We start from the raw sequence: 115,343 nt of genomic DNA on the forward strand, positions 1-115,343 counted from the left end.
GTTACTTCGTTCAATAAATCTTTGGCTTTTTTATCCTGAGCCTGAATAGAAGTGAAGCTCAAAAGCAATAAAACTGCCATTTGAAAACACTTTTTAGTCATGTTAGTGATAGAATTGTTTTTGATTTCCTGAATTTTTGTTCTCATGATTGGATTAATTTTGTTCATTATTAAAAAATTGATCAAGAGCACTTAAATCTGAAATATTTACGCTTCTTGCCTTACTGCCTTCAAATGGTCCAACAATTCCTGCTGCTTCCAGCTGATCGATTAAACGACCGGCTCTGTTGTAACCCAGTTTTAATTTTCTTTGCAGTAATGAAGCAGAACCTTGCTGTGCATTGACAATAATTTCTGCAGCTTCTCTAAATAAGGCATCTCTTTCAGAAATATCCATATCAAGATTAATGCCACTTTCTTCTCCAACAAACTCCGGAAGCAAATAAGCTGTGGCATATGCCTTTTGTGAACCAATAAAATCTGTAATTTTTTCGACCTCCGGCGTATCAATAAAAGCACACTGAACACGGATTACGTCATTACCATTTGTATACAATAAATCTCCTCGTCCAATTAACTGATCTGCTCCCTGAGTATCTAAAATTGTTCTTGAGTCAATTTTTGAAGTTACTCTAAAGGCAATTCTCGCCGGGAAATTGGCTTTAATTAAACCTGTAATTACGTTAACAGAAGGTCTTTGTGTAGCGATAATTAAGTGAATACCAATAGCACGAGCCAGCTGAGCCAGACGGGCAATAGGAACTTCAACTTCTTTTCCTGCGGTCATAATTAAATCGGCAAACTCATCGACAACCAAAACGATATAAGGTAAAAATCGGTGTCCGGCTTCCGGATTTAATTTTCTCGATTTGAATTTTTCGTTGTACTCTTTAATATTACGAACCATTGCATCTTTTAGTAAAGAATAACGGTTGTCCATTTCGGTACAAAGTGAATTCAAAGTATTTACAACTTTGGCATTATCAGTAATAATAGCATCTTCCGTATCCGGAAGCTTAGCTAAATAATGTCTTTCTATTTTATTGAAAAGCGTAAGTTCGACTTTTTTCGGATCGACCAAAACAAATTTTACTTCTGCAGGATGCTTTTTATATAACAGAGAAGTTAAAACTGCATTTAAACCAACAGATTTTCCTTGTCCCGTTGCACCGGCCATCAACAAGTGAGGCATTTTGGCAAGATCGACAACAAAAGTTTCGTTTGAAATGGTTTTTCCTAAAGCGATTGGCAGTTCCATTTCAGCTTCCTGAAATTTAGCCGCACCAATAACGCTCTTCATAGAAACCATAGTTGGAGTCTTATTTGGAACTTCAATACCAATTGTTCCTTTTCCTGGAATTGGGGCAATAATACGAATTCCCAAAGCTGATAATGACAAAGCAATATCATCTTCTAAACTTTTGATTTTTGAAATTCTGATTCCGGCTTCGGGTACAATTTCATATAAAGTTACAGAAGGACCAACGGTTGCTTTAATCTGTGCAATTTCGATTTTGTAGTTACGAAGTGTATCTACAATTTTATTTTTGTTTTCTTCTAATTCTTCCTGATTAATAGTGATTCCGCCAGTCGAATATTCTTTTAATAAATCGATAGTTGGAAATTTATAATTGGATAAATCCAAAGTTGGATCAAATAAACCAAAATCTGCAACAAGGCGGGAAGCAAGGTTTTCTTCGATTATATCTTCTTCTTCGGCTTTTTCAATAACAAAAGCTTCGTCAGGAGTTGCCGTAATTTGAGTAACGGGCGGTGTAATTGGCTTTAAAATCGGATTAAGTTCAATTTCTGATGAATGGTTTATTGTCGGTTTTAAAGCTTCTTTATTAATTTCAAATTGAGAATCTTCTGTTTTTAAATGAATATTATCTAATTCAGGATCTTCTTCAATTGCAAATTCTTCCAGATTATAAGCACTTTCCGGCTCTTGATCCGGCTGAGGTTTTTTAATGGAATTTAATTCAGATTTGAATTCGTTTTTAGTGGAATCAAAATAAGACTGAATTTTTTCCGGAGATACTTTTATTTTGAAAATCAGATAAACAATTAATCCAAAAAGCAGGGTTAATAAAGTTCCGGTTTTTCCGATGTAATCCTGAAGGAAAAGATTTAGTTCGTAACCAATTGTTCCGCCTAGTTCCGGTGCCGAAGTGGCAAAAAATCCAAATAAAATGGATACGATAATAATAGCAAACAAATCCCAGAACCACGTGTTTTTTAATTTTTTGGTCGAAAGTTCCAATGCCAGAAATAATCCGGTTAAGAAAAATAAACGAACAATAATAAAAGAGGCGATTCCGAAACCTCTGTAAACAATCAAATCGGCAAGATAAGCTCCGAATTTTCCGAGCCAGTTTTGTACAACTTCGTCACGATCTCCCAGCTGACTTACCGCACTTTGGTCTGCCTGCCATTGTCCATTGACATAAAAAGAAATAAATGCAACTAATAATGCAATAGAAAAGAGTATCAAAAGGCATCCCAAAACAAACTTTTGCTGTTTGGTTAAATGCCAGGATTTAATTCCGGAGACTTTTGATTCGGTTTTTTTGTCTACTGTTTCTTTTTTTGTTTTTGCCATTCTTGCGTTCCGCCTATATAAATTTTGGAATATAAATTATCAAACCAATTGCTATTGCTGTCATGGCGGCAAAAAATACCGCTCCCGCAGCAATATCTTTAATAAATCCGATTCGTTTACTGTAATCGGGGTGGATAAAATCGGCAATTTTTTCAACTGCCGTATTTAATCCTTCAATACTCATTACTAAACCAATGGCTAAGGTTTGACAAAGCCATTCTGTTTGAGAAATATGAAAATAGAACCCTGCAATAGTCATGACAATTCCCAGTGAGAATTGTACCATAATGCTGTGTTCTGTTTTTATCAGTTTTACAGCTCCTTTAAAAGCATACGTAATGCTTTTTAAACGACCTGTAACAAAAGTATTATCTTTTTGAAACTCCATTTAGTGGATAATATTATAGTGCTGCTAAAGCTGCTTCGTAATTTGGTTCGTTTGCAATTTCGGCAACTTGTTCTGTATGAGTAATTGTTCCGTCAGCATCGACAACAATTATAGCTCTGGAGTGTAAACCAGCTAAAGGCCCGTCAACGATTTCTAATCCGTTTGCTTTACCAAAACTTCCTGTTTGAAAATCAGATAAGTTTACAACATTTTCTAAACCTTCAGCACCACAAAAGCGTTTTTGAGCAAATGGTAAATCTCTCGAAATACATAAAACGGTAGTATTTTCTAATCCGCTTGCACTTTCGTTAAATTTTCTAACAGATGCAGCACAAGTTCCGGTGTCAACACTCGGGAAAATATTTAAAACTAATTTTTTGCCAGCGAAATTACTTAATGAAGCCACTGATAAATCGTTTTGTACTAATTTGAAGTCAGCTAATTTTGAACCAACTGCTGGTAATTCGCCTGATGTATGAACCGGATTTCCTCCTAATGTGATTGAAGCCATGATTTTTGTTTAATTTAATGAGGCTCAAAAGTAAGGATTAATATTTGAATCTAAAAGTATTTGTTGTGGGTTTAAGGAGAGATTTAGAATGGTTTTTGGAGAGCTGCAGATTGATAAATTAGATGTTGAAATTTAAGATTTTAGCATGTAGATTTATTAGTTTGTCAGGCTAAGCAAGTCAAAACCCCGCAAAGCAGCTCTGTAATATAAATGAATAAATCTATATCGATTTTCTTTGTGTGGGCTTCGACTTCGCTCAGCCTGACAATTTTAACCTAATAGACATTGCACAAAAACTGAAAACCGCGGTGAAAACTGAATCCTAAAAAAAAGCGTCTCTAAAAAATAGAAACGCTTTCTCAGTCATGTTTTTTTGTTTTTGTTTTTCTCTGAAAAAGAGGCCGATTTATTTATCGATAGAACCTAAAACACGTTTCATGAACGTATTTAAAGCTTCTTTTTTGTCGGTTCCCTGAGCTACAAGTTTTTGTACTTCAAGAGCGCCGTACATATTTGAAATCAATTCGCCAATTACGTCTAATTCTTCATCTTTAAGAGAAGGAATTTCGGTCATTGCTTCAAGAACTTCAATAGTTTCTATAATATAATCCTGATCGTTTTCTTCAATAAACTGCGTCAAATGCTTTATTACTGGTAACTTCATAATTTAGACTTTCTTAGATTTTTAGACATTCTTAGACATATTAGACTTTTTTAGATTTTAGAACATCTAAGAAGTCTAAAATCTAAATTAGTCTAACGATCTAAATTTAAGCAATTGCATTAACAAGATCGATTAAAACTTCTTGTTTGTTGGTTTGTGTTTCGCCAACTAATTGTCCGTTCACAAAAGTAGCGAATGTTGGCAGGTTACTTACATTAGCTAATTTTCTTGATTCAGGAGAATTTTCTGCATCAACCAGAACAAAAGTCAAAGCTTCATTTTCAGCAGCTAATTTTTTGAATTTTGGTTTCATAATACGGCAGTTTCCACACCATGAAGCAGAATATTGTACTACTACTTTTTCGTTTTTAGCAACTAAATCTGCTAACGTATCTTCGTTTAAGTCGATTAACATAGTTTTTATTTTTAAAACACTAAGTTGCTAAGGTTCTAAGATGCTAAGTTTTGCTCTCGAACCGAATAACTTTATGTGGATTTATTTGATAGATTTTTAAGTCGTTGAGATTCTAAGATCTAAGTTAATCTTAGAATCTCGTGACTTTATTGTAGAATTGTTTCTAAGATTCAAAAGTTAAGTTTTAAAAAAAAACTTAGCAACTCAGAACCTTAGTATCTTAGAACCTTAATTAGCGCTTAAGTATTCAGCAGTACTAACTCTGTCAGCAGACATCGCTTCTTTACCAGCTTCCCAGTTTGCAGGACAAACTTCACCTTTAGTCTGGATGTGCGTGTAAGCGTCAACCATTCTTAAGTATTCGTTTACGTTACGGCCTAATGGCATGTCGTTAACACTTTCGTGGAAGATTTTTCCAGTTTCGTCAATAAGGTAAGTAGCTCTGTAAGTTACGTTTGAACCTTCGATGATTACTGAATCAGTATCTTCGCTGTAGCTTGTAGATTCGATATCAAGGATACCTAAAATGTTAGCTAAGTTACGGTTTGTATCAGCTAAGATTGGGTAAGTTACACCTTCAATTCCACCATTATTTTTTGGAGTGTTTAACCACGCAAAGTGTACTTCGTTTGTGTCGCAAGAAGCTCCGATTACGATAGTATTTCTTTTCTCGAATTCTGGTAATGCAGCTTGAAAGGCGTGTAATTCAGTTGGACATACAAAAGTAAAATCTTTTGGATACCAGAACAATAGTACTTTTTTGTTGTTGTTTACAGCTTCTTCAAAAATGTTGATTTTTAAATTATCACCCATTTCTGAGATAGCATCTACTGCAATACTTGGGAATTTTTTTCCTACTAAAGACATATTTTTCGTTTTACGTTAAAAATTTATTTCTGGTGCAAAAGTAGGGCAGAAGTATATATTCTTACAATAAGATGTGATTATAAAAATTTATAAGTTAATAAATTTTGACTATTTAGCTTGTTAACTTATTGAATTTCAATATTTACCGGTAAAGTTCCGTTGAAACTATTTTTTTCGAAAAATTGAATTCCCGCTGTTTTTTGAAATTCGTCAAAATCCTGATACGCCTGAACCAGTCCAAAGGCCTTTTTAAGATTCGGAATTATAGGTAAAACATACGGATTTCCAAATATATAAATAATGCATTGTTTGGTTTGAAGTAATTTAGAAAGCAAATTCAAAACTTCATCATTTATTTCAAAATGATTGGCTGGTTTTGCCTTTGGAACAAACAATGAAATTATAATAGTTTCGAAATTTTCCAGTTCTTTTTGAATTTCCGGAATATTAGAATTTTCTAAATTTTCAAAAGCAAATTCCGGCGAAGGTAATTTTGAATTTAAAGTTTTAAAAAATGTATTTCCAGTATTTTTGTATAAACTCAGCTTGGCTAGTTTGTTGTTTTTCTGCGCTTCAAATGCTGATTCTGAATTTGAATTATCAACAATTGTTGTAATCGCATTTTGAGCAATCTGCAGATTTAGTGCTGATGTTTTTTCGAAATTTAATTTGCCCGAAGCAGCAGTATTTCCAGAAAGAATTCCCGCTTTTTCTTTTGCTTTCATGATTCGGCTGTAACTTTCGAAGATGCGGTCCGGAGCAGCATTTTTAAAGATAGCTTCAATTCCTTCAGGAACATTTTCGGCGAAACATAAAATGTCGTTTCCGGCATTAAAAGCTTCCCATTCCAGTTGACCTTTGGTTTCATACAATTTAGAAACACTGTGCATGTTTAAAGCATCAGAAATTACTAAACCGTCATAACCCAATTTATCACGTAAAAGATCCTGAATAACCGCTTTTGATAAAGTTGCCGAAGTATCTTTTCCGCCATTTAAACTTGGAACGGCCAGATGCCCAATCATAATCGAATCGACATTATTTTCAATTCCTTTAATGAATGGATATAATTCGTTTTCTAATAATTCTTCTAAAGTTTCCTTTAAAACCGGTAATCCTAAATGCGAATCGACATTGGTATTTCCGTGTCCTGGAAAGTGTTTCAGGCAGCCTAAAACTCCCACTTCCGACATTCCGTTTAAATATTCAACCGCAAAACTGGCAACTTTTTCTTTGTTTTCACCAAAAGAACGATAGCCAATAACCGGATTATCCGGATTGTTATTAATATCTGCCAAAGGCGATAAATTATACTGAATTCCGGCGGCTTTTAAATCCAGTCCAATTTGTTTTCCAACTTCAAAAACCAAATCTGCTTTATTTTCGGGCAATGCCCCAAGTGTAATTGAGTACGGATACTGCGGTGTTTTTTCGATGCGCATTGCCAAACCCCATTCGGCATCAATACTAATTAAAAGCGGCGTTGAAGCTGCTTTTTGATAACGAATAATTAAGGCTTTGATTTTTTCATAGCTGTCGTCATTAAAAACAACTTTTTTCTTGCTTTCATAATTGGTTGCAGCACTCGCACGACTATGAAAAAAGGTCAGTCCGCCAATATTATGATCTCTAATAAGGCGTTCTGTTTCCTGGATGTTTTCTTCGGTATCGTTGATAAAAACGGCTGGAAAGAAAAATTGTCCTATTCTTTGTCTTAGTGCTTCGGCTGTTATTTTCATTATTATAAAGTCTTTTTCATGCAGACACTATTATCCATCTTTTCATAAGGCGGATAATTGGGTATTATGGTATAGTTTAATTTTTGATATAAGCTGATGGCTTCGGGCTGGTTTTTTCCGGTTTCGAGAATCGTATAAGTAAAACCAGCTTCTTTGGCCCAAATTTCAAGTTCTTTTAAAACGGCAGAAGCAATTCCTTTTTTTCTGTGATCAGGATGCACATACATGCGTTTGATTTCTGTTTTTCCAGGTTCTTTTTCGCGAAAAGCGCCACATCCTACCGGAATATTATCTTCATAATAAACAATAGCATGTTTTATTTTATCAGTTTTATTAAACTGATTGTAAAACGCGTGATCTTTACCATCTCTAATTGCCAAATCCTGATCTAATAAAGCAACCAGATTTATAAAATCAATATCGTCTGAATTGGTTCGTTTTATGTTAATCATGATTACTTTTGAGTTAATTTTTCTACCATAGATGTATAGTTTTTGGAGCGCTTAAATGTTTTTTACTTCATTAAACAATCATAGCTATGTGTAGAGAAACTCGTTTCTATTTATATCTACTCTTTTTACACAAAATAAAGTCTATGTATCTATGTGTTTAAAAAGAATATTTTATTTCAGTTTTGCTTTCTTTTGTTTCGCCAATTGCTTCTTAGTTTCAATAGCTTTTTCTAATCTGTTTTTAAAACGGAAAAGTTTTGGCAACCCTTCTAAACGGTCTTCAATTGTAATTTCTTCGTAGACAACAATTGCTTTCTCCAAAACTCTGATCTCATTGTCGAGATCGTTTTGGTTTTTGTAAATTGTTGCTAATCTATCGTAAGGATGATTCCCTTTAAAGCTTTCTGCGACATTTTCCTCATAAAGTTCAATTGCTTTTTCAAGATTTCCTGTTTTCTCGAACTCAGCTCCTTTTAAGTTGCGTTCGGCCTGCAAATTTTCATTGATTTCCATAAAGTAAGAGTTTGATTTGGGGTTAAACTTCTTCAGATTTTTTCCCAAAATCTTTCGGGAAAATTAAAAAACGTGATAAAATAAGACCTGGAATTGTCGCTATAAAAACCCATACAAAAAAGTTTTGATAGCCTAAAAATTGTTGTATAAACCCGCTCAACATTCCCGGAAGCATCATTCCTAATGCCATAAAACCGGTTGCAAGTGCATAATGCGCTGTTTTTGATTCTCCTTCGGCAACATGAATTAAATACATCATAAAGCCGGTAAAACCAAAACCATAGCCAAATTGTTCTAAAATAACGGTTATGCAGGTATAAAGATTTAGTGGAGAATTTATTTCGAAAAAATATAAATTTATATGAAGATGGAAAAGCTCTTGCGGCTGAAAATGTGCTAATCCGATAAAACCAAGAATTGGCAGATGCATGGCCAAAAACATTGGAAGCATCCATTTGGTAAGACCATGTCTTGAAATCGCCATACCACCTAAAATCCCACCAATTGTTAACGCAAAAATACCCAGCGTTCCATAAATTATTCCAACAGATTCAGTATCTAAGGCCATTCCGCCTAATTCTCTTTTGTCTAATAAAAACGGACTCAGCATTTTTAACAGCTGTGATTCTCCCAGTCTGAAAACCAAAATAAAAGCCAGAATTAAGCCAATTTGTTTTTTCTTAAAAAAGCTTACAAATATAGCAGCAAAGCTCTGATGATGATGGGCGTTATTTTCTGCTAAATTAATTTCGGTTTTTGGTGTAAAAATGAAATTATAAATCGTAATAAAAGTCATTAATAAACCAACAATAATCATAGTATACGACCAGGCTTTGGTATTATCGCCATATTTATGTTCCAGATATCCTGCAAAAAGTACAATTAACCCGTTTCCGGCAAGCATTGAGAGTCTGTAAAAAGTACTTCTTATTCCTAGGAAAAAAGACTGCTGTTCTTTTGGCAAAACCAATAAATAAAAACCATCACTAGCAATATCATTAGAAGCCGAAGCAAAAGCGGCAACCCAGAAAATTGCTAAAGTCATCATGAAAAATCCGTTGGCAGGGATTGTAAGCCCAACAAGTAAAAATGCTATCGAAATTAATAACTGCATCGATAAAAACCATTTTCTTTTGGTTCCTTTTAATTCAATAAACGGACTCCAAAGCGGTTTTATAACCCAAGGTAAGTATAATAAGCTGGTGTAAACGCCAATATCTTCATTTGAAATACCTAAATTTTTGTACATAATTACCGAAACCGAAATGATTACGGCGTACGGTAATCCAGATGCAAAATTAAGAAGCGGAATCCAGAACCAGGGTTTATTATCTGTTTTCATTAGGCTGAGCAGGTGAATAGATTTTAAAATTCTTTTTTAAGTCGGCAGCAGTTGGGGTGCTTTCGTTCGCAAAATAATCAATAAATGTCACAGCACAAGCTTTATACATATTGATTTTTTCTGCGGGAACAGAAAATGTTATTATGCCGTCTTTTTCAACAGCTCTTACTTTGTCAATTATTTTTTCGGCATCGTTTGTATCTACTTTAGAAATGTGCTCTCCACCATAAATAACAATATAGCGCACTTTTGTATTTAGTGGATTTTTAATACTGAAAGTATATTTTAAAGTGTCTTTTGTAAAATCTGTAATAACCGGTGTATCAATAATAATGCGTTTTAAATTTGGCACCGCCGCCGGAAGAGCCGGATATTTATACTGGTTTTCCTGTAAAATTCGGGTAATGTCAAAATTTTTGTCCATGAACCATTTTGCACTGAAATAAGCACTTCCTGATACATTTTTGAAACTTCTTGCAAAATCGATCTGGTTTGGAATTTCATAAACGAAATTCCAGCTTTTATCACTGTCGCCTCTGATTTTATAAGAAGCGTGTCCAATATAAACAGCCGTATTATTAGAGTTTTCTGACCACCATTTTACTAATTTAGAATAAGATGCTCTCGTATTATTCATACTCCAATATAATTGCGGCAGTATATAATCGATCCATTTTTGATCCATCCATAAAACAGGATCTGCATATAAATCGTCATAATTGGCAGTCGATTGTGTTTCTGAACCCCGTGGATCAACAGATTTATTTCTCCACACCCCAAACGGACTAATTCCGAATTGAACCCAAGGTTTGCTGGTTTTTATAGTTGTAGAAATCGTGCGTACAAAGTTGCTTACATTCGCACGGCGCCAGTCGGCAAGGCTTAAACCTGAACCGTATTTTTTGTAAGAAGCCGTGTCGTTAAAGACTTTTCCGGGAACAGCGTAAGGATAAAAATAATCATCAAAATGAATCGCATCGATATCGTATTTATCAACAACTTCTTTTACGACTTTTGTTAAATGTGTCTGAACTTCCGGCAGGGCAGGATCGTAATAATATCTGCCGCCGTATTCGATCATCCATTCCGGATGTTTAAAAATATCGTGATTGGGACTTAATTGCTGTTTGTTTAAGTCGAAAGTCGCACGGTACGGATTGAGCCAGGCATGAAATTCAAAACCTCTGTTATGTGCTTCTTCAATCATCCAGGCCAGTGCATCATAATACGGACTCGGAGGCGTGCCCTCTCTGCCGGTTAAAAATCTTGACCATGGAGCTAATTCTGAAGGGTAAAATGCATCACCAACGCTTCTAATCTGAACGATAACAGCGTTGTAGTTTAGTTTTTTATAAGTATTTAAAATCTCTAAATAATCAGCTTTTTCTTTTTCAACAATATCTGCGGCCGTTTTTGGCCAGTCAATATTTACCACAGTTGCAATCCAGACACCTCTAAATTCATTTTTAGGATGCATTATTTTTTCTTGTGAAGTTGATTTTAATCCAAAGAAAAATAAAAGTATGATAGTATATAGTAAGTGCTGATTTTTATGCATTTTAATCTTTAATTTTAACAAGAACCAAAAATAGTTTGTTTTTGCCACGAATTCCACGAATTTTCACAATAATTTTTTAAAAGAATAATTTAAGAAAAAAATTAGTGCAATTAGTGTAATTTGTGGCTAAATTTTATGTTTAATCCGGAAAAGAAATTTTTCCCATTGTTACTGATGGAATTCCTTTTTGTGAACCAAAATTATAATTTCCTCCCGCAACAGTTTCATTGGCCAAAACAGCAAATAAAACCGCTTCTTTTGCATCGCCCGAAATTCCGAGAACATCACTGGTTTCAAATTTACAAGACAATAATTCCTTTAACCAGCTCACCAATAACGGATTTCGCGCGCCTCCGCCAGACATATAAACTGTAAACTCTCCAATTGGTGTTTTTGTATTTTGTATTACAAACAAAACAGCTTCTGCTATTGTCTCAGCGCTGAGGCGTGTTAAAGTCGCAAGCAAATCTGGTGCCGAAATGTTTTCTAAACCTAATTTTACCAAAGCGGAATTTACAAATTCATGATTAAATAATTCCTGACCAATGGTTTTTGGAAAACTTTTGTGGAAGAAAGAATTACTTTTTAATTCGCTTAAAAGTTCCTGATTTACAGTTCCGCTTTTGGCAATTTCGGCATCTTTATCGTAACTTTTTTCAGGAAAAAATTGTTTCGTAAAAATATCAATCAGAGTATTTGCGGTTCCGGTATCGGTTACAAAAACGTCGCTGGCGTTTTGAGATGCGGGTAAATACGTAAAATTTGCAATGCCGCCCATATTGAGCATAATTCGGTTTTCGCCTTTTTTACTGAATAACAAATAATCGCCATAAACGGCCAAAGGTGCGCCTTCACCGCCGGCAGCAACATGTTTTTGTCTGAAATCAGATAAAGTGATAATTCCGGTTTTTACCGCAATATGATCGCCGTCGCCAATTTGTAAAGTTGCATTGGGGAACTTTTCCTGCTGATGCAAAAACTTTGGCGCATGCAGAACCGTTTGCCCGTGCGAAGCTATTAAATCAACTTCGTCTGCGGGAATATTCCATTTTGAAAGACAATCGTTTATCATTCCGGCATGCAAATTGGCAATCCATTCATTTAATAAAACCAAATGCTGAAAATCGATTGTTTTTTTAGCAAAGACTTTTCTGATTTCCAGTTTAATGTCTTCATTGTAATCAATAGTTTCAAAATGCTGGATTTTTACAACCGTGTTTTCGCCAGAACCCGAAACTTCGCAAAGTGCAAGATCGAGTCCATCGAGCGAAGTTCCGGACATTAAGCCTACTATTTTTCGGGTCTCTTTTTGAGCTATATTGTAAAGTGCGGTTATATTTTTATTCATTTTGTTTGAATATTTTTTTTGATAATGCTAAAATCGGAATGTTTTGGAGATAAATTTAAAGAAAGGTAAGGTTTTTTGTTTTTTTGTTTGGAATTTAGAATTTATATTGCTTTTCCGTTGTCATACAATTACTTTGAAACAACTATTCATTCCTCGAATTTAGATCCCGATTTACTTACCGGGGATCTTTCGATTGTGAAATTCATGCATGATATTGTTCATGAAATGGATTTAAATACTAGGATTTGGGGGAAGGGGTAAGAGTTTACTTTTTCATAAAATATTTTTAAAACGTTTAATAGATTTTGATTTATTAAACGTTTTTTTTTGAATTTAAAAACAGGTATATGTACTTAGTAGTTTAGAATTGTTAATTTATATTTTTGGTTAATTACAATTCAAATTTTTCTAATAAGGTTTTCCGTAAAATTGCAGATAATCAAACTGTTAAATTTGGTTTTAAGTTATGATAAGAATTGCTTTTAAGAAAATTAAATAAATTATGGAAAAACTAATACAAGAAATAGTTGAAATTATTAAAGATTATAGAAAGGAAGATTTAGGAATATTTTATCAAACAGAAGTTAACGAGAAACATGTAAAGACCTGGGTGGAACAATTTAAGGAAGAGGACAGAGAATTTCTTCTTGAGGAATTATTACATTTGTTACCTAATAGTTATTTAACGAAAGAGAATACTCTTGAAATTTTAGGGAAGGAATTTGAAACCTTGAGGAAAGATTTTGGGTATGATAGTGTTCAAGCGTTTTTGGATGAAACTAGATTTCTAGATTGTCAAGAAATCGAAAAAAGTCAAAAAGTTTTTTTAAGTTTTATAGATGAAATTTTACAAGAGAAATATGACTATTCAATTAATGAGTGTGGAAATAAAGAAATAAAAAACTGGCTTTATTTAGATGATATTTTAGCATCAGGAGGAACTTTTAGAGAAGATATTTTAGAAGAAATTAAAAATTATGGTAACGAAAAATTTCTTGCATCTGGAATTAGAATAATTGCATCATTTGTAATTCTTCATTCTTGGGCTTCAAATAATGTAAGATATGCAATTGATACTAAATTAAATAATAGATTAAATAATAGATTGAAATTTTATAGAGTAGTTGAGATTGAAAATAATCCTAAAATTAGTTTTTATAATTATAATCCAGATTATAATCATATTTATCCAATAAAATCTGTGTTAGGAGAAGAAATCTTAGAATTCATCGAATCTGCATTTGAAAGGAATTATGGAATGGGTAATGAACAATATGCTTTTAGAGATTCAGCCTATCCAAAAGCTGAGAATTTTTTCTCAAGTGCCGAACGTAGAATTAGATATGAAAATATTTTGTTAGAAAAGGGATTTGAAATAATTAAATCAATTGATCACTTGACAGCACCGAGTTTACGTCCACTAGGTATGACTCCCCCTTCATATAAAACATTAGGAACTGGAAGTCATTTTTTTACATGGAGAAATATTTCGAATACATGTCCGATAGTATTTTGGTGGGGAGCTAATGATTGGTATCCACTATTTCCAGTTAAGAATAGAGGTAATCATTAATTTATGGCATTAAGTGTAAGGAGATATAAAAAAACTGAATGTATTACTTTTAAAAGTACTAAAGGTAAATATGGAGGATTATCAAATATGGCTCCAAATTTCCATATATATTTAGACGGATGTTTAATAAAAACAACAGAAGCGTTGTATCAGGCATTAAGGTTTCCTAAAAATCCGGAAATCCAGAAAGAAATTATAAATTTCCCAAGTCCAATAGCTGCGAAAAGATTTGGAAGGACTAAATTAGATAAATCAAGAAAAGATTGGAATAAACATAGGTTTAAAATAATGAAATTTTGTATTGAATTAAAATTATTGCAAAATAAAGATTCATTTTCAGAAGTATTATTAGCTACTAATAATTTACCTATTGTTGAATATACTGAAAAAGATAAAGTTTGGGGAGCAATTGATGAGGGTGATTTTTATGTAGGAACTAATGCTCTTGGTCGGTTACTAATGGAATTGAGAGAAAGTTTAAATAATAATAGTTTTGAGTTAACTATTCCCGATGTTAAAGATTTTACTTTTTTAGGAAAAGCAATAACTTTTGAACTGATTAGAAGGAAGCCAGAAGAGGAACCGGGAAAACTAAATTTGTAAAGTTTTAACTATATCAATAGTAGATGTTTCAGTTCATTGGTGAAAGTAAATTGAATTTTATCAAATATTAAAATTATAAGAATGAAAATTGAGTCAAATAATGAAGAAGAGTATATAAAAAATTTTTATAAAAGGACTTGGGATGATCATCGGGCTACCATTCAAAGATTTGATTATTTATTGGTAACTGTTGATGGTGCTGGAATTTATTTAGTACTAGAATTAATGAAATTTTTATTTGAGCAAAAAATACCTATCACTTCGTCTTTGAAAATTTGTGGAATCAGTTTTGCTCTTTCAATAATATTAAATCTACTTTCTCAATTTTATAGCTTCAACGTTTGTGATAATGTTCTCAAAATTGAAAAAAACATCATTTTTTTAGAAGAAAGTTTAGAAAAGTATAATAAAAAAATTAAAATCTATACACTTCTAGCATCTTCGAGTATGTGGATTAGCCTTATTTTGATGATTTTAGGTGTTGTTGGTTTGATTGTTTTTTTATATAATAATTTTTAAGTTTTTTTTAATTGTATAAACATATTTTTAAAAATTATTATGCAAAACTAACCTGTCGATTATAAATTGACGGGTTAGTTTTTAATAATTATTCCAAATCCAAATAAGGATTTAAAGTTTCACTAATTCATTGAGCCAGTAAAAGCTGTTTTTTAATTTGGGAATCTCATTTTGAAGTGTTTCGTTTTCCCTAATAATGCCTAATGCAAATGTAAAATTAATCTGCCTTGGTGTTTTAGTCATTTCTTCAGGTTCGATTCTGTTGTTGAAAAAATCCCAAAGTCTGTTTTCTGTTTCTTTTGAAAACAAGTGTCCTAGCCCAGATAGGAGCGGCATCCTTTTGCCCCGGGGTTCGGGGCAAAAGATATAGCGGATAGCTGGAATTGCTCCTAAAAACAAATAAATTCTAATATTTTAAATTACAAATTCCAAACGAGAAAATTTAGTTTTTCAAAAGCCTTCGACTTCACTCAGGATGACAATCATTTAGAAAACTTCAGAACCTTAGCATCTCAGAAACTTAGAACCTTATTTCAACACAAACTCATTTTCCTTCAATTTTTTCAAAACAGCAGCAATAATTTTAGAACGGCATTCTGAATTTTCAGTCGTGGATGCTGTTTTTACCCAATAGCGAATGTTAAGCTGAATAATACCACCAGCAATAACATCTGTAATTACAGCAGCATTTTCATGATCTTTTTCGGTTACATCTTCGCTGTTTCCAAGAACTTCTTTTACGAGTTCGATGGCACGCGTATAATCAGAACCAAATTCAAGTCCGACAGTAAAAGTCTGCAGAAGGAAACCTTCGCTGTTGTAGTTGATAAGCGTATTTTTAATTAAAAGCGCGTTTGGAATATAAATGATTTTCGAATCGCTTTTTACTTCGGTATCGCGAAGGTTGAGGTTGATGACTTCGCCTTTTACGCCGTTGCTTTCGATAATATCGCCAATGCTAAAAGGACGTTTGAAAGCCAGCAGAATTCCGGCAAGGAAATTTTCTCCAATATCTTTCAGCGCAAAACCAATTACAAAAGCAGAGATTCCCGCACCGGCCAGCATACTTTGCGCCACACCGTCGAGACCAATGATTTTGAACATGAACAAAATTCCAATAATAATCAGAACCGATTTAATTAAACGGGCAATAAAAACGGCCAGAAGGCGGTCATGCATTTTTGCTTTGAGTCGGTTTCCGGCAAATATGCCAATGCGGGCCGCTATAAACCACGAAACGAGAATGACAACAATGGCCAGGATAAATTTTGGCGTAAGATCGACAATACTGTAGTAATAGTTTTCTAAATGTTTAAAAACGTCCTGAACGAAATCTTCCATAATAATAAGGCGTAAAAGTAAAATCTTAAAATTACTTATTTCGGAATTTGGAGTCTTTACAGAATTTGGATTAAATTTTATAAAATGTTGACGGGCTGTTAAGATAAATAGGCATTTTATACATTTTGAGCGCCTATATTTTTATATTTGTTGTCTCAGTTTTGAGGAATTATTTTTTAAGAAAAGCACCATTTACATGTTGACCCAATCTCATTTAGAGCAATTAGCCGGCGAACTCGAAGGCACACTTTTATACGATGATCTTCATAAAACACTTTATTCGACAGATGCATCAGTGTATCGGATTCGGCCAAATGCGGTGGCTTTACCTAAATCTACAGCAGATATCAGTAAGTTAATTCGCTTTGCGGCACAGCATAATATTTCTGTCACGCCCAGAACAGCCGGAACTTCACTTGCCGGGCAAGCAGTAGGAGACGGACTTGTAATTGATGTTTCGAAACATTTTACCAAAATACTGGGTTACAATGCTGAGAAGAAAACTGTAACTGTTCAGCCCGGCGTAATTCGCGATGAACTAAATTTATTTTTAAAACCACACGGGGTGTTTTTTGCTCCCATTACTTCGACTTCAAATCGCGCAATGATTGGCGGAATGGTTGGAAATAATTCATCAGGAACGACTTCGATTCGTTATGGTGTTACGCGTGATAAAATTGTTGAGGTTAAAGCGATTTTGAGTGACGGAACAGAAGCTGCTTTTCGCGAACTGACTTCAGAAGAATTTATTGAAAAAACAAAAGGTGATTCTTTAGAAAATAAAATTTACAAAAGCGTTTACGAAGAACTTTCGGTAAAGGCAAATCAGGAAGAAATTATAAAAGAGTTTCCTAAACCGGAAATTCACAGGCGAAATACAGGTTATGCAGTTGATATTCTGCTAAAATCAGAATTATTTGGCGGAACAGAACCAACAATCAATCTTGGAAAACTGCTTTGCGGAAGTGAAGGAACTTTAGCCTTTACAACCGAAGTTACGCTTAAAGCAGATGATTTACCGCCTGTTCATAATATTATGGTTGTGGCGCATTATCACACGATTCAGGAATCTTTAGAATCTGTTGTGGTGGCGATGAAGCATCATTTGTACACCTGCGAAATGATAGACGACACGATTTTGGATTGTACCAAAACAAATCGGGAACACATTAAAAACCGTTTCTTTTTAGTTGGAGAACCCAAAGCAATTATGATGTTTGAAGTGGCTTCACATTCTCTTGAAGATGCTGAAAAACAAGCCGATGCCCTGATTGCTGATTTAGAGAAAAATAATTTTGGGTACGCTCGTGTAAAGATTTATGGTGCCGATATTGATAAAGCCAACGAGCTAAGAAAAGCGGGTCTTGGACTTTTGGGAAGTATTGTTGGCGATGATAAAGCTGCTGATTCTATTGAAGATACGGCGGTAGAATTGAGCGATTTACCGAATTACATTGCCGAATTTTCGGCGATGATGTTAAGTCACGGACAAGAAGCGATTTATTATGCACATGCCGGGGCGGGAGAGCTGCATCTTCGTCCGGTTTTGAACCTGAAGAAAACATCTGATTTAAAATTATTCAGGACCATTGCGACAGAAGTAGCGCACTTGGTGAAAAAATATCGAGGTTCGTTAAGCGGAGAACACGGCGACGGAATTGTACGTGGCGAGTTTATTCCGTTTATGATTGGTGACAAAAATTATGAATTGCTGAAAAGAATCAAATTAGCATTCGATCCAAATTCAGTTTTGAATATCGGAAAAATTGTAAATGCCCTGAAAATGGATGAAAACCATCGTGTAATTTCAGGCAGAGTTGAACCGGATATTAAAACGTTTCAGGATTTCTCAGATAGTTTAGGGATTCTGCGTGCAGCCGAAAAATGCAACGGTTCCGGTGATTGCCGAAAACTGCCATCAGGAGGCGGAGCGATGTGTCCGAGTTATCGTGCAACCCGAAATGAAAAGGAAACAACACGCGCAAGAGCCAATGCTTTACGCGAATATTTGACCTATTCTGAAAAAGAAAACAAATTTGACCAAAAGGAATTATATGAAGTTTTTGAGTTATGTGTAAGCTGTAAAGCTTGCGCCAGCGAATGTCCGAGTAATGTTGACGTTGCAACTCTTAAAGCCGAATTTTTATACCAATACCAAAAAGCAAACGGATTCTCAACCCGAAGCAAGATTTTTGCCAACAACGCCAAACTGAATAAAATGGGAAGTAAATTCCCTTCGATTACGAATTTTATTTCAAATCAGTCTTTGGTAAAAAAATCAATGGGAATTGCGCCGGAAAGACAAGTTCCGCTTTTGGCGAAAAAGACTTTTAGAAAATGGCATCAGAATCATAAACCTGCATTTACAGATTTTCCAAATGGAAAATTGTATTTGTTTGTAGATGAATTTACCAATTATTATGATGTAAATATTGGTATTGATGCTTTTGAATTGTTGACAAAACTGGGTTATCAGGTTTTGGTTATCGATCATGAAGAAAGCGGAAGAACCTATCTTTCAAAAGGATTTTTAGAAGAAGCGAAGCAAATTGCGAATCATAATGTAAATGTTTTTAAAGATTTGGTTTTGTCCAACGCACCTTTGGTTGGGATTGAACCTTCGGCAATTTTGACTTTTAGAGATGAATATCTGCGTTTAGCCGACGATAAAGAAGCAGCAGAAAATCTATCCCGAAATGCTTTTACAATTGAAGAATTCTTCAAAAAAGAAATTATAGACGGTAAAATTACAGCCGATTCTTTTTCAGAAGAAACCAAAGAAATTAAAATTCACGGACACTGCCATCAGAAATCATTAAGTTCTGTTGAAGCGACTTTTGCCATGCTGAACCTTCCGAAAAATAATACAGTGACAATTTACAATTCGGGCTGCTGCGGAATGGCGGGTTCTTTTGGTTATGAAAAAGAACACTACAAAGTGAGTATGCAGATGGGCGAGGACACGCTTTTCCCAAAAGTACGTAACACTGCCGAAAACGTAAAAATCGCCGCTGCAGGAACTTCATGCCGTCATCAGATTTATGACGGAACGAAAAGAGAAGCACAGCATCCGGTTAGTATTTTGAGAAGCTGTCTTAAATAATTTTAGATTTTAGAATGTAGATTTTAGATTTTTTTCTCTCGCAGATTTTTTAATTATTAAATCTGCGTAAATCTATAATCAGTTAGCAAAATCCGCTATATCTGCTAAATCTGCGAGAGAAAAAATATTACCACAGATTTAAAAAAGATTAAAAAAAATCTGTGATAATCTGTGAAATCTGTGGCATAAAAATAATTCGGGAAATTGGTGTAATTCGTGGCAAAAAATAATTTGTGGCAAAAAAAAACTTATTTCAAGCTTACTTTTTTGCCCGTTTCAGCAGCTTTGTAAATAGCATTGATGATTTTTACATCTTTGATACCTTCTTCGCCAGTAATATGATTAGGAAGTTTTTTGTCTGCTAAAATAACTTTACAAATCTCATCCATTTGCGTTTGCTGCTGATTTATTACCGGAAAATTAAATGCTTTTCCATCAGATCTTTTACCTACAAAAGGACCGTAGCTTACCGCAGGACTCATCTCAAAAAAACCTTCATCCGCAGCAGCGAAAAAACGGTCGATACCAAAACCATAAGAACTGCTGCAATTAGACACAGCACCACTCGGAAATTCCATTTGCCAGGTAATGTTTTCTTCAACCTCTTTAAATCTGTTTTTGTTATTTATTGTTCCGAATTGTGCCGTAACCGCAATTGGTTCTTCTCCTGAAACATAACGCGAAACCTGAATACAATAAACGCCCAAATTGATTAACGCACCGCCTCCGGCTAGTTTTTTAGTCATTCTCCATTCGTTGCGGGCAGTTAAATCGACCGGTTTATTAACATCATGAATATCATATGTGTTATAACCAAGACCAGCTTCGATGTAGCGAACCTGTCCCAAAACTTTTTCCTGTCCCAGTCGTTTTACTTCTAAATGATTAGGCTCATAATGAAGACGATAACCCATTGCCAACTGTACATTATTATCACTGCAGGCTTTTATCATTTCTTCGCAGTCCTCAACAGTAATTGCCATTGGTTTTTCGACAATAACGTGTTTTCCTGCCTTTGCAGCGCGTACAGTAAATTCTTTGTGCAGTGCGTTTGGAGTTACAACATACACTAAATCAATATCTTTGTTTTTTGCGATAGCATCAAAATTTTCGTAATTGTAAATGTTCTTTTCAGGAATATTATATTTCTTTTTCCATTTTTCTGCTTTGGATGGAGTTCCGGTAACGATTCCGGCAAGCTGGCAGTATTCAGAAACCTGAAGACCATCTGCTAGTATTGAAGCATAATTCCCTAAACCACATAAAGCGATATTTAATTTTTTTCCGGTATAAGGCTCCCGAATCTTTTCTGTTTCCGTTAAAAAAGAAGGAAGCGTAGTCATTACAGCCGTAGCGCCAACACCAAGTCCAATTTTATTTACAAAAGAACGTCTTGTGATTTTTTCCATAAAATGATTCTTTAAAAATTAAATACTTTTTAATTAGTAAGCTCATTTTGATAAATGTTACATTTGATATATAAATAGATTTAAGCTTAGGGGCAAAAAAAAAATTTGTTTCTCTCGAAGATTTAGGAGATCAAGCAGATTTATTTTTTTAGAAAAATCTGCAAAAATCTTTTCATAGCAATAAAAATCCGCATTATCTGCTCAATCTGCGAGAGAAAAATAGCCAAGATTACTAATAAAAAGAATTCGAGAAATTAGCGCAATTCGCGGCAAAAAAAACTTAGTGACTTAGAGCCTTCACGGCAAGAAAAAAAAATCAGAAAAACAAAATCGTTTTATATATTTGAAATAAGGATAATTTTTGCATTATTTGCAAAATAAAACAAAATCGACTGAATTAAATTAATTTATAACAGTAAACCATATATGGCATTATCAAGTTTATTCCGAAAGAAAACAGTACAGGATATTTTGAAGCAAGTTGCTCAGAATGAATCAGATGGTCATAATGCACTGGGAAAACATTTGACTACCAAAGATTTAACTGCTTTTGGAATAGCCGCTATTGTTGGAGCAGGAATTTTTAGCACAATCGGGAAAGCGAGCGCAGATGGTGGTCCGGCCGTTATTTTCTTATTTTTATTTACCGCTTTGGCATGTAGTTTTGCTGCTTTTGCCTATGCCGAATTTGCTTCGATGGTTCCCGTTTCAGGAAGTGCTTATACGTATTCATATGTTGCTTTTGGAGAAATTATTGCCTGGATTATTGGCTGGGCCTTAATTATGGAATATGCTGTTGGAAATATAACTGTTGCCATATCGTGGAGTGATTATTTTACAGGACTCCTCCAGAGTGGCGGAATTCACTTGCCGCAATGGATTCAGATGGATTATTTAACGGCTTCAAACGGATTTAAAGATGCCGAAGCTTTAATGCGCGGAGGAAAATCATTTGAGAATTTAAGTGTTGCTTTGCAGCAAGCCCATACAGCTTGGAGAACAGCTCCAACAATAGGATCATTTCATTTCGTAACTGATTTGCCTGCTTTGTTTATCATTATTTTAATTACGGCTTTGGTTTACAGAGGAATGAAAGAATCTCGTAACGCCAGTAATTTAATGGTTGTTGTAAAACTTTGTGTGGTTCTTTTGGTAATTGCCGTTGGTGTTTTTTATGTAGATACAGCAAACTGGGACCCGTTTGCTCCAAATGGAGTTGGAGGGGTTTTAAAAGGAGTTTCAGCTGTTTTCTTTGCTTATATTGGTTTCGATGCGATTTCAACAACTGCAGAAGAATGTAAAAATCCGCAGCGCGATTTACCACGCGGAATGATGTGGGCAATTATTATTTGTACAATCTTATATATTGCTATTGCCTTGGTTTTAACCGGAATGGTAAAATATCACGAATTAAATGTTGGAGATCCTCTTGCATTTGTTTTTGACAAATTAGATTTAAAATGGATGTCCGGAATTATTGCAGTAAGTGCTGTAGTTGCAATGGCGAGTGTTTTATTAGTTTTCCAGATGGGACAGCCGCGTATCTGGATGAGTATGAGCCGTGACGGTTTACTCCCAAAGAAATTTTCTACTGTTCATCCAAAATTCAAAACGCCGTCTTTTGCTACAATCGTAACCGGTTTTGTAGTAGCGATTCCGGCTTTATTTTTAAACCTGACAATGGTAACGGATTTATGCAGTATCGGCACTTTATTTGCCTTTGTACTGGTTTGTGCAGGAGTTTTGGTTTTACAGAATAAACCTGAAATTCCAAGAGGAAAATTCAAAACACCGTATGTCAATTCAAAATTTATTCTTCCGGTTCTAATGATCGCCGGATTATATTACGCCTTTGCATTCAACAATAAAGCAACGATGGCATTTATAAATAATGAGCCGCAGATTTACGATGCAACTTCAATCGTGACTTCTTTGGATAAATCAGAATCTGAAAAAGTTTTTAAATATTTAGAAAGTATCGAAGTAAATAATAAAACTGCTGAAACTTCAGATTTAGAACATTTATTAGGACAATATCAGGATGATGAAGCAAAATATGCTGAGGTTGTAAAAGGCCTTCCAATTGCTGATTCAGCAAAATACGAATCAGGATTTAGTTTATTTAAACATAAAATTCCCATGTGGATATTTTTATTCGTTTTAGTTGGATTGGCTGTTTGGGCATTCAGAAAAAACCTGTCTTTAATTCCGCTTTTAGGATTAATCTGCTGTTTGTATATGATGGCCGAATTAAGCGTTTGGAATTGGATTTACTTTACTGTCTGGTTGATAATCGGATTACTGATTTACTTTGGCTACAGCCGAAAAAACAGTAAGCTTAATGGTCAAGTTATAAGTTAAGAGTTATTTGTAAAAAGTAAAAAGTTATATGAGAAAAGCCGTTTTGAGAATATTTTCAAAAACGGCTTTTTTCGTATTTTATGTCATTTCGACGAAGGAGAAATCTCCGCAAGTAGCTCCACAAAGTTTTTCCAATCTTTGTAGAATATTGTCGCGGAGATTTCTCCTTCGTCGAAATGACAAACTGTATGGCGAACTCTATGAAATTATCTCCTTAAATCAGCAAAATCTGAGAGAGAAAAACTTAGCATCTTAGTGACTTAGAACCTTAGCACCTTTTAAAACCCCAAGTTCCACCATGCAAGCTCTCATCATTTGGTAAGTACGCTGAATATCATTATCTAAACCTATAGAAAAACGGATTAAACCATCTGTTAATCCCATTTCATGTTGTTCTTCCAGCGGAATTTCACTTGAAGTTGAGGTTCCCGGTGCGCTGAATAATGTTTTGTAAAACCCTAAACTTACTGCAAGATACCCTAAATTTCGTTCCTGCATTAATTCCATCAATTCATTGGCTTTTTCCAAAGTTCCAACATCAATTGTCATCATACCGCCAAAACCATATTCAGGATTAATCATTTTTTTGTATAATTCATGACTCGGATGACTTTTTAGTCCCGGATAAACTGTTTTTAAACCGTCTTTTTCAAACTGATCAGCCAGAAAATGGGCATTATGACTGTGCTGTTTTATTCGTATATGAAGTGTACGAAGATTTTTCATTACAGAAGCCGAACGTAAACTGTCCATTGTTGGTCCCAAAAGCATACTTGCACCAGAATTTACGTTTTTAAGCGAATTGATAAACTCTTTCGACGCACAAGTTACACCTCCAACTGTATCACTGCTTCCATTAATGTATTTTGTCAAACTGTGAATTACAATATCGGCGCCTAATTTTGCAGGAGAAACAGATAATGGCGAAAAAGTATTATCGACAACCAGTTTAAGATGGTGTTTTTTAGCAATTTTAGCCAAACCGGCAATATCAGCCACTTCTAATAATGGATTACTAACGGTTTCACAATACAATATTTTTGTATTAGGAGTAATCGCAGCTTCTACAACATCAAGTTTTGTAATGTCAACAAAGCTCGTTTCGATTCCGAATCTTGGTGTGAAGTTTTTGAGGAAAGCGTAAGTTCCGCCATAAATAGTCCGGCTTGAAACAATATGATCGCCCGCACCGCATAATTGCAAGATCGTAGGGGTAATCGCTCCCATTCCCGAAGCCGAAACATTTGCAGTTTCTGTTCCTTCCATAGCCGCCAAAGCCTGGTCTAAATATAAATTACTTGGCGAAGAATGACGCGAATACAAATAACAGCCTTCCATATTTCCTTCAAAAGTATCGAACATAGTTTTGGCTGAAAGAAAGGTATAAGTCGAAGAATCAGAAATCGACGGGTTTACACCGCCAAATTCGCCAAAGTATTGCAAATCCTGAATTTTATCTGCTGGGTTAAAGTTTTTCATTTTTTTTTGTTATTGCGAGGAACAAAGCAATCTCATCCTCTATTAGTTTTTGTTATTGAAATTGATATTAGAACTCTTGTTCAAAAAAGAAATTCCATTCAAAGTAAAATGTAATTAGAAAAAATGTCAATTACTTTTACTTTTTATAGATTTTAAAACTACATATTTTTATTTGTGTGGATTTTTAATCTAAATTTGATCAGCAAAAATTAATTCAATAGATTTTCTTTCATATCAACAATAAACCAAAATATTAATCAGAGGATGAGATTGCATCGTTCCTCGCAATGACACAACCATGACTTTAGACGAAATTGATAAAAAACTCCTCGTTTTACTCCAAACTGATAGTAAAAAGACAAATAAGGAATTATCGCTAAAACTTAATCTTTCTGTTACAGCGGTTTACGAAAGAATCAAAAAGTTGGAAAGGGCGGGGATAATTAAAAACTACGCAGCTTTAGTCGATAAATCCAAAATTGAAAAAGGATTTGTGGTTTTTTGTCACTTAAAACTCATTCAGCATACTAAAGAGTTCTTAACCAAATTTGAAAGTGAAGTCATTAAGCTCAATGAAGTTTTAGAATGTCATCACGTAAGCGGCGATTATGATTATATTTTAAAAGTTTTGGTAAAAGATATGGAAGCTTACAGGGAATTTTTAGTAACGAAACTAACTTCTCTACAGCACATTGGAAGCACGCAGAGTATGTTTATGATTAGTGAAGTGAAGAATTCTACGGTGATTGCTTTTTGAAAGGTTCAAAAGCTTTTCATTTGCTTCTTTTGTGAGCAAAATTTATGTTCTTAACACAATTCAATTATTTAAAATCTTAAATTTGAATTAAAATGCAATCAAAATGGAAGTAAAAGAATTAAGACGCAAGCTGATAAGTGATTTTGGAAAATTCATTGACGACGATTCTAAATTGGAAATTTTAGAAAGTGTTTTTGACGCCATAAAACATGACGAAAAAGAGTCGGTAATTCCTAATACACATTATGATTTAGTTGCAGAAGAAAGAGAAAAATATTTATCAGGAAATATTGAGGCTGATTCTTGGGAAGAAACAGAAAAACGTTTAAATGCCAAATATGGCTTTTAAAATTAAAGTTTTACCATTAGCAGAAAAAGAAATTGACGAATCTGTCGAATTTTACGAAAGTAGAAATAAAGGCTTAGGAAAACAATTTCTAATTTACATAAAATCCTATCTCAAGGTTTTAAAAACAAATCCAGAACTATTCGAAATCAAAAGAGAGCCAGGTTATCGCGAAATGACGTTGGTAAAATTTCCTTTTGTAATTATTTATGAAATTATGGAAAGTGAAATAGTTATTTATTCTGTATTTCATACTTCAAAAAATCCTGAAAAGAAACCTTAACTTAAAACTTGAATAAAAAAGTAGTGCAAGAATGGACGCCAATATCTTTACAAGAGCTTAATAGTGAAATTGTAAGTACAGAAAAAGACTTTACTGATGAATTGAAAAATTTCTGGGATCTAATAAAAATTAATCCAATAAAATGGGAAGAAAAAAGATATGGAGAAATGGGAGGTGGTTTTTGGGTTGTAGCTATTTTTGGATCTCAAATAATTTGGTATAATGATATTGAAGAGGGGTTTAATGTTTCAAATTATAGTAAAAATGGAGAAATCGAAGAATATTATTGTAATCAAGACGAACTTATTGGGGTAATTACCAGATTATTTAACTTTATAAAATCTGGACAAGATACTTTTGGAAAAAGAGTAGTCCGCAAAGTATAATATCAGATTAATAAAAAAATCAACCTTCTCGATCAAAAAGAGGCATTATCAAGAAAACAAAAACTTTGCGAACCTTGTAACTCTTAACGCTCTTTGCAGTAAAAACTCATACCCCAAATTTCACGCAAAAAACATTGAGATTTAAACTTTAAACAAAACTTTATTGCTTAATTTTGTAACCGCTAAATTAAAATTAACAAACTATGAGTTCATTTGACGTAGTCATTATAGGTTCAGGTCCTGGCGGATATGTATCAGCAATTCGTTGCGCACAATTAGGTTTCAAAACGGCAATTGTAGAAAAATATAATTCATTAGGCGGAACTTGCCTTAACGTTGGTTGTATTCCTTCAAAAGCATTATTATCTTCTTCTCATCATTATGCTGAAATAGCTCATTATGCAGATCACGGAATCGAGGTTTCCGGAGATGTAAAAATCAATTTAGAGAAAATGATTGCGCGCAAACAAGCCGTTGTAGATCAAACCGTAGGTGGAATTAACTACTTAATGGAAAAAAATAAAATTACCGTTTTTAATGGTTTAGGTTCATTTGTAGATGCAACACATATCGCTGTTGCAAAAGCTGACGGAACATCTGAAACTATTGAAGCAAAATATACTGTAATTGCTACAGGATCAAAACCATCTTCTTTACCATTCATCAAAATTGATAAAGAAAGAATTATCACTTCTACAGAAGCACTGGCTTTAAAAGAAGTTCCAAAACACTTGGTAATTATTGGTGGAGGAGTTATCGGAATCGAACTTGGACAAGTTTACTTACGTCTTGGTGCTCAGGTTTCTGTTGTTGAATTCATGGACAGAATTATTCCAGGAATGGACGGATCTCTTTCTAAAGAATTAACGAAAGTGTTGAAAAAACAAGGAATGAAATTCTACGTTTCTCACAAAGTAAAATCAGTTGAAAGAAACGGCGATGCTGTTGTAGTTCAGGCTGAAAATGCAAAAGGAGAAACAATCACTCTTGAAGGAGATTACTCATTAGTTTCTGTTGGACGTCGTCCATATACAGAAGGATTAAATGCTGATAAAGCCGGAGTTAAAATTTCAGACAGAGGACAAGTAGAAGTAAACGATCATTTGCAAACAAATGTTCCGAATATTTATGCAATTGGAGATGTTGTCCGCGGCGCAATGCTAGCGCACAAAGCAGAGGAAGAAGGAACAATGGTCGCTGAAATTTTAGCAGGTCAAAAACCACACATCGATTATAACTTAATTCCTGGTGTAGTTTATACGTGGCCGGAAGTTGCTGCTGTTGGACAAACAGAAGAGCAATTAAAAGCGGCAGGAGTTGCTTACAAATCTGGAAGTTTCCCATTTAAAGCTTTAGGACGTGCGAGAGCAAGTGCAGACTTGGATGGATTTGTAAAAATCCTTGCTGATGAAAAAACAGACGAAGTTTTAGGAGTTCACATGATTGGTGCGCGTACAGCAGATTTAATTGCTGAAGCAGTAACTGCAATGGAATTTAAAGCTTCTGCAGAAGATATTTCAAGAATGAGCCATGCGCATCCAACTTTCGCGGAAGCGGTAAAAGAAGCAGCATTGGCAGCAACTGAAAACAGAGCCTTGCACGTATAATTTTGCGTAAAATCATAATTTATAACCCGTCAGCTTATATGCTGGCGGGTTTTTTATTTGCACAAAATTTAATACCTGAAAAAATATAAACTTCCGGAAAAATTTTGTAAATTAGATGTGGAATTCTGATGTTATCTTTATGATAATAAAAAGATTACATCATGAAAAATAAATATATTGCTCCAGTCTTGTTAGGAGCAGGAATTGCATTCTTACTTTATTCTTGCGGTTCGACGATTCCTAAAAAAGCAGCTGCAATTACCAATTTTGATAAAGCAAAGTATTTAGGAAAATGGTATGAAATCGCCAGATTAGATTATAAATGGGAAAAAGGTTTAGATAATGTTTCTGCCGAATATTCTCTTAATGAAGACGGAACTATAAAAGTTGATAATAAGGGCTATAATGTCAAAAAAGACAAATGGGAAGAAAGCATCGGGAAAGCCAGGCTTGTCAAAAAGGACAACGTTGGTATGCTTAAGGTCTCATTTTTTGGTCCTTTTTATTCAGGATATAACATTATTGCAGTAGACAGCGATTATAAATACGCACTTGTGGCGGGCGAAAGCCTTAAATACATGTGGATACTTTCCAGAGAAACTACAATGCCGGAAAGTGTCAAAGCAGATTTCCTTATCAAAGCCCAGGAAATTGGGTACAACATATCAGATTTGATTTGGGTAAAACACGATAAATCAAATTAAATAAAAAACCCGGCATTAATAAATGTCGGGTTTATTGTTTTTATATGCTAGATAATCAAGGTGTAAAAACTGTTTTGTAATTATCCCAATATCTATATATCAAAAATAAATTGGCAAGGAAAAGTAATGCCGCAATAGGCAGACCTTCGGGAGCCAGAAAGTAATTGATAAATAAGATGTTAATCGTAATTGGTAAAATCAGAATATTTGCCAGGGTCACAAAACGACCTGTTACAAATGAAATTCCACAAAGCAGCTCAACTGTTTTTGCAAGGGGCAGTAAATAAGTTGAAGCAACTAAACCCATATTGAATGCCTTAAAATTACCTGTTGTTTCTGGTTCCGGCGCAAGTTTAAAAAAGAACGAAATAGAGGCAAACAATAATAAAAGGCCGATCAAAACGCGGACAATAATAGTAGCAATTTTCATAATACTTAGAATTTTAATAGGTTAAAATGATATAATTAGTGTGCTGAAAATGCAAATCAATATTCTCTAAATAAAATGGTGAAGCTAATTTTAATGTCATTTTATTGAGAATTTAATAATCAATAATATTCTATTTTGGGATTAGTTTAATGCTATATCAAATATAATGAATTTTTTCTTATCAAATTGTTATTTTGTTAACACTTTGATTATTTCTTAATATATCTTTTGTAAAGAAACCAGCCTCCAAATGCTAATAAAATAAATGGCCATATATTAACAATAAAAACTAAGATTGCCTGCAGAATGTACCAGCCGCTTTTTAAGGCATCGATAATTTGAATTCCTAAATTGGGCTGATAGGATGCACTGTCTTTTTCGCTTTCTGTTATCTCCTGTTTGGTTGTTTCGTTTTGATAAAGCTGTAATGTAATTGTGCTAAAGTTGATTTGATCCTCCAGCGATAGATTTTCAACAGCTTTGTTATCGTTTTCTTCTTTTTGGTTTGCCAGGGTATTTTCGGCATCAATGACATCGTTAATTTTTTTGCCTTTAGAATCAATTGCCTGTTCTACTCTTTTTTGATTTACAGCCCCTCTTTTTTGTGAAAGCTGATTGGAAAGCATCTTTAGAGAAACATCATCAGCCTTTATAACTCTGGAGTCTAAAAAGTCAATTTGTTTGGCAATGGTTTTAATTACAGTATCAAGCTGTGTGTTGGGAACACGGATTACAATATTGTTTTCTACAGAATATTTGGTGGTTTCTAATGTGCTGTCCAGACTAATTTTAGTTTTAATCTGCTCGTGTATATTGCTTTGTAAATTGGTATAAGTAACAAAACCGCCAAATCTCTGCACGGTATTTTCAATTGCATAAGTAGATTTGACGACGTTTTTTACCTTAAATTTAATTTCAGCAGTTCGAATAAATTTATGTTTACTTCCTTTTGGTTCTACTGCAGCAGAGGACGAAATTGCACTGCTGTCTGCTGTTCTTTCATCGCCTGTAGTTTCACTCGAGGCATAATCTGCTTTTTTGCAGGAAAATAATAAGGTAATCACAATTAGGGCAGTCAAACTTAATTTGGCAATTGTTTTCATAAAGGTTTGAATATTAATTAATAAATTGATTTTTTTACTTTGGATAAAAAGGTTGTATTGTTAAAATTTAAGTGAATCATTACAGATTCGATATACTAAAAAGTGTGCCAATAATTTTGGGGTATTCATTTAAGGAAGGATTTTTTTGTTGTAATTTTGAAATTTAAAAAACCATTCATTTTTGAGAGTTTCCATTACCAAACATATTTCTAATCCGGAGCAGTTTAAACAACAGCTTTTAAACTGGGCACAGCAATTTCGGGAAGTTGTTTTTTTAGATAGTAATTCTTATCCTCAAGAATATTCAACCTTAGATTGTTTATTAGCCGTCGATGCTTTTACTTCTTTAAAAACCGATTTTCATAATGCTTTTGAAGACCTGAAACAATATCAGCAGACTACGAGAGACTGGCTTTTTGGTTATCTTTCTTATGATTTGAAAAATAATACAGAAGATTTAAAATCCAGCAATTTTGACGGATTGGAATTTCCGGATTTATTTTTCTTTCAGCCCAAAAAAATATTTTTATTAAAGGGAAATCAGCTTGAAATTCAGTATTTACTGCTTTGCGATGATGAGGTTGAAGATGATTTCACCGCGATAGTTGAAAATCAAGGGTCAGAAGTCGAAAATGTCGCATCTTTAAAGATCGAACAGCGTATTTCAAAAGAATTATATATTGAAAAAATTAATAAAATGCTGGGGCATATCCATAAAGGTGATATGTATGAAGCAAATTTCTGTATGGAATTTTTTGCCGAAAATGCGGATATTAATCCATTAGAAAAATTTCAGAAACTCAATGAAATTTCACAGGCGCCATTTTCAGTATTTTTTAAAAATCATAAACAATTTTTGCTTTCTGCCTCACCGGAACGTTATTTAAAAAAAGTGGGAGAGAAGATTATTTCACAGCCTATAAAAGGAACTTCCAAACGTTTTTTAGATCCTGTTGAAGATCAGAAATCAAAAGAATATTTAGAATCTGATGCAAAAGAACGTGCAGAAAATATCATGATTACAGATTTGGTTCGAAACGATTTATCGCACACGGCGCAGAAAGGTTCGGTTGAAGTGGTGGAGCTTTGTAAGATTTATTCTTTTCTGCAGGTTCATCAAATGATTTCGACAATCATCTCGAAATTAGATGCTCAGTATTCTCCGGTTGATGTTTTAAAAACAACTTTTCCAATGGGAAGTATGACCGGCGCGCCAAAAATTTCAGTGATGAAAATCATAGAACATCTGGAAGAAACCAAACGCGGACTTTACAGCGGTGCTATCGGATATTTTACTCCCAGCGGCGATTTTGATTTTAATGTTGTAATCAGAAGTATTTTATACAATCAGGAAAAAAAATATGTTTCATTTTCAGTAGGAAGTGCCATAACATCGTTATCAATTCCGGAAAAAGAATACGAAGAATGTCTGCTGAAAGCTAAGGCTATGCACGAAGTTTTACAGTAAAATTTTTGCCGCGAATTACACGAATTGCACTAATTTTTCTATCCTATTTTTTTGCCACAGATTAAAAAGATTTACACAGATTTTTTAATCATTTTAATCCTGTAATCTGTGGCGAAAAATTAGTGCAATTCGTGTAATTCGCGACTAAAAAATGTTCGCCGCGAATCGCACGAATTTTCCAGTATTAAGCATAAAAAATTAGTGCAATTCGTGTAATTCGCGGCAAAAAATGTTCAAAGCAAAAAAACAGCACGCTTAACATTTCATTTGAAAATAGATAAAATTTAATTCTTTACATTTATAAAATGCTTTTAAATTTTAAAAATCACATTTCGTCCAGATTTTCTTTTTTAGAAAATAAAAAATTATTTCTTGCCGTGAGCGGAGGTTTAGACAGTATGGTTTTACTCCATTTGTTAAATCAATTGCCGTATGAAATTGCTGTTTTACACTGTAATTTTCAGCTCCGCGGACTAGAAAGTTTTGACGATCAGCAATTTATTCAGGACTACTGTGATCAAAATAATATTCCGGTTTTTATAACCCAGTTTGATACCGAGGCTTTTGCCAAAGATTATAAACTTTCTACACAGGTTGCTGCAAGAGAGCTTCGTTATAGTTGGTTTTATGAACTTTTAGAAGAAAAAAACTTCGATTATATTCTAACGGCACATCATGCTGATGATAATCTGGAGACTTTTATCATAAATCTGACCCGTGGAACAGGATTGGAAGGTTTAACCGGAATTCCGGAACAAAACGATAAAATCATCCGCCCGCTTTTACCTTTTTCAAGAGAAGAAATTTTAAAATATGCTCAGGAAAATAATATCGAATGGCGGGAAGACAGCAGCAATGCATCAAATAAATATCTTCGAAATAAGATTCGCCATGATTTAGTTCCAATTTTAAAAGAAATCAATCCGAATTTTTTAAACGCTTTTCAGAAAACACAATCTTATCTGCAGGAATCTAAGGAAATGGTTGAAGATGCTTCGATTATGATTTATCAGCAGGTGGCAAAAGAAGCGGGTGAAGATATTCATTTCGATTTAAATCAATTAAAAAAACTTCCTAATTACAAATCGTATTTGTATCAATGGCTAAATGAATTTGGCTTTTCTGCATGGAATGATATTTACGATTTAGTAGAAGGTCAATCCGGAAAACAAGTACTGGCGGAAGAATTCAGATTGTTGAAGAACAGAGAAACACTGATTTTAACCCCAGTTCCGGAAATGTCAGAAAATGAAGAATTTCAAATTAATGAAAATGATACAGAAGTTAATTTTCCCTTAAATTTGAAGCTTTGTCAAGTAGCTGACATTACAATAGATTCAAATAAAGCTATCTTTGTTGACGCCAAAAAAATCCATTTTCCTCTGATTTTGCGTAAATGGAATGAGGGAGATGTTTTTCAGCCTTTTGGAATGAATGGAAAATCTAAAAAAGTAAGCAAACTTTTTAAAGATGAAAAACTATCCTTAATAGAAAAGGAAAAAACATGGATTTTAACTTCTGATAATCAAATAGTCTGGGTTGTCGGAATCAGGCAGGATGAACGTTTTAAAATAGAAAATACCACAAATAAAATACTTAAAATAGAATTACAATAATGAACTTTAATCAAAACCATCAAGCGATACTTTCAAAAAATATCTGGAATAAAATCACCGTTTTTTTGCTGTTTTTCTTTTTTGCTTTAGCAAATACAAACGCGCAAATTTTAGAGCCTGTAAAATGGTCTTCAAAAATAGAAAAGAAAGGAAACAATGCTCTTTTAATTTTTGACGGAACGATTGAAAAAGACTGGCATATGTATTCGCAGTTCACACCAGACGGCGGGCCGCTTGCGCTCGAAATTTCATTTAAAAATCAAAAAGGAAACTACGAATTAGTCGGAAAAGCAAAGGAAGGCAAAACCAGAACTGCTTTTAATGATGTATTTGGCGTTAATGAAACTTTTTTTGAAGGAAAAGCACACATCGAACAGGAAATAAAAATCATCAATCCTAATTTAAAAACAGTTGATGTAGAATTTGATTTTCAGGTTTGTAAAGAAGTTTGCATCAACTCAAATAAGAAATTTTCTATTGCTGTTCCTTCTACTTTTAAAATGGAAGATGTTCCGGTTATCTCAGAAGCAAAAGTTGATGAAACGAAACGAGTTGGCTTAGCGGTTGATACTGTTAAAAAAGAAGGAGAAACGGCTGTAGATAAAACTTCAAAAGTAGAAAACGCAGCAGCAGCGAAAGAAGAAATTCCGGCTCCGGCACCAACCAGAAGTTTATGGTCAATATTTTTTATTGCATTTTTATCAGGATTTGCGGCTTTATTAACGCCGTGTGTTTTTCCAATGATTCCAATGACGGTAAGTTTCTTTACAAAACAAAGTAAAAGCAGGGCAAAAGGAATTAGAAATGCAATTATTTACGGACTTTCTATTATTGCAATTTATGTAATTTTAGGCCTTATCGTAACTAAAATATTTGGTGCAGATGCCTTAAATGCATTGTCTACGGATGTATGGTTTAATCTGATTTTCTTTGTAATCTTAATCATTTTTGCAACATCATTTTTGGGTGCTTTTGAAATTATGCTTCCAAATTCATGGGCAAATAAAGCAGACCAGCAGGCAGATAAAGGCGGAATAATCGGAATTTTGTTTATGGCTTTGGCGCTGGCAATTGTGTCATTTTCGTGTACGGGACCAATTGTAGGAACGCTTTTAGTTGAAGCAGCTTCAAACGGTGGAATTGCTCCGGTTGTTGGAATGCTTGGATTTTCATCTGCATTAGCTTTACCATTTATGTTGTTTGCGATGTTTCCGGGCTGGTTAAATTCACTGCCAAAATCTGGTGGATGGTTAAATACAGTCAAAGTTGTTTTGGGATTTTTAGAATTGGCACTAGCATTTAAATTTTTATCCAATGCCGATCTTGTTTTGCAATTACATTTCTTGGAAAGAGAAGTTTTCATCGCGATTTGGATTGCTATTTTTGGAGCTTTGACATTATATTTATTCGGCAAAATTACACTGCCTCACGATAGTCCGTTAGATCGTATTTCTGTTGGAAGGTTGTATTTAGGACTTTTAACGCTTGTATTTACGATGTATTTAATTCCCGGACTTTGGGGAGCACCTTTAAAATTAATCAGTGCATTCCCTCCGCCTCCGCAATATAGCGAAAGTCCGTTTGGAGTAGGAGGTTCTGAGAATTCAGGTTTAAGTTCAGATATAAAAGGACTTCCGGAAGGAGCAGAATTAGGTCCGCACGGCATTATGGTTTTCCATGATTATGAAGATGGATTAGCTTATGCAAAATCAATTAACAAACCAATTATGCTTGATTTTACGGGGTATGCATGCGTAAACTGTAGAAAAATGGAAAACAATGTCTGGTCTGAACCAACAATTTTACCAATCCTGAAAAACGATGTTGTCCTTATTTCTCTTTATGTTGATGATAAACGCGAATTGCCAAAAGAAGAACAATTTGTAACAACTTCAGGAGATAAAATAATTACAGCGGGCGATAAATGGACAGATTTTATGATTTCAAAATATAAAACTAATACACAGCCTTTATATGTAATTACAGATTTGCAAGGAAATAATTTAAATGCCTCTAAACCAACCATTAGCTACGTAAGTGCTGAAGAATATTTAAAATGGCTGAAAGAAGGTATTTCTAATTTTAAATAAGTTTTTTTAATTTTAAATTATAAGTTTGAGTTATGAATTAACTAAACTTATTTCCCCACAACTCACATAGATTCATACAGATTTAAAGTTGAGGAAAAAAAATAAATCTTCTCAATCGGCCAAATCTGCGAGAGGAAAAATCTAAATTCTAAATCAACAATCTAAAATAAAAAAGCACTCTAAATAAACTTAGAGTGCTTTTTTTATCAGCAACGAGTAATATTAATTTCTTATAAGAATTCTCCGTGTTGAGAGATATCTAAACCTAATTCTTCTTTTTCTTCAGTAACTCTTAGAGGAGTAATTTTATTTACAATAAAGAATAAAATATAAGAGCCAACAAAAGCGAAGATTGATACAACAACCAAAGCAGTCAATTGGTTAATAAATAATGTTGGAGTTCCAAAAATTAAACCTTGGTTATCACCAACAGCAGGGTTGATCGCTTTTGAAGCAAAAACTCCAGTTAAAAGCATACCTACCATACCACCAACACCGTGACACGCAAATACGTCAAGAGCATCGTCAATTTTTCCTTTAGGGAATTTGCTCACTACAAGGTTACTTACAATTGCAGCAAACAGACCAATGAAAATTGCATGAGAAATACTTACGAAACCAGCTGCAGGAGTAATAGCAACAAGACCTACAACAGCTCCGATACAAGCACCAAGTGCAGATAATTTATGACCTAAAATTTTATCAAGGAAAACCCATGCCATAGCAGCAGCGGCAGCAGCAACAGTAGTAGTTCCTAAAGCCTGTACAGCTAAACCGTTAGATCCTAATGCAGAACCTGCGTTAAAACCAAACCATCCAAACCATAATAAACCTGTTCCTAATAATACATAAGTAATTCTGGCAGGATTAACTTTTTGAACTTTTCTTTTTCCTAAGAAGATTGCTCCGGCCAATGCAGCCCATCCGGCGCTCATGTGAACTACAGTTCCACCAGCGAAGTCAAGAACTCCCATTTTAAAGAAAACTCCATCAGGATGCCACGTCATGTGAGCCAAAGGACAATATATAACAATGATAAATAAAACCATGAATAACAAATAAGCCCAGAAACGTACGCGTTCTGCAAAAGCACCTGTAATTAATGCAGGCGTTATGATGGCGAATTTTGCCTGAAATAATGCGAATAACATAAATGGAATCGTAGGGGCTAAGCTCCACGCTGTGCTTGTTCCAACACCTTCAAAGAATAAATTAGTTGACGGATTTCCGATGATTCCTCCAATAGTAGGACCAAAAGCTAATCCGAAAGCAACAACAACCCATAAAATTGTAACAATTACCATTGCCATAAAACTTTGAAGCATAGTACTGATAACGTTTTTCTTACCTACCATTCCTCCGTAGAAAAATCCTAATCCTGGTGTCATTAACAATACAAAAGCAGTTGCAACGATCATCCACGCTGTATCTCCTGTATCAAACTTTACAGCTTCTGCCGGAATTGGGTTATCGGCGATGATGAAATTCGATATAAAGGTTAGTACCAAAATAGTGATAAGAATCACACTTAAAATAATTTTTCGCATAGTTATTTAGTTTTAAAATTTTTGATAAAAGTATAAAATGATTTAATACCCCATAAAAAAATAGGGTTCAATGTTTAATTTTTGTTAAATTTAAAATTTAACCCCTATCATTTTGAATGAATTTCTTAAAACAAACTTAAAATTTACAATTTGACAACATTTTTTTTGCTGTTACAATAAGTTTTGATAATTTTTGGGGTAATTGGTTGCTGTTTTTTGTAAGATATTAGATATTTGTTGTTTAAAAACGTCGAATATTTTTCAATGAGATTATATTTTTAATCTTTTTAACAATTTTGATGATTATAATATAAGCGATGAAAAATAAAAGAATTAAATGGGGAATTGTTGGCCTCGGAAATATTGCCGCACAATTTGCTGCAGACTTATTATTGGTAGAGAATGCCAAATTATCTGCGGTTGCTTCCAGAGATATTTCTAAAGGAAAAGAATTTGCAGCAAAGTTCAATGCATTGAAAACATACGATTCGTATGATTTACTTTTTGAAGATCCCGAAGTTGAAATTGTTTACATCGCAACACCTCACAATTCGCATGCAGAATTATCTATAAAAGCACTTGAACTAGGTAAACATGTGCTGTGCGAAAAACCAATGTCTTTATCTTATAAAGATGCTGAACGCATGATTGCAGCTTCTAAAAAACACAATAAGTTTTTTATGGAGGCATTCTGGACAAGATTTATTCCATCGGTTCAGGATGTTTTGCAGCAAATAAATAAAGGAGCAATTGGAAATGTTAACTATATAAAAGCTGATTTTGCCTTTCACGGAAGTGAAATTGAAAATAAAAGGCTTTTTGATCCGGAACTCGGAGGCGGAGCTTTATTTGATATTGGCGTTTATCCATTATTTCTCTCTTATATAATATTAGGAAAACCAAAAGACATAATTGCAAAAGCAGTTTATCATAAAAACGGGATTGATCTGCAGACTTCCATGATTTTGCATTATGAAAAAGCACAAGCCGTTTTGCATTCTTCTATAGTATCAGAATCTGATATGAAAGCAGTTATTGCCGGAAATGAAGGACGAATAGAATTAAATGCGCCGTGGTTTGTTGCCGGTGGCTATTCTTTATTTAAGAATGAAGAAAAAGAAGCTGTTTTTACTTTGCCGCCTTTAGGAAAAGGATATTCCCATGAAATTATCGAGTGCCAAAATTGTATTCAAAATAATGAAATTGAAAGCAGTTTTTGGTCGCACCAAAATAGTCTGGATTTGAGTAAGATAGTGGAGGAGATCAAAACGCAAATCGGTCTTCCGTTTTAAGATTCTTTATTTGTAATAAAAAACTTATAATTTGATATTTTTTCATTAGTTTTAAAACCAATTAATGAAAGGAATATTATGTTATTAAAAGTTTACGGAAGTGCTGTTTTTGGAGTTGAAGCCACGACGATTACGATCGAAGTGCATATGGATAAAGGAATTGGTTATCATTTAGTTGGACTTCCGGATAATGCAATAAAAGAAAGCAGTTACAGAATAGCCGCTGCCTTAAAAAATAACGGATTAAGTTTACCGGGAAAAAAAATCACTATAAATATGGCGCCCGCTGATCTTCGAAAAGAAGGTTCTGCATATGATTTACCTCTTGCAATGGGAATTTTAGTGGGTTCAGACCAAATAAAAGCACCGGAAATTGAGCAGTATATTATTATGGGAGAACTATCGCTCGATGGAAGTTTACAGCCAATCCGCGGGGCTCTTCCCATTGCTATAAAAGCAAAAGAAGAAGGTTATAAAGGTTTTTTTCTTCCAATTCAAAACGTTAAAGAAGCCGCAATTGTAGCTGGTTTAAATGTTTACGGCGTTTCTAATCTACAGGAAATAATTGATTTTTTTGCCGGGAAAGACACGCTTCAACCAACCGTAATTGATACACGTGCAGAATTTTATAAAACATTAGATTTCCCTGAATTTGATTTCTCTGATGTTCGCGGGCAGGAAAGTATAAAACGTTGTATGGAAATTGCCGCAGCCGGAGGTCACAACATCATTTTAATTGGTCCGCCCGGAGCAGGAAAAACTATGCTGGCCAAACGTGTTCCGAGTATCTTGCCGCCAATGACTTTGCGTGAAGCGCTGGAAACAACAAAAATTCATAGTGTTGCCGGAAAATTAAAAGAAGTCGGATTAATGAATCAGCGTCCGTTTCGAAGTCCGCATCATACGATTTCTAATGTTGCATTGGTTGGAGGCGGAAGTTATCCGCAGCCGGGAGAAATTTCTATGGCGCATAACGGAGTTTTGTTTTTAGATGAATTACCGGAATTTAAACGAGATGTTTTAGAAGTAATGCGTCAGCCGCTTGAGGATCGTGAAGTTACGATTTCCAGAGCAAAATTTACCGTGACTTATCCGTCGTCTTTTATGCTGGTGGCCAGTATGAATCCGAGTCCAAGTGGATTTTTTAATGATCCAAGTATGCCGAATACTTCGTCACCGCACGAAATGCAGCGTTATATGAGTAAAATTTCAGGTCCGCTTTTAGACCGGATTGATATTCATATTGAAGTTACGCCGGTTCCTTTTGATAAATTGTCCGATGACCGTAAAGCAGAAAGCAGTGTTGAAATTAGAAAACGGGTTACAGCCGCTCGTGAAATTCAAACCAAACGTTTCGCTGATATAGAAAACATTCATTATAATGCACAAATGAGCAGTAAATTAATTCGCGAGTTTTGCGGACTCGATGAAAAATCAAAAGAATTATTAAAAAATGCAATGGAGCGTTTGAATCTTTCTGCAAGAGCTTACGACAGAATTTTGAAAGTAGCCCGGACTATAGCTGATTTAGATGATGCGCCCAATATAATTTCGCAGCATATTGCAGAAGCGATTCAATACAGAAGTCTGGACAGGGAAGGATGGCTGGGGTAATTTTAGATTTATGAATTTAGATTTTAGATTGTGATTATACACAAAGTATTGTCATTCCGACGTAAGGAGGAATCGCACTAGAAATTCCACAAAATGGCGTGATATATGCGTGCGATTCCTCCTTACGTCGGAATGACAAATTTAATTCAATTCAATAAAATCTTCAATATGAATTTCCTTTAAAAAAACATCATCGTGCGAAACCACAATTAAAGTTCCTTTGTATTCATTAATGGCCGCGGTCAGGATTTCAATATTCTGAATGTCAAGATTATTGGTTGGTTCATCGAGAATGATAATATCCGGAGCGTGATTGTTAATGGTTAAACAGCAAAGCATTAAACGCATTTTTTCGCCTCCGCTTAAAGCAAAACAAGGTTTATCCCAGTCATTTTGTGTAAACAGAAATTTATTCAATTTCATTTTTATATCATGTTCCTGCAAACCGGAAACATTGAATTTCTGCGCTTGTTCGTAAACCGAAATTTGATTGTCAATAAGAGAATAATCCTGATCGATATAAATAATTTCAGATTCCGCTTTGTAAATACTTCCTTTTTTTGGTTCTAAACTCCCCATGATTATTTTAATCAAAGTTGTTTTTCCGGAACCGTTTAAGCCTTTTAAACCGATACGCTGTCCGCTTAAAATTTGAAAGCTAAGCGGGTTTTGCCATAACAATTGATCTTCGTAGGCATGGTTCATTTCATCTGCCGTAAAAAGTATTTTGCCCTTATGAAGATTAGTTTTGTCAAAACCGAATTTCATTTGATCAATATTGGATAAAGAAGATCGTAATTCTTGTAATTCTTTCGAAATTCCGCCAATTTTTTCAGCATGAACACCTTTAGTTTTTGCCGTGCTGTTTTCGGCATTATTTCGTAATGTGTTCATCATGATTCGGGAAACTCCGGCTTTCTTTTGCTTTTTTTCTCCGCGCGAATCCAGTTTATTCTGGCGTTCCAGAGTTTCACGTTCTTTTTCTTTTGCTTTACGCAAAGCCTTTTCTTTACTTTGAATGTCCTGATTTAGAGCATTATTTGCGATTTCTTTTTGTTCGGCATAAAAATCATAATTACCTCCGTATGCTGTGATTCCATGTTTGGACAATTCGTAAACAGGATTTAATAAATGCAGCAATTTCCTGTCATGACTTACGATAATCAAAGTCGCAGCAGTGTTTTGAATAAAGTGATATAATAAATCTCTCCCTGCGCTGTCCAAATGATTACTTGGCTCGTCAAGTAAAATGAGCTGAGGCTCATTAATAGAAATTCCGGCCAGGAAAACTTTCGTCTTTTGTCCGCCGCTCAGTGTTTCCAGTTTCTGGTTCCAGTCTAAATCCTGAAGCTGCCAATATTGGAGTGCTTCTTTGCAGCGATCTTCAATTGTCCAGTCATCGTTTAAGGTGTTGAGGTTTTCTTCAGAAACATTTCCGTTAAGAATTTCCTGAAATGCTCGTAATTTGTCAGCAGCCTGAAGCGCCTCTGCAACAGTAAGATGATTAAACTGTCCGAAAATCTGCGGCAGATAATAAGGTTTTGAACCTGTTTTTAATATACCTTCAGCAGGAGAAGCTTCTCCTGCAATAATTTTTAATAATGTTGATTTTCCAACACCGTTATTACCAATTAAAGCAATTTTTTCGTGTTGATTAACTGTAAAAGTGGTTTTATCAAACAGTAAATCTTTGTTGGAATGTAGATATGAGATATTCTGTAAAATAACCATAATTTCTTTCTTTAAGGAATAAACAAATGAGTAAACCGTTTTGCGGCTTACCTTAAAATTGTCCGAAAGAAATTTTTATTCACATAGAGATTGGATAGTTTATTTTACTGCTGCAAAGATATAAAAAATATTTTTTACTATTAAAATGCCGGATTATTCAAATTTTAAATGGGCATTTTTAGACATTAAATAGGAAGTAAGCTTTTTTATTTTTCCATTTTCCATTTCAAAAACATCACAAAAAACAGCATCAAGTTTATGGCCATTTTTCATATTTCCCTGAACGGCGCCTTCAGCAATAACAATATTATTTTCTTCAATTAATTTAATAATCTGTATCGTCGGGCTGCCGGTAAAATTGTCATTTTCAATTTCCTTATCAAATGCTTCCTTGCCTTTATGCTGGTAAATACCGGGCATTTCCCAAACGATATCATCAGTAAGACAATCTAGGATTCTTTTATGATCGCTTACCATAAAAGCGGCCATATACTCATTTACAGTTTTTTTATTTGTTGTCATAGTCACAAAAAATAAGGTTATGTTATTTATCGCTCTATCATTTTAGCCTGAAGAATTTCTTCAAGATCTTTAGCACTTTTTCTGCTTTCGGTTTTAAAACCAATCATAACCATTGCAATTCCACCAAGAAGCATCATGAAGGGAATAAGCATAAAAAAGTCAGTTTTAGGATTAAATTCATTACTAAACAGTAATTGATTTGCAGTTCCTAAACAAACTATGAAAACAATGCCAAGCCAAATAATCATAAAAACTTTTACATATTCAGTTAAACCCATTTTTACAATTACACGCGAACCGCTTAAGTCATCCTTAATTTCACCTTTTATAACAGGTAAAAATAAATTTCGATAGTTTATTTTCCTTTTTATTTCGAAGTGATTGTTGTAAATCCTGCCGGTGTACCTTAGATGATTGAATTTATAAGAATCAAAACTCGAAGGTTTTTTAGCATCAATTTCTTTTTGAAGATGAGCTAAAAGTTCTTCTTTATTTAGTTTTGAGTGGTAAAATAATTCTTCAAATGGCAATAAATTGTTCATCGTGTCAAGCTGCTACTTTAAATCAAAAGTACGAATTATCTTCTAAATAAGATAAAAATCGAGATTGAATTGCCTGTTTATTTTTCTCATTCATTTTATTCTTTGCTTTGAGGATAAAAGAATTTAAAAGAATTCGCGACTGCAGGATGTAAAATTGTGCCGTGATTTTCAGCAGGAAAATAATCGAAATAAACTTTAATGTTTTTGCTTTTTGATGCTTTTACTTTTTCTGCGAGCAAATTAGCATCAACTTCCATAACTCTCGGAATTTCAGTAGGAGTTAATCCTTCTTTGCCCACCGCAATGTAAATTTCTGTATGCTGGCTGAATTTTTCCAGAAAAATTTCTGAATCCTGATTTAAAAGAGAGCCGTTATCCCACCATAAACTCGGACTTACAATTACATATTTATTAAATAAGAAGGGCTTTTTAAATAAGATTTCTGTTTGTAATAAACCGCCAAGTGATTGACCAATAATAGTTTTAGAAGAAGTTGTTTTATATTTTTTATCGATAAAAGGCTGTAATTCTTTTTCGATAAAAGCAATAAATTTATCTGAATGTCCGGTTGTCGGAAATCTTTTTTTGTCCTTTTCGAGAGTAGTTGGAAAAGTAAAATCCCTTCTTCTGTCGACAGTTGCAATGCCAACGACAATAGATTTTGGAACCTGATTGATCCATTCAAAACTGTTAAATTGTACTAAACCTGAAATATGAATAAAATCTTCATTTGCAGAACCATCTAACAGATAAATTACAGGATATTTTTCTGCATCTTTAGGATTATAACCTTCAGGAAGATAAATGTTCAGAATTCTGTTTTCGCCTAATTCCTTAGATTGAATTTCATCTATAACTCCCAGAACAAAAGGTTTGACGGTTTCTGTAGTTTTAGATTTGTTGTTTTGGCCGAAAATAAATGTTGAAGAAAGAAATAAAAATGAGAGGATAAAAAACTTATTCATTAGTAAAGTAAAATGATTTGTAAAAAGACGAAAGTTACAATTTTTTATTTTTGCAGCTTTCGTCTTAAATCATTTAAAAGGATTATTTTGCTTTTCCGGCAAAAATCTTATCCAGACCTTCCATCGCAATTGTAAAGCCTTCTTTAAAACCCATTTCGATAATTTTTTCCAAATCTGATAAATTATCGTGTTTAATAACAATATCGACAATGGTTGAATTTCCTTGTTCAGAGAAATTTACATCCCAGTCTGATCTTGGAAAATCCGTATTTAAGTTTCCTTCGCTGTCGCTAAAAGCATCCAGATATTTAAAATTAGTTTTCGGATTAACAGATTTAAAATCGGCAATTGCCCAATGTTCTTCGCCCTGCGGACCAATCATAGCGTACAGTCTGCGGCCGCCTGCTGAAAAATCCATGCTTTTTGTTTTGGATTTCCAAGGTGCCGGCGCCCACCATTGGTCTAAAATTTCTGGCTCTGTCCATGCAGACCAAACATTTGATAATGAGGCATCAAATTCGCGTTTTACATTTACAGTGCTATTTTCTTTATCAACTGTAAAATTCATTAAAAGATTTGATTTCATATTTCCTGGATTTTAAATTGAAACTATTTTTGTTTTTCTTCTTCAAAGATTTTATCAAGAGTCTGCATTGTAGCAGTAATGCCTTCTTTGAATCCCATTGCCACTATTTGTTCTAATTCTTCGAAGCTGTCACGTTTAATAGCAATATCAACAACTGTCAAATCACCTTGTTCAGAAAACGTTAAATCCCAATAGGAACTTCCAAAAGCTGAATTTGGATTTCCTTCCGCATCACAAAATGTTGAAGAATGTTTAAAGTTCTTCTTTGGAGAGATCGACGTATAATCAAAACAACTCCAGCGCTCTTCGCCATCAGTACCTACCATGGCATACAATCTGCGTCCGCCTTCTGTAAATTCCATACTTTTGGTTTTAGATGTAAACGGAGCAGGCGCCCACCACTGATCTAAAATTTCAGCTTCTGTCCATGCAGACCATACGTTTGCTAACGGTGCGTCAAATTCACGTTTAATATATACTGTACTATTTTCTTTGTCTACGGTAAAATTCATTAATAAATTAGATTTCATTTTCTTTAGATTTTAAATTAATTAATACTTGATCCAGCTGACTAAAACGACTTTCCCAGATCTTTTTAAATTGTTCGAGCCATTGGTCAACTTCTTTCATTTTTTCTATTTTAAGCTGATAGTAAATTTCTCTGCCTACTTTTTTTTCATCTAATAGTTCGCATTCGTTTAGAACTTTAATATGTTTGGAAACGGCTTGTCTGGTTGTATTAAATTGTTCTGCAATGGCATTTGGCGTTAATGCATTGGCAGAAACCAAAACTAAAATAGCCCTTCTCGTCGGATCGGCAATTGCCTGAAATACATCTCTCTTCATTTGAATAATAAATTAAGCAACTAATCAGTTGCAAATATAAGCAACTTTTTGGTTGCGCAATTATTTTTTTACTTTTTTTTTAAAAAATTTATTTTTGTGGAAAAGAAAAAGGCGCATAGTATGCGCCTTTAATAATCTTAATTTATCCTCTGAATTTATTCCGAACAATAATATCTTTAAGTCTGGCTTTAAGGTCTTCGCCTGTATCATACACCATTTGTTCATTATTTGGAAAAGGAACCGCACGTTTATTGAAATAGGAAATATAGCTGTCATCGCAGGCATTTCTGTCGCCTTTGTAAGTCGAGTAAATATTTTCAAAAACAAACTCACTGCTCACGGGAAACGTCTGGATTAACTGATTGGTTTTTAAGTCGACATAATCAATTTTTGCTGTTACCTGACAGGATTTAAATTGCCTGAATTCGTAAATATTAGCGCGGAGAATTCTATAATTGTCCACTTTGATTTCTTTTCCTAAGCTGTCTTTTACAGGTCTTCCGCGGCCGTCAAGAAGTGTTTTTACCCCATCTTTTACCTGTCTTTCCTTAATAAATTCTTTCTCTTTAATTTGTTCCGGCGAAATTACGATTTGTCTGAAATTGATAACCAGACTATAATCGTAATTGATGTTTTTTTGTCTGGCGTTATGGTAAACCGTCCATTTATCATTTAAACCATATGTTTTAAAATCCAATAGATCGTCCTGAAGCAGTTTTGGAATCACCATATCGGTTTCATTTCGGGCATAAACATCCACAAAATCAGTTCCTTTAAACTGTGCATCGTCCATTAATTTTTTGGTGTTTTTATAATTTGGATTTATACTTTCCAGATAATAAAAATCATCATACGCTTTTCTGAAATCAAGTTTATTATTCGATTTTAAAAGTGCCGAAGCATTATCATATAAATATTTCGAAAGCACATTTCTGCTGTTCACAATCTGATCGGAGTAATTATCAAACGGAAAATCAGCATTTCTGCCTTGTTTTAATAAACGCAGCGGCAATAATGGCCTGATTTTTTCCTGACGGTTATTGAGCTGTAAATATGTGTTATAAATACGCTCCGCATTTGCCGGATTTGATTCTTTTGACATCATATCCAAATTTCGCAAATCACGATCTTTTGCTTTTGCAAACGCATCTTCAAGCAAATACACATAATCTTGTTTTCCCTTAGAATCTTTGTTGGTTCTCAAAGCTTCAACAGCACGATCAATCGCACCGTCATAATTTCCATCGCTTATTAAGGACTGAGTGGTTTTAACGCCGCAGGAAGAAAGAACCAAAAAAAATATAGAAAATAGTAAAGTAGTTTTTTGCATAGTTTCTCTTTTGAAGGTGTAAATATATCTTTTTTAACTTTCAACAACTATGCCTTTTTTAATTTTTTTAGGAGCAGGAAATTTCCGTTTTCATAATAACTTCAGTCCCGCTTTCGCCTTTATCTCTTCATCCCGATAGTCATCGGGATTACGAGGATACCGGCTCTATCGGGGCTAAATTAGACGTTTTGTTTTTCATAACAAATGAAATAAAAAGAAGTGAAACGACAGAAAAATTAATTTTCCCAGGTTTCAATTACATTATCATTCCATAATTTTTGGGCAGCCTCACTAAAAACTTTTGGTCCTTTTTTGAAGTTTTCATCCAGTTTATATTCACCGCCAGCAAATTGTTTTTTGCCGTTGTCATCAACACCAACCTGAACCCGGCTTTCTCCGCGCATAGCATATTTTTGATTCCCTTCGTACATGATAATTTTCATATCACACGGGCTCACGTCTCCGTGACAGGTTTTTTTATACATCAGCCAGGTTTCTGCGATTCCGTTTTTATCTAAATCTGTAATTTGAAATGTGTTTTTTACAAACGAAGCCACAATATCAACCGGACAATCTGAAATATAGTCATAAACTTTCCACGTTTGTTTTACTTCATTTCCCGAAACTATAAAATGATAAGCAAATAACTCAGCATCAGAACCATCAGATTCATGTTTGAATTTTTTGCTTGTATAATATCCGGTTTCGGTTGTAATTACGATATTATCGCCTGCTTTATCTTTCCAGCGGACAGCATTCTTTACAAAACCTTCGTATTTAATTGAAGCTGGAAATTGTGTAGAATCGATTTTTTGTACTGTTAAAACAAAGTTTTTGTCTTCAGGTTTACTCAATTCGGTCTTTGTAGTAGTTTGTGTTTCTTCCTTTTTGTTTTCTTTACAACCTGAAAAGAAAACTACAGAGATCAATAAAAATGCAATTTTTTTCATTTATAGTTTATTAAACTTTTATAATTTATAAAGCCGGTTTTTATTCTGACAATAGCTTTTTGATCAAAACAATCTGTGCTAAATGGTAATAACTGTGTTCGATCATGGCTTCAATGTTTCTTCTGTAAGTTCCATATTTTTCATCTACAAAAGCCTGATCTAATTGTTCATCAGTCATTTTCTCAACGAAAGATGCAAACTCTTCGGCAGCAATCCAGAATTTATTTAGAAATATTTCCCGGTTTTCCAATCTAAATTTTCAAGCTGATGTTTATAATTGGTATTTGCCATCCATGTTCCGTTTAAAATAGTTTCCCTAAAACGATCTGCAATTTCAGCATTGTTTTTCATGTCTGATTTTTTGACTGCGCAAAAATATAAAAATAAACTTACATAATTAAATATATTTTAACCACCAATATTTATTTTCAGCTTTATATTTTCCAAACCACTTGCAGGGTTTGTACAGCAATAACACAACAAAAATCCATATTAAATAAATTGCCCAAAGCGGTAAACCGCTTACTGTGTTTTTTGGTCTTCCAAAAGTTCCGGATACAAATTCAAGCTGCGACCAATTGAAGCCTTGCGCAAAAAGCATCAGCAGTGTGAGAATATGAATAATATAAAAGTGAACAACAAAATAAAACAAAGGGACTTTACCATAAACCAGCGTTACTTTTTTGATTTTGCCGTGAAATTGTTCCGCAAAAGCAAGCAGTAAAAACATAATCCCTAATGTGGTTAGACAAAAAAGGAGTGAAGGCGGATATTTGGTAATATTCATAAAAGACAAAAACGTAAAAAGAGCATCTCTTTGTGAATCCCATAAAGCCGGATCGCCATAAATATTGATACAGCGAAAGATGACAAATAAAACCAAAGCGCTCAAGCCAATTTGTATGAATAGCTTTTTTCTTTTTTCTTCTGCCAGTTCAAAGAATTTCCCCGACGCAAAACCAACCAGCATAATACCCAGCCATGGAATTGGCGGATACGCCATTATAAATGCTCTTCCCGAAAATGGTATAACGATTGGGCCGAAAAAAGGTGATAAAATGACTTTTAAAACTGAATTTTCTGTAAATGGCAGCAAAGGTAAAAGGTTGTGGAAAAAGATAATCACTAGTCCAATGATTCCGAGTATTTTGGAGCGGATTTTCAATAGTAACCCCAAAATAATAAATCCAAAACCAATTGCGGCTATCACTTCAAATAGAAGGGAATGAAAACCAATATCGAAGAACAATCCGAAATTAACAACTGTAAATTCCAGAAAGATTAACCAAAAACCTCTTTTAAACAAATGCTTTCTTGTTTCGCTGCTGTTTTTGTTTTGGAGAGAAAGATAAACCGAGGTTCCTGCCAAAAAAACAAAACTAGGAGCGCATAGATGTGTAATCCAGCGTGTAAAAAACAACAAAGGAGAAGTCGTTGCTAAATCGGTTGGACTTTGTGTAATTGAATCGACGTGCATTAAATCCCGAACATGATCCAGAGCCATAATAATCATTACAATTCCGCGGACAATGTCGATTGATTGCAGTCGTTTCATAAGTTTGATTTTTAAATACTTAAAGTAAAACTAATGAATTATTTTTAAGTATCTGAAATCAGTTTCTATTTAAAAACAATGCTAATCTGAAATGAATTGGGTAAAACAGGTGATTGAATTTATTTTTATCAGTTTCTGCTTTTTATCTGATACACAATCTCCCAAAAAATAATAGAAAATACAGCATTAGCAAATATTGCCGTCTTAACCTGATACGGATCGTAATTTAAAAACAGATGTAAATTGGTAAACTGCAACGCTAGAAATAAAGCCAAAGCGGCAATTACAACAGCACAAATTACATTTAATAAAGGTTTCCATTTTAATCCTAAAAACGCATAAAGAAGATTTAAAACCGCAAAACCACAACCTAAAGTTCTGTAAGGATCTGTCTTTAAAATTTCACCCAGCGAAAGTAAAAAGTGGGTTGAAGTTAGATACAAAAAGAAGAGAATAGAGTAAATCAGGACACGTATTTGTGGTTTCATTTTGATATTTTTTAATTGTCGAAAGTACGAATTAAAAATGAAGGTTAGATTAATGTGGATTTGAATAATAAATATGAAACTTGAATTTTATGGCAAAAGCGCTTCTATTTTAGCTTCTGATTTTTCTCTAATCGGACTGTCTGGTTTGAAACTCCAAATAATTAAAAATTTTCCTTTTGCTATATATTCTTCGGGATGTTCATCTGTTGGCTGTCCGTCTTTTCCCCACAATAATCCCTGGAGAAAACGATCGCCTTTAAACACGTGTTCAAATTCAAAATACATGATAGAACCGCGATCGGCTTTGTTTTTAAAACTTTGAATTGCTTTACTTTTTACAGTGCCAACAATATTGGCATACGTTTCAATGTCATTATAAAAAGTGCAGGCCTGAGGTGTAATGCAGATATTTCCGTCGCTTGCCACATAACCGCCTTTCGGAATCTCTTTTGGTTTTAGTTTTAAATCAGCAATGGTTTGGCTGAAAGAGTTGATTGTAAATAGTAGGAATAGTGCTGATAAGGGAAGGGTAAGTTTCATTTATTTCTGGGTTTGATTTGGTTTTACAAAAAAAGCACAAAATCGCGAGATAATTGTGCTTTGGTAAAATTTTATTATTGAAGGATTATTTTCTTTCAGTAATTTTTATAAATATTTGTTTTTGTCTTTTTCCGCCTGAACTAAACGTTCGTAAAGTCTACAACTTTATTAGGCGCATTGAAATTAAAAGAATTATATATGGTTTTTCGTAAATGGCTTACTAATTATATAATGAAAATGATTATGCTTTGTGGAGCTACTTGCGAGGATTTCCTTCGTCGAAATGACAAGATTGGAGATAAATGTCAATAAATAAGAGCTTAGGCTTATCTCAGTATTACAATTTCGATCTAAATAAAATCCGTTTAATCTTCAAAATCTGTGTGCTAAAAACACGCAGCAATAAATAAAAAAAATCCCGCCTCAATTAAGAAACGGGATTAAAGTGATATTCTCTTTTTTTCTATTTTTAAACTGCTGCAACTTCTTGTGGCAGCGGAATTTGATTTTTAAGTAAATCTTCGAAAGTTTCATGTGCACGAATTAGGATTCCTTGTCCGTTCATCCAAAGTACTTCGGCTGGTTTGTATCTTGAATTGTAGTTCGAAGACATTGAAAAGCAATATGCTCCAGCGTTACGGAAAGCCAAGATATCTCCTTCGTTAATTTCCTGAATTCTACGGTTGTTGGCGAAAGTATCTGTTTCGCAAATGTATCCTACAACAGAGTAAAAACGCTCTTTTCCTTTTGGGTTTGAGATGTTTTCGATGTAGTGCTGCGAACCATAAAACATCGGACGGATTAAGTGGTTAAAACCACTATCGATTCCCGCGAAAACTGTTGATGTTGTTTGTTTTACTACGTTTACTTTTGCTAAGAAGAAACCTGCTTCACTCACAAGGAATTTACCCGGTTCGAAAATCAAAGTTAAATCTCTGCCGTATTCTGCACAGAAAGAGTTGAATCTTTTTGATAATTTTTTACCTAATTCCTCAATGTCTGTTTCTATATCGTCTTTTTTGTAAGGAACTTTAAATCCGCTTCCGAAATCTAAGAATTGCAAATCTTTGAAATGTTTTGCTGTATCAAACAAAATTTCAGCAGCATACAAGAATACTTCGATATCTAGAATATCAGATCCAGTGTGCATGTGAATTCCAACGATGCTCATTTTAGTGTTTTCGACAATTCGCAAAATATGCGGAATCTGATGTACAGAAATTCCGAATTTACTATCAATATGTCCAACAGAAATATTAGCATTTCCTCCCGCCATTACATGTGGATTGATACGAATACATACCGGAATATGTGGATGTTTTGTCCCGAATTGCTCCAGAATAGATAAATTGTCGATATTAATTTGTACTCCCATTGCGGCTACTTCTTCGATTTCTTCAAGAGAAACGCCGTTTGGTGTAAAGAAAATTCTATCAGGTTCATAGCCAGCATGAAGTCCTAATAAAACCTCCTGAATTGATACAGTGTCTAAGCCAGACCCCATGTTCTTTAATAACTGAAGAATCGCAACGTTAGACAATGCCTTCATGGCATAATTAACTCTTAAGTTTTCTACTTTAGAGAAAGCTTTAGTTAATCTGTTGTACTGAGATTGGATTTTTTCGGCATCGTAAACATACAATGGACTTCCAAATTGGTCTGCTAACTGCAGTAAATCTTTTGCTTGCATTTTTATAAACTATTTTGAGCAAATGTATTACACTTTTCATACTCTACAAATAAATTGCAGAAAAATAACAAATTGTAACAAATTGTTTGTTTTTAAACAAAAAGAAGGCTATTTCAAATTTTTATAAATTCGTTTAAGGTTCTGAGACGCTGAGGTTTTAAGATACTAAAATTTTTTGTTTTTTACCACAACACGAGCGATAGCGAACTGGCGAATTACACTAATTATTAAATTAATTGTATGCTACAGATTAAATGATTTGAACTGATTGCTTTTAGAATTAATAATCTTTTGCAATTGTAAAATAGCCCGAGGTTTCAACCTTGGGACACAAAGTATTGTAATAATCATCCTTTTCCCAAGGTTGAAACCTCGGGCTATGTTTGAATGATGGAGATAGAATTGTTTTTTTAAAAGGAATTAGTGAATTTGTGTAATTGCTTCGCCAGTTAGCTATTGCTCGTGTCACGGCACAAAAAAATCTTTTTAATCATTATAATCTGTGGCAAAAAAACAAAACCCCTGAATAAAAATTCAAGGGTTTGTTAGTAGTTATGTTGTTTATCGGAATAAAGATTTTATAATTTCAGTTTAAGATCCAGTGAGAAAACCTTAGAAACTTAGCATCTCAGAACCTTAGAGCCTTAGAGCCTTAGATTACAAACTCGGTAAATCTCCTTTTCCTTTAGTAGGCAGGTTGGTAGATCCCATAAGGAATAAATCTACTTCTCTTGCTGCTTCGCGACCTTCTGAAATAGCCCACACGATTAATGATTGTCCACGACGCATATCTCCAGCTGTGAAGATATGAGGAACGTTTGTCTGATAGTTATGTGCTTTGTAATTGCTTCTCATATCAGTTTCAATGCCTAATTGCTCGCTTAACGTTTTCTCTGGACCTGTAAATCCAAGAGCCAATAACGCTAAGTCGCAAGGCCAGATTTTCTCAGAACCTTCTTTTTCAATAAGTTCCGGTCTTTGTCCCGGAGTCATTTTCCATTGTACTTCAACGGTTTTTAATCCTGTTAATTCGCCCTTGTCGTTAGAAATGAATTCTTTAGTATTGATTAACCAGTTTCTGTCGCAGCCTTCTTCGTGAGAAGAAGATGTTTTTAACTGCAAAGGCCAGAAAGGCCAAGGTGTGGACTCGCTTCTTCCAACCGGAGGTTTTGGTAAAATCTCAAAATTAGTAACCGATTTAGCTCCGTGTCTGTTAGAAGTACCAATACAGTCAGAACCGGTATCTCCACCACCAATTACGATAACATCTTTTCCAGTTGCTTTTATCTGGTCCGGAATAGATTCTCCGTATAAAACTTTAGTCTGCTGTGTCAGGAAATCCATTGCCTGAACAACTCCTTTGCTTTCGATTCCTTTAGTTGGAAGGCTTCTTCTTTCAGTTGCTCCTCCGCATAAAACGATAGAATCAAATGCGTTTAATTCTTCAATGCTAAAGTTTACCCCAACATTTACATTAGTTTTAAAAGTGATTCCTTCTGCTTCAAGGATTGCTACACGTCTGTCGATAATTCCTTTTTCTAATTTGAAATTCGGAATTCCGTAACGTAATAAACCTCCAATTGCATTGTCTCTTTCGAAAACAGTAACCGTGTGACCGGCTCTGTTTAATTGCTGAGCAGCTGCAAGACCTGCGGGTCCTGAACCAATAACAGCAACAGTTTTACCCGTTCTTGATTTTGGCGGCTGAGGTTTAATCCATCCTTCAGCAAAACCTCTTTCTACGATGCTTTTTTCGATATTTTCGATAGAAACCGGATCTTTGATGATTCCTAATACACATGATTTTTCACATGGAGCAGGACATAAACGGCCTGTAAATTCCGGGAAGTTGTTTGTAGACTGCAAAATCTCCAGTGCGCTCTGCCATTCTTCCTGATGTACCATGTCGTTGAAGTCAGGAATTAAATTTCCTAACGGACAACCACTGTGGCAAAAAGGAATTCCACAGTCCATACATCTTGATCCTTGTTCTTTTATTTTATCTTTTGCTAACGGAATAGTAAATTCGTTGTAGTTAGAAACACGTTCTGCAACTGCTAAATTACTTTCGTCGGCTCTGTTATATTCTTTAAATCCGCCTATTTTACCCATGACATTTTAATTTGATTTAGTTGTGAGATGTGAGGTGTAAGTTGAAAAATCAAACCTTAGCACCTCAGAAACTTAGTACCTCAGAACCTTTTTTAATCAGCTATTAATTCTTCTATTTTTTTCTCTTCTGCAATTCTTTGTAATGCTTTTTTGTAATCTGTCGGCATTACTTTTACGAAGTGCTGTATTTGATTTTCCCAGTCTGCTAAAATTCTTTTTGCTAATGGACTGCTGGTATACAATGAATGGTTTTTGATCAGTTTTCGCAGTTTCGTAAGATCTTCTTCTTCCAATGGATCAAATGCAACCATTTCCATGTTACACACCTTAGAATCGAATTTCTTATTCGGATCATAAACATAAGCCACACCGCCGCTCATACCTGCTGCGAAGTTTCTTCCTGTTTTTCCTAAAACTACCACTGTACCACCGGTCATGTACTCGCATCCGTGATCTCCAATTCCTTCAACAACTGCTGTTGCTCCGGAATTTCTAACACAGAAACGCTCTCCGGCCATACCATTAATATAAGCCTCTCCGGTAATAGCTCCGTAAAGGGCAACGTTTCCAATAATGATATTTTCTTCAGGTTTGAAAGTTGCAGTAGGAGGGACTTTTACAATTAGTTTTCCTCCGGACAGCCCTTTTCCTAAATAATCATTACAGTTTCCGTGAATTTTAAATGACAATCCGTTTGTGGCAAAAGCACCAAAACTTTGTCCGGCAGAACCTTCAAAATCAACTAAAATAGTGTCATCTGGTAATCCTTGTGCGCCATATATTTTTGAGATTTCATTACTCAAAATCGCACCTACAGAACGGTCTGTATTCTTAATTTTAAATGTTACTCTTGTTTTCTCTTTTCTATAAATAGACGGAATTGCTTCTTTGATAATATCAAAATCTAATACGTTTTCAAGTTGGTGATCTTGACTGGTTGTATTGTGATTTGGCTGTGTTTTCGCTTTTTCCGGTTTGTATAGAATTGGTGATAAATCTAAACCATTTGCTTTATAATGTTTGATCGCTTTATTCACATTTAATTTTTGTGACTGACCAACCATTTCTTTTAAAGTTCTGAAACCTAACTGAGCCATAATTTCTCTCAATTCCTCAGCAATAAAATACATAAAGTTGATTACATGCTCCGGAGTTCCTTTAAAGTTTTTTCTCAATTCAGGATCCTGAGTGGCAATACCAACCGGACAAGTATTTAAGTGACAAGCTCTCATCATAATACATCCCGAAGCTACAAGCGGAGCCGTTGCAAAACCAAATTCTTCTGCTCCAAGTAAAGCTGCGATAGCAACGTCACGACCTGTTTTTAACTGTCCGTCACACTCCAGAACTACACGGCTTCTTAAATCATTCAAAATTAAAGTCTGCTGTGCTTCTGCTAAACCAAGTTCCCATGGAATACCTGTGTGTTGTAATGAAGTAAGTGGTGCAGCACCAGTTCCTCCGTCATAACCAGAAATTAAGATAACATCTGCTTTTGCTTTGGCAACACCGGCAGCGATGGTTCCAACTCCAACTTCTGATACTAATTTTACGTTTACACGAGCTTCACGGTTTGCATTTTTCAAATCATAAATCAACTGAGATAAATCCTCAATAGAATAAATATCGTGGTGAGGCGGAGGCGAAATCAAACCTACATAAGGCGTAGAGTTTCTGGTTTCGGCAATCCAAGGCACTACTTTTTCTCCCGGTAACTGCCCGCCTTCTCCAGGTTTTGCTCCCTGAGCCATTTTGATCTGGATTTCTTTAGCATTTGTCAAATAGTTGATCGAAACACCAAAACGTCCCGACGCCACTTGTTTGATCGCAGAGTTTCTGGAATCTCCGTTAATTTCTTTCTGGAAACGTTTTGGATCTTCTCCACCTTCTCCAGAGTTACTTTTTCCGCCAATTCTGTTCATTGCAATCGCTAAATTCTCATGCGCTTCCTGGCTGATAGATCCATAAGACATTGCTCCGGTTTTGAATTTCTTTACAATTTCTGTCCATGGTTCTACTTCGTCAATAGAAATAGGGTCAAGATTGTTAAATTCAAATAAACCTCTAATTGTCATTAAGTTGGAACTTTGCTCATTAACGGCATTAGAATATTCTTTATAACTTTCAGGACTGTTTAAACGAACTGCCTGTTGTAATTTAGAAATAGTGGTCGGGTTAAACATGTGTTTTTCACCACCGCGTCTCCATCTGTAAATACCTCCAATTTCAAGAGAAAGCAAGTTTGCAATTTTTGAATTTGGGAAAGCTTTCTGGAAACGTTTTTTTACTTCTTTTTCTACTTCCATTAAACCAATTCCTTCGATTCTTGAAGGTGTATATGGGAAATATTTAGATGTAAATGTTTTGTTTAATCCTAAAATCTCGAAAATCTGAGCAGCTCTGTACGAATGTAAAGTAGAGATCCCAATTTTGTTCATGATCTTAACGATACCTTTTGCAATAGCTTTGTTGTAATTTACAATAGCATAATCTGCTTTTACTCCGGTAATAAAACCTTGTGCAACCTGATCGTGAATGATTTCGTTTACCATGTAAGGATTGATGGCACTTGCACCGTATCCAAACAATAAAGCAAAATGATGCGGTTCACGTGGTTCTGCAGATTCAATTATGATTCCGAATTTAGAACGAACCTGTAAAATGTTCAAAGAGTGGTGAATATAAGAACACGCCAACAACATTGGAATTGGTGCTAATTCTTCGCTTACGCCTCTATCTGACAAGATAATGATATTGCATCCTTCATTAACCGCTTTAAAAGTTGCCTGAACGCATTTTTCAAGAGCGCGCTCCAAGCCGTTAACTCCTTTTTCTATTTTATATAAAGTAGAAATTGTAGCCGATTTGAAATCTGCGTGATCGATATTTCTGATTTTATCCAAATCCTCGTTAGAAATAACCGGATTCTGGATTTTTAATTTTTTACATTGTTTAGATTCAATTTCGAAAATGTTGAAATCTCCTCCAACTGCCAAACTAATATCAGTAATGATTTCTTCACGAATACCATCCAAAGGCGGATTAGTAACCTGAGCAAATAATTGTTTGAAATAGTTGTATAATAACTGAGGCTGATCTGATAATACTGCCAAAGGTGTATCGTTACCCATAGAACTGATTGCTTCAGCTCCCTGACCACCCATTGGGTTAATGATCGTTTTTAAATCTTCAATAGTATAACCAAACAAACGCTGTCTTGTTAAGAAATCTAATTTTTCAACAGGAGTAGGGTTGTTAGTATAAGGAACTTTAGATAAAGGCAATAAGTTTTCATCTAACCATTCCTGATAAGGACGTTTTGTAACTATCGCTTTTTTAACTTCTTCATCTTCTATAATTCTTCCTTCGTTCATGTCAACCAGGAACATTTTTCCAGGCTCTAAACGTCCGTGCTGAATTACATCTTCCGGATCGATGTCAAGAACACCAATTTCAGATGACATAATTACGAAACCGCTATGCGTTAAAGTATAACGGGAAGGACGAAGTCCGTTTCTGTCCAGTAAAGCTCCAATCACATTTCCATCAGTAAACGGAATAGAAGCAGGACCATCCCAAGGTTCCATAATACAAGCATTAAACTCGTAGAAAGCTCTTTTCTCCGGAGACATTGTCTGGTGTTTTTCCCAGGCTTCAGGAACAACCATCATCATCGCTTCTGGCAATGAACGACCTGTCATTAATAAAAGCTCCACCACCATATCCATAGAAGCAGAATCAGATTTTCCTTCTAAGATAATAGGGAATAATTTTTTGATATCATCACCAAAAACTTTGCTTTGCATCAGCTCTTCACGAGCACGCATACGGCTTACGTTTCCACGAAGTGTATTGATCTCACCATTATGACACATATATCTAAATGGCTGTGCAAGATCCCAAGACGGGAATGTATTAGTAGAGAAACGCTGGTGTACAAGTGCAAGACGAGTTACCAGGTCCGGATCTTTTAAATCTATATAATAACGGCTGATGTCTTCCGGCATCAATAGACCTTTATATATTATAGTAGTGGTCGATAAACTAGAAAAATAAAACATGTGGCTTTCAGAAGTTTTGGATCCTCTTACGGCATGTTCGGCAATTTTTCTGGCTGCAAAAAGTTTTGCATTAAATTCTTGTTCAGTTAAATCCTGTCCATTTTTAGAAACGAAAACTTGTTTAACTGTCGGTTCTTTTTCTGCGGCGATCTGCCCTAAATTTTCAACGTCAACAGGTACATCTCTCCAGCCTAAGATCTTTAAGTTCTGATCTTTAACGGTTGCTTCAAATGCATTGATACAAAAAGAAACCTGGTTTTTGCTTTTTGGTAAAAAAACCATTCCTACTGCATACTCACGAGTTTCAGGGATTTCAAAGTCACATACCTTCTTAAAAAAATCATGTGGGATGTCGAATAAAATTCCGGCCCCGTCACCAGTTCTTCCATCAGAACTAACGGCACCACGATGTTCCAATTTAATTAAGATGTCTAATGCTTTGTGAATAATATCATTTGATTTAATACCATTCAAATTACAAATAAATCCTGCACCACAATTGTCGTGTTCAAATTCAGGCAGATAAAGCCCTTGTTCTTTAACTTTCATTCTTGATATTTTTTCTACAAAAATAAAGATTTCGTTAAACATAATGTATTGAAATTATACTTTCGCTTACATTTTTGTTGTAATATTAGAAAAAGGCTTCTTAATTGATAATAATATTATATTAACCATTGCGAAATGATAAAATGATAATCTCAATTAAAATATATTAAGAAAAATCGTCGTAAGGCTAATAAAATCAATGATTTTTTTGTTAAATATCAAACGTTTTAGTGGATTCCAGTTAACTTTAACAAATCATTACGTTAACTATTTCTTTGCGTTGAAAAAGAATAAACGTTTAATACCTATATGCGTCATTTTTTAATAGAAAAAGATTTTACTATTAAGTTGTATTTTGTTACTTTTGTCGCACTTTTATTCTGAAATAAATTCAGAACCAGACAAATTCAATATTATGAACATACACGAATATCAAGGAAAAGAAATTTTAGCGAGTTACGGAGTACGCGTACAACGCGGAATTGTGGCTAACAATGCGGTTGAAGCTGTAGCTGCTGCAAAACAATTAACTGCCGAAACTGGTACAGGATGGCACGTAATAAAAGCACAAATTCACGCAGGTGGTCGTGGAAAAGGCGGTGGAGTTAAGCTGGCAAAAAACTTACAACAAGTTGAAGAGTTAGCGCAGCAAATCATCGGAATGCAGTTAATTACACCTCAGACTCCGCCTGAAGGTAAAAAAGTAAATAAGGTATTAGTTGCAGAAGATGTTTACTATCCGGGTGAAAGTGAAACTTCTGAATTTTATGTTTCTGTTTTATTGAATAGAGGTACAGGACGCAACATGATCATGTATTCTACTGAAGGTGGAATGGATATCGAAGAAGTTGCTGAACATACTCCACACTTAATCTTTACAGAAGAAATTGATCCTTCTGTTGGATTACAAGGTTTCCAGGCCAGAAGAATTGCTTTCAATTTAGGTCTTTCAGGAAATGCTTTTAAAGAAATGGTGAAATTCATTGATGCATTATACAATGCTTACATTGGTTCTGATGCTTCTATGTTTGAAATCAATCCGGTTCTTAAAACTTCTGATAACAAAATCTTAGCTGTTGATGCTAAAGTAAATATTGACGATAACGCTTTATACAGACAACCAAAATATGCTGAAATGAGAGATATCCGTGAGGAGAATCCAATTGAAGTTGAAGCTAAAGAAGTTGGTCTAAACTATGTTGACCTTGATGGTACTGTAGGATGTATGGTAAACGGAGCTGGTCTTGCTATGGCAACAATGGACTTAATTAAATATGCTGGTTTTGAGCCTGCTAACTTCCTTGACGTTGGTGGAACTGCAGATGCTAAGCGTGTTGAAACAGCTTTCCGTATTATCTTAAAAGATCCAAACGTAAAAGCTATCTTAATTAACATCTTCGGAGGAATCGTTCGTTGTGACCGTGTTGCTCAGGGTGTAGTTGATGCTTACAAAAACATGGGTGACGCTATTAAAGTGCCAATCATTGTACGTTTACAAGGAACAAACGCTGAAATTGCAAAAGAATTAATTGATAATTCTGGTATGCCAATTTTATCAGCTGTTCAGTTCCAGGAAGCTGCTGACCAGGTTAAAGCTGCTCTTTCTTAATTAAAATAAGAAATTCAATTATAAAAAAAACCATTCCCAAAAGGAATGGTTTTTTTATGTTCAAAGCATATCGTAGAGACGCACTGCAGTGCGTCTACGCAAAGTTTAGCAATGTGGTTACAAAACGTGAGATTCGTAAAAAAATGATTTTCATTAAAAAATATAGCCACAGATTTTACAGATTAAAAGGATTTAAAATCAATATAATCTGTGAAATCTGTGGCTAAAAAATCTCTGCGTACTTTGCGGTTAATTTACTTCTTATTTTTCCCGTTTTTGTAAACCACTTTTTCTACCACTTGTACTTTTCCATTTCCTTTTGGGAATTCCTTCTTCTTGGGTCTTTTTGCAGCTCCTGTATTTGAAGGTTTTTGATCACCTCTTCCTTTTTCGCTGTCTTTTGGCGCAGCTTTAAATTCAGGTCTCTCTTTAGATGTTTCTTTCTTCGGAATTTCAGCTTTGTGTTTTGCTAAAACATCATTTGGGTTTTTCGGATTTTCTTTTGTTCCTCTTAAATGAATTACTAATCCGTTTAAGAAGTTTCTCAAAACCTGATCGCCGCATTCCATATAATTTGGATGATCTTCGGCCCTGAAAAAAGCGCCCAATTCAGATTTGGAAATTCTAAAATCTACTAATTCTAAAATCTCTACTATTTGATCGTCACGGAGCATTAAAGCCACGCGTAGTTTTTTAAGTATATCGTTGTTTGTCATTTTTCTTTTTTGTTTCAAGTGTAAGATTTCAGGTTTCAGGTTTTAAATCTTATTTCTGAAATATTTCTACAAAGGTACATTATTTTAAAAGGAAATGTTAGAATAATGTTACGCCAATTCCTGTCTTCTCAGGATAAATGGTTTTTCCATATTTAATTGAAACTCCGCTTGCAATATCTTCTGCCAAAAGAAGCGCGCCATCCATATCGACATAATCGAGTTCCGGTAATAAATGGGCAATTGCAGAAATTCCAACAGACGATTCTGTCATACATCCCACCATTGTTTTTAAACCAAGTTTTTTCGCTTCGGCAATCATTCTTCTTCCCGGAGTTATGCCGCCGCATTTCATCAATTTAATATTTACGCCATGAAAATGATTATAACACTTTGCGACATCTTCTTCTTTTATACAGCTTTCATCGGCTATTATTGGTAAAACCGATTTTGTAAAAACCTCTCGCTGACCATCCCAGTCATCTGCATTTAAAGGCTGTTCAATAAATTCAATATTTAAATTTTTAAAAGCCTTTGCATTGTTTAAAGTTTCCCCGACTGTCCAGGCGCAATTGGCATCGACCCTGAAAATAGCATCGCTGTGTTTTCGCAATTCGGTTACAATGGTAATATCATCGGGAGTTCCGAGTTTAATTTTATAAATAGGCCAGGGAAGTTCTTCCATTTTTTTGACCATATTTTCGACGGTATCAATTCCAATCGTATAATTCGTCAACGGATTATGACCAATATCGTAATTCCACAATTCGTATAGTTTTTTACCTTTTTTACGGGCATATAAGTCATTATAGGCATTGTCCAGCGCACATAACGCAAACGGATTATTTTTTAAAAACGGAGCAATTTTTGTCCAGAATTCTTCAGGGGTTTCAGTTGAAGTTTCTTCAATCAGCGTACGAATCTGTTCGATATCATTTTGCAGAATTTCGATTGTAATATTATAATACGGATTTGAAGTTGCTTCTCCATACCCAAAAAATCCGTCTTGTTCTAATATTACAATTAGCGAAGGCTGAAAATCAATTGTTTTTCTCGAAATTCGAAAAGTATGTTTTAATTTTAAATCGTAAGCTTTTAAGGTAAGTTTCATAAATTAAAAATAGAATTAATAGCCTAACCACAAAATTGCCTCTGCAAAATTGTCTCTCCATAATTTTTCATTATGTTCGCCGCCTTTTACAACTTTCGATTTAGTGAGATGAAGACAATAGCAGCGTTTTGTATCCAATAACTTTTCCATTTTTGTCATGTCTTTTACCATATTTTCGTCTTCCTTATCACCGCATAAAAAATAAAATTTCGTTTTAACTTTTGGTGTGTTTTCGGTAAAGGTGTAAATGTCATTTGTATACCAAAAGGAAGGAGAAAAAATGCCGGCTTTTCCAAAAACGTCAGGATATTTAAGGGCTGCATAATACGAAACCAAACCGCCAAGTGAACTTCCAAAAATGATCGTATTTTTCTTTTTTGGTTTGGTTCTGTAGTTTTTATCGATGTAAGGTTTTAATGTTTTTACGATAAATTCCAAATAATTATCTGCATTTCCGCCACCGTATTTTTCATTTTTAAAAGGCGTTAATTCGTCTATGCGTTTCTCATTTCCGTGTTCAATTCCAACTACGATGACCTGCGCTTTTAAGCTGTCTAATTTTTCGTCGACATTCCATTCTCCTACAAAAGAAGTTTTGGCATCAAACAGATTTTGGGCATCGTGCATATAAATCACGCTGTATTTTTTGGCTGAAGCCGAATAATTTTCAGGAAGATAAATCCAGATTTTCTTTTTTGTATTTAATTGAAGAGCTTCAATTGTAAAGCTTGAAACGTTTTTTGATGCAGTACTTTGTGCATTTCCGGAAATCATCCAAAGAAATATAAATATGAAAAATCCCCGAATCATAAGATTTTGTGTTTTAAAATTAAAAGAATATTTTAGCTAAAAATAACAAATTGATGAATACCGAGGCACAAAAGAAAAGTTTACTTTTAGAATTGATTACATTTTCGACTGTCGATGGGCAATTGCATAAAAGAGAGTATGATTTTTTGTGGAAAGTTGCTCAGGAATTGCATGTTGATCCGGAGGTTTTTCGTGATTTATTTCATCAGGAAACAAAGCCGGTGATAGTAAAATCTGAATTTCAGCGTATTCAGCAGTTTTACAGATTAGCTTTAATTATGCATTGCGATGGAATTTTACACGAAAAGGAAGCAAAAGCCATCCGACAGATTGCAATCGAAATGGGATTAAATCCAAGTGCGGTAAAACGAATTTTAGATTTGATGAAAAAGGCTCCAAACGCTATGATTGAGCCTAAAGTTTTATTAAGAGTGTTTCAGGAACAACACAATTAAGATAATTGTTCCTGTAATTTTTTAATATCGTCACGCAGTTTTGCGGCCTGCATAAAATCCAGGTCTTTTGCTGCTTTTTCCATCGATTTTCGTTTTTCACGAATCATTTTTTCCAGCTCAGCTTTTGACATATAGGCTGTTTCCGGTTCTGCAGCAGCCGGTAAAGTATGTCCTAATTCGTATTCTACTAAAGGATTTTTTGTAAACGCGCTTTCGATTTTTTTATTTAATGCCTGAGGCGTAATGTTATTTTCAACATTAAAATTAATCTGTTTTGTTCTTCTGTAATTGGTTTCGTCAATTGTTCGCTGCATACTCGCCGTAATTTTATCAGCATACAAAATGGCTTTACCATTTAAGTTCCTTGCGGCACGCCCAATGGTTTGAGTTAAAGAACGATGATTTCTTAAAAAACCTTCTTTATCTGCATCTAAAATGGCTACAAGTGAAACTTCAGGTAAATCTAAACCTTCACGAAGTAAGTTTACACCAATTAAAACATCAAATATACCTTTTCGTAAATCCTGCATAATTTCGATACGTTCCAATGTATCAACTTCAGAATGTATATAACGACAGCGGATGCTGACTTTAGTCAAATATTTGGCTAATTCTTCGGCCATTCTTTTTGTCAGAGTTGTAACCAAAACCCTTTCGTCTAATTCGCAGCGAACCTGAATTTCTTCAATTAAATCATCAATTTGATTTAAACTTGGGCGAACTTCAATAACAGGATCTAATAATCCCGTTGGACGGATGATCTGCTCGACATAAATACCATCAGATTTTTGCAATTCATAATCAGCAGGAGTTGCCGATACGTAAATTACCTGATTTTGTAAGGCTTCGAATTCTTCAAATTTTAAAGGCCGGTTGTCCATAGCGGCAGGTAAACGAAAACCATATTCGACTAGATTTTCTTTACGGCTCCTGTCGCCTCCATACATGGCATGAACCTGCGAAACGGTTACGTGGCTTTCATCAACAACCATTAAATAATCACTTGGAAAATAATCCAGTAAACAGAAAGGTCTTGTTCCGGCTTGTCTTCCGTCAAGATATCTTGAATAATTTTCAATTCCGGAGCAGTAACCTAATTCCCGAATCATTTCAAGGTCGAAATTAGTTCTTTCTTCCAGACGTTTAGCTTCTAAATGTTTGCCAATTTCTTTAAAATAGTCTACTTGTTTTACCAAATCCTGCTGAATTTCCCAAATAGCACCTTGTAAAACTTCCGGAGAAGTCACAAACATATTGGCCGGGTAAATTGTCAGTCTTTTAAATTTTTGAATAACCTGAGAAGTCTTGGCATCAAAAGATTCTATTTCTTCAATTTCATCTCCAAAAAAGTGTATTCTGTAAGCATCGTCGGCATAACTTGGGTAAACTTCAACAGTATCCCCTTTAATCCTGAAAGTTCCAGGATTAAAATCAGCTTCAGTTCTGGCATATAAACTTTGCACAAGACTATGAAGCAGTTTTGTTCTCGAAATAACCTGATCTCGGGTTATTTCAATTACGTTCTTTTTAAATTCAACTGGATTTCCAATACCGTAAAGACAAGACACGGAGGCCACTACCAAAACATCTCGTCGTCCTGAAAGGAGTGATGAAGTAGTGCTTAAACGCATTTTTTCAAGTTCTTCATTGATAGATAAATCTTTTTCAATAAAAACTCCGGTTACGGGCATAAAAGCTTCAGGCTGATAATAGTCGTAGTAAGAAACGAAATATTCAACCGCATTATTCGGAAAAAACTGTTTGAATTCAGAATACAGCTGCGCCGCCAAAGTTTTGTTATGTGCCAAAACCAAAGTAGGACGCTGAACTTCCTGAATAACATTTGCAACAGTAAATGTTTTACCAGATCCTGTAACTCCTAATAAAGTTTGATATTTTTCTCCGTCGATTACACCTTGTGCCAATTTTTGAATCGCTTGGGGCTGATCTCCTTTTGGACTATATTCTGAAGCTACTTGGAAATTCATTTGGTACTGATGAAAAATTAGTTTTGTAAAGATACAAAGTTTAAAAGCTATTCTAAAAAATTAATAACAGCATCATTGGTAATTTTGGGCTGATCGATTGTTAAAAAATGCCCCGCATCTTTTATAATCTGCGATTTACTGTTTGGTAAATGTTTTTTTGCACGTTCCAGACTTTCTTCGGAATTAATAACATCTTTATCGCCAATTAAAACTAAAACCGGATTTTGAACAGATTCTAATTCCTTATCTGAAAAAGGATGCATTTTAAGCATACTGGAATTTGATTTTGCATATTTGTTGGCTAAATAAAACTGTCTTTTATAAATCGGACTTATTTTTTCAGGATGTGTTGAAAATGCTGTAAGCGTTTTTCCGAATTTCTTTTCATTTGGAAAAAGTTTCAGCATTAATGCCGAAGTTGTTTTGCCAACCTTATCGATAAATTTAAAGGTTTGCGCCGGGCTCAATAAAACTATTTTATCTATTGAATTGTTTTTCTGTGTGGCTAAAAGAGTTGCAATCCACCCGCCGCGTGAAGCGCCAATTATATCGAATTTTTTTAATTTATAATGATCAAAAATTTCATTGTAATAAATAACAATTTCTTCTGATGAAAGTGGTTTTGCAGTTAAGTTTGATTTATTGGGCTCCATTATAAAATCGATGGCATAAATACGATGATTTTTAGCTAAGGCTTTAATGTTTGGATACCACATGGTAGAACTGGCGTCCATTCCGTGTAGTAAAACTAAAGCTTTTCCGTTTTTTGGACCAGCGGTAATGACATGCGCAGTTCCAAATGAAGTTTTAATATCTTCTTGATTATAAAGGATTTCCCAGAGTTTTAAAGATTTGTCGTAAGCAGTTTGATATTTTTGTTCTTCACTTTTAGTTTTAAAGACATAATCATCAAATTTTGGTTTCTTTGAAGCACAGCTTGTTACTAAAAATAATACTATTGCAAGACGGGTGTATAGTTTTAACATGATAAATAAGTTCAATTTCAACTTAAAATTACCATTATTGGAGGCGAAAAGTGTATCAGAATTTAATTTTAAAGTATCATAATTTTAAGATTTATACTTTTATGTTGAAAACATTAAACCAAATAACATTTGAAATAATAATTAAATAAATTCAGGAAAACAGATTATGAAGTTTTGTATTGGAATCAAATATTTATAAAAACCATTTTTTCTGTTCTTCTTCCTTTAGAAAACTCCACGCAACAATACGGCTGTTTTTCTGGCCTTGCGACATTTCGATTGTTTTCACAGAAACTGCATTGACTTTTTGTAATGTTTTATAGATCGATGAAAGATTTTCTTTTTTAGAAACCAAAGTAGTAAACCATAGACATTGCGAAGCGTATTTTGCACTTTCGTAAATCATTTGAGTTACAAATCCAATTTCTCCGCCGTTACACCACAATTCGGCATTTTGACCGCCAAAATTTAGAACAGGATTTGTATTTCTTTTTTCTTTAGGATTTAAATTTGATACTTTTCTGGCAGCGCTTTTATTCGCTTCTTCGGCAGAAGCATGAAAAGGCGGATTACACATCGTGAATGTAAACCGATCTTCGGGAATTATAATGTTTTTAAAAATAAATCGGGGTTCGGTTTGCTGCTGTAAACTAATTGAATCGATTAATTTTGGATTTGCTTCGATAATTTTACTGCAGTTTTCAATTGCTTTTTTATCAATATCTGTCGCAACAAAAGCCCAGTCATAAATCGAATTTCCTAATATCGGATAGATTAGATTGGAGCCTGTTCCGATATCTAATCCCAAAACAGACTTTCCATCAGGAAGCTGGTTATTATTCGTTTCTGTTAATAAATCAGCAATGTAATGAATATAATCAGTACGTCCCGGAATAGGCGGACAGAGATAATTTAAAGGAATGTTCCAATAATCAATATTGTAATATGTTTTTAAAAGCGCTCTGTTTAAGGTTTTTACAGCGGCAGGATTACTAAAATCAATGGTTTCTATTCCATATTTATTGATGGAAATAAAAGCTTTTAATTCCGGACAATTTGAAATAAGAAGTTCAAAATCATATCGGGAGCGATGAAGATTTCTTGGATGTAAATTGTCTTTTTTGGGATTGTTTTCTGCTTTCATTTTGATTTATTTCGGTGCAAAGATAGGTATTCCTTTTTTGAAGAAAGATTTTATTATGAAACCGACTGCCATAGCCCTGATGGGAACGGCATCCTTTTATGGTGGGGTTCACCATAAAAGATATAGTGGACAGCAGGATTAGCTTCTAATCAAAACATTCCATTAATAATAAATCTCCGTTTGTGTGAGAAATAGTGACAAGACCATCTTCTTTAACCGAATTGCTGCTTCCGGTTCTGTAACCCATTGTTAAAGTATCATTTTGCAGCGGATAATCTAAATTGGTAGAATAAATTCCGTTTACTACGCCAATGGGAATCAGCGAAATAGGCGTTTTTGCGGTATACCATTTTTCAAATTTTGCTGGTAGAAGGAAAATCTTAGAATGATCGTCCAGAATAACAATTTTAAGTAAATCGCGGTAACGAACAATATTCGTAAGATTGGTAATCGTATGATCTGCCCGTTTTCCTGTTGCCCAAACAACATTTACAGCCGGGATTTTTCGTTTAATCAGATAATCAAAAGCTTTCTCCAAATCGGTTTTATCCTGATCCGGAGTGTGAACAATTTCCAGCGGATATTGTGAAGTTTTATAAATTTCGGGATCAAAACCACGGTCAAAATCACCTAAAAGGACATCGACTTTTATTCCTAATTCAATCACTCTCTCTATGGCTGAGTCTAATACAATAACCAGCGGGGACCATTCGAGCAGCTGACCTAACAATTCAGGATTGCAGGCAGCTCCGTTTGCAATTATCAAAGCTGGTTCCTGATCGTCTCGGACTATATGATGTGATGACATGTGAGTTTTTTTGAATGTTTTGCAAATGTACAGCTAGAAATTTAGATTTCTGATTTTACCTTTTAGATTTTACGTTAGATTTTTTCATCGGTCTAATAAACGACGATGATAATTAATCTGCCCTAAATGGTAAGCTAAATGTGTAGAAAGGTGAACGAGGAAGAATCCGGTTGTCATTTCTTTTTCGAAAACAATCTGCGGATAAATTGAATTTAAATCCCCTTCGGTTAGTTTGTCCAGTGCATTATTTACAACTGCGATTGTGTTTTCAATTTTCTGAATTAATTCTGATTTTGAAATGTCTTTTAGAGAAAATTCTAAAGGGCGATCACGGATATATCCTGTTTTTCCAATTTCTGCTCCAATATAAGTATTGAGGTTTCCCACTAAATGCAGACAAAGATTTCCGGCAGAATTTGAAATATCGTTTTCAACGGCCCAAATTTGTTTTTCGAATTCGTACGATTCAATTTCAAATTTAAGTTTATTCAAATCTCGGTTTAAAAGCGTTTTTAGAGTTTCAATCAGCATGTTTTTAGGCTAAAGTTAGTTTCTTTTTTTTATCGGAATCCAAATTTCTTCTTCAGAATCAGGATCGTCTTTTTTGTATTTATGATCCATTACTGCAAAATGAGGTCTGTCGTCAGCAAGATATTCAGAATTTGGCAGCCATTCTGCAAAGATAGTATGATAGGTTTTATGACCTTCTGATGCAGGCCCATAATGTATAAAAACAGCATATAAGCCATTTGGAACAATAAGAGTTTCCATTTCTGACGGCACATTTGTGTAATCACTAACTTCTACAGCAGCCCATTTTTGAAAAGTTTTATCCGGATCAAAATTATCAAAATGACCGTCAGGGAAAACTTCTAGCGAATACAAATTATCATTTGTCGTATTTAGGATTTCTTTTCTTTTTGGCATAAAACCACTCCATAGTTGAAATGTTTTATTATCCGTAAAAGACATTTCTATATATCTTCCAACCAGCTTTTTCTCAGCTAATGTTTCAATTCTGGGTTCCATTTTTTTTATTGAATTTTAAATTTTTTAGTCTGGCTTTCACTTAGAGAAAAATAACCTAAAGGATAGTTTGCTTTGTTGGTTGTATTGATGATGTTCCCTTTTACGGTTGCGGGCGGCGATTGAAAAGGCCCGCCAACATTGCTTCCGGCGATACTTACCAAAATATTCATGTAATTGTAGTATTGTTTTGAAATTCCGTAATGTGTTATTTCTATCTCGTCGCCGGCTTTTAGTTCGTCGTCATCAGAAACACTGAAGAATTCATTTCCCTGAAAAAATTTATCTTCATCTGCATAAAAATTGGACGTAACTTTGTTGGAATACACATATTTATACAAATAAAAATTATCAGCATCGGCAGGATCATTATAATATGCCCTTACCTCGATGTCTTCTCCGGTAAATCCGCCTTCGTTATTTTGCTCAATTCTCGTAATTGGTGCTACAGATTTTAGAATTTCTGATGCTGTATAAGTGTTTCCGCCGCTAATAACGGTTAAAGTGTAAGTTTCGTTAATTTTTGGAGAAAAATTATTGCAGAGATAACGACCTGTTTTTTGAACTTCTGTAAAATTAAATTGTTCATTCTGACTGTTTCGAATGTAGATTTGAGCTCCGGAAACAGTTGGAATTACTTCCTGAAAATACCCTGTTGTTGTCGTTAATTTGATCGACTGCTGTTTTCCTGTTGTACCTTTTTGCCAGTTAATAGCGGCTTCGATAACCAGTTTTGGCGGCGCGGTATCTAAATCAACATCAACTACTTCTTCACAGCTTGTAAAGAAAACCGATACAAATAAGACGATTAATGCGGTTGCTTTTTTCATAAGAACTCTTTTTATTTCTTAGAGAAATGATTTTAAAATTTAAAGTTATAACTAACGGCAGGTACGATTCCAAATATCGATAATCGTACGGCTTCATTTAATCCGGTATCTGCATTCTGCCTGAAGTTGATAGAAGCTGCGTTGCTGCGGTTGTATAGATTGCAAATACTAAAAACCCATTCTGCTTTCCAGTTTCTGCCTTTGTTGTTTCGCGGTGTAAGCGTGGCCGAAACATCTAAATGATGATAAGCCGGAAGACGATTTTCATTTCGCAAACCGTAACTCGGAACTGTAATTCCTAAATATTCATATTGTCCGTTTGGATACGTGACCGGCTGTCCGGACTGCAAAGCAAAGCTGGCTCCAAAAGACCATTTTTCGTTTAAGTTATAAGCTGAGGTTATGGCTAAATTATGTGTTTTATCATAAGCAGAACTGTACCATTGTCCGTTATTAATTCCGGGTTCTTCGGGAGTTCTTCCCGGAGTCTGCTGTTCCGATTTTGATAAAGTATAAGAAACCCAGCCATTAAATTTTCCTTCATTTTTCTTCACCATGATTTCTAAACCGTAAGCACGCATTCTTCCGTTTAAAATGACTTGTTCAATGGCATTATTGGCAATTAAATCGGCGCCGTCAATATAATCCAATCGGTTTTGAATTTTTTTATAAAAACTCTCTGCTTCAAGTGAATAAGCTCCGTCTTTTATATTCCTGAAATATCCTATCGCAACCTGATCTGCAATTTGAGGCCTGATGTAATTGTCACTCGGCATCCAGACATCAAGCGGAGTAGGAGATGAGGTATTTGAAATCAATTGAAGATATTGTGCCATACGATTGTAACTCGCTTTTATGGACTGATCTTCATTTAACTGATAAGAAACAGAAAGCCTTGGTTCTAAATTATTATAATTCTTAATTACTTTATTTTTACCAAAATATTTTGTCAAAGAGGGTGTTCCTTTTTCATAGATCTGCATATCCGAATCAAAAACAACCGGGCTGTCATTTTCATAATAATTTATAGTCGATGCGCCTAAACGGTAAAACAAACTGTATCGTAATCCGTAAGCTATGGTTATTCTTTCTGAAAGCTGATTTTCGGCATCTAAGTAAATTGAGGGTTCAAATGCATATTTTTTATCTAATTGATCCGGATTAATCCCGGAATCGTTAGAACTAGGTTTAATAGTTCCTGGGTTAAATTCATAATATATTCCATTCAGACCATAATTCAATTTGAATTTATCTGAAATATAATGTTTGAAATCATATTTGATATTGTAGTTCTTAATTCCCGAGTCCCATTTAAATCCTACGTAATCTAAGTCAAGTCCATAATAATAGTCGCTGTAAATCAAGGATAAATTAGAAAACAGTTTATCAGAATATAAATGATTCCAGCGCAGATTTAAAGTTGAATTTCCGTAAATGTTGGTAAAACTTTTGTTTAAGCTGAATACGTCCCGTCCAAAATATCCCGACAAATACAAATTGTTATTGTCGTTTAATTTATAACTTAATTTGGCATTCAGATCATAAAAGTAAGCCGAATTATCTTTGTTTTTTTCGGATAGTTTTAAGAATAAATGAGCATACGAGCCTCTTCCTCCAATCAAAAACGAACCTTTGTCTTTTACAATAGGGCCTTCGAGAAGCAATCGGCTTGAAACTAAACCAATTCCGCCATTTACATGAAAATCTTTACTGCTTCCGTCTTTTTGGTAAATATCTAATACAGAAGAAGCTCTTCCGCCAAAACGTGCCGGAATTCCTCCTTTATATAATTTTAAATCTTTTATGGCATCCGGATTAAAAACAGAGAAAAAACCAAAAACGTGAGAAGAATTAAAGATTGTCGCTTCATCCAGTAAAATTAAATTCTGATCTGCACCGCCGCCGCGAACATTGAAACCAGATGCGCCTTCGCCTGCATTGGTAACGCCCGGAAGCAATAAAATTGATTTTAAAACATCAACTTCGCCTAACACAACCGGCATTTTTTTAATGGTTGAAATCGAGAGTTTGTTGACACTCATTTCAGGCGATTTAATATTTATTTTTCCTTTATTGTCCGTAATTACAACTTCCTGAAGTTCTTCGCCGCTTTCGCTGATAGAGAAATTATTTTTGGTATTCTGGTTTAAAACAACAGTCTGCTGAATCGTTTGATAACCCACATAACTAATCTCAATTTGGTGTTCGCCCCGGGGAACTGTTATGGAATAAAAACCATATTCGTTTGTTGTTGTTCCAATTTTTAATGCCGGAATATAAATGTTGACCCCAATTAATGTTTCATTATTTTTAGAATCTTTTATAGTACCGCTGAGTGTAAATTTTTCCTGTGAAAAAGAAGTAAAAGCTGTAAAGATAATAATTAAAAAAAGGCTGATTTTTTTTGTAATCATCGTGCTGGTTTTGATATACATAGATAGTAATTCTTACTAAATATTACGGCCGAACTTTTGTTAAACATAAGTTAAGAATAAAAAAGGACAGCTTTGCGAGCTGTCCTTTTTCTATTGTGGTTAAACGCAGTGAAGCGAATACTATTTGATTTTTGCAATTATAGCATTGAATGTTTCACTAGGACGCATTGCTTTGCTTATTAACTCAGGAGTTGGCTGATAATATCCGCCAATGTTTTGAGCTTTTCCCTGCGCTCCAATTAATTCAGCATCGATTTTTGCTTCGTTGGCTTCAAATTCAGCAGCAATTGGAGAGAAAATGGCTTTTAATTCAGCATCTTTATTTTGAGCAGCTAAAGCCTGTGCCCAATAGAAAGCCAGATAAAAGTGAGATCCACGGTTGTCAATTTGTCCCACTTTACGAGCCGGAGATTTATCGTTTGCTAAGAATTTATCGTTTGCTTCGTCAAGAGTTTCAGCCAGAACTATTGCTTTAGAATTATCTAAAGTTTGTCCTAAATGCTCTAATGAAGCACCAAGAGCTAAAAATTCTCCCAATGAATCCCAGCGTAAATATCCTTCTTGTGTAAATTGCTCAACATGTTTAGGAGCAGATCCTCCGGCACCAGTTTCGAACAATCCTCCACCGTTCATTAAAGGAACGATAGAAAGCATTTTTGCAGAAGTTCCTAGTTCAAGAATTGGGAATAAATCTGTTAAGTAATCACGTAAAACGTTTCCTGTTACAGAAATAGTGTCTAAACCTTTGATAATTCTGTCTAAAGTAAATTCTGTAGCAGCAATTGGGTTTAAAATACGGATATCTAAGTTTGTAGTATCGTAATCTTTAAGGTATTTTTGAACTTTAGCGATCAATTCTCTGTCGTGCGCTCTGTTTTCATCTAACCAGAAAACAGCCGGGGTGCTGGATAGACGAGCTCTGTTTACAGCCAGTTTAACCCAGTCCTGAATTGGAGCATCTTTTGCCTGACACATTCTGAAAATGTCATTTGTTTCAACGTTTTGTTCCATTAAAACATTTCCATTTTGGTCAACCACACGAACAACTCCGTCAGCTTGCATTTGGAAAGTTTTATCGTGAGATCCGTATTCTTCTGCTTTTTGAGCCATTAATCCAACGTTAGGAACACTTCCCATTGTTTTAGGATCAAAAGCACCGTGTTTTTTACAGAAATCAATAGTTGCTGTATAAATACCGGAATAAGAGCGGTCTGGAATAACTGCGATTGTATCTTGTTGTTTTCCTTCTTTGTTGTACATCTGTCCTGAAGTACGGATCATTGCCGGCATAGAAGCATCAACAATAACGTCAGAAGGAACGTGTAAGTTTGTAATTCCTTTATCAGAATTAACCATTGCCAAAGCTGGTCCGTTTTCGATAGCTTTCGTAATGTCAGCTTCAACTTCAGCCTGTTCAGGTCTTCCAGCAATTTTTGCGTAGATATCACCTAAACCATTTCTTGTATCAATATTTAATTCTGCAAATAAAGTTTCGTATTTTTTGAAAAGATCAGCAAAATATACTTCAACGATAGCGCCAAAGATAATTGGATCTGAAACTTTCATCATTGTAGCTTTTAAATGCACAGAAAGTAAAACGCCTTCTTTTTTAGCTTCTGCAATAGCATCAGCAGCAAAAGCTTTTAATTTTTTTACACTTAAAACAGAGCTGTCGATGATTTCACCAGCTTTAAGCGGAGTACTTGCTTTAAGAACAGTTGTAGAACCATCTTTTGCAACAAATTCGATTTTTACATCGTTTGCTTCGTTTACAGTCAATGATTTTTCACTTCCGTAGAAATCACCGTTTGGCATAGAAGCTACTTTTGTTTTTGAGTCTGCAGACCATGCACCCATCGAGTGTGGATTTGCTTTTGCAAAGTTTTTAACGGCTCTTGGCGCTCTACGATCAGAGTTACCTTCACGTAAAACTGGGTTTACAGCAGAACCTAATACTTTTGCATATTTTGCTTTAATTTCCTTTTCAGCATCGTTTTGTGGATCTTCTGGGAAATTTGGAACGTTGTAACCGTGAGATTGTAATTCAGCTATGGCCGCTTTTAATTGCGGTACAGATGCTGAAATGTTTGGTAATTTAATAATGTTAGCTTCTGGTTTTGTAGCTAATTGACCAAGTTCTGCAAGAGCGTCACCTGTTTTTTGAGCATCTGTTAAAGACTCAGGAAAATTTGATAAAATTCTTCCTGCCAAAGAGATGTCTCTAGTTTCAATAGCAATACCAGCTGTAGAAGTAAAAGCTTGAACAATAGGTAATAAAGAATAAGTCGCTAATAATGGCGCCTCATCAGTTAAGGTGTAAAAAATTTTTGAATTCTGTGTCATTTTTTTTTTTTTTATAATCGTGTCGTCAAGAATGGCGATGTAAAGGTATGAGTTGGCTCAAAAATGAGCGGAGCAAATATAATAAAAACAGTCCGAAAACGGTGTAGTTTTATCTGGAAAAGGATGAATTATCAGATTGTTATTTCGAACTCATTAAATTATCAAATCGGCGATTTTGATATTAAAAAATTACGGTTTTGATACTGGATGCGATTAAGGCATAAAAAAAACTCGTTTCAAATGATATGAAACGAGTTTTTTATAACAGATTGATAAATGATTATCTTCTTTTATCTTTAATCTTAGCTTTTTTACCAGTAAGTTCTCTGAAGTAGAAAATTCTAGCTCTACGAACTGCACCTTTTTTGTTGATTTCGATTTTTTGTAAAGCTGGTAAGTTTACCGGGAAGATACGCTCAACTCCAATAGCTCCAGACATTTTACGAATCGTGAAAGTCTCTGTGTTACCAGAACCTCTTCTTTGAATAACAACTCCTTTGAAAAACTGAGTTCTTGTTTTTTCACCCTCTTTAATTTCGTAGAAAACAGTAATTGTGTCTCCAGCTCCGAAATCTGGGAAATCTTTTTTAGCAACGAATTCGTTTTGAACGAACTTTAATAAATCTGCCATGATAATTTTATTATTATAGTTTATTTAAAGCAACATACACGGATCTCGCCAGAGGTTGGTCTAATTCGGGTGCAAATGTAAAAAATAATTATAAATTATGAATTATAAATTGCATTTTTTTTAAGTTGTTGATAAATTGAGGTTAGTAGTAGTTTTTAGTCTCAGTTTTCAGTCTCAGTCTCAGTTTTCAGTCTGTAAACTGAGACTGAGACTGAAAACTAAAAAACTATTTCTCTTCCAGCAAATCAGGGCGCCTGTTTTTAGTATGTTCGTAAGCGGCATCTTCGCGCCATTTATCAATTTTGGCTGCATGCCCGCTTGTTAAAACTTCTGGAACTTTCCAGCCTTTATAATCTGCAGGTCTTGTATAAATTGGTCCTGAGAGTAAATTATCCTGAAAACTATCTGTCAAGGCAGAAGTTTCGTCACTTAAAACACCAGGAATTAAACGAATTAAAGCATCAGATAAAACCAAAGCACCTAATTCTCCTCCGGATAAAACATAATCTCCAATTGATATTTCTTTTGTAATGAAATGATCTCTAACACGCTGGTCAACACCTTTATAATGTCCACACAAAATAATAATGTTTTCGTACATCGACATTTTGTTGGCCATTTTTTGATTTAAAGTTTCGCCATCAGGAGACATATAAATTACTTCGTCATATTCACGCTGACTTTTAAGATGTGTAATACAATCATCAATAGGCTGAATTGTCATTACCATTCCGGCGCCGCCGCCAAACGGATAATCGTCTACACTTTTTTGTCTATTTGTACTGTAGTCACGCAGATTGTGAAAATGAACTTCGACCAAACCTTTGTCAATGGCACGTTTCATAATCGAAGCTTCAAAAGGACTTCTTAATAATTCCGGTAAAAGTGTAACAATGTCAATTCGCATTTTTCTTCAATAATTTGGTGCAAAGATACAAAGTTAAAATGTATAGTCCCTACGGGACAAAAAAATCGGCACGTACAAAAAATTTCTACCGATATTTTGTTCCTGGCGTAACATCTTTACGATGTCCATTATTTGAATTTTAAATAATTAATAATCTCGTTGAGATAAAATATTGTTAACCAAGATGGGATATAAAATGTATAGTCCCTACGGGACAAAAAATCGGTGCATACAAAAAAAATCTACCGATATTTTGTTCCTGGCGGAACATCTTTACGATGTCCATTATTTGAATTTTAAATAATTAATAATCTCGTTGAGATAAAATATTNAAAAAAATCTACCGATATTTTGTTCCTGGCGGAACATCTTTACGATGTCCATTATTTGAATTTTAAATAATTAATAATCTCGTTGAGATAAAATATTATTAACCAAAATGGGATATAAAATGTATAGTCCCTACGGGACAAAAAATCGGTGTATACAAAAAAAATCTACCGATATTTTGTTCCTGGCGGAACATCTTTACGATGTCCATTATTTGAATTTTAAATAATTAATAATCTCGTTGAGATAAAATAAAAAAATCTACCGATATTTTGTTCCTGGCGGAACATCTTTACGATGTCCATTATTTGAATTTTAAATAATTAATAATCTCGTTGAGATAAAATATTATTAACCAAAATGGGATATAGAATGTATAGTCCCTACGGGACAAAAAATCGGTGTATACAAAAAAAATCTACCGATATTTTGTTCCTAGCAGAAAATCTTTCTAACTCAATGTTTATAAATCAAAATATAGGTAGCAAGGAATCCCGTTAGGGATAAAATATCGGTAGAAAAAAATCACGCAACAGCTTATGTCCCATAGGGACTATATTCCGGCAAACTACACAAAGAAAGAATATTCTTTCTTTTTTAATATATTTGAAAAATGATTATCCTATTCCATTAGGAATAATATATAGGTAGAAAAGATAAAACAATAAAAAAAATGTCCCGTAGGGACTACACATAATGGCAAATACCTACACACAAATTCATATACATTTTGTTTTTGCTGTAAAATATAAACAAGCAGTTATACATGCAACCTGGAAAAATGATTTATACAAATACATTTCAGGAATTATCAAAAACAATAACCATAAATTATTAGCGATCAATGGTGTTTCTGATCATGTTCATATTTTGGTTGGAATACGTCCGGCTCAATCCATATCTGAACTGATGAAAAGCATAAAGCAAAATTCATCGAAATGGATAAATGAAAATAAATTTACCAAAATTCATTTTGAATGGCAGGAAGGATACGGTGCGTTTTCCTATAGTAAATCTCAATTAAGCGCAGTTGCGAATTATATAGAGAATCAGGAACAGCATCATAAAACCAAAACCTTTAAAGAAGAATACATCAATTTTCTCGAAAAATTTGAAGTTGATTATGATGAAAAGTTTATTTTTAAAGAATTAATTTGAAATAATCTTTTAAATCAATCTCCAAAATAAATGAAGAAAATAACCATCCTTATTTTTATACTGCTTTGCTGTTGTAACAAAGAAAAAACAGCAGAAACTTCAAAAGCAGGCTTAAAATTAATTCCGGAAGAAGATACTTATTTTAAGCAGATAAAAAATAATGATGTTAAACTTCCTAAACCTTCTTATGGAGACTGGCTGTTTTCCCATAACGAAAATGGACAAACTTTTGAACAATATTACAGGTCTAAGCATATTGTTCCAACTAAGGAGGAAAATATTATTTACATAAAACCGATTGGAAATTTTAATTCTCTGCAAAAGAAACAGATTCAGCTTGTTAATGAATATTTAGAAATTTATTTCCAGTTAAAAACAAAAACTTTAGAACCCATTTCTAATGATGTTGTGCCAAATTCTGCAAGACGAATGATTGAAGATCATGAACAATTATTGGCTGGATATCTTTTAAATGATGTTTTAAAAGAAGAAAAGCCTGAAAATAGCATTGCATTAATGGGACTTTCAGAATTGGATTTATATCCTAAACCGGAATGGAATTTTGTTTTTGGTCTGGCTTCATATAGAGATAAAGTAGGGGTAAGTTCAATTTACAGATTACAGGACGGAGAACTGACTACGGAAAATTTTAATTTATGTTTATCCCGATTACTTAAAATTAGTTCTCATGAAATTGGGCATATGTTTGGTCTGCACCATTGCACAAATGCAGATTGTGTAATGAACGGCACTAACAGCATGGAAGAAACAGACAGGCATTCGATAAGATTGTGTTCTGTGTGCCAAAGAAAATTAAATTCCTGTATTCAATACGATAACAAAAAACGATTAGCAGACTTAGAGCATTTTTTTAAAAGAAATAATCTAATCGAAGAATATCAAGCAATGAAAAAAGACATTTCGGTCATAGAATAAAATGAAAGCAATAAAAATTTTAGCCATAACAGGCAGTACAAGAAAAAACTCCAGTAATTTTAAAATCTTAAAGTATATTTCAGCGCATTTAAAAACGGATTTTGAAGTCGAAATATTTGAAGATTTAGGTCGAATTCCACACTTTAATCCGGACTTAGATACAGAAAACCCGCCTGAAGAAATTACTGTAATGAGAAATAAAATAGACGGCGCAGACGGAATTATTATCTGCACGCCGGAGTATGTTTTTAGTCTGCCGGGAAGTTTAAAAAATGTTTTAGAATGGTGTGTATCAACAACGATATTTTCTAATAAAAAGACAGGTTTAATAACCGCTTCGGCATCTGGAGAAATGGGACACGAGCAGCTTTTGTTAATTATGAAAACCCTTGAAGCTAAATTTGATACTAATACACAGCTTTTAATTCAGGGTATAAGAGGAAAAATCGATGCTGACGGAAAAATAATGAATGAAGAAACAGAAATTGCACTTCAAAACTTTATAAATAACTTTGAGAATCAATTTTTATAGTAGATTTACTTTTCTAAAATTCAGTACTCAAAATGGTTACAAGAAGAAACTTTATTATAAACACAAGTCTGGCTGCTACGGCTGTTCTGGCTTTACCGTCATTAGCATTTTCTATGAATAAAAAAGAAATAGGTTTGCAGTTATATACATTACGTGAAGAACTTCCGAAAAATGTAAAACAAACTTTAGAAAAAGTTGCTGCGTCAGGATATACAAATGTAGAGACTTATGGTTTTTCGATAAAAGATCAGTTTTGGGGTTTGTTTCCGGCTGAGTTGAAAAAGATTTTAGACAATAATAACCTAAAAGCAGTAAGTGGACATTATAATCTAGGAAGCTTTTTGTACGACGGAAATACAACAGAACTCATCGCGGCAATCGAAGCGGCGAAGATTTTAAAAAATGAATTTTTAACCGTTCCGTGGGTCGATGAACCTTTTAGGAAAAGTATCGACGATTATAAAAAGATTGCTGTGCGTTTAAATCAGGCCGCCAAAATGTGTGCAGATGCAGGTTTAAAATTGGCGTATCACAATCACGACTTTGAATTTAAAAAACATGACGATGTTACCGGCTACGAGATTCTTTTAAATGAAACCGATAAAAATCTGGTTTATTTTGAATTAGACTTATATTGGGTGGTTCGTTCAGGAAATGATCCGTTGAAATTATTCAAAGAAAATCCGGGACGTTTTAAAATGTGGCATATTAAAGATATGGACAAAACAAATAAGGCTTTAAACACAGAAATAGGAGCAGGATCAATAGACTTTAAACCTTTTTTTGCAGCGGCAAAACAATCCGGAATGGTGCATTTTTTTGTAGAACAGGAAAATAATTTTGCTGTAAATTCTTTTCAATCCATTCAAACAAGCTCTGATTTTATTTCAAAAGAATTGATCTAAAATCAAATCATCAAAATGTCTTATTTTTGTAAAAATAAATTTTAACATTATGCAGAACATCAAAACAAGCAAAGAATTTATAAAAGGAGATGAAATAGAGTGGGAAGTAGTTGGGGAAGGAATCAAACGAAAAATCCTTGCTTTTGATGATAAGATTATGCTTGTAAACGTACATTTTGAAAAGGGCGGAATTGGTGTTCTCCACGACCATTACCATTCTCAGGTAACATATATAGCAAGCGGGAAATTTGATGTAACGATAAGCGGCGTAACACAAACATTAAAAGAAGGCGATAGTTTTTATATTCCGCCTCATGCAGTTCATGGCGTTGTGTGCTTAGAAAGCGGAATGTTGACAGATGTTTTCAGTCCGGTAAGAGAAGATTTTTTAAAATTGTAAAACTTTTAAAATCAACTGAATATTTATTTTAGAAGCTCGATCTGATCTTACATTTAAAAATTTTATAACTTTTTTAAAGTTTTGATTAAGATTAGATCGGTATTTTTGCATCATGAATTTATCCAAAACCAACGTCCTTTTTATGGCAGTCTGCACTGGTCTTATAGTTGCAAATTTGTACTACTGCCAGCCTTTGATTGTTTTAATTGCCAACGAATTTAAAATTCCCGAAGCGAGTGCCGGGACAATTACGTATTTAACTCAGGCCGGTTATGCAATTGGGTTATTTTTTATGGTGCCTCTTGGCGATAAAATAGAAAGAAAGAAACAGATTTTAATGACTACTTTTGCCTCAGTAATTGCATTAATAATAGCAGCAACGGCAAAAAGTTTTCTCATTTTGCAAATTGCTTCTTTACTTATTGGAGTTACCTCTATTGTACCGCAGCTTATTCTGCCTTTGGCGGCTTCATTAAGCGCACCGGAACAAAGAGGAAAAGTTGTTGGAACTATAATGAGCGGTTTATTGGTCGGAATTTTACTTTCCAGAACGTTAAGCGGTTTTATTGGAGAAGTTCTTGGCTGGAGATCTATGTTTTATATCGCTGCCGGAATTTGTCTTTCCATCTTTTTTGTAATTCAGAGTAAATTTCCGGTAAACAAACCGCAGTTTCAGGGAACTTACGGGCAATTAATTCAGTCTCTTTTTACACTTATAAAAACACAGCCTGTTTTGCGTGAAGCCACAGCGATCAATGTTTTCAGTTTTGCTCAGTTTGGAGCTTTTTGGACTACAATGGTTTTGCTGCTTTCAGGAGAGCCATTTCATTTTAACAGTGCTACAATTGGTTTGTTTGGAATTGTTGGCGCATCAGGAGCTTTGGCCGCGCCTTTGGTTGGAAAAATTGGAGACAAAGGAAATTCAAGAATTGCTGTTGGTTACGGTTGTCTGTTGATTTTAATCAGCTTCCTGGTTTTTTATTTTTCAATCGAAAGTGTAATCGGAATTGCGATTGGAATTGTCTTTATTGATATTGGAATTCAGGGTGTTCATATTTCAAACCAAACAAGAGTTTATTCGCTATTGCCAGAAGCCAGAAACAGATTAAATACTGTATTTATGTCGTTTAGCTTTTTAGGAACTGCTGCCGGATCTGCTTACGGATTATTATTATGGAAATTAGGAGGATGGCATGCTGTAACTATTGGCTGTATGGTTTTATCTTTATTATCCTTAACAGTCTACGGCCTCACTTATAAATCAAAATCTAAAAAAGCGAAACCACAAATTGATTAAAAAATTAATTTGTAAATTTGCGTTCAAATTAAAAATAACAACATGGAAAACGGAATATACGCTAAATTCAATACTAGTAAAGGTTCGATTTTAGTAAAACTTACACACGACTTAACACCTGGAACTGTAGGGAATTTTGTAGCTCTTGCAGAAGGTAATATGGAAAATAAAGTGAAACCTCAGGGACAAAAATTCTATGACGGATTAAACTTTCACCGAGTAATTCCTGATTTTATGATTCAGGGAGGATGTCCTAAAGGAACAGGAACCGGAGATCCGGGGTATAAATTTGATGATGAATTTGTACCAAGTTTAAAACACGATCGTCCGGGAGTTTTATCTATGGCAAATTCAGGACCAGGAACAAACGGTTCTCAGTTTTTTATCACTCACGTTCCAACTCCTTGGTTAGACGGAAAACACACTGTTTTTGGTCACGTTGTTGAAGGACAAGATATTGTTGATGCTGTTGCTCAGGGTGATGCATTAGAATCTGTAGAAATTATCAGAGTTGGAGAAGAAGCTCAAAAATGGAATGCTATTGAGTCTTTTATTGGTTTAAAAGGTGCCCGTCTAAAAAGAGAAGCAGCTTTAAAAGCAGAATCTGAAGCAAAAATGGAGCAGTTAGCAGCTGGTTTTGATAAAACTGAAAGCGGTTTACGTTACAAAATGATCCAAAAAGGCGAAGGTAAAAGAGCTGAAGCAGGAAAAACAGTTTCTGTTCATTATGAAGGATCTTTAGAAAACGGAAAAGTTTTTGATTCCTCTTATCCACGTAAAAAACCAATCGAATTCAAATTAGGAATTGGACAAGTTATCGAAGGATGGGACGAAGGTATTGCTTTATTACAAGTTGGAGACAAAGCTCGTTTTGTAATTCCATCTGATTTAGCTTACGGACCATCAGGAGCAGGAGGTGTTATTCCTCCACACGCAACTTTGATTTTTGACGTTGAATTAATGGACGTAAAATAATAAGATAAGAGACAATTTAAAGTTGTTTTAAATAATAATCCCATTCGCAGGCCGAATGGGATTTTTTTTATATTTACTGAAAACAAACCAAATAAAAATGAAATTAAGAATATTAAGCATAGCGTTTATTATGCTGTTAGTAACGGCATGTGGTTCTAAAAAAACAACAGCTGCAGTCAGCGCACAAACTCAGGTTGAAACAAAAGCAGTAGCTGAATTAACACCAGAATTGGCAGAAGGTAAAAATTTATATGAAAACAGCTGCGCCAAATGCCATAAATTATACGAACCGGCTAAATTTAGTAAAGAAGAATGGCAGCCAATTTTAGTTCGTATGCAAAAGAAAGCAAAACTTGACGATGTGAAAATGGCTTCGATAACAAATTACATTCACTCACAATTGTAATTTACATTAAAAAACTAAAACCTGCTTAAAGCAGGTTTTTTTGTTTTCAAACAGATACAAAAAAAAACACCTTCACAATGAGGTGTTTAAAAGTTAAGAATGATGTACAGCCGAATTATCTACAGCAATTATTTTTAAGGTTTTAATGCCGGCCGGTAATTCCCAATCTACTTGGTCATTTTCTTTAAAACCAATAATTGCAACACTTAAAGGTGCTAAAATTGAAATTTTAGATTGTTTTACATCGGCAGATGAAGGCAGTACAATTTGAATTTTCATTTGCTTATTTGCTTTTACATCTTCGATTGTTACAAAAGAATTAATCCTGATTACAGTACTGTCGAGTTCGCTTTCTTTGCTTATTACGGCACGATCAAGTTCTTGCGAAAGCTGATTGGCTTCTTTTGTATTTGTCAAATTTTTACTTTTTAAAATCAATTCTCTTAAAAATTGATAATCTGATTTACAGAAAGTGGGTGTTGGTTTCATATCTATATTGAATTTATTAGTATTATTTGAGAGATTTTTTCTTCTTTTTTTCCTTTTAATGAGAGTTATTCCGCAGCCTAACTTAAAATGGGTGAAATGCGTAAAATGTTAATTTGAAAAACAAAAAAATTATCTGACCAAAATTGATTTTGTCAAATAAGTAAATGTTTAAACTGATATAAATCCTCCGCCTGAAAGAAGAAATGGAATAGACGGAGGCCTAATTAATAAAGGCCTTACTATGTGAAATAAATACAGCAGAAAGTACTTTTCCTGTAAAAAGAAAAAGCAAAGTAAAAACTGTAAGTATTGCTGCAGTGCTCAAGATTAGAGATTGTAAAATTAATCTCCAAAGATAGGTAAAGTTTTTCTTATAACTTAAAAAAAAAATTGCCCACAGATTTCGCGGATTTACAAATTAAAATAATTGTTGAATTTTTAATTTCTAAAATCCTTGAAATATATGGGCTGATATAATTTTTATGAATTTAAAAAATGAAGTAAATCGTCGTTTAATTTATCTCTGTCAGTATAGAATAACCCATGAGGTGCGCCTTCGTATACAATGAAAGTATTATGTGCAATTGCTTCTGATGCTTTTCTTGATGTTAAATCAATTGGAACAATTTTATCATCATTTCCATGGATGATAAGAGTTGGAACTGTTACGGTACTTAATTCATCCCTAAAATCGGTAAAAGAAAATGCTTCGGCACATTTTAAAGTTGCATGCGGCGACGCAAAAGAACAAAGCATTCTGTAATACTCTAGTAAAGCAGTACTTAATGGTTTATTGATAATGTTCACTCCAAAAAAAGTTTTCCCAAAATTATCTACAAAACCAATTCGGTCTTCCATGATAGCTTCTGCGGTTACTTCACTTTTTTCTCTCGGATGACCATCAGGATTATCTTCTGTTTTTAATAGAAAAGGAATAATAGAAGAAATCAATGCTGCTTTTGCGACACCTTTTCCTTTATACCTGCTAAAATAACGTACTACCTCTCCGCCGCCCATTGAAAAACCTACTAATGTCACGTTTTCCAATTGAAGCTGATCAATAATTTCACTTAAATCATCTGTTAAAGTATCATAATCGTATCCTTCCCAAGGCTGGGACGATTTACCAAAACCACGTCTGTCGTAAGCAATTACTCTGTAATTATTTTTAACCAAAAATTCAACCTGATATTCCCACATTTCGTTTGAAAGCGGCCATCCATGAATTAAAATGACTGGTTTTCCTTTTCCGTAATCTTTTACATAAAGCTTTACGTTTTTGGCAGTTTCGATATATTTATCTGTGTTAAGCTCTTGAATATCAAAATTTGAGTCTCTTAGAGAGGGATTGGCATTTACTACATTATTTTCCATTTTCTATATTTTTTACTAATTAGATACGAATGATGAAGAGTAAAATTACTTTTGAAGCTAAAAAAACAGGTTATAGAATTAGTAGTATTAATTATAAAATTTATAGGTTTGTAAATAAACAATTTAAAATGGATTTGACCTGGAATGAATTTGAGAGGACAGATATGCGCGTAGGAACAATTATTGAAGTAAATGATTTTCCTGAAGCCAGAAAACCTGCTTTTCAGCTCACAATAAATTTTGGTTCCGAAATTGGTATCAGAAAATCATCTGCACAAATTACAAAGCGCTATCAAAAAGAAGATTTAGTAAACCGGCAAATTGTAGCTGTTGTAAATTTTCCAAAAAAGCAAATAGGAAAATTTATGAGTGAATGTCTTGTTCTCGGCGCTGTAGGGGAGGAAGGAGATGTTATTTTATTAGCTCCGGATTTTAAAATCCCGAATGGATTAAGGATTGGGTGATTTTAGTTTTCAGTTTTCAGTCGCAATTTTCAGTTTTAAAAACAATTGTCACCCTGACAACCGCAAACCGAGACTGAAAACTGAGACTGAAAACTAAGAAATCTTCTCAATCAGCTTTTGTAAAATCTCCTGCCCTTCTTCCCAATATTTTAAGTCAGAATCAGAATTGATATGTCCTTGTTTTCCAATATTTACAAAATCACTTCCCCATTTTTCTGCAAAATATTGTTTTCTTTGGAATGAGGCATAGGGATCATTTTCGCTGGCTACCACCACTGACGGAAAGGGCAGGGTATAAAGCGGCATTGGCGCAAAATTCCTTATAATGTCTGGCGTATGTTCAGGCGAATCCACATCTGCGGGAGCGACCAAAAATGCACCGATGATATTTTTATTTGAATTTTTTTGTGCCCAGTGTAAAACCAGTGAAACAGCTAAACTATGGGCGACTAAAATTGTTGGATTTTCTAATTTAGAAATTTCATCATTTAAACGAACAATCCATTCCTCGAGGAGAGGTTCGTCCCAATTGTCCTGAACTATCCGAATCGAATTTTTAAATTTTTCGTGCCAAAACGTCTGCCAGTGCTTTTCTCCGGAATTTCCTAATCCGGGTAATATTAATAATTGTGTTTCCATTGCCGTGGAATTTATGTATTATTTTTTAGTTTGTTTTTCTTTTAGAATTCGATTGATTTCGTTTACTAATAACGGAAATCCCGGTTCTGTCATGCCGTGTCCATAACCGTCTAATTCATAAAGTTTAGTTTGTGTATGTCCTGCGAGTTTCATCATTCTGGCCATATAGGCATTTTCTTCATAGCGGCCTAACATTTCCAGTTCACGATCTCCGGTAATTAATAAAAGCGGCGGAGCATCCGCACGAACATGGTACAAAGGAGCAAAAGCATCAATTACGGGCTGTTTTTCCGGAATTCCGTTTTGTCTTCTAATTTCAAAATGTGTAATACACTGTCCGCTAAACGGGATAAGTCCGGCAATTTTATCAGCATCAATTCCTTCTTTCTGCAGCCATTTTTTATCTAAACCAACCATCATTCCCAAATAACCTCCTGCCGAATGTCCGGAAACGAAAATTAACGAATTATCACCTCCATAACTGGCAATATTGTTAAATGCCCAGGCCACTGCCGCAGCTGCATCTTCAATTGCTTTTTCAGCTTTTGCCTTAGGAGATAATCTGTAATTTACTCCAATTATCGCATAACCTTTATTTTTTAAAGCTTCCGGGATTTCTTTATTTCCGCCGGTTAAGCCGCCGCCATGAAACCAGACAATTGTGGCAAAACCTTTTGTGTTTTTTGGATAATAAATATCCAGAACACATCTTTCGTTAATATAACTGTCAGATTTGTTTACAGCTGCATTATAATATTGAATGTTCGATTTGGTTTCGTATTCTAACTTCTGGGCAAATGATGAAATTCCGAGAAATAAAAAGCTGATTAAAAGAAGTATTTTTTTCATCTTAAAATATTTAATTGTATTATCGATTTTAAATGTTTGAAAATCTACATTCTAAAATCTAAAATTGATAATTTAAGTGTATAAAAAAAGTCCAAAAATGCTATACATATTGGACTTGTACTTTTTGGTTAAAGTTATATTTGATTAGATATCGTCAAAATCAATATCAGTAAAGCTTGATCTTGGTGTATCTGCTTTATCAGAACCGTATTCTTTTTTAAAATCTTTTTGATGTCTTTCAGAGATTACTTCTTCGCCTTTGTGGTTCAAAACGTATGAAGTCATTTCTTCTAATATTTCAGCAAAAGCACTAAAATCTTCTTTGTATAAATAAATTTTGTGTTTTTTAAAGTGAAAAGAACCATCTTCTTCGGTAAATTTTTTGCTTTCGGTAATCGTGATATAATAATCGTCAGCCTTAGTAGCTCTCACATCAAAGAAATAAGTTCTTCTTCCTGCTCGTAATACTTTAGAAAAAATCTCTTCTTTTTCTAACATGTCATTTTCTCTCATAATACGTTCTATCATTTTTGGAATTAATAGTACTCAAAAATCATAAAAAATTATCTATTACGCAACAATTAAAGTAATTCTTTTTCCGAAAGTTGTTTTAAATATAACGATGCATAATAGCCTTCCTGATTTATTAATTGATTATGAGAGCCTTGTTGAATAATTTTGCCATCTTCTAAAATGATGATTTTGTCGGCATTTTTAGCTGAAGAAACCCGATGACTGACAATGATTGTAGTTTTATTTTTACAAAATTCAAATAAATTATGTAGGATAGTTTCTTCTGTTTCAGTATCAACTGCAGACAAACAATCGTCAAAAAGTAAAATCGCCGGATTTTTTATAAGAGCTCTTGCAATCGATACACGCTGCTTTTGTCCGCCCGAAAGTGTAATCCCTCTTTCTCCTAAAATAGTGTCATATTGTTTATTAAAAGCAATAATATTATCATGAACTACAGCATTTTTTGCTGCCTCGATAACTTCTTCATCCGTAGCATTTTGATTCCCGAATTTGATGTTATTTTTGATAGTGTCAGAAAACAGGAAAGCATCCTGAGGCACAATTCCGATGCTGTTTCTTAAATCATTTAAATTTAAAGAACTGATTTCGTTTTGGTCAATTGTAATCTTTCCTTCGCTAACATCATACAAACGTGAAATTAGAGATAAAATAGTCGATTTCCCCGAACCGGTTTTTCCTAAAATTGCCAGCGTTTCTCCATTTTTTACTGTGAAAGAAATATTTTTTAAAGCTTCGATATTCGTATCTTCATAAGTATAACTTACATTTTCAAAAGCAATAGAACCGCGAATCTCCGATGAATTTTCATTGTTATTTTTAATTTCCGGTTCAATTTTCAAAAATTCATTTAAACGTTTTTGAGAAGCTTCGGCTTCCTGTACCATTGATGAAACCCATCCTAAAGAGGCAACCGGCCAGGTTAACATGTTTACATACAGAATGAACTCGGCAATTGTACCAATATTTTGAATAGTACCGTTGATGTACATCATACCTCCAAAATAAATTACGACCAAATTACTAATTCCGATAAGCGCAATCATTAAAGGACCAAAAAGCGATTGTACTTTTGCTAAATCTAAACTTTTGCGTTTGCTTTCTTCCGAAAGATTTACCATGTTATTTTGATGCTGATTTTCCAGCGAATACGCTTTTATCACTCTGATTCCGGAGAAAATTTCCTGCGTAAAACTCGAAACTTTAGATAAGTATTGTTGAAAAGTGGTGCTTCGTTTATTGATTTCAGAACTCAGTTTAAAAATACAATAGGACAGAATGGGCAATGGCAGTATTGTATATAAAGTAAGTAGAGGCGAAACATTATACATATATATTAGTACGATTGCAAAACGTATAAATGTATTTATGGTATACATTACGGCCGGACCAACGTACATTCTAACTTTTGACACGTCTTCACTGATTCTGTTCATTAAATCTCCCGTGCGGTTTTGCTTGTAAAAGTTTTGAGAAAGTTTTTCGTATTGTTTAAAAACTTCATTTTTTAAATCAAACTCAATATGGCGGGACATTACAATTAATGTCTGGCGCATTAAAAAGGTTAAAAAACCTCCAATAATGGCACTTCCGGTGATTAAGAGCACGTTATGAATTAATTCTCTTTGATAAAAATCAACAATTATAGAAGATTTCTGATCGGCATCGGATAATTTTAAAAACTTTTCTATAATGTCAAAAGAGTGACTTACAAGCTTTGGAGTAAATAAGAAAAATATTTGTGCGATTATGGTTATTAAAATTCCAAAGGAAAAACTGAATTTATATTTAATGAAATATTTGTTTAAATAGCTTAATTCTTTCATTTTTTTAAGAGATTCAATATTGACTTGATTTAATTTTATGAATTATTCTTAATTAAAAGTATAATAAAATGCAATCTGATCAAAATAAATATTTTGTATAATTGTTATTTTAAAGATAAAAAATTAGCACATGTATATTTTTTGTTTATGTTTGAGTTGTCTTTTTGACAAATTCATAATTTAAACAACTAAATAGTAACGCTATGGACGCAACTTTCGCAACTGGAAAGGAACTTCAAAAAATGGATCCTGTTTTTGGTCAGTTATCTTTTGATGATCACGAACAAATTGTATTTTGCAATGACAAAGATACAGGTTTAAAAGCAATTATTGGTATTCATAATTCGGTTATGGGTCCAGCTTTAGGAGGTACTAGAATGTGGAATTATAATACGGAATGGGAAGCATTAAACGATGTTTTACGTCTTTCAAGAGGTATGACTTATAAATCTGCTATTACCGGTTTAAATATTGGTGGTGGAAAAGCGGTAATTATTGGTGATGCCAAAACGCAGAAAACACCAGAATTGATGCGTAAATTTGGTGAATTTGTTCACTCTTTAAGCGGAAGATATATTACAGCTGAAGATGTTGGAATGGAAACTAAAGACATGGACACTGTAAGAGATGTTACGCCTTACGTAACGGGAATCTCTGAAGAAAGAGGCGGTTCTGGAAACCCATCTCCTGTAACAGCTTACGGAGTTTATTTAGGAATGAAAGCGGCAGCAAAAAGCCAGTTTGGTTCTGATGTTTTAGAAGGTAAAAAAGTTTTGGTTCAGGGAATTGGACACGTGGGTGAAACTTTAGTTGAATATTTAACGAAAGAAGGAGCGCAGGTAACAATTACAGATATAAACGAAGAAAAATTATATCAGGTTGCTTCAAAATATAATGCTTCAATTTATACAGGCGAAGATTTATATACTGCAGATGTTGATATTTATGCGCCTTGTGCAATGGGAGCAACAATTAATGACAATACAGTAAATAAAATTAAAGCTAAAGTTATTGCCGGAGCTGCAAACAACCAGTTAGCAGATGAAAATGTTCACGGCCCAAGATTGCAGGAAAGAGGAATTTTATACGCTCCGGATTTCTTAATCAATGCCGGTGGAATCATCAACGTTTATGCTGAATTGGAGCATTATGGCAAAGCGGAAATCATGTCGAAAACAGAAAACATCTATAACACTACTTTAGAAATTATCGATTACGCTGTGAAAAACGGAATGACAACTCACAAAGCTGCCCTTACAATTGCTCAAAATCGTATTGATGCGAGAAAAATTGAAAACGCTGCTAAGAAATAATTTTTTTTGTAGTTTACAATCTCAGTCTCAGTTTTCAGTTAATCTGGAAGCTGAGATTTTTTTTATATGGATACTGCGGCTGAGGCTTATTTTTTTTGAATAAAACTGAATACTGCGACTGAATACTGTGACTTTTTTACGAATTAATTTTAAAATACGCATCTAAAGTTATACTTTTGCAGACTAATTTTTAAATGTTCTTACGAGGTGGTAAATAGAAGACACATACGCGTTAAAGTAATGCAATCCATTTATGCAATGCACCAAAGCGGTTCTGATAATATGGAAAAAGAAGAAAAATTCCTTTTTTACAGTATTGATAATATTCAGGACTTATACCTTATAATGCTTTCTTCATTAATTGAAATTTGTAAAAAAGAATCTGTATTTCTGCATCTTTCAAGTAAAAAACATCTTGCAACTCCTGCAGAACGTAATCCGAACGAAAAGTTTATCAAAAACAAAATCTTTCAGCTTCTTGCCGAAAGTAATTCTTTAAGCATTGCCCTGGAAAACAGAAAAATCAATAATTGGTCATTAAACGACGATTATATCATTTTACTTTTAAATGATATTAAAGCAAGTGATTTGTATAAAAAATACATGAGCAATAATATCAATACTTTTGAGGAAGACAAACAATTTATCGTTGATTTGTTTTCTGAAGTTATTGTTCCAAATGATAAATTATATGAGTATTTAGAAGATGATAAGCTGACCTGGGTTGATGATATTCCGGTGGTTAATACACATATTATCAAGCAGCTAAAAGCAATTAAAACAGAAGATCCGGACGACTTTAGAGTTCCAAAATTATACAAAGACGTTGAAGATAAAGATTTTGCTAAAGATTTGTTTAGAAGAACAGTTTTAAACGAAGCTGTTTTAGCAAAAGAATATGATGATAAAACACCAAATTGGGACAGCGAAAGGATTGCTGAAATTGATACCATTATTTTAAAAATGGCCATCTGCGAATTTTTAAAGTTTCCTTCAATTCCTGTAAAAGTAACTCTTAACGAATATTTAGAAATTGCTAAAGAGTATTCTACACCAAAAAGTAGTATTTTTATCAACGGAATTTTAGATAACCTTGTTAAAGAACTTGAAGCCAATAAAAAAATGGTAAAAGTGGGAAGAGGATTAATGTAAATAGAATAAATTTCGATTTATAAATTTCCAAATTCCAATTGTAAAGTGAAAAAAGATTAGTCTCTTAGCGAAATCAAAGAGTCATAAAATATTAATATAAATCCAAAAACAAAATTTAATTATGGGACAATTAGGTCAATTTGCGCCATTCCTTTTAATGTTTGTAGTAATCTATTTCTTTATGATTAGACCACAGCAAAAAAGAGCAAAAAACGAAAAAGAATTTGAAAGCAGCCTAAAAGTAGGTGACAGAATAGTTACAAAAAGCGGTTTCCATGGTAAAATAGCTGAATTAGCAGAAACTACTGTTGTAATCGAAACAATGTCAGGAAAATTAAAATTAGAGCGTTCTGCTATTTCTTTAGAATTAAGCGCTGCTTTGAATAAAAAAGCTTAAGGTTTTTAAATTCCAAAAAATAAATCCCAAATTCCAAATGGAGTCTGGGATTTTTTTGTTTCTGATGATATACTCTATGCGCAAAAGAAAAACCTTTTAAAGTTTTAAACTTTGACAAAGTTTTTACAGCCTGGAATTTGAAATTTAAAAATTGGAATTTTAAAAATTATCGGTATTTATCATTCAGTCCAATATTTTCTAAAATCATTGGGATAACTTTTTCAATTCTCGAAATCTTAGTTTTTTCCTGTTTAGCGCTTTCAATATATTCTAAAAACTCATATTGTTTATAGGGACTAAACTTTTGAAAAGCTGCTGCTAAAGCCGGATTTTTGTCCATTTCGGCATTAAGAAGTTCTGAAACTATTGTTTCTTTTTTGGAAGGTTTTATAACTTTTCCCTGCTTTTCATTTTCAATAGCTTCTTTTATGTATTCTAAAATTGCGGCTTCGTCTATTTCTTCTATAGAAGCAAAACGCCACTGTCTCAAAGATTTTGTGCGGTCTTCCTGAGCATTAATTAATTTCTTTTTTTCATCTTTTAGGAAAACGCCATTAAAAAACCACAAAGCAAAATATTCCTTAAATCCGCCAATTCCAACAACATTTCTTTTATCATAAACATACACAGTTCCGCCCCATTTTGTGGTTTCAGTCAGCTCTGTTTTGTCAATAATTGTTTTCAGGCGAACCAATTCCTCTTCCCATTGCCCGCCATATTTCCACATGCCTTTATTTTCGGATTTTGTTTCCAATTATTTTCTTTTTTTAGAATTTTCAGCTGCTTCAAAAAATCCCGGAATTGCAGTAAGTTCAGCAATTTTAACAATTACTTCTGTTGCTTTTTGAATACTTTCTGCGGGAACATATTCGTATTTTCCATGGAAATTGTGTCCTCCCGCAAAGATATTTGGGCAAGGCAATCCCATGAAGGATAACTGCGAACCATCAGTCCCGCCGCGAATAGGTTTTATAATTGGTTTGATGTTTAATTCTCTCATCGCTTTTTCGGCAATATCTACAATATATTTTACAGGAAGTACTTTTTCCTTCATATTGTAATATTGATCTTTAATTTCTGCAATTACAATATCTTCACCGAATTTCTTCGCAAATTTTTTATTGAATTTTTTTGCGATTTTAAGAATGAGTTCTTTTCGGTTTTCGAATTTCTTTTTGTTGTGATCGCGAATAATCAGTTCCAAAACAGTTTCTTCAATATTTCCTTTAATATGATGAACATGAAAAAATCCTTCGTAACCTTTTGTTTCCTGAGGAGTTTCTCCTTTTGGAAGCTCGTTGATAAATTCGTTTGCTAAAAGCATAGAATTGATCATTTTTCCTTTTGCATAACCCGGGTGAACGCTTTTTCCTTTAAAAGTGATTTTAGCGCCTGCAGCATTAAAATTTTCATATTCTAATTCGCCAATCTGGCTGCCATCCATTGTATAAGCCCATTGCGCGCCGAACTTCTCCACATCAAAATGATGCGCGCCACGGCCAATTTCTTCATCCGGAGTAAAACCAATTCTGATTTTACCATGCTTAATTTCAGGATGTTGAATCAAATATTCCATTGCAGAAACAATTTCTGTAATTCCGGCTTTATCATCGGCACCTAATAAGGTTGTTCCGTCTGTTGTAATAATGGTCTGACCTTTATATTGTAATAAATCTTTAAAGTAGTCTGGAGAAAGAATTATGTTTTTTTCTGCGTTTAGCACAATATCTTTTCCGTCATAATTTTCTACAATCTGCGGTTTGACATTTGCTCCGCTTAAATCCGGTGAAGTGTCAAAATGTGAAACAAATCCAATTGTTGGAACTTCGTGGTCGACATTGCTCGGCAGAGTTGCCATGATATAAGCTTTGTCATCTATAGTAACATCCTGCAGTCCAATTGTTTTTAGTTCTTCTACTAATTTATTGGCCAGATTCCATTGTTTCTCTGTACTTGGGGTTGTTTTTGAATTCGGATCTGATTCAGTATCAATTGTTACATAACTGATAAAACGATCTATGATATGTTGCATTTCTATTTCTTTTTAGCAAATATAGGCATTTTTTTTAGCAGGTATATTTTGAGGTTTATCTTCAAAAAAATTAAAAAGGATTCTGTTTAAAGAATCCTTTTTAATCGTGTTTTTTATCTCTTTAAATGCTTTTTACACATCTAAAACCCAGATGATTGGCTGCAGATCGGACTTCTCCTTTTCCTCTTGTTCCCACCATGTATCGTGTACAATATTGATCTGTACATAAAAAGGAACCGCCGCGGTGTACTCTTTTTATTTCACTTGGATCTTTTGGATCATTATATGCATCGGGTCCCTGCGGATTTCTGGCTACTTTTCCGCTTTCGCTTAATGTTTTGTAATAATCAACGCTGTACCAGTCATTTGTCCATTCCCAGACATTTCCGGCAACATCATATAAACCGTAAGCATTTGGAGCATATTGGGCAACCGGAGCAATACCTTTAAAACCATCTTCTCCGGTATCGCCATCTTTTATCGGAAAATGTCCCTGATAGATATTAGCCTGAAATTTTCCTTTAGGCTTTAAAATATTTCCCCAGGCATAAATTTCTCCGGTTTTCCCGCCTCTTGCCGCAAATTCCCATTCGGCTTCAGTCGGAAGTCTTTTTCCAGCCCATTTTGCGTAAGCAGCAGCATCTTCATATGTGATATGTACAACCGGATATTTTTCTTTTCCTTTAATAGAACTTTGAGGTCCAAGCGGATGTCTCCAGTCGGTTCCGCCTACGTAAGACCACCATTGCAGGTAATTGTTTAAATTGACCGCAGATGGAGTGGGAGTAAATATTACTGAACCTGTAATTAAATCTTCTTCGGCAGCTGTTGGAAATTCTTCTTTAGTAGGTTTTTGTTCTGCAACTGTAATATAACCCGTTGCTTTTACAAATTTGTCATATTCTTCATTTGTAACTTCAGTTTTGTCCATATAATATCCATCAACATAAACACGATGAATAGGAGCAGCGTCTTTAGTTACTCCTGACAAACTGCATAAACTTTCATCTTCAACATTGCTTCCCATAGAGAATTCACCGCCCGGAATCCAAACCATTCCTTCTGGAGCTTTTCCGTTTGGTTTATTTTTGTTTTCGATTGTAGGTTTAAATGCCGATGCATCAGCAGGATTTGGAGTTTCATGACATTCCATTGCCGTTTCCTTAATTTTTTCTTTTGGTGTAATCAGTTTTGTTACGCCATAAGTAATTGAAATTATGGAGATTGTTAATATTGCGAAAATCCAAAAGGTTTTATTTTTCATGATACTATTTTTTTAACGGTATGGTTTGTCAAGCAAAATCAAAAGTATAAAAATAACTTTTATAGTTATACTAATTTTATAGAATTAATAAAATATAATTATTTTGTTATTTATCTGCTTCTACCAACACAACTTCGTACTTATCTTTTCCGTCTACTTGTACAGGCTGGTAATACGTTTCGCCAAACTTAACATATTTTACATCTCCAATTGTAACTTCTTTGCCGCCTTCCGGTAAATTATCTACCACTGTTCCTGCAGTTGGCGGTACAACTTTGTACGAGCTGCCATCTTTTTCATAATAGGTTCCGCCGTAGTAATAGTTATTTACTGTTCCTGTATTGACTGTCTGCGCTCCACTCGGAATGTTATTGACTGTTCCTCCAACCGGAGCGGGAACAGCTGTATAACCTCCGTTTGATGGTGCATACCAAACGCCCTGATCATAATGATATTGCGTGTTTTCGACACTAACGACAATTGCAGTTACGGCCAGTGTTGCTACAAAAAATCCCCACGGATGCCAAACCGGCCCATAATAAAACGGTCTGTATGGATGGAAATAATACGGGTGATAGGCATGATATCTGTAACCGCCATACACATATGGAGGACGAGCATATACCACTGTAGTATTTCGTCTCACGACGGTATTTCTGTTGTTATTTATGTTTATATCTCTGCTTCTGTCAACATTTCTGGTATTTCCGCTGATATTAGTATTTCGGTTACCGGAATTTCGTATGTCATTGTTAGAATTATTGTTTCGGTTATTAATTTTTGTATTAGAACCATTTGCAGGTCGGGTAACTTTAGTTCCTGATCCATCAGAACCTGGTCTTGTTACTGCCGGCCGTGATTGATTGGCAGGTCTGGACTGATTAGCCGGTTTTGATTGATGTGCCGGTCTTGACTGTCCAGCTCCTCCGGCTCTGTGTACGCCGCCTCCGCCTGCACGGCGTTGTGCTATGCTGTCAATAGAAATCAAAAAAAACGATCCCGCCAGACATATTACCGCTGCTTTTCTTATTTTTTTAATTATGTTTTTCATTTCCAGTGTTTTAGTTCGTATAAAGTTATTAAAAAAAGAATTTATATGGAATAAAGAAGTAAGAATTTTACAGTGAAATATCCCATTGAATCCTAAAGCGCCAGCCTTGTTCTAAAGGAAGTGTTTTATCCTGAAAAGTAAAATAACTTACCTCAGAAGTGAGTTTGTTTTTATGTCCTTTAAAAAACCAGTTAAAAGCAAGTGTAGATTCATCTTGTCTATTTTGTCTTATAGAATTATCCGGTCTGTAAGCTGCGTGTCTTCCGGCCATTTCTAAATGTTTTGGCCACCATTCAAAAACATTATGAAAAAAATATCCCGCCTGAACATAATATCCTTTTAATGTAGTGGTATCGTCGTTGTTCAATTTATCAATGATCTCTTTAGTATGCCATTCGCTCTGCCATGAAAAACCACGATACATAAAAGCAGTTTCTAGATTCCATTGATTGACCCTGTATTGGCCGGGCAGACCATTTTCATAACCGTCTAATGAACCTCCGCCAGCCTGCGAAAATCGTGTATACGGACTTCGGTTGGTAATTGCAGAAAAAGCAATAATAGGAGTAGGTTTTTCATGAAACTCTAAGTCACATCCTTCAAAATCCAAAAATCTTCCAAGGAAATTCCACTGTGCTCTTCCAAAATACATTAATTTTCCATCATCATTTGCAGTACTTCCGCGTCCGGTTCCGGTTAATGCGGCAAACCAATAATTAAAATCGGCAATACCTGAACCTTTTAGATGCCCATAAACTTCAACTCCTAATTGTCTGTCAACGGTAAAAGGCCTATTAATCAAGGATCGTTCTACCATTTGCTGTTCGCCGCTGCTAATAAAACGTTCACGGGTAAATTCTGTTTTCCATTGTCCGGCTTTAAAACTCAGCCAATCCCATTTTTCTATCATAATTCTAAAATCCAGCAGATTGGACTGACTCAATTCGTATTCCCAATAATATTTAAGCCAGGGTTCAAACGCGTGTCCGCCAATTTTCAGTCTGGCCCTGTTTATCTTAAAAGTAGTCTGCGCATCCTGACTGTAATCATCGTAAGTCAGAGGATCTGCATCATATGGCGTAGAAAATCGAAACTGCAGCCGGCTTTGTAATTGAAACAAAAATTTATTATCTCTGGTTTGAAGTTCAATTCCTTTGCTTCCGTAACTTACATTCATTAGTTTAGTCGTATCTTTTTCCTGTGCTGATCCCTTAAAACTGATCACAATTAGTAGTACTGAAATGAAATTTTTAAAATTATATATGGTTTTATCTGCCTTATACATATTCTGGGGTTGTATGGAATCTGATTCTTCAAAATTAGAATATATGCTTTCGAAGCAAGTGTTTAAAAGGTTTGAATTGGTTTCATATTATAATTTGCAACCTAAAAGGCATGTTTTGAGAAAGTTTTTTTGAATTTAGCCTTTAGCAGAAGAATAGAACAAATTTGAAAGTATTTGTTTTTGTAAAAAAGCACCTTTTTAAACTATAATATTTAAATTTGCAACCGAAAAAAACACAACACAACTTTTATGTATAAATTGATAATCCGTCCGATACTTTTTTGGTTTGATCCTGAAAAAGTCCATTACTTTACTTTTTCATTCGTTAAATTCATTTCAAAAATTCCCGGATTTTCATCAATCATAAGATCGATTTATGAAGTAAAAGATCCCCGATTGGAAAGAGAAGTTTTTGGAATTAAATTCAAAAATCCAGTTGGACTTGCCGCAGGTTTTGATAAAGATGCCAAACTTTACAAAGAGTTAGGAAACTTTGGTTTTGGTTTCATTGAAATTGGAACTGTAACTCCGGTTGGGCAGGAAGGAAATCCTAAAAAACGTTTATTCCGTTTAAAAGAAGATCAGGCGATTATTAACCGAATGGGTTTTAATAACGGAGGCGTTCTGGATGCCGTTGAACGTTTGAAAAATAATTCGGGTGTTTTAATTGGAGGAAATATCGGAAAGAATAAAGTAACACCAAACGAAGATGCGGTTAAAGATTATATTATTTGTTTTGACGCACTTTTTAATCATGTAGATTATTTTGTAGTAAATGTGAGTTCGCCAAATACTCCAAATTTACGAGCATTACAAGACAAAGAACCTTTAACAGCTTTACTTCAAACACTGCAAAACAGAAATGTTGAAAAGCAAAAGACAAGTACTCAAAAAGTAAAACCAATTCTTTTAAAAATTGCGCCTGATCTTACAGATGAGCAGTTATTAGATATTATTGATATAGTAAAAACTACAGGAATTGCAGGTGTAATTGCAACCAATACTACTATTTCCAGAGAAGGTCTTCAATCTCAAAATCAATCAGAAACAGGAGGTTTATCCGGAAAACCATTAACGAAACGCGCTACAGAAGTAATTCGTTTTCTTTCGGAAAAAAGTAATAAGGCATTTCCGATTATTGGAGTGGGAGGAATTCACTCTGCTGATGATGCAGTCGAAAAATTAAACGCAGGAGCCAGTTTGGTGCAATTATATACAGGTTTTATTTATGAAGGACCGGCACTGATAAAAGCAATCAACAAAAAGGTTTTAAGGCAATTGTAAAAGAAGTGCCTGAACAATTATTCCGGCAAGTATTGCAATTCCGAAACTAATTAAAGTACCAATTAAAACATACTCAGTCAGTTTTCTGTCTTTAGCTTCTTTTAAATCGCCAAATCTAAAAATAGATTTTGCGGCCAGTAAAAAACCAATCGCTTCAAAATGTCCGGTTAAGATAAAGCCAAAAACAAATAAGCGCTCTAAAATACCAATATAATTTCCGGCAGCTATCAGAGAATTATCCTGATAGCTGTTTTGGTTTTCAGGTTCCCATATTGAAATAATGGTTTTGATGAAAATAGAAGCTGGTTTGGTCAGCAGTAAAACTCCCGTTATTAAAATCCAGAATTCATTATTCTGCCAAAAATATATTATACCCTTATTTTGATATAAAAGCACAACGCCGGTTAAAACCAAAACATGAGCAATTTGATCTACAACAAACCAGGTGCGTTTTGTTTTGCTTTTTTGAAAATTCAGCTTGATTAAATCTATAATGCCATGCGTAACAGCAATTAAAAAGGCGTACGGAATAAAATTTATTTCGCCTGATAAAATTGCTGCTAAAACAGCATGAAGCAAAACATGAAGATACAGGTAAATACTTTTATGTTTTTTAATCTCTTTATCAGCAACCCATGAATTAGGCTGCCAGATAAAATCGCCTAATAAATGTGCCAGAAATAGTTTTATAAATAAAATCATAAAGCGGTAAGTTGTTTTATTTGTTTTCTAAAATAACGATCTAAATTTATTACCAGATCGAACTGTGCCCGTTTTTGTCTTCGGCTTACAGCTGCCTGATTTATACCTAATTTTTGTCCTAATTCTTCCTGTGAAAGGCTTGGGTTTTCTATAGCCTTTGCCACAAATTCAGCCGATTGTGCCAGCCAGTTATCCATAAAAGTCAAAGCGAGCTGAAGCATTAAATTTAATTTTTCATCAAAATCAGAATCTCCCGTTCGCATCGCCAGCGTTATTTTTTGTTTTTTTAAAGTTTCAAAAAGTTCTCCTGAATTTACAAAAGCAGTTCCGTTGCTTTCTGATATTTTCCCGGCATTATGTGTTTTACTGCCCAAACCAATACTCATTCTTGCATCAGATTTTATGGCCCTTAAGTGTGCTTTAATTAAAATGGCAGTCAGCAAAACATCTTCAGGATTTTTAACTTCAATTTGAAATTCATCTCCCCGATATATTTCCCAGTCGCTTGGGTTTTTACCAAGCGGAGATAAGATTTTTTTCAAATCTTCGACCCAATGCTGAGATTCCTGTTGTCTTGAACCAATTATGTCGCCTGTAATTACACTAGTCATAATCAAATATAATTAAAAAATAATAAAACTTCTATTACAAATATAAGTAATATTATTTATTATTACGTTTTTTGGTAATAATTATGTTTATTACTTTTTTTGGTAATAATTTCTTGTATTACTATATATTGTAATAATTCTGATTCAGGAAAATTATCTTTTATATCTTTAAAAAAGGAACTAACTTAGCCTTACAAAAGAATAAGCTTTGAATAAAGAGATCAAGATTATCGAATGTCCGCGAGATGCCATGCAGGGTATCAAAACTTTTATTCCAACAAAAAATAAAGTCACTTATATTCAGGCTTTGCTTCGTGTGGGGTTTGATACAATCGATTTTGGAAGTTTTGTATCGCCAAAAGCGATTCCGCAAATGCAGGACACGGCTGAGGTTTTGGCGCAGTTAGATCTGTCTCAGACAAGCAGTAAATTACTTTCGATTATTGCCAATACACAAGGCGCAGCTTTGGCAGCAGAGCATCAGTCTATTCAGTATTTAGGGTTTCCTTTTTCGATATCTGAAAATTTTCAGATGCGTAATACACATAAAACTATTGCAGAATCTTTAATAACTCTGGAGGAAATTCTGGAAATTGCAGATCAAAAAAATAAAGAAGTAGTAACCTATCTTTCAATGGGTTTTGGAAATCCGTATGGAGATCCCTGGAATGTTGAAATTGTGGCAGAATGGACAGAAAAACTTGCAGGAATGGGCGTTAAAATTCTATCACTTTCTGATACTGTAGGAAGTTCAACGCCGGAAGTTATTACCTATTTATTTTCGAATTTAATTCCGAAATATCCTGAAATCGAATTTGGAGCACATCTTCATACAACGCCTGACAGCTGGTTTGAAAAAATTGACGCTGCCGCAAAAGCCGGATGTATACGTTTTGACGGAGCAATTCAGGGATTTGGCGGCTGCCCAATGGCGACTGATAAATTAACAGGCAATATGCCGACAGAAAAGCTGATTTCGTATTTTACTGCTAATAAAAAAATAACGGGGCTTAATTCCTTAAGTTTTGAAAGTGCTTATAATGAAGCGTCTAAATTGTTTGGAAAGTTTCATTAAAAAAATATTTTAAAATAAGTAATATCTTACAAAAAAATACGTTTTAATTTATTCTAATAAAATCAAAATGAAACGAAATCTTATACATAGAATCCCCATATTACTACTTCTGTCAGGTTTATTTTTTTCCTGTGCTAGTGATTTAGATTTTGATCAGATTAATGATTTTAAAATTGAACCCGTTTTAGTAGCCAATCTGGCCTATTTTGATATTTCGGCAAATCAGATAGATGATAGCGGACAAGGACAGCAGATACCTCCGGATGTTGAAGAATTTGATGTTTTTAAAAATAAATTTTTTACTGATCATCTTATAAAAGCCGAACTTAATTTCGAAATTGAAAATACCGTAAACAGAGCTTTTGAAATAGAATTACAGCTGTTAGACATCAATAATCAGGTATTAGAAACCATTAATTTAGATGTTCCAAAATATACCGGAGGTTCCAATATCATAAAATATCCTGCTGAGGTTTTTGACGGCGAGCGTTTAAATTTATTGAAAAACACTATGAAAATTGGTTTTGTTGTACGAACTGTAACAGGATCAGGATCAAACCCGCTTTCGGGGAATTTGAAATTAAAATCAGGTGCAACAGTTTATATGAGAGTAGAATGAAAAAGGCAATTTTACTTTTAATATTGACTTTGCAGCTTTCCTCACTGGCACAAAACAAGCAAGTATTGTATAACTTTACATCAATTCCGCAGTCCTTACTTGTAAATCCGGGAGCAGATGTTTCATATAAATATTATTTTGGCGTCCCGCTTTTGTCCGGAGTTTCAGCCAATGTAGGATCCAGCAGTTTTTCAGCTTATGATTTATTTGCCAATAATGGCATTGATTTTAATGATAAAGTACGAAACATTATTAATAAATCATCTGCAAATGACAAAACGCAGATAAACCAGCAGCTTGAAATATTTTCCGGCGGATTTAGAGTAGGAGGCAAGGACAGCCAATCGTATATTTCATTTGGGGCTTATCAGGAGTTTGATTTTTTAATGTATTTTCCAAAAGACCTTGCTATTTTAGCCGTTGACGGAAACCAAAACCATATTGGAAAATCCTTCAATCTGGCCGATTTAAATCTGCGTGCAGAAGTACTTTCGGTTTTTCATGTTGGATTTCATAAAAAGCTAAACAAAAAACTGGTTTTAGGAGGACGTTTTAAAATTTATTCAAGCGGAGCTAATGCAACTTCAACCAAAAATTCAGGATACATTTTTACAGGGCAGGGAACGGGAACAAATTTGTATACCCAAACGATAGAATCAAATCTGGAGCTTAAAACTTCGGGAATTGCAAAATTTACAAAAGACGAATACGAAGGAAGTATTCCCGGTGATATTGCGCAAAATACTTTTTTAAACGGAAGTTTAGGTTTAGGATTTGATGCCGGAATTACCTATAATATTAAAGATAACCTCCAGCTGACGGCCAGTATTCTTGATGTTGGTTTTATAAAGCAATCAAAAGATATTGAGACCTTAACCTATAAAGGAACTTATAGATACGATGGGGTAAATCCAAATTTTGATGCTGTAAACGAACCAAAAAACATTTTTGATGAATTTGATACGGCTATTCCGCGCGACACACTTTATAATAAATACACAACATGGCGTCCGGTTAAATTTAATTCATCGATTCAGTATTCTTTTGGCGAATCAAGATATGACGGCGAATGTAACTGCAAAGGTTCAACTGAAATAAGATATTTAAATGCAGTGGGTGCACAATTGTTTATAATGACAATGCCAATAGAGCCTTACGCAGCTTTTACAGCTTTTTATAAACGAAGTATTTTCGAAAAATTAGATGCCAAAGTCACCTATACATTTGATCCGTACTCTAATAAAAATATCGGTTTAGGACTTGCGGGGACACTGGGAAAATTTAACATTTATGCATTAGTCGATAATGTATTAGAATATAAAGATATTACAAAAGCCAATAGTCTCTCCTTTCAGTTTGGTTTCAACTTTATTTTTCAGGATCCAAAAGATTAAATTCAGGATAAAATGTTTCTCTTGCCTTATTTTAACTGAAATTTGAAATTTTCAATTTTGGTTTTAAATCGTAAGGTGTTTCTGCTAAAAGTAAATTTATGAATAACTTAGTATTTAAGTTAGCAATTTATTCACTATATTTGCACGCAATTCAACTAGAAATTGCACCATGATAGCACACAACTCCAAGATTATCGGCGAAGGTTTAACTTACGACGATGTATTATTAGTACCTAACTACTCGAATGTGCTTCCCCGCGAAGTGAGTATCAAATCAAAATTTTCAAGAAATATAACATTAAACGTTCCAATCGTATCTGCTGCTATGGATACAGTGACTGAAAGTGCAATGGCAATCGCTATGGCACAAGAAGGCGGGATTGGTGTTTTACATAAAAACATGACCATTGAGCAGCAGGCTGCGAAGGTTAGAAAAGTCAAACGTGCAGAAGCAGGGATGATTATTGATCCTGTAACTTTGCCAATGACTTCAACTATTGCAGATGCAAAAAATGCCATGAAAGAATTCGGAATTGGCGGTATTCCAATCGTTGACGAAAACAAAATCTTAAAAGGAATTGTTACCAATCGTGACTTACGTTTCGAAAAAAACGGTGCAAGACCAATTGCTGAAGTAATGACCAGTTCTAACTTGGTTACTGTTGCAGAAGGAACTTCACTAGAACAAGCCGAAGTAGTTTTACAAGGCCATAAAATTGAAAAATTACCAGTTGTAAACGTTAAAAACGAATTAGTAGGTTTAATTACGTTTAGAGATATTACTAAACTAACTCAAAAACCAATCGCTAATAAAGACAGCTTTGGCCGTTTGAGAGTTGCTGCAGCCATTGGAGTTACCGGAGATGCAGTTTTAAGAGCAGAAGCTTTGGTAAACGCGGGTGTTGATGCCATCATTATCGATACCGCTCACGGACATACTGAAGGTGTGGTAAATACATTAAAAGAAGTAAAATCAAAATTTCCTCAAATTGACGTAATTGTTGGAAACATTGCCACTCCTGAAGCTGCTAAATATTTGGTAGAAAATGGTGCTGACGGTGTTAAAGTTGGGATCGGACCTGGTTCTATCTGTACAACACGTATCGTTGCAGGTGTTGGTTTTCCACAGTTTTCTGCTGTTCTTGAAGTAGCTGCAGCTATTAAAGGAACCGGAGTTCCGGTTATTGCTGATGGTGGGATTCGTTATACAGGAGATATTCCTAAAGCAATTGCTGCCGGTGCTGATTGTGTAATGTTAGGTTCATTGTTAGCAGGAACTAAAGAATCTCCGGGTGAAACTATTATTTTTGAAGGAAGAAAATTCAAATCATACCGTGGAATGGGTTCTGTTGAAGCAATGCAGACCGGATCTAAAGACCGTTATTTTCAGGATGTTGAAGACGACGTTAAAAAATTAGTTCCGGAAGGAATTGTGGGTCGTGTTCCTTACAAAGGTGAATTAAACGAAAGTATGCTTCAATTTATTGGTGGTCTTCGTGCCGGAATGGGATACTGCGGATCTAAAGATATTCCAACTTTACAAGAGTCTGGACGTTTTGTTAGAATTACGTCAAGCGGAATTACTGAAAGTCACCCACATAACGTAACAATTACAAAAGAAGCTCCAAATTATTCGAGATAATTTTTTAGTTTATAATTAAATAAAAAGGCGTAAGATTAATTCTTACGCCTTTTTTATTTTAATTTACGATTGAAATCCCATTATTCAATTCGTCAATAATATTTTGATTTTGTTCCATTGCTTCTGCCTGAGCACCATATTGAAACTGTATTGAACCGCCTTTTCCGTTATAAATAAACCCTTGATATTTGTATAAAAAATCATTGTAATCCAGCTCGCAGTTAAAATAATTTACTTCAATATTGTTTATTTTTTTCTTGGAAATTTTTAAATTTTTAATTTTTCCAAATTCTTTATACTGCTCTTCAATAGTGCTTTTGAGTTTTTTCTCAGGAATAAAGTGGTCATATTCAATAAAGTAAGCACTTAATAAATTGTATTTGTCATGAAATTCAACATCCCAATTTTGCGACTCAGGATTTTTTATCCAATGTTCCGGATTGTATTTTATTTCATAAATACCTTTTCTGGTAGTGTAAGTCTCTGATTTTAAATTGTTTTTGGTTTGTGCTATTGAGAAAAAGCCTGATAATAAAAACAATAAGATTAATTTTTTAGACATTTTATATGTGAAATTTAAATTGTAGAACTAAAATAGTAAATAAAAATAAGCTAATACAGAAAGGATATTTAAAATTCTGTTTTGACTTTAAATAAAAAAATCAGCCAGGACATTAAAATGTTTTTAGCTGATTTTTAATATAATATCTTATTTAAGATTAAGCTGAAGGTTCTGCTTCTCTTAATTTTTGATTGTCTAAAATCTTCTGGATAAAAGGTTTAACTTCTTTTTCAAGTTCAGATTCAGAAATGTTTAAAGCTTTTGGATCCGAAGTTACCTCAAGCCATGGTTTTGAACCGTCAAAATTATAACTTCCAAAAACTACAACCGGAGTTCCTTTTACTTTTACATTTTCTTTGTCTTTCAAAATCCATTCATCTGCGAATTTATAAAGATATTTAGCATCTTTTTCTAATAATCGAAGGCAGGAATGTGAAGCAGGATAACCCGGCAGTTCATATTGATGAAAACCAACTCCAAGTTTGTTTTCTATATTAAAGTTCCATTTTAATTCCCATTCGTCATTAAAGGTACTTGTGGTTTTTTCTGCTTTCCAGTTTGTAAAAAATAGTCCTGTTGGTGTCGGATCTTTTTTTCTTCCCATATTTGTTGGACCTGTACGCACTAATTCGCCATTTTCATAAGCGGCAAATGTTTGTGTTGGGTATGAAAAAACAATTATTTTAGAAACAGGTTCCAGCGCAGAAACATGTAATGGAAATGGTAAATAATAAACCAAATCTCCACTAAAATCTGTCGGAATTAGTATGGAATCCATTTTTTTTAAATTCGCTTTATCCGTTCTGTTTATGGCAGAAACAATATCGAGTTTACTGTTGTCTGCTTCATTTGTTTTCAACCAGTCCTTTGATTTTGTAAACTGATAAGAAATGGATGATGCCGGTTTTTTATATTCGACTGTTTTCTTTGGCTTTTTATTTTCAGTTATTGTAACAGTTTCGCTTTTTTTGCATGAAACCAATAAAGCTAACATTAACAATAATAAGATGTTGGCTGCGTAATATAACTTTTTCATAGGTCGTATATTTTTATAAGAGTAAAATTAGAAATATACTACCAGAAACAGCTTACATAATTTTTTGAATTGGTTTCGGGATTTTCATTTAAGATTTTTCAATCGGAAATAAACTTTTTATTGTATTTTGAATTTTAAATAAATCACTTATCGTATACACAATTGCTTTTTTTAAATGCTTAACCGAAGGTGGATTCTTCACACAAGCGGCTATTAATTGAATTTGATTTGCTAAATCTGGATTGTATTTAATTCCATGAACAGAAAATTTTGCAATTCTCATAACGCCATCAAATAATTGCCCTTTTGCAGGTAAATTTTCCAGTTCTCTTAATGTAGGAACTTTATCAAAAACATGGTCATAAAATTCTAATAATGGACTTTCGTTTGTGTCAGAAATCTCATGAATATAGGCGGCATAATAATGATTCTCCAACTCAATTGATATTACGTCTCCTTGTCTGTAAAAGGTAATATTTTCTGGAACAGATGGTTTTCGCTTTAAAGGTGTTGGCGAGGATAAAATAAATTGTTTTATTTCTTCTGATTTTCTAAAAAAATCATCACTTAAAACTACTTCCTTATTCAAAAGATCGACGGCAGCAATTGCTCTTTTACTTATTGTCTCGTCTTTAAAACCATATTTATGCAAAAGAACAGAAAGGGCAAGAATGGTAATTTGTTTGTAATTGTTGGAAACTTCAACAGCATTTAAAGCGCAATTCCAGCGGTTTAACAATTTTGGCAATAAATAATCAAGCTGGCTCACCATGTCTTTTTGATAACACATTGCTGAAAAAGTTAATCGCGCCAAATCATCGTCAATAGATTTTACAAGATGTTTAGCGGCTAGTTTATCGAGAATTTGTTGATGTGTCATATCTTTTACTTTTAAGGCAACAAATATAAACAAATTCGCAAAAAATAAGCTTTTTTCTTACAATATATTTTTTATTTTGGCATGCTGCAACAGCATAATGGTCTTTGCGTCTGTTATCTCTCCAGATTCGATCATGGCATAAGCTTCATCAAAAGTAAACTCTAAAACTTCAATATTTTCTTGTTCAGCATCAAGTCCGCCGCCTTCGCTTACTTTCATGTTTTCGTCGTATTCTCCAACAAATAAGTACAAGATTTCCGTTACAGATCCGGGAGACATATAAGTTTCAATAACTTTCTGAACTTTGCTTAAACGATATCCGGTTTCTTCTTCGGTTTCACGAATAATTGCTTGTTCAGCATTTTCTTTATCTAAAAGTCCGGCGCAGACTTCAATCATCATTCCGGTTTTATTTCCGTTAAGATAAGTTGGCAAACGAAATTGCCTTGTCAGGATAACGGTTTTTTTTGTACTGTTATAAAGAAGAATACCAGCTCCGTTTCCACGATCGTAAACTTCACGGATATGGGATTCTGTCGGTTGGTTTTCTTTTTTATAATTAAAAGTTATTTTATTAAGAATATACCAATTATCAGAAAGCAGCTTAGTCTCTGTAATTTCTATTTCCGGATTTTTTCTCATTTTATTTTTATATAATAATATTTTTAAATTTAAATAAAAAACAATATTTGAATCTAGTTTTCAGGGTAAAATTTATTTCAAAAGGAGCCAAAAAAAACGCTCTGATTATCAGAGCGTTTAGCGTATTATTTGGTTATTGTCTGTTTTCTGTCCGGACCAACTGATACAATTTTAATTGGCACTTCGATTTCTTTTTCAATAAACTCAATATATTCTTTTAGCTCGATTGGCAACGCATCATAAGTTGTCAATCCTGTTAAATCTGCTTTCCATCCTTTAAATTCTTTGTAAACCGGAGTAACATTTTCCGGCTCGATATTATAAGGGAAGTGAGAAATATTTTGACCTTTATAGTTGTATTCAGTACAAACTTTTAAAGTTTCAAAACCAGAAAGAACGTCACCTTTCATCATCATTAACTGAGTAACTCCATTTACCTGAACTGCATACTTTAAAGCAACAAGGTCTAACCAACCGCAGCGTCTTTGTCTTCCTGTTACAGATCCAAATTCGTTACCAACTCTTGCCATTGTAGCACCAACTTCATCAAAAAGTTCTGTTGGAAAAGGCCCGCTTCCAACACGTGTAACATACGCCTTAAAAATTCCGTAAACTTCTTTGATTTTGTTAGGAGCAATTCCTAAACCTGTACAAGCTCCTGCAGCAGTAGTATTTGATGAAGTTACAAAAGGATAAGTTCCAAAGTCAACATCTAATAATGATCCCTGAGCTCCTTCACAAAGAATAGATTTGCCGGCTTTTTGAGCCTGATGCATATATTCTTCACTGTCAATAAAATCTAATTTTTTTAATTCGTCAATAGCTTCGAAAAACTCTTTTTCAAGTTCAGCTAAATTATATTGAATATTAACATCATAAAAAGCAATCATTGCTTCATGTTTGTCAGCCAAAGCTCTGTAACGATCTTTGAAATCTTCTAATTCAATATCTCCAACACGCAAACCGTTTCTACCCGTTTTGTCCATGTAAGTTGGTCCAATTCCTTTAAGAGTAGAACCAATTTTTGCTTTTCCTTTTGAAGCTTCAGAAGCAGCGTCAAGCAAACGGTGAGTTGGTAAAATCAAGTGTGCTTTTCTTGAAATGATTAATTTGCTTTTGATATCAAGGTTAAATTTCTCTAAACCTTCAATTTCTTTTTGAAAAACTACCGGATCAATTACAACTCCGTTCCCGATGATATTTACTGAATTTTTATGAAAAATTCCAGAAGGAATAGTTCTTAATACGTGCTTAATTCCGTCAAATTCTAATGTATGTCCTGCATTTGGTCCGCCTTGGAAACGTGCAATAATATCATAATTTGAGGTAAGAACGTCAACAATTTTTCCTTTACCTTCATCTCCCCATTGTAATCCTAGTAATAAATCTACGGTCATTCTGTTTTAATTTGCGTTAGGACAATCGAAGTTATCCTACTGATTATGTAGTTAATTTTCTTTTTTAATTTTTTGAAAAAGTCTAATAATAAAGACTATGAATTTGAATTCTGCTTTTTGTTTCCGTAGAAATAAAGCGAATGATTTGTAATTTCGATATCAAAAATTTCTTCGATAGTCTTTTTGATGGTTTGAATTCTTGGATCACAAAATTCAATTACTTCTCCGGAATCCGTCATAATGATATGATCGTGCTGTTTATCAAAATATGATTTTTCGTAGTAAGCCTGATTTTGTCCAAATTGATGTTTTCTAACCAAAGCGCAGTCCAACAATAACTCAATCGTGTTGTAAAGGGTAGCCCTGCTCACACGATAGTTTTTGTTTTTCATTTTGATGTATAGGTTTTCTATGTCAAAATGCTCTTCGCTATCGTAAATTTCCTGAAGTATAGCATAACGCTCAGGAGTTTTGCGATGCCCTTTTTGTTCAAGATACATAGTAAAAACATTTTTTACAATTTCTTGATTCTTAGTGTTGTCAGTTGAAATAAGTGTCATATCCTGCAAAGATAATTTTTTATTTTTAATGAATAAAAGTTTCGGGTTTAAAGTTTAACGTTTAAAATTGATTTTGATTACCTGCAGAGCAGTAAATTCAGGTCTTTCCGAGGTTAAACTTTACTACGTTCAAAAAAAAATAATTTAACATAAATATTTTAATTTTAAATAAAACTAACATATTCCTAGCTGGATTTCGACATATACATGTACCAGTTCCATTCCCATGTTTTTCCATCATCGTCAGACATTGCCTGGCTCCATATCGGATTGTTTTCATCCCTGGCATCCCATCTGAAAACCTGAATTACATTTTTGTTTTCATAAATATCTTTAGAGAAAAAATGTCCAATTTTATTTTCAAAAGAGCCTACAACGGGTTTGTCTAATGTCCCGGAATTGGAATCGGCCCAGTAAATGCTCCATAATTTTGTTTTCGGATTAAATAATCTAACAGTCATTCCTTCGAAAGGTTCTCCGTCAAAATCGGCAAGAAAGTTATCAATATTTCCAATTCCTTTTAAAATCTTATACATTTCCTGAGTAGAAGGAAATTCGATCCATTCTGTGCAATTGGCAAATCTTGTTTTTAGTTTTTTATTACGAATAACAGACTTTCCCTGAAAGAAATCAAAATCATCTTTTGAAGAAGATTCAGAAGCGACAATTAAAAGTTCTCCATTTTCATCAAAATTGATTTTTGGAATTTCTAAGGAATTTACGTTCATGAAAAATATTTATATAATTAGTTTAAGAAAAATAGTCACAATGGGTATTTCTTTTGACTTTAAGACTTTAAACTTTCGACTTACTATGTTCTGTATTCTCTGGTTACTTTGTCAACACCGTCAATTTTTTTGATGGCATTAATCATTTTCTTCAAAATGGTATTGTTCTGCACAATTACAGCAATCTGTCCGTGAAAAATTCCGGCATCTGTGCTTAATGAAATACTCTGGATGTTAACGCTCATATTATTTGAAATTACACGTGTGAGCTGATTCGTAAGTCCTAAAACGTCCATTCCGGTAATATTGATAATGGCCTTGAATTCTTCCTGAGAAGAATCGATCCATTTTGCACTCATGATTCGGTAAGCATAATTTGACTGCATTCCAATCGCATTCGGGCAGTCTTTTTTATGCACTTTAATTCCTTCGTTTATAGTTACAAAGCCAAAAACGTCATCACCCGGAATTGGGTTACAGCATTGCGAAAGTTTATAATCAAGTTTATCATGTTCAGTTCCAAAAACCAACATGTCGTAATTACTGCTGATAACCGGTTTGTGAATATCTTCTGCAGCTGTGGTGTCTTTATTTCTTTTAATTTTATTTTTAAAGAAATTAATAAACGTGTTTCCTTTTTGTGCTGCGTAATCTTTTAATTGTTGATTTTCGATAGCACCAATTCCAACGCGATAAAATAAATCTAAACTGGTTTTTAATTTAAAGAAATTTACTAACTCGTTTGTAACTTGTTCATTTAATGTAATTTTTAAATGTTTAAGTTTTCGGGTTAATAATTCTTTTCCTTCTTCGCCAATTTTTTTAGTGTTCTCATTAAGAACATTTTTTATTTTATTTTTTGCTCTTGAAGTGGTTACATATTCAAGCCAGTTTACCGTTGGTTTTTGATTGGCAGAAGTAATGACTTCAACCTGATCGCCGCTTTTTAATTCATGATTTAAAGGAACAAGGCGTCCGTTTACGCGAGTTCCTCTGGTTTTAATTCCAATTTCTGAGTGAATGCTAAAAGCAAAATCTAAAGAAGTTGCTCCTTTTGGCAAAGACTTAATTTCTCCTTTTGGAGTAAAAATGAAGATTTCTTTTGAATATAAATTCATTTTAAAATCCTCAACAAAATCGACTGCATTAGTTTCGGGATTTTCTAAAGCTTCACGAAGTAAGTTCAGCCATACATCCAAACCGCTTTCTTCACTTGCGCCATTTTTGTATTTGTAATGTGCTGCATATCCTTTTTCGGCGATTTCGTCCATACGTTCACTTCGAACCTGAACTTCAACCCAGCGTCCTTTTGGTCCCATAACGGTAATGTGAAGTGCTTCATAACCAGTAGATTTTGGAGATGAAATCCAGTCACGCAAACGGCTTGGGCTGGGTCTGTAATGATCTGTCACGATAGAATATATTTTCCAGGCGATGAATTTTTCATCATGCGGATCTGATTTATAAACAATTCTAAGCGCAAATTTGTCGTAAACTTCATCAAAGCTTACATTTTGTGCACGCATTTTACGACGAATCGAATAAATAGATTTTGGACGGCCTTTTATAATGTAATCAATATTTTCAGCATCAAGCGATTTCTTTAAAACATCTGAAATGTCTTTAATATAGGCATCCTGTTCTTCTTTAGTTTCCCTAATCTTGCTTACAATATCATTATAAACAGCTGGTTCAGTATATTTTAACCCTAAATCTTCTAATTTGGTTTTAATATTGTAAAGTCCTAAACGATGGGCTAGCGGAGCATAGATATAAAGTGTTTCAGAGGCAATTTTAGTCTGTTTGTATTCTGCCATCGAATCCATTGTCTGCATGTTATGAAGACGATCTGCCAGTTTAATCAAAATTACTCGCACATCATCGTTCAGAGTCAGGATCATTTTTCTAAAATTCTCTGCCTGCATCGATGCGTTTAAGTCTTTTTGAACTAATGAGATTTTAGTTAATCCTTCGACCAATTGGGCTACTTTTGGATTAAATAAACGCTCAATATCTTCAACAGTTATCGGAGTATCTTCGACAACATCGTGCAATAAGGCCGCGGCAATAGAGGTCGCTCCCAGACCAATTTCTGAGGCAACAATTTTTGCAACTGCAATAGGATGAAAGATATACGCTTCACCAGATTTACGTCTTTGCTCTTTGTGGGCATCAACCGCTACATCAAAAGCTTTCCGGATTAATTTTTTATCAGCAGGTGTTAAAGTCTGATAACTAATTCGCAGTAATTCCTTGTATTCGTGCGCAATTGCTTTGTTTTCTTTTTCAATATCTATTTCTATCATAACGGCATAGTTCAAGTACTAAAAATAAGAATATCTTAGAACATACACAAGGTTTTGAATTGTTGATTTTAGAGTAAAAAAGTTTCAGGTTTCAGGTTTCAGGTTTGATGAAAACCTGAAACCTGAAACCTGAAATTTGAAACAAAAAAATTACTCTTTATTAAAGTCAAGATCCTGAAAATCGTAACTAAAATCTGTTAATTCAGAAATTGGAAGCATTTTTAAGTTAATGACTTTTCCGCTTTCATCGTATTTGAAAAGTAAATGAGCATCGGCGTGAAAAAAAGCATTATCCCATTTTACCACATAGTTTCCTTCTTTATAGAAAAAAACTTCGCCGGCCAATTGTGGAGAGCGTTTTGAAGTAAAATATAACTTTCCTTTTTTCTCTGTAATTGCAATTTCTCCAAACCAGTTGTCTTTATAAGTTCCTGTAATTTTAGAAAAATCGGTTTTTAATTTATCTTTTTTGTTTTTAGCAACTGCTGCCCAGACTTCATCGGTAACTTTATCTGCTGATTCTTCAGTGGCTTTCATTTTGCTGCTGTAAACCGTAACATAATCTTCTGATTTAATACCTAAATAACTGTCTTTAATCGTGTTTGTAATAGCATTAAAAGCCGCTCCCGATTGTTGGTTCGTTAAAACAATAATCCCTAACTGAAGTTCCGGAATTAAAGTAGTCTGTGTTACATTTCCTTCTAAACCTCCTGTGTGCGACACTTGTTTATAACCTTTTACATCGTTTAAAAACCATCCTAAACCATATCCTGCAAAATGAGTATTGTAAGGAGGTTTTGTTTTTGCAGGCATTACAGTTTGCAATTGCCACATTTCATTATGTTCCTTTTCAGAAAATAATTGTTTATCACCGTATTTTCCATTATTGATCTGTAAAATTGCCCATTTACTCAAATCATTTACATTGGAATAAATTCCGGCAGCTCCGTCAAAAAGCTGATTTTCATATCTTTTAATGGTTTTTAATTTTCCGTCAATCGGCACATGAGGCGTAATTACGTTCGAAGTATCTTTTAAACGTTTGATAGAAGCCACACTTCCGTTCATTTGCAGCGGTTTCATGATTCTGGTTTCTACAAAATCTGCCCAGCTTTGACCGCTTACCACATGTACAATTTCACCAGCTGCAATGTAAAGTAAATTATCATAATCAAATTGGGTTCTAAAACTCGAAACCGGTTTTAAATAGCGTAAATTATGAATAATATCCTGGGCTGTAAAATCACTTCCGTCAGGCCAGATCATCAAATCTCCAGCACCAAGTCCGAGCCCGCTTCTGTGAGTTAACAGATCCCGAATTGTAAATTCTTTGGTAACATAATCATCGTACATTTTAAAATCCGGAAGATATTTTATCACTTTATCATCCCATTTTATTTTACCTTCATCAACCAGCATGGCCAATGCCGCAGTTGTAAAAGCTTTACTGTTTGAAGCGATTCCGAAAAGTGTATTTTCATCTACTTTTTCTTTTTTTATAATAGATTTTACACCATATCCTTTTGCCAGGACTACTTTGCCGTCTTTTACAATGGCAACCGAAATTCCGGGAACATCAAAGGCTTTCATCGTTCGGTTTACCAAATCATCAACTTCCTGATTAGTAATTTGTGCCGATGCTGAAAAGCAAAACAATAAGGCTAAAAGTGCTATTTTGTACTTCATAAATTAAAAATTTGATGTTAGTTAAAATCCTCTCTGACGTTTGGCTTCAAAAATTAAAATTGCTGCAGCTACCGAAACATTCATGCTGTCGATTTCGCCCTGCATTGGGATAATGATGTTTTGAGTTGCGGCATCACGCCATTTTTGCGTTAATCCTGTGGCTTCTGTTCCTACAACCAAAGCAGTTGGAGTAGTGAAGTTTTGGGTATGATAAGAGGTTGAATTTTGCAAAGTGGCAGAATAAAAACTGATTTTTTTTTCTTTCAGGAAAGCAATTATTTCGTCTGTTGTTCCAACTGCAATCTGGTTGGTAAACAAA

General features: G+C 34.2%; 109 protein-coding genes (2 of these 109 cut by a window edge). 35 read left to right on the forward strand and 74 right to left on the reverse strand.

What is annotated here, in order from left to right:
* From ASE21_RS19745 to ASE21_RS19805, 13 genes are all read right to left on the reverse strand, one after another.
* Positions 1-146: the start of a LolA family protein gene (locus ASE21_RS19745; RefSeq protein ID WP_082603525.1), read on the reverse strand. Its footprint begins 547 nt before the window's first position; the window shows 146 of its 693 coding nt (coding positions 1-146); it begins with the start codon at positions 144-146; its stop codon lies beyond the left edge, outside the window.
* Positions 147-153: 7 nt separating this feature from the next.
* A complete protein-coding gene (locus ASE21_RS19750) occupies positions 154-2,601 on the reverse strand; it encodes a DNA translocase FtsK (RefSeq protein WP_057124422.1) in 2,448 nt (815 codons plus the stop codon).
* A 13-nt stretch (positions 2,602-2,614) separates the two neighbouring features.
* Positions 2,615-2,989 carry a diacylglycerol kinase gene (locus ASE21_RS19755; protein ID WP_057124423.1) on the reverse strand — a complete coding sequence of 125 codons (375 nt, stop codon included), beginning with the start codon at positions 2,987-2,989 and terminating at the stop codon, positions 2,615-2,617.
* A gap of 13 nt (positions 2,990-3,002) precedes the next feature.
* Complete coding sequence (gene tpx, locus ASE21_RS19760) at positions 3,003-3,500, reverse strand: thiol peroxidase (RefSeq protein WP_057124424.1); 498 nt, start codon at positions 3,498-3,500, stop codon at positions 3,003-3,005.
* 406 nt (positions 3,501-3,906) lie between these two features.
* Positions 3,907-4,164 (reverse strand): DUF6952 family protein, encoded by a 258-nt coding sequence (locus ASE21_RS19765; protein ID WP_008462029.1) that lies wholly within the window; start codon positions 4,162-4,164, stop codon positions 3,907-3,909.
* A gap of 106 nt (positions 4,165-4,270) precedes the next feature.
* Entirely contained in the window at positions 4,271-4,579 is a 309-nt protein-coding gene (locus ASE21_RS19770; protein ID WP_057124425.1) for a thioredoxin family protein, read from the reverse strand.
* Between the two features lie 228 nt (positions 4,580-4,807).
* A complete protein-coding gene (locus ASE21_RS19775) occupies positions 4,808-5,446 on the reverse strand; it encodes a peroxiredoxin (protein WP_053471125.1) in 639 nt (212 codons plus the stop codon).
* Between the two features lie 125 nt (positions 5,447-5,571).
* The gene (locus ASE21_RS19780; protein ID WP_057124426.1) at positions 5,572-7,185 is read right to left on the reverse strand and encodes a glycoside hydrolase family 3 protein; all 1,614 of its coding nucleotides are present in this window, start codon (positions 7,183-7,185) and stop codon (positions 5,572-5,574) included.
* 2 nt (positions 7,186-7,187) lie between these two features.
* Positions 7,188-7,637 (reverse strand): GNAT family N-acetyltransferase, encoded by a 450-nt coding sequence (locus ASE21_RS19785; protein WP_057124427.1) that lies wholly within the window; start codon positions 7,635-7,637, stop codon positions 7,188-7,190.
* A 171-nt stretch (positions 7,638-7,808) separates the two neighbouring features.
* On the reverse strand, positions 7,809-8,150 hold the full coding sequence (locus ASE21_RS19790; RefSeq protein ID WP_056203709.1) for a hypothetical protein: 342 nt from the start codon (positions 8,148-8,150) through the stop codon (positions 7,809-7,811).
* A gap of 22 nt (positions 8,151-8,172) precedes the next feature.
* Entirely contained in the window at positions 8,173-9,492 is a 1,320-nt protein-coding gene (locus ASE21_RS19795) for an MFS transporter (protein WP_057124428.1), read from the reverse strand.
* Entirely contained in the window at positions 9,479-11,050 is a 1,572-nt protein-coding gene (locus ASE21_RS19800) for a glycoside hydrolase family 10 protein (protein ID WP_057124429.1), read from the reverse strand. The genes ASE21_RS19795 and ASE21_RS19800 overlap by 14 nt, the downstream gene beginning before the upstream one ends.
* Positions 11,051-11,189: 139 nt before the next feature.
* The gene (locus tag ASE21_RS19805) at positions 11,190-12,398 is read right to left on the reverse strand and encodes an anhydro-N-acetylmuramic acid kinase (RefSeq protein ID WP_057124430.1); all 1,209 of its coding nucleotides are present in this window, start codon (positions 12,396-12,398) and stop codon (positions 11,190-11,192) included.
* 502 nt (positions 12,399-12,900) lie between these two features.
* Between ASE21_RS19805 and ASE21_RS19810 the strand changes: the two genes are divergently transcribed.
* From ASE21_RS19810 to ASE21_RS19820, 3 genes are all read left to right on the forward strand, one after another.
* Entirely contained in the window at positions 12,901-13,971 is a 1,071-nt protein-coding gene (locus tag ASE21_RS19810; RefSeq protein WP_057124431.1) for a hypothetical protein, read from the forward strand.
* 3 nt (positions 13,972-13,974) lie between these two features.
* Positions 13,975-14,574: an NADAR family protein gene (locus ASE21_RS19815; RefSeq protein ID WP_057124432.1), complete on the forward strand. Its 600-nt coding sequence runs from the start codon at positions 13,975-13,977 to the stop codon at positions 14,572-14,574.
* Between the two features lie 81 nt (positions 14,575-14,655).
* Complete coding sequence (locus tag ASE21_RS19820) at positions 14,656-15,093, forward strand: hypothetical protein (RefSeq protein WP_057124433.1); 438 nt, start codon at positions 14,656-14,658, stop codon at positions 15,091-15,093.
* Between the two features lie 111 nt (positions 15,094-15,204).
* Here the strand turns inward: ASE21_RS19820 and ASE21_RS19825 are convergent, their stop codons facing one another.
* Together ASE21_RS19825 and ASE21_RS19830 are read right to left on the reverse strand one after the other, a co-directional pair.
* A complete protein-coding gene (locus ASE21_RS19825) occupies positions 15,205-15,429 on the reverse strand; it encodes a hypothetical protein (RefSeq protein ID WP_317039170.1) in 225 nt (74 codons plus the stop codon).
* A 192-nt stretch (positions 15,430-15,621) separates the two neighbouring features.
* Entirely contained in the window at positions 15,622-16,434 is an 813-nt protein-coding gene (locus ASE21_RS19830; protein ID WP_057124434.1) for a mechanosensitive ion channel family protein, read from the reverse strand.
* Between the two features lie 196 nt (positions 16,435-16,630).
* On the opposite strand from ASE21_RS19830, the gene ASE21_RS19835 reads away from it, so the two are divergent.
* Positions 16,631-19,537 carry an FAD-binding and (Fe-S)-binding domain-containing protein gene (locus tag ASE21_RS19835; protein ID WP_057124435.1) on the forward strand — a complete coding sequence of 969 codons (2,907 nt, stop codon included), beginning with the start codon at positions 16,631-16,633 and terminating at the stop codon, positions 19,535-19,537.
* Between the two features lie 248 nt (positions 19,538-19,785).
* On the opposite strand, the gene ASE21_RS19840 is transcribed toward ASE21_RS19835, so the two are convergent.
* On the reverse strand, positions 19,786-20,946 hold the full coding sequence (locus tag ASE21_RS19840) for a Gfo/Idh/MocA family protein (protein ID WP_057124436.1): 1,161 nt from the start codon (positions 20,944-20,946) through the stop codon (positions 19,786-19,788).
* A gap of 426 nt (positions 20,947-21,372) precedes the next feature.
* On the opposite strand from ASE21_RS19840, the gene ASE21_RS19845 reads away from it, so the two are divergent.
* Positions 21,373-23,307 carry an amino acid permease gene (locus tag ASE21_RS19845; RefSeq protein ID WP_057124437.1) on the forward strand — a complete coding sequence of 645 codons (1,935 nt, stop codon included), beginning with the start codon at positions 21,373-21,375 and terminating at the stop codon, positions 23,305-23,307.
* 252 nt (positions 23,308-23,559) lie between these two features.
* On the opposite strand, the gene ASE21_RS19855 is transcribed toward ASE21_RS19845, so the two are convergent.
* Entirely contained in the window at positions 23,560-24,786 is a 1,227-nt protein-coding gene (locus ASE21_RS19855) for an aminotransferase class I/II-fold pyridoxal phosphate-dependent enzyme (protein ID WP_057124439.1), read from the reverse strand.
* Between the two features lie 298 nt (positions 24,787-25,084).
* On the opposite strand from ASE21_RS19855, the gene ASE21_RS19860 reads away from it, so the two are divergent.
* The 6 genes from ASE21_RS19860 (at position 25,085) to ASE21_RS19885 (ending at position 28,869) form a co-directional block, all read left to right on the forward strand.
* Positions 25,085-25,543 (forward strand): Lrp/AsnC family transcriptional regulator, encoded by a 459-nt coding sequence (locus ASE21_RS19860; RefSeq protein WP_057124440.1) that lies wholly within the window; start codon positions 25,085-25,087, stop codon positions 25,541-25,543.
* A 103-nt stretch (positions 25,544-25,646) separates the two neighbouring features.
* The gene (locus tag ASE21_RS19865; RefSeq protein ID WP_057124441.1) at positions 25,647-25,892 is read left to right on the forward strand and encodes a hypothetical protein; all 246 of its coding nucleotides are present in this window, start codon (positions 25,647-25,649) and stop codon (positions 25,890-25,892) included.
* Entirely contained in the window at positions 25,882-26,172 is a 291-nt protein-coding gene (locus ASE21_RS19870; RefSeq protein WP_057124442.1) for a type II toxin-antitoxin system RelE/ParE family toxin, read from the forward strand. Before ASE21_RS19865 ends, ASE21_RS19870 begins: the two co-directional genes overlap by 11 nt.
* A gap of 8 nt (positions 26,173-26,180) precedes the next feature.
* The gene (locus ASE21_RS19875) at positions 26,181-26,558 is read left to right on the forward strand and encodes a hypothetical protein (RefSeq protein WP_242410310.1); all 378 of its coding nucleotides are present in this window, start codon (positions 26,181-26,183) and stop codon (positions 26,556-26,558) included.
* Between the two features lie 203 nt (positions 26,559-26,761).
* A complete protein-coding gene (gene lpdA, locus ASE21_RS19880) occupies positions 26,762-28,165 on the forward strand; it encodes a dihydrolipoyl dehydrogenase (RefSeq protein ID WP_057124443.1) in 1,404 nt (467 codons plus the stop codon).
* Between the two features lie 161 nt (positions 28,166-28,326).
* Positions 28,327-28,869 (forward strand): lipocalin family protein, encoded by a 543-nt coding sequence (locus ASE21_RS19885; protein WP_057124444.1) that lies wholly within the window; start codon positions 28,327-28,329, stop codon positions 28,867-28,869.
* 55 nt (positions 28,870-28,924) lie between these two features.
* Here ASE21_RS19885 and ASE21_RS19890 read toward each other — a convergent pair whose 3' ends face one another.
* Together ASE21_RS19890 and ASE21_RS19895 are read right to left on the reverse strand one after the other, a co-directional pair.
* The gene (locus ASE21_RS19890; RefSeq protein ID WP_057124445.1) at positions 28,925-29,299 is read right to left on the reverse strand and encodes a DoxX family membrane protein; all 375 of its coding nucleotides are present in this window, start codon (positions 29,297-29,299) and stop codon (positions 28,925-28,927) included.
* Between the two features lie 209 nt (positions 29,300-29,508).
* Complete coding sequence (locus ASE21_RS19895; protein WP_057124446.1) at positions 29,509-30,402, reverse strand: DUF4349 domain-containing protein; 894 nt, start codon at positions 30,400-30,402, stop codon at positions 29,509-29,511.
* 181 nt (positions 30,403-30,583) lie between these two features.
* Here ASE21_RS19895 and ASE21_RS19900 point away from each other — a divergent pair, with 181 nt between their 5' ends.
* The 3 genes from ASE21_RS19900 to ASE21_RS19910 all read left to right on the forward strand — a co-directional run bounded on the left by ASE21_RS19900 (position 30,584) and on the right by ASE21_RS19910 (position 35,576).
* The gene (locus tag ASE21_RS19900) at positions 30,584-31,870 is read left to right on the forward strand and encodes an anthranilate synthase component I family protein (RefSeq protein WP_057124447.1); all 1,287 of its coding nucleotides are present in this window, start codon (positions 30,584-30,586) and stop codon (positions 31,868-31,870) included.
* Positions 31,871-32,175: 305 nt separating this feature from the next.
* Positions 32,176-33,486 (forward strand): tRNA lysidine(34) synthetase TilS, encoded by a 1,311-nt coding sequence (tilS, locus tag ASE21_RS19905; protein ID WP_057124448.1) that lies wholly within the window; start codon positions 32,176-32,178, stop codon positions 33,484-33,486.
* The gene (locus tag ASE21_RS19910; RefSeq protein WP_199858516.1) at positions 33,486-35,576 is read left to right on the forward strand and encodes a protein-disulfide reductase DsbD family protein; all 2,091 of its coding nucleotides are present in this window, start codon (positions 33,486-33,488) and stop codon (positions 35,574-35,576) included. Before tilS ends, ASE21_RS19910 begins: the two co-directional genes overlap by 1 nt.
* Positions 35,577-35,806: 230 nt before the next feature.
* Here the strand turns inward: ASE21_RS19910 and ASE21_RS19915 are convergent, their stop codons facing one another.
* On the reverse strand, positions 35,807-37,123 hold the full coding sequence (locus ASE21_RS19915) for an ammonium transporter (RefSeq protein ID WP_057124449.1): 1,317 nt from the start codon (positions 37,121-37,123) through the stop codon (positions 35,807-35,809).
* Between the two features lie 317 nt (positions 37,124-37,440).
* On the opposite strand from ASE21_RS19915, the gene ASE21_RS19920 reads away from it, so the two are divergent.
* Positions 37,441-38,415: a Gfo/Idh/MocA family protein gene (locus tag ASE21_RS19920; protein ID WP_057124450.1), complete on the forward strand. Its 975-nt coding sequence runs from the start codon at positions 37,441-37,443 to the stop codon at positions 38,413-38,415.
* A gap of 78 nt (positions 38,416-38,493) precedes the next feature.
* Complete coding sequence (locus ASE21_RS19925) at positions 38,494-40,029, forward strand: YifB family Mg chelatase-like AAA ATPase (protein WP_057124451.1); 1,536 nt, start codon at positions 38,494-38,496, stop codon at positions 40,027-40,029.
* Positions 40,030-40,170: 141 nt separating this feature from the next.
* Here ASE21_RS19925 and ASE21_RS19930 read toward each other — a convergent pair whose 3' ends face one another.
* The 17 genes from ASE21_RS19930 to gltB all read right to left on the reverse strand — a co-directional run bounded on the left by ASE21_RS19930 (position 40,171) and on the right by gltB (position 58,496).
* Positions 40,171-41,760: an ABC-F family ATP-binding cassette domain-containing protein gene (locus ASE21_RS19930; RefSeq protein ID WP_057124452.1), complete on the reverse strand. Its 1,590-nt coding sequence runs from the start codon at positions 41,758-41,760 to the stop codon at positions 40,171-40,173.
* A 153-nt stretch (positions 41,761-41,913) separates the two neighbouring features.
* The gene (locus ASE21_RS19935; RefSeq protein ID WP_057124453.1) at positions 41,914-42,282 is read right to left on the reverse strand and encodes a nuclear transport factor 2 family protein; all 369 of its coding nucleotides are present in this window, start codon (positions 42,280-42,282) and stop codon (positions 41,914-41,916) included.
* Between the two features lie 26 nt (positions 42,283-42,308).
* On the reverse strand, positions 42,309-42,824 hold the full coding sequence (locus tag ASE21_RS19940; protein ID WP_057124454.1) for a hypothetical protein: 516 nt from the start codon (positions 42,822-42,824) through the stop codon (positions 42,309-42,311).
* Between the two features lie 95 nt (positions 42,825-42,919).
* Positions 42,920-43,789 carry an alpha/beta hydrolase gene (locus ASE21_RS19945; RefSeq protein ID WP_057124455.1) on the reverse strand — a complete coding sequence of 290 codons (870 nt, stop codon included), beginning with the start codon at positions 43,787-43,789 and terminating at the stop codon, positions 42,920-42,922.
* An 82-nt stretch (positions 43,790-43,871) separates the two neighbouring features.
* Positions 43,872-44,375 carry an SRPBCC family protein gene (locus ASE21_RS19950; protein WP_057124456.1) on the reverse strand — a complete coding sequence of 168 codons (504 nt, stop codon included), beginning with the start codon at positions 44,373-44,375 and terminating at the stop codon, positions 43,872-43,874.
* 23 nt (positions 44,376-44,398) lie between these two features.
* Positions 44,399-44,905, reverse strand: coding sequence for an SRPBCC domain-containing protein (locus ASE21_RS19955; protein ID WP_057124457.1), 507 nt, complete (start codon positions 44,903-44,905; stop codon positions 44,399-44,401).
* Positions 44,895-45,221 carry an ArsR/SmtB family transcription factor gene (locus ASE21_RS19960; RefSeq protein ID WP_057124458.1) on the reverse strand — a complete coding sequence of 109 codons (327 nt, stop codon included), beginning with the start codon at positions 45,219-45,221 and terminating at the stop codon, positions 44,895-44,897. The genes ASE21_RS19955 and ASE21_RS19960 overlap by 11 nt, the downstream gene beginning before the upstream one ends.
* 142 nt (positions 45,222-45,363) lie before the next feature.
* A complete protein-coding gene (locus ASE21_RS19965) occupies positions 45,364-46,551 on the reverse strand; it encodes a hypothetical protein (RefSeq protein WP_057124459.1) in 1,188 nt (395 codons plus the stop codon).
* Positions 46,552-46,787: 236 nt separating this feature from the next.
* The gene (locus tag ASE21_RS19970; RefSeq protein WP_057124460.1) at positions 46,788-47,501 is read right to left on the reverse strand and encodes a M949_RS01915 family surface polysaccharide biosynthesis protein; all 714 of its coding nucleotides are present in this window, start codon (positions 47,499-47,501) and stop codon (positions 46,788-46,790) included.
* A 40-nt stretch (positions 47,502-47,541) separates the two neighbouring features.
* Positions 47,542-47,751, reverse strand: coding sequence for a hypothetical protein (locus ASE21_RS21670; protein ID WP_317039171.1), 210 nt, complete (start codon positions 47,749-47,751; stop codon positions 47,542-47,544).
* Positions 47,727-47,852 (reverse strand): hypothetical protein, encoded by a 126-nt coding sequence (locus ASE21_RS22415; protein WP_317039172.1) that lies wholly within the window; start codon positions 47,850-47,852, stop codon positions 47,727-47,729. The genes ASE21_RS21670 and ASE21_RS22415 overlap by 25 nt, the downstream gene beginning before the upstream one ends.
* Before the next feature lie 46 nt (positions 47,853-47,898).
* The gene (locus ASE21_RS19975; protein WP_057124461.1) at positions 47,899-49,056 is read right to left on the reverse strand and encodes a DUF1624 domain-containing protein; all 1,158 of its coding nucleotides are present in this window, start codon (positions 49,054-49,056) and stop codon (positions 47,899-47,901) included.
* 128 nt (positions 49,057-49,184) lie between these two features.
* On the reverse strand, positions 49,185-49,544 hold the full coding sequence (locus tag ASE21_RS19980) for a hypothetical protein (protein WP_057124462.1): 360 nt from the start codon (positions 49,542-49,544) through the stop codon (positions 49,185-49,187).
* Between the two features lie 87 nt (positions 49,545-49,631).
* Entirely contained in the window at positions 49,632-50,084 is a 453-nt protein-coding gene (locus ASE21_RS19985) for a hypothetical protein (protein ID WP_057124463.1), read from the reverse strand.
* Positions 50,085-50,553: 469 nt separating this feature from the next.
* Complete coding sequence (gene lysA / locus ASE21_RS19990; RefSeq protein ID WP_057124464.1) at positions 50,554-51,774, reverse strand: diaminopimelate decarboxylase; 1,221 nt, start codon at positions 51,772-51,774, stop codon at positions 50,554-50,556.
* Between the two features lie 657 nt (positions 51,775-52,431).
* On the reverse strand, positions 52,432-53,886 hold the full coding sequence (locus ASE21_RS19995) for a glutamate synthase subunit beta (RefSeq protein ID WP_057124465.1): 1,455 nt from the start codon (positions 53,884-53,886) through the stop codon (positions 52,432-52,434).
* Positions 53,887-53,978: 92 nt separating this feature from the next.
* Positions 53,979-58,496 (reverse strand): glutamate synthase large subunit, encoded by a 4,518-nt coding sequence (gene gltB, locus ASE21_RS20000; protein ID WP_057124466.1) that lies wholly within the window; start codon positions 58,494-58,496, stop codon positions 53,979-53,981.
* Between the two features lie 415 nt (positions 58,497-58,911).
* Between gltB and sucC the strand changes: the two genes are divergently transcribed.
* Positions 58,912-60,105, forward strand: coding sequence for an ADP-forming succinate--CoA ligase subunit beta (sucC, locus tag ASE21_RS20005; protein ID WP_057124467.1), 1,194 nt, complete (start codon positions 58,912-58,914; stop codon positions 60,103-60,105).
* A gap of 254 nt (positions 60,106-60,359) precedes the next feature.
* Here sucC and ASE21_RS20010 read toward each other — a convergent pair whose 3' ends face one another.
* The 3 genes from ASE21_RS20010 to ASE21_RS20020 form a co-directional block, all read right to left on the reverse strand.
* Positions 60,360-60,821 (reverse strand): DUF1456 family protein, encoded by a 462-nt coding sequence (locus tag ASE21_RS20010; protein ID WP_057124637.1) that lies wholly within the window; start codon positions 60,819-60,821, stop codon positions 60,360-60,362.
* Positions 60,822-60,918: 97 nt separating this feature from the next.
* Positions 60,919-61,929 carry a dipeptide epimerase gene (locus ASE21_RS20015; protein ID WP_057124468.1) on the reverse strand — a complete coding sequence of 337 codons (1,011 nt, stop codon included), beginning with the start codon at positions 61,927-61,929 and terminating at the stop codon, positions 60,919-60,921.
* Between the two features lie 15 nt (positions 61,930-61,944).
* The gene (locus tag ASE21_RS20020; protein WP_242410311.1) at positions 61,945-62,703 is read right to left on the reverse strand and encodes an alpha/beta hydrolase; all 759 of its coding nucleotides are present in this window, start codon (positions 62,701-62,703) and stop codon (positions 61,945-61,947) included.
* A gap of 89 nt (positions 62,704-62,792) precedes the next feature.
* Between ASE21_RS20020 and ASE21_RS20025 the strand changes: the two genes are divergently transcribed.
* Entirely contained in the window at positions 62,793-63,194 is a 402-nt protein-coding gene (locus ASE21_RS20025) for an excinuclease ABC subunit B (RefSeq protein WP_057124470.1), read from the forward strand.
* On the opposite strand, the gene uvrB is transcribed toward ASE21_RS20025, so the two are convergent.
* The 11 genes from uvrB to trmD form a co-directional block, all read right to left on the reverse strand.
* Positions 63,191-65,182 (reverse strand): excinuclease ABC subunit UvrB, encoded by a 1,992-nt coding sequence (uvrB, locus tag ASE21_RS20030; protein ID WP_057124471.1) that lies wholly within the window; start codon positions 65,180-65,182, stop codon positions 63,191-63,193. The two genes, ASE21_RS20025 and uvrB, sit on opposite strands and share 4 nt — an antisense overlap.
* A gap of 47 nt (positions 65,183-65,229) precedes the next feature.
* Positions 65,230-66,168 carry an alpha/beta fold hydrolase gene (locus tag ASE21_RS20035; RefSeq protein WP_057124472.1) on the reverse strand — a complete coding sequence of 313 codons (939 nt, stop codon included), beginning with the start codon at positions 66,166-66,168 and terminating at the stop codon, positions 65,230-65,232.
* Between the two features lie 193 nt (positions 66,169-66,361).
* Positions 66,362-67,312: a 23S rRNA (adenine(1618)-N(6))-methyltransferase RlmF gene (gene rlmF, locus ASE21_RS20040; RefSeq protein WP_057124473.1), complete on the reverse strand. Its 951-nt coding sequence runs from the start codon at positions 67,310-67,312 to the stop codon at positions 66,362-66,364.
* 145 nt (positions 67,313-67,457) lie between these two features.
* Positions 67,458-68,120, reverse strand: coding sequence for a thiamine diphosphokinase (locus tag ASE21_RS20045; RefSeq protein WP_057124474.1), 663 nt, complete (start codon positions 68,118-68,120; stop codon positions 67,458-67,460).
* Between the two features lie 84 nt (positions 68,121-68,204).
* On the reverse strand, positions 68,205-68,651 hold the full coding sequence (locus tag ASE21_RS20050; protein ID WP_057124475.1) for a DinB family protein: 447 nt from the start codon (positions 68,649-68,651) through the stop codon (positions 68,205-68,207).
* Positions 68,652-68,666: 15 nt separating this feature from the next.
* Positions 68,667-69,149: a GyrI-like domain-containing protein gene (locus tag ASE21_RS20055; RefSeq protein WP_057124476.1), complete on the reverse strand. Its 483-nt coding sequence runs from the start codon at positions 69,147-69,149 to the stop codon at positions 68,667-68,669.
* A gap of 5 nt (positions 69,150-69,154) precedes the next feature.
* Positions 69,155-69,976 (reverse strand): DUF4249 domain-containing protein, encoded by an 822-nt coding sequence (locus ASE21_RS20060; protein ID WP_057124477.1) that lies wholly within the window; start codon positions 69,974-69,976, stop codon positions 69,155-69,157.
* A gap of 32 nt (positions 69,977-70,008) precedes the next feature.
* A complete protein-coding gene (locus ASE21_RS20065; protein ID WP_057124478.1) occupies positions 70,009-72,390 on the reverse strand; it encodes a TonB-dependent receptor in 2,382 nt (793 codons plus the stop codon).
* 141 nt (positions 72,391-72,531) lie between these two features.
* Positions 72,532-74,754, reverse strand: a complete 2,223-nt coding sequence (locus ASE21_RS20070; RefSeq protein WP_057124479.1) for an NADP-dependent isocitrate dehydrogenase — start codon at positions 74,752-74,754, stop codon at positions 72,532-72,534.
* A gap of 280 nt (positions 74,755-75,034) precedes the next feature.
* The gene (gene rplS / locus ASE21_RS20075) at positions 75,035-75,385 is read right to left on the reverse strand and encodes a 50S ribosomal protein L19 (protein ID WP_057124480.1); all 351 of its coding nucleotides are present in this window, start codon (positions 75,383-75,385) and stop codon (positions 75,035-75,037) included.
* A gap of 226 nt (positions 75,386-75,611) precedes the next feature.
* On the reverse strand, positions 75,612-76,292 hold the full coding sequence (gene trmD / locus ASE21_RS20080) for a tRNA (guanosine(37)-N1)-methyltransferase TrmD (RefSeq protein ID WP_057124481.1): 681 nt from the start codon (positions 76,290-76,292) through the stop codon (positions 75,612-75,614).
* A gap of 1,026 nt (positions 76,293-77,318) precedes the next feature.
* Between trmD and tnpA the strand changes: the two genes are divergently transcribed.
* The 8 genes from tnpA (at position 77,319) to ASE21_RS20120 (ending at position 83,231) form a co-directional block, all read left to right on the forward strand.
* A complete protein-coding gene (gene tnpA, locus ASE21_RS20085) occupies positions 77,319-77,780 on the forward strand; it encodes an IS200/IS605 family transposase (RefSeq protein WP_057124482.1) in 462 nt (153 codons plus the stop codon).
* Between the two features lie 30 nt (positions 77,781-77,810).
* Positions 77,811-78,716 carry an archaemetzincin gene (locus ASE21_RS20090; RefSeq protein ID WP_057124483.1) on the forward strand — a complete coding sequence of 302 codons (906 nt, stop codon included), beginning with the start codon at positions 77,811-77,813 and terminating at the stop codon, positions 78,714-78,716.
* Between the two features lies 1 nt (position 78,717).
* Positions 78,718-79,248 (forward strand): NADPH-dependent FMN reductase, encoded by a 531-nt coding sequence (locus ASE21_RS20095; RefSeq protein ID WP_057124484.1) that lies wholly within the window; start codon positions 78,718-78,720, stop codon positions 79,246-79,248.
* A gap of 32 nt (positions 79,249-79,280) precedes the next feature.
* Positions 79,281-80,153 (forward strand): sugar phosphate isomerase/epimerase family protein, encoded by an 873-nt coding sequence (locus tag ASE21_RS20100; protein ID WP_057124485.1) that lies wholly within the window; start codon positions 79,281-79,283, stop codon positions 80,151-80,153.
* A gap of 49 nt (positions 80,154-80,202) precedes the next feature.
* Positions 80,203-80,553 (forward strand): cupin domain-containing protein, encoded by a 351-nt coding sequence (locus ASE21_RS20105; protein WP_057124486.1) that lies wholly within the window; start codon positions 80,203-80,205, stop codon positions 80,551-80,553.
* A gap of 142 nt (positions 80,554-80,695) precedes the next feature.
* Complete coding sequence (locus ASE21_RS20110) at positions 80,696-81,850, forward strand: MFS transporter (RefSeq protein WP_242410312.1); 1,155 nt, start codon at positions 80,696-80,698, stop codon at positions 81,848-81,850.
* Positions 81,851-81,892: 42 nt separating this feature from the next.
* The gene (locus tag ASE21_RS20115) at positions 81,893-82,825 is read left to right on the forward strand and encodes a peptidylprolyl isomerase (protein ID WP_057124488.1); all 933 of its coding nucleotides are present in this window, start codon (positions 81,893-81,895) and stop codon (positions 82,823-82,825) included.
* Between the two features lie 97 nt (positions 82,826-82,922).
* Positions 82,923-83,231 (forward strand): cytochrome c, encoded by a 309-nt coding sequence (locus tag ASE21_RS20120; protein WP_057124638.1) that lies wholly within the window; start codon positions 82,923-82,925, stop codon positions 83,229-83,231.
* Between the two features lie 93 nt (positions 83,232-83,324).
* On the opposite strand, the gene ASE21_RS20125 is transcribed toward ASE21_RS20120, so the two are convergent.
* Both ASE21_RS20125 and ASE21_RS20130 read right to left on the reverse strand, forming a co-directional pair.
* On the reverse strand, positions 83,325-83,720 hold the full coding sequence (locus ASE21_RS20125) for a GreA/GreB family elongation factor (RefSeq protein WP_057124489.1): 396 nt from the start codon (positions 83,718-83,720) through the stop codon (positions 83,325-83,327).
* A gap of 480 nt (positions 83,721-84,200) precedes the next feature.
* Positions 84,201-85,094: an alpha/beta fold hydrolase gene (locus tag ASE21_RS20130; RefSeq protein ID WP_082603519.1), complete on the reverse strand. Its 894-nt coding sequence runs from the start codon at positions 85,092-85,094 to the stop codon at positions 84,201-84,203.
* A gap of 128 nt (positions 85,095-85,222) precedes the next feature.
* Between ASE21_RS20130 and ASE21_RS20135 the strand changes: the two genes are divergently transcribed.
* Positions 85,223-85,558 carry a tRNA-binding protein gene (locus ASE21_RS20135; protein ID WP_057124640.1) on the forward strand — a complete coding sequence of 112 codons (336 nt, stop codon included), beginning with the start codon at positions 85,223-85,225 and terminating at the stop codon, positions 85,556-85,558.
* A 93-nt stretch (positions 85,559-85,651) separates the two neighbouring features.
* Here ASE21_RS20135 and ASE21_RS20140 read toward each other — a convergent pair whose 3' ends face one another.
* The 4 genes from ASE21_RS20140 to ASE21_RS20155 form a co-directional block, all read right to left on the reverse strand.
* Positions 85,652-86,197, reverse strand: a complete 546-nt coding sequence (locus ASE21_RS20140) for an RBBP9/YdeN family alpha/beta hydrolase (protein ID WP_057124490.1) — start codon at positions 86,195-86,197, stop codon at positions 85,652-85,654.
* A gap of 18 nt (positions 86,198-86,215) precedes the next feature.
* Complete coding sequence (locus ASE21_RS20145) at positions 86,216-87,046, reverse strand: alpha/beta hydrolase (protein ID WP_057124491.1); 831 nt, start codon at positions 87,044-87,046, stop codon at positions 86,216-86,218.
* A gap of 144 nt (positions 87,047-87,190) precedes the next feature.
* Positions 87,191-87,559: a PUR family DNA/RNA-binding protein gene (locus tag ASE21_RS20150; protein WP_057124492.1), complete on the reverse strand. Its 369-nt coding sequence runs from the start codon at positions 87,557-87,559 to the stop codon at positions 87,191-87,193.
* Positions 87,560-87,627: 68 nt separating this feature from the next.
* Entirely contained in the window at positions 87,628-89,406 is a 1,779-nt protein-coding gene (locus tag ASE21_RS20155; RefSeq protein ID WP_057124493.1) for an ABC transporter ATP-binding protein, read from the reverse strand.
* 203 nt (positions 89,407-89,609) lie between these two features.
* Between ASE21_RS20155 and ASE21_RS20160 the strand changes: the two genes are divergently transcribed.
* From ASE21_RS20160 to yajC, 3 genes are all read left to right on the forward strand, one after another.
* On the forward strand, positions 89,610-90,719 hold the full coding sequence (locus ASE21_RS20160; protein WP_057124494.1) for a Glu/Leu/Phe/Val family dehydrogenase: 1,110 nt from the start codon (positions 89,610-89,612) through the stop codon (positions 90,717-90,719).
* 240 nt (positions 90,720-90,959) lie between these two features.
* Positions 90,960-91,871, forward strand: a complete 912-nt coding sequence (gene nusB, locus ASE21_RS20165; protein ID WP_057124641.1) for a transcription antitermination factor NusB — start codon at positions 90,960-90,962, stop codon at positions 91,869-91,871.
* Positions 91,872-91,992: 121 nt separating this feature from the next.
* Entirely contained in the window at positions 91,993-92,268 is a 276-nt protein-coding gene (gene yajC / locus ASE21_RS20170) for a preprotein translocase subunit YajC (RefSeq protein ID WP_057124495.1), read from the forward strand.
* Between the two features lie 166 nt (positions 92,269-92,434).
* On the opposite strand, the gene ASE21_RS20175 is transcribed toward yajC, so the two are convergent.
* The 5 genes from ASE21_RS20175 to ASE21_RS20195 form a co-directional block, all read right to left on the reverse strand.
* Positions 92,435-92,995: a YdeI/OmpD-associated family protein gene (locus ASE21_RS20175; protein WP_057124642.1), complete on the reverse strand. Its 561-nt coding sequence runs from the start codon at positions 92,993-92,995 to the stop codon at positions 92,435-92,437.
* Positions 92,996-93,022: 27 nt separating this feature from the next.
* The gene (pepT, locus tag ASE21_RS20180; RefSeq protein WP_057124496.1) at positions 93,023-94,300 is read right to left on the reverse strand and encodes a peptidase T; all 1,278 of its coding nucleotides are present in this window, start codon (positions 94,298-94,300) and stop codon (positions 93,023-93,025) included.
* A 121-nt stretch (positions 94,301-94,421) separates the two neighbouring features.
* Entirely contained in the window at positions 94,422-95,564 is a 1,143-nt protein-coding gene (locus tag ASE21_RS20185) for a formylglycine-generating enzyme family protein (protein ID WP_057124497.1), read from the reverse strand.
* Between the two features lie 106 nt (positions 95,565-95,670).
* Positions 95,671-96,615, reverse strand: a complete 945-nt coding sequence (locus tag ASE21_RS20190) for a DUF6515 family protein (RefSeq protein ID WP_057124498.1) — start codon at positions 96,613-96,615, stop codon at positions 95,671-95,673.
* Positions 96,616-96,682: 67 nt separating this feature from the next.
* Complete coding sequence (locus tag ASE21_RS20195) at positions 96,683-97,900, reverse strand: OprO/OprP family phosphate-selective porin (protein WP_057124499.1); 1,218 nt, start codon at positions 97,898-97,900, stop codon at positions 96,683-96,685.
* 249 nt (positions 97,901-98,149) lie between these two features.
* On the opposite strand from ASE21_RS20195, the gene ASE21_RS20200 reads away from it, so the two are divergent.
* On the forward strand, positions 98,150-99,184 hold the full coding sequence (locus ASE21_RS20200) for a quinone-dependent dihydroorotate dehydrogenase (RefSeq protein WP_057124500.1): 1,035 nt from the start codon (positions 98,150-98,152) through the stop codon (positions 99,182-99,184).
* On the opposite strand, the gene ASE21_RS20205 is transcribed toward ASE21_RS20200, so the two are convergent.
* Positions 99,170-99,886, reverse strand: a complete 717-nt coding sequence (locus ASE21_RS20205; protein WP_057124501.1) for a DUF3307 domain-containing protein — start codon at positions 99,884-99,886, stop codon at positions 99,170-99,172. The two genes, ASE21_RS20200 and ASE21_RS20205, sit on opposite strands and share 15 nt — an antisense overlap.
* Positions 99,883-100,497, reverse strand: a complete 615-nt coding sequence (locus tag ASE21_RS20210; protein WP_057124502.1) for a SatD family protein — start codon at positions 100,495-100,497, stop codon at positions 99,883-99,885. Before ASE21_RS20210 ends, ASE21_RS20205 begins: the two co-directional genes overlap by 4 nt.
* A gap of 208 nt (positions 100,498-100,705) precedes the next feature.
* Here ASE21_RS20210 and ASE21_RS20215 point away from each other — a divergent pair, with 208 nt between their 5' ends.
* The 4 genes from ASE21_RS20215 (at position 100,706) to guaB (ending at position 105,227) form a co-directional block, all read left to right on the forward strand.
* Positions 100,706-101,572 carry a hydroxymethylglutaryl-CoA lyase gene (locus ASE21_RS20215; RefSeq protein WP_057124503.1) on the forward strand — a complete coding sequence of 289 codons (867 nt, stop codon included), beginning with the start codon at positions 100,706-100,708 and terminating at the stop codon, positions 101,570-101,572.
* A 67-nt stretch (positions 101,573-101,639) separates the two neighbouring features.
* Positions 101,640-102,191, forward strand: coding sequence for a hypothetical protein (locus ASE21_RS20220; protein ID WP_057124504.1), 552 nt, complete (start codon positions 101,640-101,642; stop codon positions 102,189-102,191).
* The gene (locus ASE21_RS20225) at positions 102,188-103,585 is read left to right on the forward strand and encodes a DUF5723 family protein (protein ID WP_057124505.1); all 1,398 of its coding nucleotides are present in this window, start codon (positions 102,188-102,190) and stop codon (positions 103,583-103,585) included. The genes ASE21_RS20220 and ASE21_RS20225 overlap by 4 nt, the downstream gene beginning before the upstream one ends.
* 169 nt (positions 103,586-103,754) lie before the next feature.
* Positions 103,755-105,227 carry an IMP dehydrogenase gene (guaB, locus tag ASE21_RS20230; protein ID WP_057124506.1) on the forward strand — a complete coding sequence of 491 codons (1,473 nt, stop codon included), beginning with the start codon at positions 103,755-103,757 and terminating at the stop codon, positions 105,225-105,227.
* A gap of 58 nt (positions 105,228-105,285) precedes the next feature.
* On the opposite strand, the gene ASE21_RS20235 is transcribed toward guaB, so the two are convergent.
* The 10 genes from ASE21_RS20235 to ASE21_RS20280 form a co-directional block, all read right to left on the reverse strand.
* Positions 105,286-105,789 carry a hypothetical protein gene (locus ASE21_RS20235; protein ID WP_057124507.1) on the reverse strand — a complete coding sequence of 168 codons (504 nt, stop codon included), beginning with the start codon at positions 105,787-105,789 and terminating at the stop codon, positions 105,286-105,288.
* 157 nt (positions 105,790-105,946) lie between these two features.
* Positions 105,947-106,825: a L,D-transpeptidase gene (locus tag ASE21_RS20240; protein WP_057124508.1), complete on the reverse strand. Its 879-nt coding sequence runs from the start codon at positions 106,823-106,825 to the stop codon at positions 105,947-105,949.
* Between the two features lie 88 nt (positions 106,826-106,913).
* The gene (locus tag ASE21_RS20245) at positions 106,914-107,705 is read right to left on the reverse strand and encodes a hypothetical protein (RefSeq protein ID WP_128414734.1); all 792 of its coding nucleotides are present in this window, start codon (positions 107,703-107,705) and stop codon (positions 106,914-106,916) included.
* A 57-nt stretch (positions 107,706-107,762) separates the two neighbouring features.
* Entirely contained in the window at positions 107,763-108,347 is a 585-nt protein-coding gene (locus ASE21_RS20250; protein ID WP_057124510.1) for an NUDIX domain-containing protein, read from the reverse strand.
* 125 nt (positions 108,348-108,472) lie between these two features.
* Positions 108,473-109,744, reverse strand: coding sequence for an adenylosuccinate synthase (locus ASE21_RS20255; protein ID WP_057124511.1), 1,272 nt, complete (start codon positions 109,742-109,744; stop codon positions 108,473-108,475).
* A 95-nt stretch (positions 109,745-109,839) separates the two neighbouring features.
* Positions 109,840-110,304 (reverse strand): Fur family transcriptional regulator, encoded by a 465-nt coding sequence (locus tag ASE21_RS20260; protein ID WP_026729002.1) that lies wholly within the window; start codon positions 110,302-110,304, stop codon positions 109,840-109,842.
* 185 nt (positions 110,305-110,489) lie between these two features.
* A complete protein-coding gene (locus ASE21_RS21675) occupies positions 110,490-111,032 on the reverse strand; it encodes a hypothetical protein (protein WP_082603522.1) in 543 nt (180 codons plus the stop codon).
* A gap of 83 nt (positions 111,033-111,115) precedes the next feature.
* Positions 111,116-113,338, reverse strand: coding sequence for a RelA/SpoT family protein (locus ASE21_RS20270; RefSeq protein WP_057124512.1), 2,223 nt, complete (start codon positions 113,336-113,338; stop codon positions 111,116-111,118).
* A gap of 150 nt (positions 113,339-113,488) precedes the next feature.
* The gene (locus tag ASE21_RS20275; RefSeq protein WP_057124513.1) at positions 113,489-115,024 is read right to left on the reverse strand and encodes a serine hydrolase; all 1,536 of its coding nucleotides are present in this window, start codon (positions 115,022-115,024) and stop codon (positions 113,489-113,491) included.
* 21 nt (positions 115,025-115,045) lie between these two features.
* On the reverse strand, positions 115,046-115,343 hold the 3' portion of the coding sequence (locus ASE21_RS20280; protein ID WP_057124514.1) for a TrmH family RNA methyltransferase. Its footprint extends 491 nt past the window's final position; the window shows 298 of its 789 coding nt (coding positions 492-789); the start codon falls outside the window, past its right edge — the gene reads right to left on this strand; its stop codon occupies positions 115,046-115,048.

The organism is Flavobacterium sp. Root901 (assembly GCF_001429765.1).
Classification (GTDB): Bacteria; Bacteroidota; Bacteroidia; order Flavobacteriales; family Flavobacteriaceae; genus Flavobacterium.

What these genes read in the sequence shown, in the direction of transcription:
- ASE21_RS20235 (WP_057124507.1), bottom strand. Translation starts at nt 105,789, where the DNA reads ATGTCTAAAAAATTAATCTTATTGTTTTTATTATCAGGCTTTTTCTCA.
- yajC (WP_057124495.1), top strand. Translation starts at nt 91,993, where the DNA reads ATGGGACAATTAGGTCAATTTGCGCCATTCCTTTTAATGTTTGTAGTA.
- ASE21_RS19980 (WP_057124462.1), bottom strand. Translation starts at nt 49,544, where the DNA reads ATGAAACCACAAATACGTGTCCTGATTTACTCTATTCTCTTCTTTTTG.
- ASE21_RS19985 (WP_057124463.1), bottom strand. Translation starts at nt 50,084, where the DNA reads ATGAAACTTACCCTTCCCTTATCAGCACTATTCCTACTATTTACAATC.
- ASE21_RS20245 (WP_128414734.1), bottom strand. Translation starts at nt 107,705, where the DNA reads ATGACACATCAACAAATTCTCGATAAACTAGCCGCTAAACATCTTGTA.
- ASE21_RS19885 (WP_057124444.1), top strand. Translation starts at nt 28,327, where the DNA reads ATGAAAAATAAATATATTGCTCCAGTCTTGTTAGGAGCAGGAATTGCA.
- ASE21_RS19945 (WP_057124455.1), bottom strand. Translation starts at nt 43,789, where the DNA reads ATGAATAAGTTTTTTATCCTCTCATTTTTATTTCTTTCTTCAACATTT.
- ASE21_RS19785 (WP_057124427.1), bottom strand. Translation starts at nt 7,637, where the DNA reads ATGATTAACATAAAACGAACCAATTCAGACGATATTGATTTTATAAAT.
- ASE21_RS20100 (WP_057124485.1), top strand. Translation starts at nt 79,281, where the DNA reads ATGGTTACAAGAAGAAACTTTATTATAAACACAAGTCTGGCTGCTACG.
- guaB (WP_057124506.1), top strand. Translation starts at nt 103,755, where the DNA reads ATGATAGCACACAACTCCAAGATTATCGGCGAAGGTTTAACTTACGAC.
- ASE21_RS20090 (WP_057124483.1), top strand. Translation starts at nt 77,811, where the DNA reads ATGAAGAAAATAACCATCCTTATTTTTATACTGCTTTGCTGTTGTAAC.
- ASE21_RS19895 (WP_057124446.1), bottom strand. Translation starts at nt 30,402, where the DNA reads ATGAAAACAATTGCCAAATTAAGTTTGACTGCCCTAATTGTGATTACC.
- trmD (WP_057124481.1), bottom strand. Translation starts at nt 76,292, where the DNA reads ATGCGAATTGACATTGTTACACTTTTACCGGAATTATTAAGAAGTCCT.
- ASE21_RS19845 (WP_057124437.1), top strand. Translation starts at nt 21,373, where the DNA reads ATGGCATTATCAAGTTTATTCCGAAAGAAAACAGTACAGGATATTTTG.
- uvrB (WP_057124471.1), bottom strand. Translation starts at nt 65,182, where the DNA reads ATGAATTTCCAAGTAGCTTCAGAATATAGTCCAAAAGGAGATCAGCCC.
- ASE21_RS19970 (WP_057124460.1), bottom strand. Translation starts at nt 47,501, where the DNA reads ATGAAAAAAATTGCATTTTTATTGATCTCTGTAGTTTTCTTTTCAGGT.
- ASE21_RS20255 (WP_057124511.1), bottom strand. Translation starts at nt 109,744, where the DNA reads ATGACCGTAGATTTATTACTAGGATTACAATGGGGAGATGAAGGTAAA.
- ASE21_RS19815 (WP_057124432.1), top strand. Translation starts at nt 13,975, where the DNA reads ATGGCATTAAGTGTAAGGAGATATAAAAAAACTGAATGTATTACTTTT.
- ASE21_RS19955 (WP_057124457.1), bottom strand. Translation starts at nt 44,905, where the DNA reads ATGAAATCTAATTTATTAATGAATTTTACCGTAGACAAAGAAAATAGT.
- ASE21_RS20260 (WP_026729002.1), bottom strand. Translation starts at nt 110,304, where the DNA reads ATGACACTTATTTCAACTGACAACACTAAGAATCAAGAAATTGTAAAA.
- tilS (WP_057124448.1), top strand. Translation starts at nt 32,176, where the DNA reads ATGCTTTTAAATTTTAAAAATCACATTTCGTCCAGATTTTCTTTTTTA.
- ASE21_RS19870 (WP_057124442.1), top strand. Translation starts at nt 25,882, where the DNA reads ATGGCTTTTAAAATTAAAGTTTTACCATTAGCAGAAAAAGAAATTGAC.
- ASE21_RS20135 (WP_057124640.1), top strand. Translation starts at nt 85,223, where the DNA reads ATGGATTTGACCTGGAATGAATTTGAGAGGACAGATATGCGCGTAGGA.
- ASE21_RS21675 (WP_082603522.1), bottom strand. Translation starts at nt 111,032, where the DNA reads ATGAACGTAAATTCCTTAGAAATTCCAAAAATCAATTTTGATGAAAAT.
- ASE21_RS19795 (WP_057124428.1), bottom strand. Translation starts at nt 9,492, where the DNA reads ATGAAAACAGATAATAAACCCTGGTTCTGGATTCCGCTTCTTAATTTT.
- ASE21_RS20055 (WP_057124476.1), bottom strand. Translation starts at nt 69,149, where the DNA reads ATGGAACCCAGAATTGAAACATTAGCTGAGAAAAAGCTGGTTGGAAGA.
- ASE21_RS20175 (WP_057124642.1), bottom strand. Translation starts at nt 92,995, where the DNA reads ATGTGGAAATATGGCGGGCAATGGGAAGAGGAATTGGTTCGCCTGAAA.
- ASE21_RS20010 (WP_057124637.1), bottom strand. Translation starts at nt 60,821, where the DNA reads ATGACAAACAACGATATACTTAAAAAACTACGCGTGGCTTTAATGCTC.
- ASE21_RS19935 (WP_057124453.1), bottom strand. Translation starts at nt 42,282, where the DNA reads ATGACAACAAATAAAAAAACTGTAAATGAGTATATGGCCGCTTTTATG.
- ASE21_RS20050 (WP_057124475.1), bottom strand. Translation starts at nt 68,651, where the DNA reads ATGCTGATTGAAACTCTAAAAACGCTTTTAAACCGAGATTTGAATAAA.
- ASE21_RS20115 (WP_057124488.1), top strand. Translation starts at nt 81,893, where the DNA reads ATGGAAAACGGAATATACGCTAAATTCAATACTAGTAAAGGTTCGATT.
- ASE21_RS20275 (WP_057124513.1), bottom strand. Translation starts at nt 115,024, where the DNA reads ATGAAGTACAAAATAGCACTTTTAGCCTTATTGTTTTGCTTTTCAGCA.
- ASE21_RS19920 (WP_057124450.1), top strand. Translation starts at nt 37,441, where the DNA reads ATGAAAAATAAAAGAATTAAATGGGGAATTGTTGGCCTCGGAAATATT.
- ASE21_RS20190 (WP_057124498.1), bottom strand. Translation starts at nt 96,615, where the DNA reads ATGAAAAACATAATTAAAAAAATAAGAAAAGCAGCGGTAATATGTCTG.
- ASE21_RS20195 (WP_057124499.1), bottom strand. Translation starts at nt 97,900, where the DNA reads ATGTATAAGGCAGATAAAACCATATATAATTTTAAAAATTTCATTTCA.
- ASE21_RS19750 (WP_057124422.1), bottom strand. Translation starts at nt 2,601, where the DNA reads ATGGCAAAAACAAAAAAAGAAACAGTAGACAAAAAAACCGAATCAAAA.
- ASE21_RS20185 (WP_057124497.1), bottom strand. Translation starts at nt 95,564, where the DNA reads ATGAAAAATAAAACCTTTTGGATTTTCGCAATATTAACAATCTCCATA.
- ASE21_RS19800 (WP_057124429.1), bottom strand. Translation starts at nt 11,050, where the DNA reads ATGCATAAAAATCAGCACTTACTATATACTATCATACTTTTATTTTTC.
- ASE21_RS20065 (WP_057124478.1), bottom strand. Translation starts at nt 72,390, where the DNA reads ATGATTACAAAAAAAATCAGCCTTTTTTTAATTATTATCTTTACAGCT.
- ASE21_RS20015 (WP_057124468.1), bottom strand. Translation starts at nt 61,929, where the DNA reads ATGAAACTTACCTTAAAAGCTTACGATTTAAAATTAAAACATACTTTT.
- ASE21_RS20110 (WP_242410312.1), top strand. Translation starts at nt 80,696, where the DNA reads ATGGCAGTCTGCACTGGTCTTATAGTTGCAAATTTGTACTACTGCCAG.
- ASE21_RS19860 (WP_057124440.1), top strand. Translation starts at nt 25,085, where the DNA reads ATGACTTTAGACGAAATTGATAAAAAACTCCTCGTTTTACTCCAAACT.
- ASE21_RS20240 (WP_057124508.1), bottom strand. Translation starts at nt 106,825, where the DNA reads ATGAAAAAGTTATATTACGCAGCCAACATCTTATTATTGTTAATGTTA.
- ASE21_RS19930 (WP_057124452.1), bottom strand. Translation starts at nt 41,760, where the DNA reads ATGGTTATTTTACAGAATATCTCATATCTACATTCCAACAAAGATTTA.
- ASE21_RS20025 (WP_057124470.1), top strand. Translation starts at nt 62,793, where the DNA reads ATGAATACCGAGGCACAAAAGAAAAGTTTACTTTTAGAATTGATTACA.
- ASE21_RS20150 (WP_057124492.1), bottom strand. Translation starts at nt 87,559, where the DNA reads ATGAGAGAAAATGACATGTTAGAAAAAGAAGAGATTTTTTCTAAAGTA.
- ASE21_RS19915 (WP_057124449.1), bottom strand. Translation starts at nt 37,123, where the DNA reads ATGCGAAAAATTATTTTAAGTGTGATTCTTATCACTATTTTGGTACTA.
- ASE21_RS20220 (WP_057124504.1), top strand. Translation starts at nt 101,640, where the DNA reads ATGAAACGAAATCTTATACATAGAATCCCCATATTACTACTTCTGTCA.
- ASE21_RS19820 (WP_057124433.1), top strand. Translation starts at nt 14,656, where the DNA reads ATGAAAATTGAGTCAAATAATGAAGAAGAGTATATAAAAAATTTTTAT.
- tpx (WP_057124424.1), bottom strand. Translation starts at nt 3,500, where the DNA reads ATGGCTTCAATCACATTAGGAGGAAATCCGGTTCATACATCAGGCGAA.
- pepT (WP_057124496.1), bottom strand. Translation starts at nt 94,300, where the DNA reads ATGCAACATATCATAGATCGTTTTATCAGTTATGTAACAATTGATACT.
- ASE21_RS19940 (WP_057124454.1), bottom strand. Translation starts at nt 42,824, where the DNA reads ATGAACAATTTATTGCCATTTGAAGAATTATTTTACCACTCAAAACTA.
- ASE21_RS20140 (WP_057124490.1), bottom strand. Translation starts at nt 86,197, where the DNA reads ATGGAAACACAATTATTAATATTACCCGGATTAGGAAATTCCGGAGAA.
- sucC (WP_057124467.1), top strand. Translation starts at nt 58,912, where the DNA reads ATGAACATACACGAATATCAAGGAAAAGAAATTTTAGCGAGTTACGGA.
- ASE21_RS20130 (WP_082603519.1), bottom strand. Translation starts at nt 85,094, where the DNA reads ATGGAAAATAATGTAGTAAATGCCAATCCCTCTCTAAGAGACTCAAAT.
- ASE21_RS20125 (WP_057124489.1), bottom strand. Translation starts at nt 83,720, where the DNA reads ATGAAACCAACACCCACTTTCTGTAAATCAGATTATCAATTTTTAAGA.
- ASE21_RS20270 (WP_057124512.1), bottom strand. Translation starts at nt 113,338, where the DNA reads ATGATAGAAATAGATATTGAAAAAGAAAACAAAGCAATTGCGCACGAA.
- ASE21_RS19950 (WP_057124456.1), bottom strand. Translation starts at nt 44,375, where the DNA reads ATGAAATCAAATCTTTTAATGAATTTTACAGTTGATAAAGAAAATAGC.
- ASE21_RS20035 (WP_057124472.1), bottom strand. Translation starts at nt 66,168, where the DNA reads ATGTTAAAACTATACACCCGTCTTGCAATAGTATTATTTTTAGTAACA.
- ASE21_RS19975 (WP_057124461.1), bottom strand. Translation starts at nt 49,056, where the DNA reads ATGAAACGACTGCAATCAATCGACATTGTCCGCGGAATTGTAATGATT.
- ASE21_RS20105 (WP_057124486.1), top strand. Translation starts at nt 80,203, where the DNA reads ATGCAGAACATCAAAACAAGCAAAGAATTTATAAAAGGAGATGAAATA.
- ASE21_RS20070 (WP_057124479.1), bottom strand. Translation starts at nt 74,754, where the DNA reads ATGACACAGAATTCAAAAATTTTTTACACCTTAACTGATGAGGCGCCA.
- lysA (WP_057124464.1), bottom strand. Translation starts at nt 51,774, where the DNA reads ATGCAAGCAAAAGATTTACTGCAGTTAGCAGACCAATTTGGAAGTCCA.
- ASE21_RS19925 (WP_057124451.1), top strand. Translation starts at nt 38,494, where the DNA reads ATGTTATTAAAAGTTTACGGAAGTGCTGTTTTTGGAGTTGAAGCCACG.
- ASE21_RS19960 (WP_057124458.1), bottom strand. Translation starts at nt 45,221, where the DNA reads ATGAAGAGAGATGTATTTCAGGCAATTGCCGATCCGACGAGAAGGGCT.
- ASE21_RS20250 (WP_057124510.1), bottom strand. Translation starts at nt 108,347, where the DNA reads ATGAGAAAAAATCCGGAAATAGAAATTACAGAGACTAAGCTGCTTTCT.
- ASE21_RS20145 (WP_057124491.1), bottom strand. Translation starts at nt 87,046, where the DNA reads ATGAAAAAAATACTTCTTTTAATCAGCTTTTTATTTCTCGGAATTTCA.
- ASE21_RS20200 (WP_057124500.1), top strand. Translation starts at nt 98,150, where the DNA reads ATGTATAAATTGATAATCCGTCCGATACTTTTTTGGTTTGATCCTGAA.
- tnpA (WP_057124482.1), top strand. Translation starts at nt 77,319, where the DNA reads ATGGCAAATACCTACACACAAATTCATATACATTTTGTTTTTGCTGTA.
- rlmF (WP_057124473.1), bottom strand. Translation starts at nt 67,312, where the DNA reads ATGAAAGCAGAAAACAATCCCAAAAAAGACAATTTACATCCAAGAAAT.
- ASE21_RS19890 (WP_057124445.1), bottom strand. Translation starts at nt 29,299, where the DNA reads ATGAAAATTGCTACTATTATTGTCCGCGTTTTGATCGGCCTTTTATTA.
- ASE21_RS19855 (WP_057124439.1), bottom strand. Translation starts at nt 24,786, where the DNA reads ATGAAAAACTTTAACCCAGCAGATAAAATTCAGGATTTGCAATACTTT.
- ASE21_RS19830 (WP_057124434.1), bottom strand. Translation starts at nt 16,434, where the DNA reads ATGGAAGATTTCGTTCAGGACGTTTTTAAACATTTAGAAAACTATTAC.
- ASE21_RS19840 (WP_057124436.1), bottom strand. Translation starts at nt 20,946, where the DNA reads ATGGAAAAAATCACAAGACGTTCTTTTGTAAATAAAATTGGACTTGGT.
- ASE21_RS19965 (WP_057124459.1), bottom strand. Translation starts at nt 46,551, where the DNA reads ATGCAAAAAACTACTTTACTATTTTCTATATTTTTTTTGGTTCTTTCT.
- ASE21_RS19805 (WP_057124430.1), bottom strand. Translation starts at nt 12,398, where the DNA reads ATGAATAAAAATATAACCGCACTTTACAATATAGCTCAAAAAGAGACC.
- ASE21_RS19765 (WP_008462029.1), bottom strand. Translation starts at nt 4,164, where the DNA reads ATGAAGTTACCAGTAATAAAGCATTTGACGCAGTTTATTGAAGAAAAC.
- ASE21_RS19995 (WP_057124465.1), bottom strand. Translation starts at nt 53,886, where the DNA reads ATGGGTAAAATAGGCGGATTTAAAGAATATAACAGAGCCGACGAAAGT.
- lpdA (WP_057124443.1), top strand. Translation starts at nt 26,762, where the DNA reads ATGAGTTCATTTGACGTAGTCATTATAGGTTCAGGTCCTGGCGGATAT.
- ASE21_RS20205 (WP_057124501.1), bottom strand. Translation starts at nt 99,886, where the DNA reads ATGATTTTATTTATAAAACTATTTCTGGCACATTTATTAGGCGATTTT.
- ASE21_RS22415 (WP_317039172.1), bottom strand. Translation starts at nt 47,852, where the DNA reads ATGAAAAACAATGCTGAAATTGCAGATCGTTTTAGGGAAACTATTTTA.
- ASE21_RS19770 (WP_057124425.1), bottom strand. Translation starts at nt 4,579, where the DNA reads ATGTTAATCGACTTAAACGAAGATACGTTAGCAGATTTAGTTGCTAAA.
- ASE21_RS20160 (WP_057124494.1), top strand. Translation starts at nt 89,610, where the DNA reads ATGGACGCAACTTTCGCAACTGGAAAGGAACTTCAAAAAATGGATCCT.
- ASE21_RS20225 (WP_057124505.1), top strand. Translation starts at nt 102,188, where the DNA reads ATGAAAAAGGCAATTTTACTTTTAATATTGACTTTGCAGCTTTCCTCA.
- ASE21_RS19865 (WP_057124441.1), top strand. Translation starts at nt 25,647, where the DNA reads ATGGAAGTAAAAGAATTAAGACGCAAGCTGATAAGTGATTTTGGAAAA.
- ASE21_RS20020 (WP_242410311.1), bottom strand. Translation starts at nt 62,703, where the DNA reads ATGATTTCCGGAAATGCACAAAGTACTGCATCAAAAAACGTTTCAAGC.
- ASE21_RS19780 (WP_057124426.1), bottom strand. Translation starts at nt 7,185, where the DNA reads ATGAAAATAACAGCCGAAGCACTAAGACAAAGAATAGGACAATTTTTC.
- ASE21_RS20045 (WP_057124474.1), bottom strand. Translation starts at nt 68,120, where the DNA reads ATGTCATCACATCATATAGTCCGAGACGATCAGGAACCAGCTTTGATA.
- ASE21_RS19825 (WP_317039170.1), bottom strand. Translation starts at nt 15,429, where the DNA reads ATGCCGCTCCTATCTGGGCTAGGACACTTGTTTTCAAAAGAAACAGAA.
- ASE21_RS20095 (WP_057124484.1), top strand. Translation starts at nt 78,718, where the DNA reads ATGAAAGCAATAAAAATTTTAGCCATAACAGGCAGTACAAGAAAAAAC.
- ASE21_RS19775 (WP_053471125.1), bottom strand. Translation starts at nt 5,446, where the DNA reads ATGTCTTTAGTAGGAAAAAAATTCCCAAGTATTGCAGTAGATGCTATC.
- gltB (WP_057124466.1), bottom strand. Translation starts at nt 58,496, where the DNA reads ATGAAAGTTAAAGAACAAGGGCTTTATCTGCCTGAATTTGAACACGAC.
- ASE21_RS20210 (WP_057124502.1), bottom strand. Translation starts at nt 100,497, where the DNA reads ATGACTAGTGTAATTACAGGCGACATAATTGGTTCAAGACAACAGGAA.
- ASE21_RS20060 (WP_057124477.1), bottom strand. Translation starts at nt 69,976, where the DNA reads ATGAAAAAAGCAACCGCATTAATCGTCTTATTTGTATCGGTTTTCTTT.
- ASE21_RS19910 (WP_199858516.1), top strand. Translation starts at nt 33,486, where the DNA reads ATGAACTTTAATCAAAACCATCAAGCGATACTTTCAAAAAATATCTGG.
- ASE21_RS19790 (WP_056203709.1), bottom strand. Translation starts at nt 8,150, where the DNA reads ATGGAAATCAATGAAAATTTGCAGGCCGAACGCAACTTAAAAGGAGCT.
- nusB (WP_057124641.1), top strand. Translation starts at nt 90,960, where the DNA reads ATGCAATCCATTTATGCAATGCACCAAAGCGGTTCTGATAATATGGAA.
- ASE21_RS19810 (WP_057124431.1), top strand. Translation starts at nt 12,901, where the DNA reads ATGGAAAAACTAATACAAGAAATAGTTGAAATTATTAAAGATTATAGA.
- ASE21_RS20155 (WP_057124493.1), bottom strand. Translation starts at nt 89,406, where the DNA reads ATGAAAGAATTAAGCTATTTAAACAAATATTTCATTAAATATAAATTC.
- ASE21_RS19835 (WP_057124435.1), top strand. Translation starts at nt 16,631, where the DNA reads ATGTTGACCCAATCTCATTTAGAGCAATTAGCCGGCGAACTCGAAGGC.
- rplS (WP_057124480.1), bottom strand. Translation starts at nt 75,385, where the DNA reads ATGGCAGATTTATTAAAGTTCGTTCAAAACGAATTCGTTGCTAAAAAA.
- ASE21_RS20120 (WP_057124638.1), top strand. Translation starts at nt 82,923, where the DNA reads ATGAAATTAAGAATATTAAGCATAGCGTTTATTATGCTGTTAGTAACG.
- ASE21_RS19755 (WP_057124423.1), bottom strand. Translation starts at nt 2,989, where the DNA reads ATGGAGTTTCAAAAAGATAATACTTTTGTTACAGGTCGTTTAAAAAGC.